This window comes from Kribbella sp. NPDC051137 (genome assembly GCF_040682535.1).
GTDB classification, from domain to species: domain Bacteria; phylum Actinomycetota; class Actinomycetes; order Propionibacteriales; family Kribbellaceae; genus Kribbella; species Kribbella karoonensis.
This window is the reverse complement of record NZ_JBFBBI010000002.1, coordinates 530,550-643,176: the sequence shown is the minus strand read 5'-3', so window position 1 is coordinate 643,176 and position 112,627 is coordinate 530,550. Positions and strand designations below refer to the sequence as shown.

Genomic DNA, 112,627 nt, shown 5'->3' with positions numbered 1-112,627 from the left:
CTCCGCACCACATCGGACGCGGCCTGGCAGGTGGCCGAACTGGAGAACACCGACGGCAGCAGCATGCCCGAGGAGGTCGACGCCCTCGCCTCCCGCGCCGACGACGGAAGCATCGCAGTACTGGTCTGGCGGCATATCGACGACCAGTACCAAACCAGCGATACCCCGACGCCGGTCAAACTCCTGCTGAGGAACATGCCTGCCGGCGACTACCGCCTGCGGCACCTGCGCATCGACGCCGACCACAGCAACTCGTTCAGCGTCTGGCAAGGGCTCGGCTCGCCGCAGGACCCGACAGCGGACGAGCTGGCCGCGATCCACGCCCGCCAAGGACTCGAGGAGATCGATGCCGAGAGCAACCTCACGGTCGACGGAACCCTCACTCTCGAGCTCACCCTTCCGTTGCCGTCGGCCTCGTTACTCGTCCTCGAACCGGGCAGCTGATCGCCATGATCACGCTGAACAACGGTGTACGGATCCCGCAGCGCGGCTTCGGCGTCTTCCAGGTACCGCCGGACGAGACACAGCGGGCAGTCGAACAGGCGATCGAGGTCGGCTACCGGCACATCGACACGGCGGCGGCATACAACAACGAAGCGGGCGTCGGCGCCGCGGTGCGGGCGAGCGGCGTACCCCGCGAGGAGCTGTTCGTCACGACCAAGCTGCGCAACGGCGAGCACGGGTACGAGTCGGCACTGCGAGCCTACGACGAATCGCTGCAACGCCTAGGTCTTGACTACGCCGATCTGTATCTCCTGCACTGGCCGAACCCGACGGCGGATCTCTATGTCGACAGCTGGCGTGCTCTGCAGCGGATCTACACCGATGAACGGACCCGGGCCATTGGTGTCTCCAACTTCCTGCCGGAGCACCTGGACCGGTTGGCGAAGGAGTTCGTCCCGCCGTCAACCAGATCGAGCTGCACCCCACCTACCAGCAGCGTGAACTGACCGACCTCTGCCGCGAGCGATCGATCGCCATCGAGGCCTACTCCCCGCTCGGCCAAGGTCACGACCTGCGGCATGTCACGAAGATCGCGGCCGCTCACCAGGTCACGCCCGCCCAGGTGGTACTGCGATGGCACCTGCAGCTCGGCCACCTCGTCATCCCGAAGTCGACCGATCCGCACCGGATCCGCACGAACTTCGATCTCGACGGATTCGTGCTGACCGACGCCGAGATGGCCGCGATCAGCGCGCTGGACAGCGGCAACCGGCTCGGCAACGATCCGCGCACGTTCGCGATCAGCCAGATCAGGTAGCCGGTCATGAGGAGCAGATCCCTGCAGCGGACCACCTGGATCTGGGTCTTCCTGCTGCCGACCGTGGTGCTGTACGGCCTCTACACGCTCTACCCGATCGTCGCGAGCTACTGGTACTCGCTGGTCGAATGGAACGGTTTCGACAGCGGCCAGAAGTTCGTCGGTCTGAGCAACTACCGGGCGGTGTTCACCGATCCACTGTTCTGGAACTCGTTCAAGGTCACACTGATCTTCATGCTACTGGTGGTGCCCGCGCGGGTGCTGCTGACGTTGCTGGTGGCAATCATCCTGAACTCCCCCAAGCTGCCGCTGATCGGCGTACTGCGCTCCGCGTTCTTCATCCCGGTGGTGACCACGACGGCGATCATCGGAGTGGTGATGCGCTTCGTGCTGGATCCGGGCACCGGGCCGGTCAACTCGATCCTGACCAAGTTCGGTGTCACCGGCGTCGACTTCCTCGGCGACCAGCACCTCGCGCTGCCGACCGCGGCCGTGCTGTACATCTGGAAGTTCTTCGGCGTCACGATGATCTACTGGCTCGCGGCGCTGCAGACCATCCCGCACGACCTGTACGAGGCGGCCCGGATCGACGGCGCCGGCACCTGGCAGCTGTTCCGGTACATCACGCTGCCGATGCTCAAGCCGTTCCTGGTCATCATCACCGTGCTGACGGTCGAGGAGACGTTCCACAACTTCGATCTGATGTACACGCTGACCGGCGGCGGGCCGTACTTCCACACCGAGATCATCGAGATCTACATCTACCGGTGGGCCTTCGGCGCGTCGATCCCGCAACTCGGGCAGGCGTCCGCGGCCGCGGTGATCTTCGGACTGCTGGTCGCGGTCGTCGGCGCCGTACAACTGTGGGCCGTCTACGCGAGCCGCCGGGCGAAAGGGACACGACGATGAGCATGCGACGGTTGCCCTGGTGGATCGCCGCGCTCTTCCTGGTGGGAATCGCGGTGCTCTGGATCTTCCCGTTCCTCTGGATGTTGTCGGCGTCGCTCAAGGACAACCTGGAGATGTTCACCGGCGGGCTCAAGCTGTGGCCGGACAAGTTCGTCTGGGCCAACTACGCGCGGGCGTGGAACGACGCGCACTTCGGCCGGTACCTGATCAACACCGTGGTGGTCACCGTGATCACGGTCGTGGTCGTGACGATCCGCTGCGCGACGGCCGGGTACGTGCTGGCCCGCTATCGGTTCCGCGGGTCCAAGCTGTTCCTCGGCGTACTGGTCGCGACGCTGTTCGTGCCGACCGGCTACACGATCATCCCGGTGGTCAAGCTCTCGATGCAGCTGCACCTGATCGATTCGCTCGGCGGCATGATCCTCGCCCTCAGCGGCGGCGCGTACGTGTCCGCGATCCTCATCTACTACGGGTACTTCCGGCAGATCCCGCGGGAGCTGGAGGAGGCCGCGATCGTCGACGGCGCCGGCTTCGTCCGGACGTTCTTCTCGGTGATGCTGCCGCTGGCGATGCCGGTCACCGCGAGCGTCGCCGTACTCACCTTCATCACCACCTGGAACGCGTTCTTCCTGCCGCTGGTCTTCACGTTCAGCAGGCCCGACCTGCGAACCGTCAGCGTCGGCATGCAGGCCTTCGTCGGCGAGACCGCCACCGACTGGTCCGGAATGGCCGCGGCCGGCGTGATCTCGATCGTCCCGGTGGTGGTGCTCTTCATCGTCCTGCAGCGCTACTTCGTCGAGGGAATCTCGGGAGCAGTCAAGTCCTAAGGAGTCGAACATGCCTGGAATGACACGTCGCAGTCTGCTCGGAACATCGGTTCTCGCGGCCGTCGGTGCCGCGGCCGGATGCAGCAGCTCGACCTCGCAGACCTCCAGCGGCGGCGGTACGGCGGGGACGCTCGACTGGTGGGACCACTTCAGCTCGTTCAAGCACCTCAACGACGACTGGGCGAAACAGCAGTCCGGTGTGTTGAAGGCGAACGTCGCCCACACGTACTACGACGCGTCGAAGGCGACCCAGGCGTTCCAGCTCGCGCATCAGGCCAACAAGATGCCGGACGTCTACTCGAACGTGATCGGTCTGCCGTTGCCGGCCCTGGTGAGCGGGAAATGGGTGCATGAGGTCACGATCCCGGCGGACGTCCAGGCGAAGCTGCCGAAGGACGCGTTCACCGAGGGCATCACGCGGCTGAACGGGAAGCTGTACGGGTTCCCGATGTTCAGCCTCCGGCAGAGCTCGACGCTGGTGTGGGCGAACAAGGACCTCTGGTCGAAGGCAGGGCTCGACCCGGGCAACCTGCCGACGGACTACGTGGCTTTCAAGGATGCGCTGGGCAAGCTGAAGTCGGCCGGGATCCAGCCGCTCACGCTGGCGATGGGCGCGGACGGCGGGCGGATCCGCGACCAGGTGGACGATCTGGCCCAGGCTGCCGGCTTCCCCGGGTACCAGGGTCTGCAGTTCACGACCGGTGCGTACGCCTACGACCACGACGCGTACGTCACGGTGATCGAGTATCTGAAGGACCTGAACGACAGCAAGCTGATCATGCCCGGATCGAACAACTTCGGGGTCGTGGACGCCCGGACCCGGTACGCGTCGGGCGCGGTCGGGACGTTCATCGACGGCATCTGGTGTGCCGGCGGGTCGAAGGCACTCGCGCCGCCGATCGTCGACAAGCTCGCGTCCGGGCAGATCCTGGTGCCGACGCCCGGGATGCATCCGTGGTGCTACCGCGGCCGGCCGGCAGCGACGTACTTCGTCTCCGCGGACAGCAAGAACCCGGACGCGGCCGGGAAGCTGATCGCGTCGTTCATGTCCGAGGACTACCAGAAGGGCATGATCGAGGCGATGGACCAGCCGCCGTTGAACCTCGACCTGGTCGCGTCGTCGAATGTGGTCGACGCTTACAAGAAGGGCGTCGAGTTCTGCAAGGCGAACGTGTTCCTGATGCCGCAGGCGATCGTGAAGAACCCTGCGCAGGCGCGCGTCGACGCGCTCCGCAAGCCCGTCACGCCGCATGTCGGCAACATCGTGCAGGGCTACCTCGGCGGATCGATCAAGGACCTCAAGGCCGAGCTGAAGAAGCTCAGCGACGCGACGACGGCCGATCGTGCGCAGGCTCTGCAGAAGGCGAAGGCGGCCGGCGCCAAGGTGTCGGAGGATGACTACGTATTCACCGACTGGAAGCCCGGGCAGGACTACGGAGCCGCCAAGTGACCGCCCGTACGGCGGTGGTCACCGGCGCCGCGTCGCCCCGCGGGATCGGCCGCGCCACCGCGATACTGCTCGCCGAGCAGGGCTGGAACGTCGGCATCCTCGACATCGACGCAACCGGCGGGGACGCGCTCGCGGCCGAGATCACGTCGACGTACGGCGTGCAGGCGCGCGCGGTCGCGGTCGACGTGTCGCAGGAAGCAGACGTCCGTACGGCGATCGACGAACTCGAGGCGGCGCTGCCACCGCTCGCGGGCCTGGCCAACATCGCCGGCGTCAGCTCCCCCGTCCCGTATCTCGAGCTCACGTCCGACGAGTGGCACCGGGTGATCGACATCAACCTGAACGGCGTCCACTACGTCACCCACCGGGTCGCCGAGTCCATGGTCCGGCACGGCTACGGCCGGATCGTCAGCGTCTCCTCCACCTCGGCCCAACGCGGCGGCGGCACCTACAGCAAAACGCCGTACTCCGTCGCGAAAGCCGGCGTCATCGGCCTCACCCGAGCCCTCGCCCGCGAACTCGGCCCGCACAACATCACCGTCAACGCGATCGCCCCCGGCCCCATCGACACCGACATCATGGGCGGCCCCCTCACCCCCGAACGCCGCGCCGCCCTGATCGCCGACCTCGTCGTCAACCGAGTAGGCCAACCTCAAGACATAGCCACCGCAACAGCCTTCCTCCTCTCCGAGCCCACCGCCTACATCACCGGCCAGACCCTCAACGTCGACGGCGGCCTCTACATGCACTGATCAGGAGCCGGAGTTCGTCGGCCAGGGGCGGTGGTGGGTGTCGAGGTGGGCGGCCAGGGCGAGGGCGGTCAGGTCTTGGTGGTGCGGAACGACCAGTTGGGCGCCGATGGGGAGGCCGGTGGTGGACCAGCCGGCGTTGACGGTCGTGGCGGGGTGGTGGGACATGTTGTACGGGACGGTGAAGGCGATGTGTTCGAAGGGCTTGGCGGGGTCGTCCGTCGGGTAGGCGAGTTCGGCGGGGAACGCGGTGATCGGGGCGACCGGGGACAGGATCACGTCGTACGTCGCGAAGACCCGGGTGACGGCGGACGCCATCGCGGCCATCTGGCTGTAGCCGTGGAAGACGTCGGCGGCGGTGAGGTCCGACGCGGTCGACACCCAGGCCCGGATCTGCGGCAGCACCTTGGCGCGGCGTTCCTCGGGGAGGGCGGCGATGTCGGTGGCGGAGCGGATCCGCCAGAAGTGGTCGAGGCCGTCGAGCATGTCGCGGGTGATGATCGGGGCGATCGGCTCGACGACCGCGCCGGACTTCTCGAGCGCGGACGCTGTCGACGACACGGCCGCGATGACCTCCGGATCCACCGGGAGACCGACGCCGGCGTCCAGCAACAACGCGACCCGCAAACCCTTCGGTCGTACGTCGAACACGTCGGACGGCAAGGGCAGCGACGTGTGGTCGCGCGGGTCGTACCCCTGCAGCACCGACAACGCCAGCGCCGCGTCGCCCGCGGTCCGGGTCAGCGGGCCGATCGCGCGCCCGGCGTACGGGTTGCCGACGGGGACCCGGCCGTGCGTCGGCTTCAGCCCGACCAGCCCGCACCACCCGGCCGGCAGCCGGATCGACCCGCCGATGTCGGTACCGACGTGGATCGGCCCGTACCCGGCAGCGCCCGCGGCCGCCGCGCCCGCGCTCGAACCGCCCGCGGTCTTCGTCAGGTCCCACGGATTCCGCGTCAGCCGGTGGAACGTCGACACCCCCGACGACAACATCCCGTACTCCGGCATCGTCGTCTTGCTGAAGATCACCGCCCCGGCCTCTCGCAGCCGCGCCGCCGCGGGCGCGTCCTCGGCCGCGGGCACCAGCGCGGTCGCCGCTGTCCCTTGCGGTACCGGCGTTCCGCGCGTCGCGATGTTCTCCTTCACGGTCACCGGTACGCCGTCCAGCGCCCCCGCCGTACCGTCCCGCCACCGGCGCTCCGACTCCTGCGCGGCGGCCCTGGCCCCCTCGGCGTCCAACGCGTACAGCGCGCACACCTGCGGCTCGAGCGCGGAGACCCGGTCGAGGACGTCCGAGATGACCTCGACCGGAGACAAGGAGCCGTCGCGGTACTTGGCGAGGAGTTCGACAGCGGTCAGATCGGCGAGACTCATACATCCCCCTCAGTTAGGTGGTTCGAAGCGGCCGTCGACCGCGGTCCAGCCGCCGTCGACGGCGAGGACGCTGCCGGTGACGAAGCTGGCCGCGTCCGAGGCGAGGTAGACGACGGCACCGGCGAGTTCCTCCGGCTGCGCCCAGCGACCGAGTGCGCCCTTCTGCGCGTAGGCGTCGTACCAGGCCTGGTTGGACTTGATCTGCGCGGTCAGCGGGGTTTCGACGACGCCGGGCGCGATCGCGTTCGCGCGGACGCCGGACGGTCCGAGCTCGGCGGCCGCGGTCCGCAGCAGTTGGACGAGGCCGGCTTTTGTTGCCGCATACACCGATTGGCCGGGCTCGACCGTCGTGCCGCGGATCGAGCTGAACCCGATGATGCTCCCCCGCCCGCGCTCCGCCATACCGCGCCCGAAGGCACGCACGAGCTGGAACGACGCCCGCAGGTTCAGCGACACCACCCGGTCGAACTCGTCGGCGGTGTAATCGAGGATCCGCTTCCGCACGTTCGTCGCGGCGGTGAACACCAACACGTCAACGGGATCCAGCTCCCCCGCAGCCCGCTCGACGGCCGCGTCGTCCAGCACATCCAACGCGTACGCCGTCATCCCGCCGCCGGCGGCGGCGCCGTGGGCGGCCGTTTCCTGAGCGGCAGCCAGGTCGCGGTCGGCGCAGGTTACTCGAGCGCCGTGGGCGGACAGAGCCAGTGCGCTCGCCCGCCCGATCCCGCTGCCGGCGCCGATCACCACCGCATGCCGGCCGTCCAACCGGAAGAGCTTCGAGTAGTCCATCGGTTCGCCTGTCATGGGCGCGGGCGGATGATGGCCATCCGGGTCGTGGTGAGTTCCTCGATGGCGAAGCGTGGGCCTTCGCGGCCGGTGCCGGAGTCCTTGACGCCGCCGTACGGCATCACGTCGGACCGGAACCCGGGCACGTCGTTGACCACCACTCCCCCGACATCCAACCGGTCGATCGCGGCGAACGCGGTGTCGAGCGACGACGTGAACACACTCGCGTGCAGTCCGTACCGCGTCTCGTTGACGGCCCGCAGCGCACTGTCCACATCAGGCACCGACCGTACGGCGATCACCGGCCCGAAGATCTCCTCGTCCCACGCCGGCAGGCCATCCGGTACGTCGGTCAGCACGATCGGACCGAGCACGTCCCCAGGGGCCTCGTACGCGATCGACGCTCCCGCGTGCACCGCATCGGCGACCCACTGCCGGACCCGTTCCGTCGACGCCGGGTTGATCAACGCGGACACCCGCGTCTCCGGATCCCGCGGATCGCCGACGACCACCTCTGGAAGCCGCGCACCCAGCTTCTCCAGCAGTTCGGAGCGCACCGAGGAGACCGCGATGACCCGCTGCACGGAGATGCAGGCCTGCCCGGAGGCGTAGTACCCGCCGCGCACGATCGCGTCCGCGGCCGCGTCCAGATCGGCGTCGCCGGCGACCACCAGCGCGGAGTTCGACCCGAGTTCGAGCAGCACCTTGGTCGGCGCCGCGTCCCGCGCGATCCGGTGCCCGACTGCTGCCGAACCGGTGAACGACACCGCACCGATCCGCGGGTCCGTGGTCAGCGTCGCACCGACCTCCGGCCCGCCCGTGACAACCTGCAACGCGCTCGAAGGCGCTCCGGCATCGGCCAAGGCCGAGCGCATCAAATGCGCGAGCCACAGCGTCGCGAGCGGCGTCTGCGGAGCGGGCTTCACGATGATCGGGCAGCCGGCCGCGAACGCCGGCGCGATCTTGTGCGCCGCCAGCAGCAACGGGTAGTTGAAACCGGTGATCCCGACCACCACACCGATCGGCTTCCGCACCCAGAAGCCTTGTAGCCCTTCCCCGCTCGGCAACAGATCGAGCGGCACGGTCTCGCCGTGCAGCCGCGCGACCTCCTCGGCCGACGTCTCCAGCGTGAGCAGCGTCCGATCGATCTCCACCCGGCAGTCGACCAGCGGCTTCCCGGTCTCGAGCACGAGCAGGTCCACGAACGCGTCCCGCTCGGCGAGGACCGCGGAATGCACGCTCTGCAAGACTTTTCGGCGCAGGTACGACGGCATCCGGCCGACCGTCTCGCGTACGGCGAGCGCGCTGTCGAGGGCAGCCCGTGCCAGAGCGACGTCCCCGACCGGGGCGTCCGCCACCGTCGAGCCGTCGTACGGGAAGATCACCGGTGCGGTGGCCGGTGCCTCGATCCACGACTCGCCGATCGGCAAGCCGGCGGGGAACTTCATGCGGACTCTCCCTTCGCGAGCAGGTCGGACGTGGTCGCGCCGGACAGCGCGCGCTGCAGCGTGGGAATCGCCGAGACCAGGCGCTGCGTGTACGGATGCTGCGGAGCGGCGTACACGTCCGCGGTGTACCCGGTCTCGACGATCTCGCCGGCGTTCATCACGGCGACGCGGTCGCAGACGTGTTTGACCACGGACAGGTCGTGCGAGACGAACACGAGCGTCAGGTCGAGCTCCTCGACCAGGTCCGAGATCAGGTTCAGGACCTGGGCGCGGACCGAGACGTCGAGCGCGCTGACCGGTTCGTCGGCGATCAGGATCCGCGGACGCGGGGCGAGCGCGCGGGCGATCGAGATGCGCTGGCGCTGCCCGCCGGAGAACTGGTGCGGGTAGCGGTCGCCGGCGTCGGCGGACAGACCGACCGCCTCGAGCAGCTCGCGCACCCTTGCGCCGGACGCCGGATGGCCTTGTACGACAAGGGGTTCGGCGATGATGTCGCGGACCCGCATGCGCGGATCGAGCGAGCTCATCGGGTCCTGGAAGACGAGCTGCAGGTTCTCGCGGAGCGGCCGCAGCCGGCGCTCCGGGAGATGCGTGATGTCAGTGCCTTCGACCAACACGTGGCCCGAGGTGGCGCGGTCGAGGGCCGCGATCAGCCGGAGCAGCGTGGACTTGCCGCAACCGGACTCGCCGACGATGCCGAACCGCTCGCCCTGCTTGACCTCGAAGCTGACGCCGCGCAGCGCGTGGACGACGGGAGCTGGTCTGACCAGTGACGTCCGCGGTCGCGGGTAGTCGCGCACGAGGTCCACGACCTGGATGGCAGTCTCAGGCATCAGTGACCTCCACCGGGTGATGACAGGCGAACCCGTGCGACTCAGCTCCGGTCCACGGAGGTGTCTCCTCGCACAGAGCGGTCGCGTGCGCGCACCTGGTGCGGAAGACACAGCCGGACGGGAACTTGCCGGCTGGTGGAACATTGCCGGGGATGGTCGTCAGCCGCGGCGCATTCGTCTCCACGTCTGACGCCGCCAGCAGACCTTCCGTGTACCGGTGCCGGGGCCGGGTGAACACCTCCGCGACGGGGCCTGCCTCCACCACGCGGCCGCCGTACATCACGAGAACCCGTTCGCAGACGGTGGCGACGACGGCGAGGTCGTGGGTGATGAAGAGCAGCGCGGAGGACCGATCGACCACGCCGCGCACGATCAGGTCGAGAACGAGCGCCTGCACCGTGACGTCGAGCGCGGTCGTCGGTTCGTCACAGATCAGCAGCGCCGGATCGTTGGCCAGGGCAAGCGCCAGGACAACTCGTTGCCGTTGGCCACCGGACAGCTGATGCGGGTACGCGCGGAGCGTGTCGGACGGCAACTGCACCCGCTCCAGCAACTCGGCGGCCGCCGTACGGGCCGCTGGTTTGGCCAACGTTCGGTGGATGAGCATCGCCTCGGTGAGCTGGTCGCCGATCCGCATCGTCGGGTTCAGCGCGGTCATCGGCTCCTGGAACACCATCGCGATGTCGCGGCCGCGGACCCGGGACATCCGCCGCTCGTCCGCACCGACGAGCTCGTGGTCGACCCCGTCGAGCCGCACCGATCCGCCGGCCCGGACGTCCTCCGGCAGCAATCCGAGAATGCTCAACGCCGTCAGCGATTTGCCCGACCCCGACTCCCCGATCAGCCCGACCCGCTCCCCCGCGCCGACCGTAAGATCCACGTCGGACACGAGCGTCGTGTCCCGCACGGACACCGACAGTCCACGCACGGTCAACACATCACTCATCGCCGGTCCTCCAGCTTCGGATCGAACCGGTCGCGCAGACCGTCGCCCAACAGGTTGAACCCGAGCACCGCGATCGCGATCGCCACCCCCGGGAAGATCGCCAGCCGCGGCGCGCTGAACAGGAACTCCTGGCTCTCCTGCAACATCCGTCCCCACGACGGCGTCGGCGGCGGCGTGCCGTACCCGAGGAACGACAACGCGGCCTCCGCCAGTACCGCGATCGCGAACGACACCGACGCCTGCACGGTGATCAGGCTCGTCACGTTCGGCAGCACATGCCGGACGGCGATCGGCCACGGCCGGCGGCCCGCCGCACGCGCCGCGAGGACGTACTCGGTCCGCATCACCTGCAGCGCGCCGCTCCGGATCACCCGCGCGAAGCTCGGCACCGAAGCGATGCCGATGGCAACCATCGCGGTCAGCGTGCTGGCCCCGAACACCGCGCCGAACATGATCGCCAGCAACAGCGCCGGGAACGCGAGCAACAGGTCGTTCGCGCGCATCACCAACTCCGAGGCCCATCGGCGCGTCATCGCCGCCAGGATCCCGAGCGGCACGCCGATCACCGCGGCCACACCGACCGCGACGACGCCGACGAACAACGTCGTACGGGAGCCGACCATGACCTGGCTGAGGACGTCGCGGCCGAACTTGTCGGTGCCGAACCAGTGCGACCAGGACGGTTTCAGGAGGCGGGACGCCGGGGTGACGAGCGTGGCGTCGTACGGCGTCCAGACGAACGAGACGAGCGCCGTCAGCACGATCACGCCGACGATGACGGCACCGGCCAGCAGGCTCGGGTTGCGGCGCCTCATGGTGTCCTCAGCCGGGGGTCGAGGGCGACGTACAGGACGTCCACCAGGAAGTTGACCAGCAGTACTGCGAGCACCAGGACCATGACCACGTCCTGCACCAGCAGCAGGTCGCGGTTGGAGACCCCGTCCAGCAGAAGACTGCCGAGGCCGGGGATGACGAAGACGCGTTCCACCACGACTGCTCCGATGAGGAGGGTCGCCAGTTGGAGGCCGAGAACTGTGACGACCGGGACCGCGGCGTTCCTCAGGCCGTGTTTCCACAGCGCCTGGAACGGGCGGAGGCCTTTCGCGCGGGCGGTGCGGAGGTAGTCCTCGCGGAGCACGTCCAGGACCGCGCTGCGGACGTAGCGGGTGAGGACGGCGCCTTGGACCAGGCCCAGCGACAGCGCGGGGAGGATCAGTTGTTTCAGGAACATCGCGGGGTCCTGCGCCGGCGGGGTCCAGCCGTTGGCGGGGAGCCAGCCGAGTTTCACCGCGAACACCACGATCAGCAGGATGCCGGCGAGGAACGCCGGGATCGCGACGCCGACCTGCGAGACCGCCGAGAGCGCCAGCCCGGAGAGCTGCCGGTGCCGGGCCGCCATCACGGTCCCGGCCGGTACGGCGACGAGCAGCGCGACGACCATCCCGGCGACGACCAGCCAGAGCGTGACCTGCAACCGGTCGAACACCTGCGGGCCGATCGCCGCCTTCGACACGTACGACGTACCGAGGTCACCGTGCAGCAGACCGCCGACCCAGTCGAGGTACTGCGTCGGCAGCGGGCGGTCGAGGCCGAACTGCCGCCGCAGCTCGGCCACCGCCGCGTCCGAGGCGTTCACGCCGAGCGCGACCCGGGCCGGGTCGCCGGGCAGTACCGCCATGAACGCGAAGACCAGCACCGTGCTCACCACGAGACTGACCAAGAACACGCCGGTGCGCTCGATCAGGCGGAGAATCATCGGCTGAGCTTGGACAGATCGAAGTTCTCGGTGATCGCGTTCGTCGGCAGTCCCTTGATGTCCTTGTCCGCGACCATCAGGTTCGGCAGCAGGAACAGCCAGTCGCCCGCGGCCTGCTCGGACAGCCGCCGGGCCGCCTTCTTCATGTCGGCGGTCTGCGTGGCCTCGTCACCCGCGTCGGCCGCGGCCAGGTCGGCCTGCAGCGTCGGGTCGTCGTACCGGGTGTAGTACTTCGGGTTTCCGAACACGGCACCGAGGTCGCGCGGCTCGACGTGCGCGATGATCGACATGTCGTAGTCGGCGTTCTTGAACACCGTGGTGAGCCACGCGGCCGGGAACTCGAGCTGGTCGATCTGCACCTTCAGGCCGGCCTGCTCCAGGTCGCTCTTGACAACCTGGCCGCAGGACGTTGCGTACGGCAACGTCGGGAGCCGGAGCCGGAGCGTCTGCCCGGCCGCGCCGGACGCCTGCAGCAACGACTTCGCCTTCGCCAGGTCGTACGGCGCGATCCCGGTCAGGTCCTCGTACCACGGGTCGGTCGGCGGGACCATGCTGCCGATCAGCTTGCCGCGGCCGGCCCAGCAGGTGTCCAGCAGCGCCTTGTGGTCGATCGCCATCCGGATCGCCTGCCGGGTCCGGATGTCCTTGAACACCGGCCGGGAGTTGTTGAACGACAGCAGCACCTCGCCGTTCGTGGTGCCCTCGATCACCTGGTACTTCGAGTTGCTGGTGAACTGGCTCAGGGCCTCGGGCGCCTGCACCGTGCCGATCACGTTGATCGTGCCGGTCAGCAGCGCGTTGTTCAGCGCGGTGGCGTCCTTGAAGTACTTCAGCGTGATCTGCGCGAAGTTCGGCTTCGTACCCCAGTAGTCGTCGTTGCGGGCCAGCACGATCGAGTCGCCGCGGTTCCACTTCGAGAACTTGAACGGCCCGGTGCCGACCGGGGCAGTGGCGAGCGCGCTGACGCCGGTCTCGGAGAACATCGCGCCGATCCGGGTGGTCATCCGGAACAGCCAGTCGTTGCTCGGCTTGGTCAGCGTGACCTGCAGTTGCGTCGGCGAGACGGCCTTCGCGGCGGAGACGACGTCCATGGCGCTCTTCAGCGAGATCGTCCACGCGGTCTTCACCCGGTTGATGCTGAACACCGCGTCGCTCGCGGTGAACTTCTTGCCTCCTGTGAACTTGGCGTTGTCGACCAGGTCGAACGTGTACGTCTTGCGGTCCGGGGACACCGTCCACGACTTCGCCAGCGACGGCACGATCTTGCCGGAGTCGTCCTGCTTGACCAGCGTCTCGTACACGTTCCCGAGCAGCACCTGCGGGATCGCGGCTCCGTCGGTGGTGGTGAAGTCCAGGCTGGCCGGCTCCGCGACCAGGCCGATCGACAGGTTCTGCCCGCCTCCCGGGGAGCTGCCGCCGGACGACGTACCGGACCCGGCCGAGCACGCGGTCACGGAGAGTAGAGCCGCGGAGGCGAGGAGCGCGACCACTCGCATAGGGAACGACTTCACGTCTACTCCTCCAGTGCACCCAACTGGTCCGACCAGTGGACTAGGTCTCAATGGGCCACTAGGTTTGTCCCCTGGTCAGGTGCCTGTCAAGCGACTGGGGGTGTGCCGAATGCCGAAGTCTCCGCAGTTCCAGCCGGTGCAGCCCGTGCGCGCCTACCAGCGGATCGTCGAGCAGGTCGAGGAGGCGCTCGCCCGCGGTGAGCTGACCCCTGGTCAGCGGCTGCCCAGCGAGCGTGAACTGGTCGCGCAGTTCGCGGTCAGCCGGTCGACGGTGCGCGAGGCACTGCGGGTGCTGGAGAGCAACGGTGTGGTCCGCTCCCGGCCGGGCGACCCGAACGGCCCGGAGATCCTCCCGTTCTCGCAGGCCGCGCTGAGCAAGCAGGTGGCCAGGCTGGCCCGGGTCGACGAAGTCACGCTGAGTGAGCTGATCGGCTTCCGGATGATCATGGACGGCGCCGCGATCCAGGTCGCCTCCCGGCTGCGCACCCCGGAGGAACTGGACGAGCTCGAGGCCACCCTGGTCGCGATGCGGGACGCGATCGACGTCGACTTCGACGCCTTCAGTCAGGCCGACCTGGCCTTCCACGAGCTGATCGCCCGGATCAGCCGGAACTCACTGATCCAGACCTGTAACGAGGTCGTCCGCGGCGTCGTCCTCGGGCTGATCTCGGACAAGATCGCGCACGCGCCGAACAGCCGCGCGCTGATGCTCGAGTCGCTGCACCACCACGCCGAGGTGGTCGACGCGATCCGGACCGGCGACGGCCACGCCGCCGCCCGGATCGCCCGGCAGAACATGTTCGACTACTACGCCGGCTACGTGCCGGACGCGGAGCAGCAGACCCTGCTGGCCCTCATCGAGGACTGAGGACCGGGGCCGAACGACAGGAGGCAGTGGCGCCGAGCGCCCGTACGCCGAGCCCGCCCGCTCGAGGCGTACCGCCTGCTTCCTGCCGTCCGGTACCGGTCCTCCTCAGCTGTCGTGCTCGAGGACCCGGATCCGCGGGACCTTCAGCACCTTGCGTGCCTTCGCGGTCCAGTCCGAGCACAGGAACCGCGCCGCCGTCTCCGGCCAGGCGACCACGACCACCTCCTGACTGCTCGTCGTCTTCACCAGCTGCATCAGCGCCAGCAGCACCTCGCCGTGGGTGATGGACACCTGCACCGGATACCCGCTCGCGGCCCGGAGTTGACGTGCGCTGTGCTCGATCACCGAGGCGAGATCGACCGCGGGGTCCGCGAGCGTCGCCGTCTGTGTTCGGGCCTGGGGCGGCGGACCGGTCCACGCCGACGGCGCGGTGGCCGAGCCGACCACGGACGCCGAGCCGGTCAGCCCGGCCACATCCGCGAACGTCGAACCCAGTAACGCCATCGGACCACTCGGGCCGTTCTCCGGATGACTGGAGATCAGCAGGTGGTAGTTGACGACTTCTTCACGCCTCGCGTGCAGGGCGGCAACGCGTCGCGCGTCGCCCTCGCTCATCTCCCGCTCGATGAGCACCACCACGTCGTACGCCATTCGTGGCTCCCTTCGCCAATTCCGTTGTACTCCTGGCCCGGAGCGCACCAAAGCACCGGACTCGCGTCCGTCACGGAATTGTCAAAATCCTCTCAGGCTCCTCCCAGACTCGCCCGAGCGAAGGTGCGCCCTGTTGTCGGGCGCCAGCAGCGCGAGCAGGTGCGGCGCATCGATCAGCGCGACACTCGCGTCGTCCAGCAGGCGCGGATGAAGGGCGTACACTTCCGCCCCCGGCCGGGCGGCCAGGTCTCCGGTGAGCACGGCAACGAAGTCCGCACCGGCCGCCGCGTCCTCGTCCCAGGCGCGATCGGGCTCCAGTCGCGCGGTCACCCGGCGCGCGAAGGCCGCCGGCTCCTCACCCGCGGTACGCCGGTACCCGACGACCGACCCGTCCGCGCACCGGACCGCGATCTCGTCGGTCCGGGCCGCCGCGTGCCAGCAGCAGATCTCCCACAGGCTGACCCGGTCGCCGGAGCCGTGGACCTCCTCCAGCGTGGCCGCCATCAGCCCGAGCTGACCGGCGTACCGCGCGATGTCGTGACCGTAGCCGGCCGCGCTCAGGTTCACGTCGTACCAGCGGAGCTCCTTCGTGTGCAGGTCGACGCCGAACGGGAGCAGGATCTTCGCCGGCCCGGCGAGGTCGAACCGCTCCTCGACGGCCGCCGGGTCGAACAGTCCTGACGGCTGCCGCATCATCCCGACGAACCCGCGCTCCAGCTCCTCGAACGGTACGTCGTTGTAGCTGAACACGACCGGCAGCAGGTACCGCCCGCCGACCCGGCGCACCGCCCGCAGATCGACGTCGACGAACTCCGTCGAGCCGCCCGGCCCCGGCGCGGACGTCAGATCGCCGGAGTGCACCAGCGCGTCCTCGTCGAACCGCAGCCGGGTGTAGTCGCAGAGCCCGACGAAACCCCACTCCTCGTCGAACACCGCGACCGAGAGATCGAGATCGACCCGCCGGTCGGCCGGCTCGACCCAGTGCAGGAACAACCGCAGCAGCTCGTCCTGCGGGATCGGCACCGCGCTCCCCCGCGGCATCCGCAGCAGGCTCGCCGACACGCTCCGCTCCGAGCCTGGCGCCGCCAGCCGGGCCAGCTCCTCGTCCAGGAACGCTCTTCGCCAACGCGGCAGACCTGTTGCCCTACGCAACATTTCGCCGGTGAGTACGGCGGACAGCCCGGCGGCAAGCGCGGCCGGCAACGGCTCGCGGTCGTCGACCGCGGTCCAGATCCGGGTGGTCCCGCCGCGCGGGAAGAACAGCCGCAGATCGCCCGGCGGCGTCCGGACCTGCCCGAGCGCGGCCGCGAGGACGGCCGGCGACACGTCCGAGACGGCAGTCGTCAACGCCTCGACGAGCGCGGCGTGCAGCTCCGGCGGCAGCGCCCGGGCCAACTGCACAAGACGCCGTACCAGCTCGCCGGGACGCTGCCGCAGCAGATCGAGCGCCTGGCCGGGCCGTTCGTCCGTGAACGCGCCCTCGACCCGCGAGCCGAACGTGGACAGCACGAGCCGACCGTCCTCGACCCGCACCAACGGATGCCGCGACGCCTCCCCCGCCACCGCCCGTCCGGCGGCCGTGCCCAGGTCCACGTCGGTACGCCGGAGAATCGCGAACGCCAGCGCAGCCACCGGGTAACGGGTCGCGAACTCGAACGGATGCAGGTTCTCCCCGATCCGCTTCCAGGCCCGCTCGTGCCGGAACAGGTCCTCGACCAGCGTCTCCACCGGCATCCGGTCCAGCCTCTCCAGCAACAGCCGCCGCGTTGCTCGAGGCAACGACTTCCGCCGGGCCGGTGGGGTACGCAGACCCGGGTCCGCGTCCATCAGCGCGTAGCACAGCCGCAGTACGTCGGTGGCGGTGCCGGCGCGGTCGACCATCGCGGGCTCGGCCGCCAGGAAGTGCGCGATCACGAGCGCCCGGGTCTCGCGCACCGGGATGTCCTCGGGCAGCCAGGCCGAACTGGCGCCGTCGAGCAGGATCCGCAGGTCCGCGCGATCCATTGCGGACAACGGCGTTCGACGGGACAACAGCGCCCCGATCGTCTGGCGGACCGAGTCGGCGGTGGCCAGCGAGAGCAGCCGCAGGCGGTCCGAGCGGACGTGAACCTCCGCCTCCTCCTCGACAGCGGACGGGCGGAGGAACGGGTCGCTCGCGGTGATGCGCTGCAGGCAGAGCGGACAGGCGCTGAAGTCGGAGCCGTCCCAGCAGGTCCGGCAGACCAGATGCGCACACGGCGCGACCGCGTGCACGGAGCTGGTGTCGCCGCACAGCACGCACGGCTGCTCAGGCTCCTGCAGGAGTCGCGCGAAGACACGGTTCACGTAGAACGTCTCGGTGTTGCCCGGCACACTCTCCGGGAACCCGCGGAACAACGGCGTGTGCTCGGTGTCGAACCCGGACTCGGCGTCGAGCAGGTCCAGCAGCGCGCCGCCGAAACCGGCCAGCGCGGGCGCCGACAGCGAGGCGCAATACCGGTACAAACCGACCGAGAGCAGCAGCCCGCGCTGGATCAACTCCGCCTGCAGCGCGGACAGCCCCGCCTGGATCGTCAACGGCCGCCGCAACCACTGCCACGCCGACCGCCGTACCGGCGGAGTCAACGCCGTCGCATCGACCAGCCGACGCCGGCGCAACAGAACTGCGGCCGCTGGCTGCTCGAGCATCGCGTCTCCCCGTGGGCGTCCGGACGAAGGCGCCAGGGGCGGAGAGCGGACGCGCTACTTTGCCTGGTGAAGGAGAAGGAAGCACGTCCAGGAGCCGCCCCTGGCACTGAGAACGCTACCGGGCGCCACCGACAGTTTCGGGATGGCCGGGCACCAGACAGGGGCCCACAAAGAAGAGCTCCGGTGGCAGGGTCGGGGCCGCCCCGCCCAGACCCCGCCACCGGAGAACACCAGAGTAGAACGTTCATCCAAATCTCGCGCCACCGGGTCCGCGATCTGACCGAAATTTGGCACTGATGCGCCGCGGCCGCGTCATCTTGCTCACAGTCGGGAGGTGTCAGACCACGGAATGTGGTTAACGTGCAAGGTATGACGGGTGGGGTGATCGAGCGGGCGCGTTGGCGCGACGTCTTCGGGCATGCGGAGTTCCGGGCGCTGTTCCTGGCCGGCGTGCTGTCGGTGGCAGGCGACCAGATCGCCCGGGTGGCGCTCTCGGTCCTCGTCTTCGACCGCACCTCCTCGGCCGGGCTGACGGCTCTCACCTACGCCCTCACCTACATCCCCGACCTCCTCTTCGGCCCCCTCCTCTCGGGCATCGCCGACCGCTACCCGCGCCGCACCGTGATGATCGTCACGGACACCGCCCGCGCGATTCTCGTTGCAGCGATGGCGATCCACGCCCTCCCCCTGATCGCGGTGATGCTGCTGCTGATCGCACTGCAGGCCTGCGGTTCGCCTTTCAACGCCGCCCGTGGTGCGTTGCTGCCATCGGTCCTGCCCGGCGATCACTACGTGCTCGGGAAAGCCGCGAACGACATGGTGGTGCAGTTCAGCCAGGTGCTGGGCTTCGGGGTCGGCGGCGCCGTCGTCGTCGCGGTCGGCACGTCCGGCGGGCTGCTGCTCGACGCCGCGACCTTCGTACTGTCGGCGATCCTGGTCCGGATCGGCGTCCACGCCCGCCCGGTCCCCACCGTTGACACAGATGCGCCACCCGCGTCTTACCTCCGCAACCTCGCGGACGGGGTCTCGCTGGTGATCCGGACGCCGAAACTCCGCGCGCTGGTGATCCTGGCGACCGTCGCCGGGTTCTACGTGACCGTCGAAGGTCTCGCCGTCCCGTATGCGCACGAGATCGGCCGCGGCACCACGACCGCCGGCCTGCTGCTGGCTGCCAGCCCGGCAGGCTGCGTCCTCGGGATGTGGCTGATCACTCTCGTGGCACCGGCACGACGGCTGGAACTGCTTGGTCCACTGGCTGTCGCGGCGTGCCTGCCGCTGGTGCTGTGCGCGCTCGCACCGGGACCGATTGCGACGTTCTGCCTGTGGATGGTCTCCGGAGCCGCCTCGGCGTACCACCTACCGGCCAGCGCGGCCTTCGTCCAGTCGGTGCCCGACCATCGGCGCGGTCAGGCGTTCGGTGTCGCCGGTACCGCGCTGAAAGGCAGTCAAGGCGCCGGAATTCTGCTCGCCGGCGGCCTCGCCGAATCGATCGGCGCGCCCTACGCGCTCGCCGTCCTGGGCGTCGGGGGAACGCTGGTGGCGGCCGCGGCGGGCGCCGCCTGGGCGCGCGCCCGCCGAATGGGTGGCGATTTCGCAGAATCACAGTAAGGTAAATATCTGCGACCGCCGGGTTTATCTCGTGCGCACCGGCACCGAATTGTAAGAGGCGGGTAAAGAATTCTCTTCCGTCACCAGTCGTTGCCGTCTTCGGCGGCGGTCGGGACGAACCAGTCGTTACCGCCGCGGAGCCAGTCGTTGCCACCGGTGAACCAGTCGTTCCCCCCGTGGAACCAGTCGTTGCCGCCGGTGAACCAGTCGTTGCCGGTGCCGTTGACGCGCGCAGTCTTCTGCATGATTTTCGACCCTTCTGGAGTGACCAACTGATGGAATACCCGCACCCGCGGGTGACCTGAAGTGAACAGGCCGTTACACTGGCGATAGAACCGCTCAGGTCGACTTGCGTGTGAGGCTCATGATGATTCTGATCGGTCGGAGCAGTTGGGTGCCACCCCGACAATGGAAGCTCTGGTCGTTGCCGAGACCGGCATTGGGTTATGTGATCGCAATCGATGTGATTGCCGTGACGATAACCACCCTGGCGGTCCGAAGCACGGTCAGCGGCCCGAATTCCGGTGTTCGGCATTCGGAGTGGGTGGCATTCGCGGTCCTGGCCGCGGCATCGGTCCTGCACCTGGAGGCCGCCCGCGGGATCGAACGGCGACGGGAGATGGCCGCCAACACGTCGCCGCACACGAATCTCAAGTGCTTGTGGATCTTCGCGGCCCTGTTGCTGCTCCCGCTCTCGCTCGTCATCCCGCTCGTCGTGCTGGCGTACGCGTATTCGTGGTTTCGCGTCTACGGGCGGACCGTCGCCCACCGCAAGGTCTTCTCCACCGCAACGTACGTCCTGGCCAGCGCTGCTGCGGCCGCCGTACTGCGCGGCGGTGGTCTGGTCGGCGCTCCGCGGCTGCCTACCGGGTTCTGGTCGCTCCTGGTCGTTCTCGCCGCGGCTGCCACTTGGTGGCTGGTGAACTACGCGCTGGTCATCGGAGCGATCCTCCTCTCCAACCCCGAAGCCACGGCACGTGAGGCGCTCGGTGAGCTGTCGGACCAGCTGGTCGTGTGTGCCGGTCTCGGTCTGGGGATCGCGATCGCCGCAGTGCAGACGTCGTACCCGTGGGTGGTTCCGGTGCTCATGGTCACCGTGCTGGCGCTGCACCGAGACCTGCTGCTGCCGCAGTACCAGCGCGCCGCGGGGACCGACGAGAAGACAGGCCTCGCGACGTCGTCGTACTGGGCGAGTGCCGTGCCGGTGGAGCTCGCCCGCGCCGACACCCTGCGCAGTACCGTCGGCCTGCTGATGCTGGACCTGGACAAGTTCAAGGAGATCAACGACACCTACGGTCATCCGGCCGGCGACGAGGCACTTCGCGCAGTCGGCGAGACGATCCGCGCGGAGGTGCGGCAGGGGGACCTCGTCGCACGGGTCGGCGGCGACGAACTGGCGGTGCTGCTGCCGGGTGCGCTCGAGACCGAGGTGCTCGAGATCGCGGAGCGGATCCGGGAGCGACTGGTGAGCCTCGTCGTCCCGGTCAGTACCACCAACGGCGGTACGGCGAAGCTCGACGGCATCCCGGCGTCGTTCGGGGCGGCGGTCTACCCCGACGTCGCGGACACGATGGACCAGCTCGTCCTGGCCGCGGACGACGCGCTGCTGACGGCCAAGCGGTCCGGGCGGAACCAGATCATCGTCGCCCGCCCGAACCCGCCGGCGATCACGGATCATCCCGCGGACAAACCCGTCAAGGACTGACGCGGATCAGGGCCTTGCCGCGGAGGGTGCGGTCTTCCAGGGCCTGGTGGGCTTCGGCGAGTCGGTCGAGCGGGTAGACGCGGTCGACGACCGGGCGCAGGTCGCCGGCGGCGGCGCGGGTGAGGACGTCCTGGGCGGTGACCTTGGTGGTGGTCGAGTCGGCGCGGAGATCCATGATGCCCTTGACGGTGATGCCGCGGCGTTCGGCGGTGGCCGGGTCGATGGGGGCGAAACCGCCGCTCGGGGCGCCGTGGGCGGAGAACCAGCCGCCGTCCTTGGTGACGGTGAACGCGGTGCCGCCGAGTTCGCCACCGGCGCCTTCGAAGACGATGTCGGCGCCCTGGTTGTTGGTTGCCTCTAGCACCAACTTCTCCCAGCCGGGCTTGCTGTAGTCGACCAGTACGTCGGCACCTTGGGCGCGACTCAGGGCGAGCTTCTGCTCGCCGCGGGCGGCCGCGATCACGTGCGCTCCGGCCTTGTGCGCGAGCTGGATCAGGAGCAGGCCCATGCCGCCGGCGGAAGCGGTGATCAGGACGTTCCGGCCGGTCATGGACGGGGCGAGCTCCTCGAGCATCAGCGCCGTGAAGCCGTCGCCGTACACCGCGACCGCGGTCTGCAGGTCGAGCTCCGGCGGCAGCTGGACCTCGGGAGTGAGCACGGCGAGTTCGGCATGGCCGCCGAAGTTCGGCGGGCGGCCGACCACGGTCTTTCCGATCCAGTCCGCCGGTACGCCGGCGCCGACCGCGCGGACCCGGCCGCCGAGGTTGCTGCCGGGGACGTACGGCGGCTCGACGTCGAAGAACTTGCCGTGGCCGCCGCGCCGGATCGCGGTCTCGACGAAGATGAGGTCCGCGAGCTCCACCTCGACGAGCACCTGGCCCGCGGCGGGCACCGGGTCCGGCACCTCGCGGGTCTCGATCACTTCCGGACCGCCGAACTTGGTCACCACTGCTGCACGCATCTCAGATCCTTCTTGTCGGGAATCTCGAGCCTGCAACCTCAACTTTGGTTCAGGTCAAGTTCTGCCAGCCCGGTGCCGAGGGGCGGGGAAGGAATAGTGTCCGTGGTGCCACGTACTCTGCGAGGCATGTTCGACGCCGTCTTCGTCCCCGCCGATCCGCCGCGCGCGGGCCGGCTGGCGCTGTACGGCGATCTGTCCGGGGAGACCGCCGACGGCAGCGTCGAACTGGTTCTCCCCCGCGGGACGGCGGTCCGCCGGACGACCGTTCCCGCACGACTGCTCTCGCTGGAGGAGGTCGTCGGCCGCCTGACCGAGCCCGAGGGCGACGCTTCGAGGAGCTGGGCCGCGTGGCGGGCGGCCGGACTCGCCGGGCTGGTCCTGATCGGCCGCGGCCGGCTCGTTCCGGACAGGAGCGCGGAGGGGTACGGCGCGTGGCGGGTGGCTCCGCTGGACCCGATCGACCACGCCTGGCTGCGGAACCTCGGCGCCGCGATGCCGGCGTACGCTCATGCGCTGCCGATCGCGGGCACCCGGCCGGTGCGGCTGGTCGATCCGGCGCAGCTGATCCGCTCGTTCTGGGACGCTCTCGCCGACGCTCTCGTCCGTACTCCGGCCGCAGCCGCGGCCGTCCGTCCGGGGGCGGCCCCGTTCGCGGCCGTCGAGCCCGTCGCAGTCCCCGGGGCGACGACCTGGCTGGACGAAACCGCGTTGGCCGAGCAGGCAGGCACTCGGCTGGTGCTGCGGATCGAGCCGCCAGAGACGACCGAGGATTTCCGGGCGGTGCTGCAGTTGCGGAGCGGGCTGGATCCGAGTCTGCTGGTGGACGTCGCGGACCTGTGGAACGCGCCCGCCGCCGTGCTGACCGCCCTCGGCGAGCGTGCCGAGACCGACCTGCTGCTGGCGCTCCGACGCGGCGCACGCGTCTGGCCCCCGCTCGGTACGGCGCTGCGGGACGCCGCGCCCGAGGACGTCCCGATCGACGACGCCGCGCTCGAAGAGCTCGCCGAAGGTAGTCCCGAGCTGGAGGGCGCCGGCATCGAGGTGCTCTGGCCGACCGAGCTCTTCGCCGGACAGCTCGCGCTCCGGGCAAGTGTCGCGACGCCGACGCCCGGCGCCGTCACCGGGCCCGATTTCAACCTGAACGAGCTGGTCACGTTCCGCTGGCGGCCGACACTCGACGACCAGGACCTGACCGAGGCGGAAGTCGCCGCCCTGGCCGAGGCGAAGCGCCCGATGATCCGGATGCGCGGCCGCTGGATCCGCGTGGACCACGACGTCGTACGACGGTTGCGCGACCGCTCCACGCGCACCTTGACCGGGGCCGAGGCGCTCGGGGCCGCGCTGACCGGGACGATCGACGTCGACGGTGAACTCGTACCGTTCGACGCCGACGGTTCGCTGGCGCAGCTGCTTGCGAAGCTCCGGTCCGCCGATGAGCCCGCGCCGTTCGCCGAGCCCGTCGGTCTGCGCGCCACCCTTCGCGACTACCAGCGCCGCGGCGTCGCCTGGATGGCTCAGCTCGCGCACCTCGGCCTCGGCGGCTGCCTCGCCGACGACATGGGCCTCGGCAAGACGATCCAGGTCATCGCCCTGCACCTGCAGCTGAAGGGCCGGGGCCCCACGGTCGTCGTCTGCCCGTCGACACTGCTCGGCAACTGGGAGCGCGAGTTCGAGCGGTTCGCCCCCGACGTGCCGATCCGGCGGTACCACGGCACCGGTCGTTCCCTGAGCGAGCTGGCGCCGGACGAGGTCGTGCTGACGACGTACGGCGTCGTACGTCAGGACCATCGTGTGCTCGGAGAGGTCTCGTGGGGCCTGGCCGTCGCGGACGAGGCGCAGCACGCCAAGAACCCGCTGTCCCGGACCGCCCGCGCGTTGAGGACGTTGCCGTCGGCAACCAGGATCGCGCTCACCGGTACGCCGGTGGAGAACCGGCTGTCCGAGCTGTGGTCGATCCTCGACTGGTCGGCGCCCGGGCTGCTCGGCACGCTGGACCGGTTCCGCCAGGACGTCGCCGTACCGGTCGAGCGGTTCCACGACGAGGAGGCGACCGCTCGGCTGGCCCGGGTGACGCGGCCGTTCCTGCTGCGCCGGCGGAAGAGCGATCCGGGGATCGCGCCGGAGCTGCCGCAGAAGACCGAGCACGACGTCGTCGTACCGCTGACCACCGAGCAGGCCACGCTCTACCAGGCCGTTGCGAAGGAGACGCTCGCGAAGATCGAGGAGGCGTCCGGGATCGCGCGGCGCGGGCTGGTGCTCAGCCTGCTCACGCAGTTGAAGCAGGTGTGCAACCACCCGGCGCAGTTCCTGCACGAGCCCGGCCCGCTGGAGCGCCGGTCCGGGAAGCTGGCCGCGCTGGACGAGCTGCTCGACGTGATCCTGGCCGAGGGCGAGTCGGTGCTGATCTTCAGCCAGTACGTCGAAATGTGCCGGCTGATCGAGGCGCATCTGGCGGCGCGGCAGGTGCGGACGTTGTTCCTGCACGGCGGGATCGGGGTGCGGAAACGCTCCGAGATGGTGGAGCAGTTCCAGGCAGGCGCGGCGCCGGTGTTCCTGCTGTCGCTGAAGGCCGGCGGTGTCGGGCTGACGTTGACCCGCGCTACGCATGTCGTGCACTACGACCGCTGGTGGAACCCTGCCGTCGAGGACCAGGCGACGGACCGCGCGTACCGGATCGGCCAGGACCGGCCGGTGCAGGTCCATCGGCTCGTCACCGAGAACACGCTCGAGGACCGGATCGCGACCGTGATCAACGCGAAGCGGGACCTCGCGGACGCCGTCGTCGGATCGGGCGAGGCGTGGCTGGGTGAGCTGTCGGACGCGGAGCTGACCGAGCTGGTGGAGCTGTCCAGCGGGCCGGTCAAGTCCGGCGCGGCAAGTGCGTACAACCCTTCTGCTGTTGGGAAATCCGATGGCTGACGAGGACCGGACACCCTGGCAGGGCTGGCGTCGCACGGGTGAGGACGCCGGGTTGCCGGCGGCGCGCGGGCCCGGCAGCCGGCGGTCGTTCGGGGCGACGTGGTGGGGGCGGGCGTGGCTGGAGGCGCTGGAGCAGCGGGCCCAGCTCGATCCGGGGCGGCTGTCACGCGGCCGGTCGTACGCACGCCGCGGCAGCGTGCTGGAGTTGACGGTCAGCCCGGGCGAGGTCGAGGCGGTCGTGCAGGGCAGCCGGGTCACGCCGTACCAGGTGACGGTGCGGATCCGGGCGTTCTCCGGGGCTGACTGGGATGCCGTCCTCGACGTGGTGTCGGCGCAGATCGGGCGGGTGGCGGCGCTGCTCGACGGCGAGCTTCCGCCCGAGGTCGTGGACGACGTCCGCGCGACCGGGCTGGACCTGCTGCCCGGCGCGGGCGAGGTGCTGACGAACTGCAGTTGCCCGGACTTCGCCGTACCGTGCAAGCATTCCGCGGCCGTCTGCTACCTGGTCGCCGACGCGTTGGACGACGACCCGTTCGCGCTGTTGCTGCTTCGGGGTCGCCGCAAAGACGAGCTGCTCACGGCGCTGCGAGCCCGCCGAGGCGGGACGGCCGCGCCATCCACACCACCACGCCCGCCCGCTCCCGCGGGTATCCCGGCGATCGCCGCCTTCGCCCGCCAGCTGTCTGCCGCCGACGGTCCTCACTCCGCAGACTCACCGACCACGCCGATTCCGGCGCCACCTCGGCCGTTGGCAGCTCCGGGAGTGCCGGCCGCGGTGAAGGTGCTGGATCCGCCGCGGTCGTCCGGGGTCGACGTCCGGGATCTCGTGGCGCTCGCCACCGACGCGGCGCGACGGGCCTGGGAGGCTGCGTCCGGCGATGCCGGCGTCTCCCTCACGTTCGAGCAGGACCTCGCACGGCGAGGCGCGGCAGCCCTCGGTACGCCGGAACTCGCCGACCTCGCGCACCGCGCCGGCATCCCCGCCCGCCGCCTCACCACCTGGGCCACCGCCTGGCGCCACGGCGGCCCCGGCGGCCTCGCGGTCACCGTCGACGCACCGCACGACGTCACCCCCGAAGCTCTCGCCGAAGCCCTGACCGCCCTCCCCCGCGCCATCACCGAAGCCAATCGCGTCACCGCCGGCAAACTCCAACTCCGGCTCGGCAAGGACAACCTCTGGTACCGCTTCGACAACCAGTTCAGCGACTGGACCCTGACCCGCCCGCCCGCGGCGGATCCCCGTACTCTCCTCTAAGCACTTTCCTGGGGAGGAACCACAATGCGCCGCCGAGCAACGATCACCGCTGTCCTACTGCTGGCACTCCTCGGCTGCGACCCGCACACCACCAAACAGGCCGTAACTCCACCCCCAACCGGCGACCTGTGCGAACGCGTACGCCCAACACTCCCCGGCAACTGGATCACCGAACGCGGCGAGTACCGTCCCGCCGCACCGCTGTCGGACGGCTGCACTCTGGTGGATCCGGCACAAGCCGCACACCGCATCCGCGTACTCGTCTCGATCCTGCCCGTGACACCTGCCCAAGCGGCGAGGTTCCGCAAGGACGACGAAGTCTCGACGGCCGCAGGCGGTTACGCCGCCAAAGTCGGCGACGGTGGGATGGGCGACGGTTCGTGGGAACTCAACCCAGCAGCGGCCGCTCCCTGGCTCGTCTTCCGCGCCGACGGCCGCCAGGTCCGACTCACCGTCGAGAACGCAGGCGCAGGCACGATGGACGAACTCCTGTCGATCGCCCGAACCATCATCAGCCTCGCCGGCGGCCTCCCCGCGGCGCGTCCCACGGTCGTCCGTTCGGAGTGCGCCGACGGCACCGCAGCCGCCGAACGGATCCTCGGTGCGAAAGCCGTTCTGCGACGGGATGCCCTGGTTGACAACCACCTCACCTGCGAGTGGGGCTCGGCGTCGCGCACCGTCGCAGCCTATGAGGACGCCGACAGCGCGACGGACTTCGGCTTGATCAAACAGGCCGCAACCGGTGGGCTGGCGCATCGTGTGACCGTCGGTACCGAAGGCTGGCAACAGGAGGACGGCTACCTGATCTTCAGAACCAGCAGCGACGCCTACGTGAAGGTCGTCTCGCTCCCGTGGGACGAGATGCGGCCGAAACCGATCGTCGAGTTCGCGCGGGCGATCGCCCCTGCCTACTCCTGACTGTTGCGCGCGGCAACGAAGGCCTTCGCGATGCGGGTGACGAGGTCGTACGGGATCGGCTTGTCCAGGGGGAACCTGAGGGTGCCCTTGCCGGAGATGTACGGCGTGAGGTCCTCGTCGATCGGGGGGATCGGGTAGAGGGCGATGTGGGACTTCCATCCGCTGAAGTGCAGGAGGGCGGTGCCGTCGAGGGTGATCGTCGGGATCTGGTAGCTGATCTTCTCCTCCGCGCCCGGCACCGCGGCGTGGATCGTCCGGCGAACCTCTTCCAGCACCTCCTGCACCTCCGGAGGGAACGACGCGATGTAATCGTCCACCGTGTCGGCCATCCGACTATCCTGCCGCGCTCAACGGCGCGAACGGCATCGGCTCCGGGACCGGCGTGCCGTCCCACGGTTCGTCGAGCGGCGTCGGGCGCCACTTCCACGACTCCGGCCCATCCGACGTGCGGCCGGTCAACCGCAGCAGCTCCGGCCACGGCTGGTCCACCACCCGCGGCTCGTGGGGGAACAGCCGCGTCAGCACCCGATGGCACAGGTCAGCGGGCGGCTCCAGCACGCAGTCCAACCCCTCGGCCAGATCCTGCCCGTGCACCAGCCACTCCACGCACGCCATCCCGGCGAACCCTTCCGGGTCGCCGATCCCCCACGGATGAAAGGCCCGCGTCGACGCCGGACTCGCCCGTACGACCAACGCCAGGATCCGCCCGGCCGCTTCGATGAAATCGAGTACGCCGGCCGGCGGCGCGAGCGACTGCGCCTGCGCGGACCAGCGGACGTACTGCGTGCGCGCACCGACCGCGAGCTGCGACGCCCAGTGCAGGTTGGCCTGCCCGATGTGCTCGGCCGTCTTCCGGCAACTCCACTCGATCGACCCGGCCGGTACACCCCAGTCGGCGTCCACCGCCGGCCGCAGCGCCTCGACCACACACTCGGTCGCCGTCTCGACATCGTCTGCCGTCACCACAGAAGAGCTCCTCTCGACACCCTTGAGTCTGCGGGGTCGAGAAATCGAAAACCAGTCTGTTGCGCGGCGCCCGTTTCTGTACTAAATAGAAGGAGAACGGCGTAGCGCCGTCTGCTGCTCCAGGGCCGCGACCAGGTGTTCGGCGATCGTGGCGTGGCCGGCGACCGTCGGGTGGACCTGGTCGGTGCAGTCGTCCTCGGTGATCCAGCCGGTGGAGTCGATGCAGACCAGGTTCGGGTCGTCGAGGGTTTTCACCGCGGTCTGGATCGTCTCCGCGTGCTTCCCGTTGAACGGGGTCAGCGACACGATCGTGGTCGTCGGGTACGCCGCCCGCACCCGGCGCACGTACCCGGCGTACTCCTCGACCTCCAGCGTCGGGTCGTTGACACCGAGGTTGATCACCACCACGTCGGACGGCTCGACGCGTTCGGCGGGCGAGCCGGCGAAGTTCCAGCCGAACGAGTCCACGCCGGCCGGCACCTCCCCGTTCCCCGGCTTGCTGATTCCCTGGCTGCCGAACCCGACCTGGTACGACGTGGCGCCGAACGCGCGGGCCGTCAGGTAGGCGTACGACGTCGTACCGTCCGCGCCCTCCGACTCCGGGTGCGTGCTCAGCGACCGCACGCCCTGCGTGATCGAGTCGCCGTAGAACTCCATCCGCGGACCGCCCGGACGCCCACTGAGCCGCAGTACCGACCGGCTGTCGAGGACGAGACCCGCGAAGACGACAGCGCATCCGAACGGCGGGTTCCACCGGTTCGCGTGCTCGTTGACGTCCTTGACCACGACCGACACCTGGTGCCGGCCGTCGGACGCTTCGAGCTCGATGACCGGCTGTTCGACCACGTGCAGCGCCGGCTCGTTGTCGTCGACGGTGATCCACAGGTGCGGCGCGACCGTCAGCCCGTCGGTGTCGAAGAGCAGCTGCAGCCGTTCACCGGCGTACGAGAAGGAGATCCGGGAGCCGGAGTTGACGGTGATCGCCACGCCGGGCTGGTGCCCCCACTGTCCCTCCAGGACGATGCGCGGATCGGACGGGGCGACGACCTCGCCAGGTTCGAACGGCACGGCTTGCTCCTTCTCGTCGACGGAGCTGTCATTCTGCCAACGAAGTCACCACCCTTCCTTCCGGGCCCGTGCCTCGAACAGCAGGATCCCGGCGGACAGTGCGACGTTCAGCGAGTCGGCCTGACCGAGCATCGGGATCGACACCGCGTCGAAACCCTGGTCGTGCCAGGCCCGGGACAGCCCCGAGCCTTCGGACCCGACCACGAACGCGGTCGGACCGTCGTACCGCGGAACCCGGTACGTCCCGGTCGCCGCCGGGTCGGCGAGGTGCACCCGGAAACGGTGGCTCCGCAGCCACGCGGCCGCTGACGGGATGTCGCCGAACTCCACGATCGGCGTCGAGAGCACGGTGCCGCGGCTCGCGGAGTACACGGCCGGATGCGTCGGGCGGGCGCGGCGGCTGGTCAGGACCAGACAGTCGGCGTCGGCGGCGTCCGCGGTCCGGATCAGCGTGCCGAGGTTGCCGGCGTACTCGACGCCGTCGGCGACCAGGACCAGCGAGCGGTCCGAGAAGCGGAACGCCTGCGGGCGCCACTCGGGAACCCGGGCGATCGAGATCAGGCCGTCGGAACGGCTCCTGCGGGACAGCCGGGCGAGCAGCTTCTCGGAGATGCGGTACACCTCCTCCGCGCGGGCGGCGTACCGGTCGACGTCGGGGATCCCGGCCTCCGGGCACCAGAAGAACGCCTCGATGGCGGCGGTCGTGGTCAGCAGGCGGTCGTGTTCCCACGTTCCTTCGACCATGATCCGGCCGGGCGAGCCGTCCTTGCGCAGGGCGAGCAGGTCACGGACACGGGGGTGCTGCGCGCTGATAGGGCGAGCAGAAGGATGCACAGTCATGTGCAGGCTCCGTACGGAGAGAATCAACAAGCGCGCCGGGGACACGACGGTCCACTCCGGCGGGGCGACATCCGTAGATGTCGTGGTACTGACGCGGCCTTCCCGACCGCGTCAGCCAAGGATTCTCATCACACTCCGGATCGTAAGCAGCCGTGCAGCCGCCGTCATCCGGTTTTCCACAGGCCGGCGGCGGGCGAGTTTTGGTCTGTCGGTGCGGGTGGTTAGAGTCCCTTTCCTGCGCTGTCACACGGGAGGAGTGCGGGATGGACGCGACGCTGCTCGACGCCGAGGCCGAAGCGGCCGTGCTGCGCGTCTACCGGCAGGTGTTCGCCGTGCTCGCCCGCGAAGCCGGCGCGATGATCGTCGATCCCGACCTGCTGGACGTCGACCAGGCGATCCTGGACGCGTTCGCCGAGGCCGGCAGTGACGGCCTGACCGTCGAGCAGGCCACCCTCGCCTGCCGGGCGTATCCGCACGACATGATCGTCCGCCGCTTCGACCTCCTCCGGCAGTACGGCGCGATCACCAAACTCGTCGACCGGCCGAACGAGTTGCGCCACCGCGCCGCGTTCGCGCCGTACGTGATGCTGATGTTCCTGCGCCGGATGTCCGTCCAGGGCGGTCAGGCCGAGCTGCACCAGCTGCTCACGCTCGAGGCGCACAGCGTCAGCGACCCGCAGGCGACGGCCGACGACGGCAAGGCCTCCATCGAGCGGCTCACCAAGGTGTTCCGGCTGCTCGGCAACGAGCTGGCGATCCTGGTCTCGACCAGTACGACGGCGCAGCTCCGGGAGAACGCCCAGCTCGCGTGGGGCAACGAGCGCCTGATCGAGCAGGCCGAGAAGGTGCACCGCCTGGTCCTGGGCCGCTGGCCGGAGCTGCATCGGGACTGTACGTCGCTCCGGATGGCGCTCGCCGCGTACGCCGACGCCGTGCAGCTCGCCGCCGGTCGTCTGGTCGAGCGTGCCGGTACGACGCGGGCCCTCGGGCTGCTGCCGATCGAGACCTGGCTGACGTTCACGCGGAGCAGCGAGCCCGAGACGCTGGCCGCCGTACTGGACGGACTGTTGTTCGATGCCGCCGCGCCGGATTTCTCCGCGCAGACGATGGTCGAGGCGGTGGAGACCGGGCGCCGGAGCGGGACGGCCCGGATGGCGCCGCCGCGGCCGACCGCGGACCAGGACGCCCCGGAGTCGGCCGCCGCGACGGACCGGGAGGACCTGCGCCGCGAGGCGGAGCGGGTGCTCGCGGGGCGCCTGTCGGTCGACATCGTCGAGGTCGTCGACGAGGCCGGCGACTGGATCACGGCCCGCCGGGTGCTCGCCGAACTGACGGCGGCGCACCTGCACGACGAGCTCGACTACGAGCTGGTGTGGTCCGACGGCATGCGCATCGACCCGGCGGCCGGGACGCCGTGGGCGACCGAGGGCGTGTTCCGCCGGGTGGTCTCATGAGCACCGAGGCTGTCGAGCGGCGGCTGTACAACGCGCTCTGGTGGGCGAAGGTGCAGTCCGCCGGACCGCTCGAGGTCGACCCGGAGACTCCCGCGGTCGCCGGCCTGACCCGGGCCTCGTCGTCGGACGGCGTCTGGCTGGTGCCGACACTTCCGACGGGCGCCGGGCACAGCGTGCTGGAGGAGCTCGGCGCTCCCCCGGTCCCGGTCGAGCTGCCGAACGAGACAGCCCGCCTGCTCGCGATCTGCGTCGCCTGTTGCTGGACCGACCGCAGCGCATCGCCCTGGCCCGGCGGGACCGGCACGCTCGCGCAGATCAGATCGGTGTACGCCGGGATGCGCGGCCGCGCCGAGCAACCGAGCGACATGACGCTGATCATCGGCAGCCTGCGCCGCCTGCACGCCACGCACTGGCTGCTCTGGGACGAGACGGCCGGCGAGGTCCGCCTCGGGCCGCGCGTCGTCACCTGGAGCCCTGCCGATCTCTCCACGCTCCGCGACCTGTGCCGCCATCTGCCGGATCCGCCTGCCCGGGAGGTGGCGGATGACTGACCATCACGCGTTGTTCGACCCGCTGCTGCAGGATCTCAGCGACCGGTCCCGCGACGAGGTGCTGGCCGCGTTCAGTGCGGTGCAGTACGCGGCGCACCCGGTCGCCGAAGTACAGCTGGCCGGCCTGCGCGACGTCACGCTCCGCCGCCAGGTGCAGCGGATGCTCAAGCTCATCGGCCGCACGCTCGTGCACGTCGACGGCACCCACTGGACAGCGGGGTACGACGACGACATCGCGGCCAGCCTCGCCGCGCAGGGCTGGCAGCCGCTGTCGGTGATCGACCGCGCGGTGCTCGTCCTCGTGCTGATCCACTCGGTCGCGATCCCGCGCAGCGAGGGCATCCTGACCGGCGACAGCTGGAAATCCGCCCGGCCGACCACGGTCGACGAACTGCGGACGACCCGGATCAGCGGCGAGGAGCGGCGGCTGGCGCTGCAACGGCTACGCGCCGCCGGACTGATCCAGCTGTCCGGCGACCACTCGGGCGGTCCGTCGTACGTCCCCGGTCCGCAGTTGCAGCGCCTGACACCGGCCGCGCGCCGTCGCCTGCAGGACCAGCTGATCCTCGCCGCCGCCCCGGCCAGCCCGATCGCCGAAGCCATCCGCGCCCGCCACGGGGTCCCTGTCGAAGTGGGAGAAGAAGTATGAGTGACGACGGGCCGTTCGACATCCTGGGCTCGAAAGTGCTGCTCGGGGTGCAGGTCGTCGACCTGTCCCGGCTGTCCACGCACCCGATACCGATGATCGGCCGCGGTCTGATCACGGTCGCCGGGCAAGGCCCCACCGACTCCAACGGCGCCGGCAAGTCGTCGTGGATCGCCGCGCTCAGCCTGCTGCACGCGGACGACCAGTGGCGCCTGACGAGCGGCGCGCCGGGCGCGGCGGAACTGCTGTTCACGGCCGAGGCGGCCGGCCAGGAGGGCAACTGGTCGAACGTCGATCGCGGCTACATCGTCGGCGTCTTCTCCGACCCGGATCTGACCGACCTCGACGAGATCGAGGCCGCCGCGGTCACGGTGTGGATCCGGATCAACCGCAAGGCGTCGTACATCGACCTGCGCTGGAAACACGGCCTGCACATCCCGTACGGCGCGACCGAGGCCGAGCGCGCCGCGGGCGCCGACGCACTGTGGGCCGCCCTCCCGCATTCGAACGGACGGACCGACTTCCACGCGAACAAGCTCTCCCAGGTGCTGTATGGCGGACAGGTCCGGTGCGTCTCGTTCCTGTCGACGTCCGTCCGGTCCAGCCCGACCGCGAACCTGCTCGCCGAGCCGCTCAACGAGCTCGGCCCGGCACGGATCTTCAACGCGATCGCGACGCTCACCGGCCTCGACCACGAGCTCGAGCAGGAGCAGGCGCACCGGTCCGCCGAGCACACCCAGCGCGAGGCGACCAAGCAGGCGACCACCGACCTGCAGCGCTGGGAGCAGGAGATGGCGACCGTCGAGGCCGGCATCCTGCAGCGTGCCGCGGCCCGCGAGGCCCTGGCCGCGGCGAAGGAGTCCTGGCAGGCCCGTTCCGCCCGGCACCTGATCGACGGCTCCGCCCGGAACACCGAGATCCTCCAGGAGATCGCGGCGCTGGACGAGCGGGCCGCCGAGCAGGAGGCGCGGAAGGAAGCGGTCGAGGCCGAGATCGACGCGTTCGGCAACGAGGAGAACCTGCTCCGCGACGTGCAGCTGACCCGTCAGGAGCGGGACAAGCTGGACGCCCGCGACCGGGAGCTCGACCTGGCGCAGCGCTCGGTGCGCGAGCAGCTGGAGCGGCTCGGCCAGGAGCACCGACGACTCCTGGACGCCGGCCGTTCCGCGGACGGCCGGGACCTGGCGGCGGCGGGCGAGGAGCAGGCCGAAGCCCGAGCTGTGCTCGAGGAGCACATCGGCCGCGACCACGCCGCACGCTCAGCGGTCGGCCAGGCGACGGCGGAGCTGCGTGAGGCGGAGAGCGGCCAGACCGTGTCGGCGCCGCAGCAGCAGGTCCTGGAGAACGCCGGGATCGAGTGCGGCGCGCTCACCGACATCACCGAGCTGCCCGCCTCCGACCGGGCGGAGTGGGAGCCGCGGCTGGCGCCGTACCGCGAGGCCGTCGTCATCGACTTCGGCGACGCGACCGTTGCCGCGAGCGCGCTCTCCGACGCCGGGTACGCCGGATTCCTGCTGGTGCTGGCGAACCGGCCGGATGCGGCGGCTTCCCGGAAACGCGGGCCGAAGTCGGCGGACAAGCGGTTCGTGCTGGACGCGTTCTTCGCGGCGATCGGCGAGCGGGCCACCAAGGACAACATCGACGACGTCGCCGGTGTGGTCGCGGTCGGGCAGTTCGACGAGCCGATCACCGGCCGGACCGCGCGGATCGAGGCCGCCCGTCGCCGCCTGGAGGCCGCGGTCGAGGCCCGTGCCGAGGCATCCGCCGCTCTGGAGCAGGCGCGGGCGCGCGTCGACCAGGCGGAACGCCGTACGGCGGCCGCCCGCGCGCTGGCCGACGCGGAGTCGGTGCAGGAGCAGATCCTCGCGCTGCGCGAGACCGTCGACCGGCACGAGACCGACCGGGACTCGCTCGCTCCCCAGTTGCAGGCGGCGAAGGAGTCCGCCGAGACCGCCGCCGGCCAGCAGCTCGTCCGCGACGAGCGGCTGAAGAACCTCGAGGCGACCCGGCGCGACCACGACCGGGTCCTCGACGAGCTGACCGGTCGCCGGCTCGCGTTGCGTGAGGAGCAGAGCGCGCTCGACCTCACCACCCGGACGACTGCCTGGGGCGGCACGCCCGAGGAAGCCGAGGAGTTCCTGCTCGCGTTGCCCGAGGACGCCCAGCGCCGGACGACCGCCGACTGGAACCACCAGGCCTGCACGCAACTGGACGACGTGATCCGGCGCTGCTTCCCGAGTGCGCGGTCCCGCGAGGAGATCCCGGCCGAGCTGTGGGAGATCCTGAACGGCCCGGACGGCTGGACGAACGGCACGCTCGGCGATCGCGTCGGCCTGGTCCCGGCGCTGCACCGGACGCTGAGTAGCCACCTCGCGCAGCACGAGACGTTCGACAGCTTGCAGCAACAGCAGATCGCCAGCCAGCGCGCCGAGCGGAACGCCGCGCTCGAACGTGCCCGCGAGGGCCTCGACGAGGCGGAGAGCACGGCCCGGGCGCACCGTGCCTCGCTGGCCGACGGCATCAAGGCGCGCCTCCGGCTGGTGTCGCAGGAGTTCGACCGCCTCGACCAGCAGTACGGCGGGTACGGCGCGAAGCTCGAGTTCCCGGAGCCGGATCCGCCGGCCGAGCCGGACAAGCCGTGGCGCTGGACGGTGACGCCGAAGTGGCGGCGTTCGGAGGGCGGCCCGTTCTCCGCGTTCAACGTGAAGGGCAACACCGCCCAGATGGACGAGAAGGCGGTGAAGCTGGTGTGCGCGGCCGCGCTGGCCGGCGGCTCGGACCGTCCGCTGCTGCTGATCCTCGACGAGCTCGGCCGGAACCTCGGCTCCCAGCACCGGCGGGAGGCGGTGGCGCTGTTCGAGCAGATCGGCCGCGACCGGAACATCACGGTGATCGGCGCGCTGCAGGACGACATGGAGCGGTACGCCCTCGCCTCGTCCCGGCTGTACGTGAAGCTTCGCCGCAGCTCGGACACCATGCCGTACAACCAGGCGCCGGTGGTGAAGGGCAACGAGGAGAACTCGGCCCGCGTCGAGCTGCTCCGCGAGTGGATGACGTCGTACCGCGGTGCGACCCCGACCCTGGAACTGGCGTCGCCGACCCTGACGTAGCTTGACACTTGTCCAGATTTCGACACGTGATTACCAAAAGCGGACCCCGGTGCAGACCTCGGACCTCGGGGTGCAGCAGTATGGTCCGGTGACTTTTCCGGAGAGCCGTCGTGCCCGCGCGCAGCGAGGGGCCGGAGCTCTGGTCAAGCGGTCGTATGACGGCGTACCGTCACCTCAGTCCCCGCCGAACCGGCCGCCTCATGATCGGAGGGCGTGAATGGCATCCTGGCTGCTCCGCGCCCAATGGTCGCACCGTGACGAGTCCGTCGAACACCGCGCACTCCGCGTCGGCCGCACGCTGACCGCGGTCGCCGTCGCGTTCCCCGACGTCCACAACTGGACGCAGGACGAGCGCTGGGGATACCACGTCCTCGAGGCGGACGGGTCGACCCCGCTGCAGGAGATGGTCGAGGCCACGACGAAGGTCCTGGCGAACGGTACGAGCACGACCCGGCTGCATCTGCAGAGCACGGGTGATCTGCCGTGGCTGTTCGACCTGTCGATGGGTGGCACGATGACCACCGTCTCGGATCAGCTCACCCTGCACTGGAGCGACGAAGACGCCCTGCTGCAGTCGGAACGGTTCGCCCAGATCCTCCGCGCGGTCGTCACGATCTGGGAGCCTCAGTGGGCCAGCATCGCCGACACGGAACTGGCCGCCGCGGCCGGCGTCTTCCGGCGCGGGATCCCGATGATGGGCTGGCTGACCTACGTGCGCGGTCTGGTGGCCGGCGCCCCCGGTATCGACATCTCGCTCACCCCCTACGAACGCGGCACTCTCCTCCAGGCGCCCGTCTCCCCCACGGATCTGACGCCGGTCCACATCTGCGCCGCCGCAGCCCTGGTCGGCATCGCGCCCGAGGCGTAGTCACTCCGGCCCGTCCGGCTGCAGGCGCGCCAGGGCGCGCGTCAGGTCGCCGAGCGCGGTGTTCAGCTGGGTCAGTACCGCGTTGTCGATCGGCACCTGGCGGTTCTCCAGCCCGAGGTTGGCGGCGAACCGGAGGTGCGCGTCCGGCGGCGCCTGCTGGAGGTAGGTGTCGAGGGCCTGTTGGAGGCAAGGACTGGGCACCGACTCGGGTCTCTCCCGCCACTTGGTCAGCGTGCGCGGCGAGATGCCCAGTCGCTCGGCGAAGGCTTCGTTCGTCAGCCGCAGCGCCGTACGCAGCGCGTGGGCGTGCCGGCCGGTCCACTCGTCGATGATCGTCATTCGTTCGGCTCCCGTCACAGGTCGATTACTCCGTGCAATGAGAATATGGCGATTCGGTGACCGTCGGTGGGCCGAATTTGTGCGCTGTGGATACCGGTTGAGTTCCTGGTGCGGGTAGCCGGCAACGCGTTGACTTGGGCCATGGACGAGACCAGCGGACGAACCGCGACGCTGCAGCGCACCGCCCAGCGGCGTCACCTACGCATCACGAACCGCTCCGGCCCACGCTGCTTCCAGCTGTTCCGGCACGAGGACGTGTCCGGAGTCAGCGGTACGGGCGTCGTCGCGGAGGGCGTGCTGTGGAGCGACGGGACCGTCGCGTTGCGCTGGGGCGGCTGCTACCCGACCACGACGGTCTGGCAGGACGGGATCGACGCTCTGCTCACCGTCCACGGACACAACGGCCGCACCACGATCCGCTGGCTGGACGAGTAGCCATGCGTATCGATCGCCGGCCCGGCGGGCCCACCCTGCTGACAGCCTGCCCGGCCGGCCTACTCGGTGAAGAACTGCTCCCGGTACTTCCTCGGGACCGGGCGCTGGTGCGACTCCGCCTCCGGGTTCGTCTGGCTCGCCGTGGCGCCATTCGCGTCCGCCGCGGTCTGCGCCGGCCCGGTGAGTTCTTCGACCGCCGTGCTGAAGGCGAGTTCGGCACGGGTCGGCCGTGGGCGTTCGATCTCCTCGGCGGTGGCATGCCGTCCGGGGAGGTCGTTCGCCGCGGCCGACAGTTCCGCCAACGTGTCCAGCAGTCCGAGGGCGGTCTCGACCTCGCCCGGGTGGTTCACCAGCCACCAGACCGCGGCCGATCCGGGCGTGGCGAAGACGTCGTCCTTCAGATAGGCGCGCTTGTCCTGCTCCATCCGCCGTTCGATCAGCGTGGTCTGCTCACGACGATGCAGGGCCGCAAGCTGCTGCAGATGCTTCTGATCCGCATCGGGCAGCCGCAGCCGCACCTCGGTCGCCCAGCTCCGCACCTGCCCCTTCTCGTCCAACGCAGGCTCACCGAGCAGCGCCGCCAGCCGATGCTGGTTGAGAGACTCCTCGGTCACCTGCTGCCGCGCGGTCAACGAGCGCGCCCGATCCAGCAACGCATCAACCGCGACCGCCCCGAGATCGGCGTGCCGCGACCCCGACAACACCGTCGACCACTGCACCACAGCCGAGAAACTGAACTGGAAGTCGGGCGACGCCGAGGGCAACCGCACATCCGCCACCGTCCGCGACGGCGGCCCCGAAAACACCGGCTCCGCATCAGGCAACACCACTGACGGCGCCGGCTTCGCGACAACCGGCTTCGGCTCGTCCGGCTGCTTCCACACCACCGCGAGCAGCACCAGCAACACGACGATCAGCACCACAGCAGCCCACGCAGGCAGCCCCGCCACGAGCGAAACGACGTACAACACCACCACAATCCCAGCCGCGGCCAGGAGCGAGTTCCGATGAAGCTTCATACGTGCCGTTCCTTCACCGCAGGCGAGTCCACCAAAAGTTTCACACGCCTAACGCCCCGTAGCCGCCGCACGCGTGTCGGCTGCCCCCGCCGTACCTGTGCCGCCTTGCTGCGGAACCCAACCAGGGCGTGCTCCGGCCGGGGCTCCGCAACCGGCGGACGGATCACCCGTCGGTGGTCGACGGGGTTACCCCTGGCGATGCTCCGGCCGAGTAGAACTGCTCGCGGTAGGTTGCTTGTGGGTCGGAGCTCTCGGAAAGCGGCTCGTCTTCGGACGCTTCGGCGGTCTCGGATGTTGTCCCGGCCGGGACGGTCTCCTCAGGAGCAACTGGTGGCGCGGAGACCGGCTCATCGAGTTCTTGTGCTATAGGCAACGCGTCGTAGTTGGTGCGGATCGCCTCAGCACCGTCCTGATTGTCGAACGCCGCTTCCAGATTCGCCAGCTCAAAAGCCTTGAGTTTTCGTTGTGCCGGTTCGAGGCCGTCCAGCAGTGCCTCGACAGCCTCCGCGAAACCTGGCCGTGCCGGCGGTTCAGTTTCCTCTGGACGCTCCGGTACGGCGAACAGCACCGTCCGTCCGGCATCCTCGTCGCGAGCCCGCCACGGCTCCTCAGGCCGCTCGAACGATCCGTCTGACGTCTCGTCGGACATGCGGCCGCTGAGTGCGAACCGATCCCCGAACAGGTCAGCCGGCAGCCGATCGTGCGCGGCGTCCGAGAGCCGCCGTAGTGTCTGGTACAGACCGACACACTGCTCGATCTGATCGGGATTCTTCGACAGCCACCAGACCGTCGCGGAACCAGGTGTCGCCAGCGCGTCTTCGGAGAGGTACTCCCGAAAGTCCTTCTCCAGTTGCCGTTCCAACTTGTTGACCTCCTGGCGGCGCCGGAGCTCGGCCCGGAGCTCAGCTTGCGGCGCGAAATGCTCCGGCAACCGAACCTGGACGTTGTCCGCCCATGCCCTCACCTGCTGACGATCGTCGGATTCGGCGCGGCCCAGTGCGATGGCGATCTCCTGTTTGGCAGCAACGCCCTCTGATGGCTCCATGAGTGCCAGTGCCTGCCGGGCACGGCGCATCACCGCGGCCACCGCCGTGGCCGCGAGATCCACGGTGCGTGAGGGTTGCTCGATCGGATTCCAGTACACCGTGCAGGAGAAGCTGAATTGATACTCGGACGCGGCACTCTGGATCCGCGCGTCATAGACCGCGCGTGATGAGGGCAACTGTGGCTCGCGCACGGGCTCGACCAGCGACTCGACTGGTTCCGGCTGCGCCGGCGTCATCGCGGCTTCGCGGAGCACAACAGCTGCTCCCACGAGAAGTACCGCGAGTAAGGCTACGAGCCATCCGGCCGACAACCCGAGAATCGCGGCGACCACTTCCACGCCCACGATGACCCCGGCTGTCGCGATCACGGACTTCCTAGTCAGTCTCATCGTTTGTTCCTTAAGCAGGTCGAGGGGTGTTTGCGAGGTCGGCAATCGAGCGCCTGACTGCTGCTTCAACAGCTGAGGCCGCCTGTCGAGTCGCAGCCGTCGGGGTGGCGATCTGTCGGTGCCACTGCTGGTTGGCCGTGTACACCTGAGCCAGCCTCGCGATCTTTCGGTCACAGATGTCGATCAGAGCCGCCCGAAGGGCGGAGGAAACGGACAGATCTCCGGCGGCAGTGACGAGCGCGTGCTGATTCAGCCAATCAAGGCACCACTCATCGGTCGGGCACGGCTCGACAGCACGGCGCCAGGCCGCAACGACCGAGCGTCGGAGCCGAGGGACGTACAGGGCCGGACGCTGGCCACGTCGCGCCGCAAGCCGCTCCGGCGCGAGTACACGTCGGCACAGTTCGGGATCGAAGCGATCGCGGTCGGTCAGGACGTGGGCGAAGAGTTCAAGCGCCCGATCCTCGCTGCACAGTCCGATGATCGCGACGCATGCGGCTTCGCGAATCGCATCGTGATCCGCGAGCCAGCGCAACCGAATCAGCGCCTGCTTCAGATGGCTCGCCGCCACGACATGCCGGCAGAGCTGGATGATGATCTGGCCGAGCGGAGCCGACAGTTTCGGACCGTACGCCCAGTTGTAAAGCTGTTGCCGCGCCAGCGGGCCGCTGCGATCGTCCAGCAGAATCTGGGTCATCATGCCAACGGCCAGTCGTCGCTGCTCGTCGCGGCCTGTACCTGCCCAATTCTCCACCAGCCCATACAGGTCTGCCATCTGCAGGGTACGCACCGTCTGCGCGGCGAACCTTTTGGCGACGGCAGCCCGATCCTGTCCGTCTGTACTCGTCCAGGTATGCGAGGTCGACACCCACTGGGCGAACTGCTTCCGAAGGTCGGGATAGCCGTCCCAGAAGTAGTCCAGGAGCGCTGTTCCGAGCGCGGGCCGATCGAAGCGGACTGTTCCCTCGAACACCTTCAGCTCGCCGCCCACGGCACGGACACGGTCAGCAATCCCGGGCTGAGCGAGTCGATGCTGTTCGCTCGGCGGCTCATATCCGAGCGCGGTTTGCAGTTGGCGCTCAGCGAAGTAGACCGACTCGAGACTGCTCGTCTCCAGCATGGCAGCGGTGAGCAGCAGCGTACGGTCCTCCACGGTCTGCAACCGACCCAGCAAGGTGGCAATCGTCTTCTCATGGTCTTGGAGTCCGGTGAGCGCACCGCTGACCCACTCTTCGGCATTCAAGCCCTGGCCGCGGGTTTCGTCGAGGTACTCCGCAACGCGAGCGACGTCCCGAAGCGCCAAGTGATTCAGGCGGGCCAGTACCTCCGAGGAAATCGACGAGCGCTTGAGTTCGAGCCGGTATTCGTTGCTCAGGTGTGAGTCGAGAACCTGCCAGCGGTCGGGATAGTCGATCCGCATACGGAGGCTTTGCAGGTCGTCGTGCAGCAGCCGGTACGACTGGTCCGGCAGCAGAATCACTAGGCTGGCGCGCTGCTGGTTGACGATAGCGGCACAGTTCACCAGCTCAACCTGACATTCTGCGAAGCTCTCGAAGTCGAGATCTGAGATGTCCAGCAGTAGCCGGTCGACCTCGGAGACGTCCTCCGCAGAGAGCCGCTCGTCTCCTACCAGGTCGGCGCTGCTCAGGAATCGCAGAGGCTGGACATCATCGACACTAGGGCACAGCAGCATCTGCGCAGTTGCCCTGCGTCCGCAGCCCGGAGGACCAATGAGAACGACCGTGTTGCCTGGCTGACGCAAGCGCTCCTGCAGCGTCTCAAATCCAGGTGGCCGGACGAACACACGATGCAGGAACTCGACACCTCCGAAGACTCCTTTGACACCGAGCGGCTGCCGAACACGCATCGACCCCGACCGTTCCAGCACGTGGAAGTTCACCTGCACGCCACTGCCCGCATTCACATTTCCCTGAGCATCCGTCAGCACGGTGCCCACGTCGCCACTCAGATCGCCGAGTCCGCCGTGCCGGACCAGCAGTTCCCTGCCCAGACCGGCGTACTGATCCTCTGAATCTATTGGGCTCTCCACGGCTATCGGTCCTCGCGAAAGTCCTGCGGACCGTTGTTGTAGATCTGTCCCGACCCCGTGTTGATCGGCCCGGTCGGATCGGTGATGATCGAATGCACGGTGCCGCTGATCGCCCCGATACCGCCTCTTCGGTTCCGACTCCGGTCGACGGCCTGCCCCGCAACGGGAGCGACAGGTGACGACGATTCGCCGGAGGCTTTCTTGCCGCCGCGGGTCGACTCGGGGCCTGTGCGGAACCCCCTGGTGAGCAAGTCACCCGACGGCACCGGCACCCGGAGATACGCCTCACCCTGGTATCGCTTCACCTTCACCGGCGCGGCGACGTACAGCTCGGGGCTCTCCTCGGTGTAGCCGGTGAGGACGGCGTCTTCGAATGCTCGCGCCGAGACGATCGCCGCAACGCGAGTCACGTCCCCTGACCTGGTGAGCAGATCGCGTACTGGGCCACTGTCGAGGAGCCGGTGCAACTCGACGCGAGCCGCTCCGGCGCCGTCCGACACCCCGTTCGCGCCGGAGTCGGTCACAGGTCCGACGCTGACGCTCACCCGCATGCGGATCGGCGACAACCCGGCGGCGACCAACGTTCGGCTGCGGTCGGTGAGTTCGTCTTGCAAGGAGCCGAGGAAGGGATTGAGGAGGAACGGGAGTCGTTCTGCAGGGAGGCCGATGGTATAGCCGTCGCCAGTCGAGTCGGCGAAGGAGATCTCCGTCCAGAGGGTTTCAAGCGCGCAGCGGGCAAAGGCACTCTGCAGGATCTCTGGGATGACGGCGTTCAGATGCGCATGCATGTTGCCGGCCCGGCGCGCCACTGTAGTCCTTCATGTCGACGACCAGCATCGAGCGGTACGGCGGCAGCGGGCTGACTCCTGGGCCCGGGTGCTGTGGAGTGGTCATGAGAGCAACCTCCAAGGTGGTCGGCGTCTTCGGTGACACCAGAGTTCCGGGATCGGATTGGCCTGTTTGTCCGGAATCGGACAGCGCGGGCGTGAGCTGAGCCACGCCGCATCAGAGACCGGCGAGCTCGCCGAGCCGCTCGAGGTTCGCGACGACGAGCTGCGGCCCAGGGGTGAGCGCCCCGGCCGCACGAAGCTTGCCGAGCTGCTCGGCGACAGTGCTGCGGGCCATACCCAACGAGCCCGACAGCTCCTCCTGGGTGAACGGGATACGTTCTGCGTCCGGCAGACCCGCAGGCGCCGCGCGGACGACGTCATACAAGAGCCGCGCGATGCGCCGTACCGCCGGTCGGTGGGCAAGGTCGACCTGGCGGTGTACCGCCTGGTCGAACTTGATCCGCTGGTACTGCTCCAGAGCGACGCGCAAGTGATGATCGTCGATGAAGCGATCGAAGATCGGACGCGAGAGATAATGCGCGGTACAGCGGTCGATAGTTACCACGCCTGCAGTACGACGACCGGACTCGTCGCCGGCCAGCTCACCGATCAGATGACCGCTGCCGCGGACTGTGAGCATCAGCCGGGCACCGTCCTCAGCACGGGCAAGGAGCTTGACGCGGCCGTGCTCGAGCGCGTAGACGAAGCCACCTGGCTCACCTTGACGGAGAATCGTGCGACCGGGGTGGAAACTGCGGAGCGATCCACGCGCGAGAAGTCCTCGCCAGAGGTCCGCCCCGATCAGGTCACTGAACGAGTAGTGCCATGCATCAGCCATCGTCGCCCCCGCCAGACCACCGAACCGTCAGTTTCGCCACGGAAAGCCTCACACAGATCACTCACAGTGGCGGGCCGATGCGTGTCGGGGGTCAGCCGGTGAGGGAGCGGAGGGCTTGGCGGGAGGGGGTGAGAAGGACGGGCTTGTAGGGGCAGGGTTTGTCGGTGAGGGTTTCGTAGGCGCGGATGGCTCGGTTGGCGGCGTCCCAGCCTTGCTCGGCGGGGGTGCGGCCGAGGCCGCGGTTGCGGACCAGGGCGCCGTAGAAGGCGGAGCAGAAGACGGTGGCTTCGTACCAGCCGATGACGGTGCTGGTGCCGATGTAGGTGATGTCGTCCTGGATGCAGTCGCGGATCGCACGTTGCCACTTGCCGATGCCGGTCTTGCAGCCGTCGGCGATCACGACGCCGCTGGCGATACCCCACTGGTGGTCGAGGAACCAGTCGGCCAGGGACTTCAGCGAGACCTGGGTCTCGCCGTCGGTGGAGAGGAAGGACGGCTCCTCGCTGTGGTCACCGTGTGCCATCACGTGCAGGACCGTCGAGGGGGTGGTGAGGGCTGAGAAGGCGGTCTCGTGGTCCCGGGTGCGGACGAAGTTCACGTCGAGGTACGGGCGGTCCCAGCCGGCGTTGATGTTGCCGGTGATGCCCTGCACGAAGGTCATCGACGCGTCGAACGAACTGTCCAGACCGAGGTCCACCAGAGTGATCAGCCGGTTCTTCATAAGCCCACCCCTCCAACGCTTTTCAGCAAATCCTCACGCCCCGCGGAACCCATCATGAACCACAGCCCCGACAGTTCGCGCGGGGGTATCGCCGGGGTGAGACGGCCGTACGTCGTACGGCCGGAAACCGCGGGTGCGGACCGTGATCGGCCCAGGGTGGCGGGGCAGCGTACGTCGAAGAAAGCCACGGATAAGCAAGGCACCGACAGTCACACTGAGTCACAAAACCCAGCACAGAACCGGTGGTGCAGCTCAGTCCGGTGTGGGCGGCACGGGGGAGCCGGCGGCGGACTCCGACCGGGCAGGCCACCAGACGCACCGCGGCCCCCGGGGGAAGTGGGAAGTCCCGGGGGCCGTAGTGCTTTCAGTTGCTGGTCAGCTGCAGCCGGAGGTGCTGCCGCAGCCTTCGCAGACGTAGCAGGAGCCGCTGGGGCGCATCTTCGTGCCGCAGGTGAAGCAGAGCGGGGCGTCGACCGACGTACCGGTGATCAGCTCCAGCATCTCCGCGGTCGTGTGGGCCTCGCCCCTGACCGGCTTGGCGGCGACCGCGTCGGCCGGCTTCTCGACCGCCTCGACGGCGTCCGCGACCGGCTCCACGGTCTTCAGGGACTCGGCCTCGGACACCTCGACCGGGGCCGGCTCGTACGAACCGGTGTCGAGCTGCCGGGACCGCTCCTCCGCCGAGTAGATGCCCAGCGCGGCCCGCTCGTCGAACGGCAGGTAGTCCAGGGCCAGGCGGCGGAAGATGTAGTCCATGATCGACTGCGCCATCCGGACGTCCGGGTCGTCGGTCAGACCGGCCGGCTCGAACTTCAGGTTGGTGAACTTCTGGACGTAGGTCTCCAGCGGTACGCCGTGCTGCAGGGCGATCGAGATCGCGATCGAGAACGCGTCCATCACACCGGCGAGCGTCGAACCCTGCTTGCCCATCTTCAGGAAGACCTCGCCGAGACCGTCGTCCGGGTAGGAGCCGGCGGTCATGTAGCCCTCGGCGCCGCCGACGGTGAACGACGTGGTCCGCGACGGCCGCGACTTCGGCAGGCGCTTGCGAGTCGGCCGGTACTCGATGATCTTCTCGACGACCTTCTCCGCGACGGCCTCGGTCTCCGCCGAAGCGGCTTCGGCGGCCTTCTTCGCCTTCGCGTCCGCCAGCGGCTGGCCGACCTTGCAGTTGTCGCGGTACACCGCGAGCGCCTTCAGGCCGAGCTTCCAGCCCTGGAAGTAGACGTCGGCGATCTCCTCGACCGTCGCGGTCTCCGGCAGGTTCACGGTCTTCGAGATCGCGCCGGACAGGAACGGCTGCGCGGCCGCCATCATCCGCACGTGGCCCATCGGCTTGATGGCCCGCTCACCCATCGCGGTGTCGAAGATCTCGTAGTGCTCAGGCTTCAGGCCGGGAGCGTCGACGACGTGGCCGTTCTCGGCGATGTACTCGACGATCGCCTCGATGGTCTCCTCGGTGTAGCCGTACTGCCGCAGCGCCCGCGGGACCGTGGTGTTCACGATCTGCATGGAGCCGCCGCCGACCAGCTTCTTGAACTTGACCAGCGAGAAGTCCGGCTCGATCCCGGTGGTGTCGCAGTCCATCATGAAGCCGATGGTGCCGGTCGGCGCGAGCACCGAGGCCTGCGCGTTCCGCCAGCCGTTCTTGGCGCCGATCTTCAGCACGCCCTCCCACGCCGCGGTGGCGTGCTGCTGGACGTCCTTGTCGATCTCGTGGATGGTGGGGATCGCGTCGTTCGCCGCGGCGTGCTTGCGCATCACCCGGGTGTGCGCGTCCTTGTTCCGCTCGAAGCCGTCGTACGCGCCGACGACGCCGGCCAGCTCGGCGGACCGCTTGTACGACGTACCGGTCATCAGCGAGGTGATAGCGCCCGCCAGTGCGCGACCACCGTCGGAGTCGTACGCGTGCCCGGTCGCCATCAGCAGCGCGCCGAGGTTCGCGTACCCGATGCCGAGCTGCCGGTACGCCCGGGTGGTGGCGCCGATCGCCTCGGTCGGGAAGTCCGCGAAGCAGATCGAGATGTCCATCGCGGTGATGATCAGCTCGACCGCCTTGACGAACTTCTCCGAGTCGAAGAGGTCGTCGTCGCGGAGGAACTTCATCAGGTTCAGCGAGGCCAGGTTGCAGGACGAGTTGTCCAGGTGCATGTACTCCGAGCACGGGTTGGACGCGGTGATCCGGCCCGTCTCCGGCGTCGTGTGCCAGTCGTTGATGGTGTCGTCGTACTGCAGGCCCGGGTCCGCGCAGGCCCACGCGGCCTGGGCGATCTTGTCGAACAGCTGCCGTGCGTCGACGGTCTCGATCACCGAGTTGTCGAGCCGCGCGCGCAGCCCGAACTCGCCCTTCTCCTCGACCGCACGCATGAACTCGTCGGAGACCCGGACCGAGTTGTTCGCGTTCTGGTACTGCACGGAGGCGATGTCGCGACCGCCGAGGTCCATGTCGAAGCCCGCGTCCCGCAGGACCCGGATCTTCTCCTCCTCGCGCATCTTGGTGTCGACGAACTCCTCGATGTCGGGGTGGTCGACGTCCAGCACGACCATCTTCGCGGCCCGCCGGGTGGCGCCGCCGGACTTGATGGTCCCGGCCGACGCGTCCGCGCCGCGCATGAAGCTGACCGGGCCCGACGCGGTACCGCCGGAGGACTGGAGCAGTTCCTTCGACGAGCGGATCCGGGACAGGTTCAGGCCGGCGCCGGAGCCGCCCTTGAAGATCAGGCCCTCTTCCTTGTACCAGTTCAGGATCGACTCCATCGAGTCGTCCACGGCGAGGATGAAGCAGGCCGACACCTGCTGCGGCGAGGACGTGCCGACGTTGAACCAGACCGGCGAGTTGAAGCTGAAGTACTGGTGCAGGAGCAGCCAGGTGAGCTCCTGCTCGAACACCTCCGCGTCCTGCGGCGTGGTGAAGTACCCGTGCTCCTCGCCGGCCTTGCGGTAGGTCTTCACGACCCGGTCGAGCAGCTGCTTGAGGCTCCACTCGCGGTTGTCGTGGCTGACCGCACCACGGAAGTACTTCGTGGTGACGATGGTCGAGGCGTTCACGCTCCAGAAGTCGGGGAACTCGACTCCGCGCTGCTCGAAGACCGTCTCACCGGTCTTCCAGTTCTGCTGCACGACGTCGCGACGCTCCCACGTCACCTCGTCGTACGGGTGGATGCCCTCGGTGCTGAAGACGCGCTCGATGGTGAGTCCCGCGGGGGCGTTCTTCCGCCCGCGGAACCCGGCCGCCGACCTCTTGGTCGACCCCGAGTGGCCGGTCACCGTCTCTGTCATGGTTGCTCCTCGCCCTGTGTCTGCTACCGCGGTCTGTCGGGACCGCCCCGTTGAGTGTTGCTGGGTGCTACCTGGAACTACTTCCGTTCCCCCGGTTTATGTCTGTTGGGCCGGCTGGGGCGGCTCAGTGCCCTGCGGCTCCTTCTCGGCCCGCAGCAGCGCGATCTCGGTCTCGAAGTCGTCGGCCGACTCGAACTGCCGGTAAACGCTCGCGAACCGCAGGTACGCGACCTCGTCCAGCTCTCGCAGCGGCCCGAGGATCGCGAGTCCGACCTCGTGCGCGGGAACCTCCGGCGAGCCGCCGCCCTTGAGCGCGTCCTCCACCTTCTGGCCGAGCCGCGCGAGTTGGTCGGCGTTCACCGGCCGGCCCTTGCACGCCTTGCCGACCCCGTTGATGACCTTCTCGCGGCTGAACGGCTCGGTCGCGCCGGAGCGCTTCACGACCGTGAGCTGCATCTGCTCGACGGTGGTGAAACGCTTCTCGCAGACCGGGCACTGCCGCCGGCGGCGGATCGCTCCGCCGTCCTCGGCCACCCTGCTGTCGACAACCCGGGAGTCGGCATGCCGGCAATACGGACAGTGCACGACGGATCACTTCCTCCCGTGGGCCATCCTGGGGATGGCATGTGGATCAGCCTGGGGACAACCTGTGTAGAACCTGTGTGCAACTAACCACTACCTGTGGAAAATTACACCCTTGTAACCACTACATCTAGGGATCCTAGATCCCTGCGCCGACAGTTTGCAAGCACGCTCCGATTGCCCGCGCGTGTCTCTGATTCCAACACTCACGCGACCTGGTGTAGTCCCGCGTGGCGCCACCACAAGGGCCGTTCCGAGGCGCAAACTACGGCCTCCGCAGCGCCTCCTCCCGGACCTTCACCCCCGGCGTCCGCAGCGTCACGGCGGCCACTACGGCGCCTGCCGCCGCGACCACCGCCGCACCCACGACGGCCGCCGAGTACCCGTCGGTCAGCGCGGCAACGTCGGTGAGCAGGTCGGCCCCGTTCGCGGCCGCCACCGCGGTCATCGCGGCCAGCCCCAGCGCGGAGCCGATCTGGTAACTGGTGTTCACGAGGCCCGACGCCAGCCCGCCCTCTTCCGGCCGCGCCGAGGACAGCGCGATCCCGAGGCTCGGGATGAACGCCAGCGACATCCCGGCCGCGGCGAGCAGCGATCCCGGCAGTACGTCGCCCCAGAACGAGCCGGCCGGACGGATCAAGGACAGCGCGGCGAGGCCCGCCGTGAGGACCGCCATTCCGCCGACCAGCGTCTTCTTCGGTCCGGCCTTGGCGATCACCCGTGGTGCGACGACGATCATCCCGAGCATCGTCAGCGTGGTCATCGGCAGCAGCGCCGAGCCGCTCGGGAACGCCCCGAGACCGAGGACCTGCTGCAGGTACAGGTTCAGGAAGAACCACATCGGGATCCACGCGGCGCCGAGCAGGAACTGGGCCAGGTTCGCAGCCGCCAGGTTCGGCGTCCGGAAGATCCCCAGCCGCATCAACGGCTGCCGCCGCTTCGCCTGCACCGCCACGAACGCCGCCAGCAGTACGACGGCCAGCGCGCCGACCAGCACCGTCGACGCCCGGCCTGCCTGCGGGGCACGCACGATCGCGTACACCCCCGCGGCCAATCCGATCGTCACGGTCAGCGCGCCGAAGACATCGACCGATCCGGACCGCGCCTCGGCCCGCGGCATCAGGGCCGGCGTGGCGAGCAGCGCGACGAGCGCGATCGGGATGTTCAGGTAGAACACCCACGGCCACGACAGGTACTGCGTGATCACCCCGCCGAGGAACACCCCCGCGGTACCTCCGGCCGGCGCGGCTGCGCCGTACAGGGCGATGGCCTTGGTCAGCTCCCCCGGGTTCGCCCCGAAGAGCATCATCAGCAGGGTCAGCGCGGACGGCGCGATCAACGCGGCGCCGACGCCCTGGACCGCGCGGCCCGCGAGCTCCGACCCGACGCCGGAGGCGAGGCCAGCGACCAGCGAGCCGACCAGCAGTACGCCCCACCCGGCGGCGAAGACACGCCGCGCCCCGAGCAGGTCGGACAGCCGACCGCCGAGCAGCAGCAGTCCGCCGAACGCCACGACGTACGCGTTGAACACCCACGACAGGTTGCCGGGACCGAACCCGAGCTCGCCCTGCATCTTCGGCAGCGCGACACCGACGATCGAGGTGTCCATGATCACCATGAACTGCGCCGCGGCGATGACGGCCAGTGCCCACCACCGCCGCGACGACTTCGTCTCGCTCATTTTGAACTCCTTACCGGTATGGGGTATCGACGGATACCGTAGGGGGGTATCAGGAGAAACGCAAGAGTGGTCCCGCGGACGGTAGGGTTCAGCGGGAACCTGGGAGGATGTGGTGAGCGTGGCGGAACCGGTCGCTGAGCATGCGCAGCACGGTTACATCGGCGACAAGGACGCGTACCTGCGGCGGCTGAAGCGGATCGAGGGCCAGGCCCGCGGGCTGCAGCGGATGGTCGAGGACGAGAAGTACTGCATCGACATCCTCACGCAGGTCTCGGCGATGACGAAGGCCCTCGAATCGGTCGCGCTCGGCCTGCTCGAGGACCACCTCACGCACTGCGTCGTCGACGCCGCCGCGGCGGGCGGACCCGAGGCCGACGAGAAGATCAAGGAGGCGTCCGCAGCGATCGCCCGTCTGGTGCGCTCGTGACCACCAGGACGCCGGTGGTGCTCGACGTCGACACCGGCCTGGACGACGCGTGCGCACTGCTGCTCGCGGCCCGGCACCCGGGCCTCGACCTGAAGGCGGTGACCTGCGCCGGCGGGAACGTCGGGATCGACGACGTGGTCCGCAACACGCTCACGGTGCTCGACGCCGCGGGCCGTCCCGACGTGCCGGTCGCCCGCGGTGCCGCCGTACCGCTGATCCAGCCGGTGCGTCCGGCGCGACACGTCCACGGCGAGGACGGGCTCGGGGATCTCGACTGGCCGCGGTCGACGCGGCCGACCGATCCGCGGCACGCGGTCGAGCTGCTGCGCGACGTACTGCGGGACGCGGCGGCGACGGGCGAGCTCGTCACACTGGTCCCGCTGGCGCCGATGACGAACGTCGCGCTGCTGCTGCGCACGTATCCGGAGGCCGCGGCCGGGCTGCGGGAGATCGTCTTCATGGGCGGCTCGGCGGGCATCGGGAACGCGACGGCGTCCGCGGAGTTCAACATCTGGAGCGATCCGGAGGCGGCCGCGATCGTGCTGGCCGCGGCGAACCAGCTCGGGGTCGCGGTCACCATGTACGGGCTGGACGTGTTCTACGACGTCGTCGTCACACTCGAGCAGGCACGCAAACTCGGCGGCTCGCCGTCGGCGGAGCTGGCCCGCAAGCTGATCGAGAAGCGCAGCGAGCGGTACCAGTCGGACGGCGGGAGCATCGGCGACGGCGGCGCGGTGTGCGCGGTGATCGACCCGTCCGGGCTGACCACCGAGCCGCACCCGGTGCGCGTCGAGCTGTCCGGCGGCTGGTCGCGCGGGCGAACGATCGTCGACACCCGGACCGCGTCCGACCAGGCGAACGACGTCCAGGGCCCGGCGCCGGTGATTCAGGTCGCGACAGCGGTCGACGCCGAGCGGTACGCCGAACTCTGGCTGACGACTGTCAGCTGATCAGCGCGTTCAGGCGGGCGCGGACGCCGTACAGGAACAGGTCGAGGCCGTCGGCGAAGACGTCGTCCGCGGCGACGACCGCGGCCAGGCTCCAGCGGGCCGTGATCTCGAAGATGTGCCGAGCATCTGGTTCCGGTACGCCGATCCGCACCAAGGCCTCGATCTGGGCCCGGACCAGTTCGGCGCGCGAGCCCTCGCCGCGATCCCGGTCCGGCGTGATCTTCGACTGGATCAGGCCCGCCAGCCCGGGATGTTCGGCGTAGAACGCGCGCAGTTCCAGCGAGCCGGAGCGGGTCAGCTCGATCCACTCGTCGACGGTCCGGAGTTGGCCGTACGCCGTGGTGTCCGCGGCGAACTGGTCGAACGCGTTCCGGGCCACCAGGTCGAGGAGCTCGGACTTGTTGCGGACGTGGTGATAGAGCGACGGCGCGCGCACCTGCAGGCGGTCGGCGACCACGCGCATCGTCAGGCCGTCGACGCCGGCCGCCCGGATCACGGTCAGCGCCGCGTCGGCGATCGCTGGGACCGTGATGCCGGCCGCCGCATGGGACGAGGGGTCGCGATTACTCATGGAATCTCGCTGTCCGTCGGGGTACTGTCTAACGACATTAGACAATAGCTCCGAGGATGGCACCGTGACCGGATTCCGACCCGCGTATCCCCTGCTGACCGAGCGGCTGGAGCTGCGGCCGCATCGGATGGGCGACCTGGACGACCTGTTCGCCTTCCATTCGCGGCCGGAGGTGGTGCGGTACACGCCGTGGCCGGTGCGGGATCGCGAGGAGACCCGGGTCGCGCTGGAGCGGAAGCTGCCGCAGGGAGAGCTGACCGAGGCCGGTCAGTGGCTCGTACTGGCGATCGAGTTGCGCGAGACCGGCACCGTGATCGGCGAGGTACTGCTGAAGTGGGCCAGCGAGGCGGATCGCCAGGGTGAGATCGGGTTCGCGCTGCACTCGGACTACCAGGGCAAGGGATTCGCGGCGGAGGCCGCGCGGGAGATGCTGCGGGTCGGCTTCGAGGAGCTCGGACTGCACCGGATCGTGGCGGTGCTCGACGACCGGAACACCGCGTCGGCCAGGCTGCTCGAACGACTCGGGATGCGGCGCGAGGCGCATCACCTGCAGGCGTTGCGGTTCAAGGGCGAGTGGGCGAACGAGTACGTCTACGCGCTGCTCGCCGACGAGTGGCGCGCCGGGCTCAACCCGCGACCGGGATCTGCAGGGTCTGACCGGGGGTGATGTCGGCGGGGGTCGCGAGCTTGTTCAGATTCGCGATCTTCTCGACGACGATCGTCGGGTCCTGGCCGGGGTTGGTGGACTCTGCGATCGACCAGAGGGTCTGACCGGGCGCGACCTGGACCGGGACGGTGTGGGTGAAGTGCGGGCCGGGCTCGAGGACGCCGGCGATCCGCAGGCCGAGGACGAGCACCGCGGCCCCGAAGACCAGCACCGAAACGGCCGTCAGCAGCATCCGCCCGCGGCGCGTGAGCCGCAGGGTGGCAGGCTCGACGTGCGCTCGCCGCGCCACCGATTCACCGGCACAGCCACGCACCGGCATCCGGTCGGTGGTCGCACCCTCGATCCGACGACGGGGCGCCATCTGACGCTCTGTCGGGACGAGCTTGAGGTGTGGCTCGGTCTTCGTCGAGCGGCGCGGGGCCAGGGCGTCGGCCGCAACGGCTGCTGTGCTCATCAGTCCTCCAGACCTCGGTTGGTGCACGTTCTACGGTGTGGTTCCTGTCTATCGGCCGCCTCCGACAATTTCCGGAGGAAGCGACCTGCCGACCGACCCGAACACCTGTTCGATCGAACGTCTGTACGAATGATTAACCGACAGCCGCCCGTCGCGCAACCACTTCCAACCGCGACACGCCCAGAAAATTCCTGACACCGAAGCTGCCCGCGTACGCCCTATAACCCGACACCCGAACAAACTTGCGAACCGACACGCCTTCGAACAGATGTTTGAAGAATCTCAAGATTCGGTCTACGGTCATCTCAGTCGAGCAAGCTTTCGGCCGGTGCGGGTTCGCCGGCCCGACCCGAGGAGCAATGAGCGTGGACAAGGCAGCGGGCAAGTCGTCCGGCAAGCCGGCCAAGGACGCCGACCGGACCGTCGCCGAGCTTCCCGACGGGCCGGCCGACGCGACCGGCCTGACGCCGCGGCAGCGCCGCGTGCTGGACGTGATCCGGGACTCGGTCGACAGCCGCGGCTACCCGCCGTCGATGCGGGAGATCGGCGAGCGGGTCGGGCTGACCAGCTCCTCCTCGGTGTCGCACCAGCTCCGGGTGCTGGAGCAGAAGGGCCTGCTCCGCCGCGACCCGAACCGCCCGCGCGCGATCGAGGTCCGCTACCCGGGCGAGGTGGACGCGGCCGCCCGCCGGTCGGCGCTCGGCCCGGTGCGGCAGACGGCGTACGACGAGACCGGCGCCGGCGACGCGCACCCGGACGCGGCGTACGTGCCGGTGGTCGGCCGGATCGCCGCCGGTGGCCCGATCCTCGCCGAGCAGGAGATCGAGGAGGTCTTCCCGTTGCCCAAGGCAATGGTCGGCGAGGGCACGCTGTTCATGCTGAAGGTCAAGGGTGAGTCGATGATCGAGGCGGCGATCTGCGACGGCGACTGGGTCGTCGTCCGGCAGCAGCCGACCGCGGAGAACGGCGACATCGTGGCCGCGATGATCGACGGCGAGGCCACCGTGAAGACGTTCAAGAAGACCAAGAACGAGATCCTGCTGCTGCCGCACAACCCGGCCTTCGAGCCGATCGACGGCAAGGACGCGACCATTCTCGGAAAGGTCGTAACAGTTCTGCGCCGAGTCTGACATATCGGACGGCGAGCGAAGTCCGGCGTGACGTGTCAGCATTGAGACATGACGACTGTCTATGACTTCAGCGCGCGGCGGATCGAAGGCAATGAACAGTCTCTTGCCGATTTCCGCGACCAGGTGCTGCTGGTGGTGAACGTGGCATCGCAGTGCGCCCAGACCCCGCAGTACACCGGCCTGCAGAAGCTCTACCGGTCCTACCGCCGGCAGGGCTTCGCAGTGCTCGGTTTCCCCTGCGACCAGTTCGGCCACCAGGAGCCCGGCGACGAGAACGAGATCGCCAACTTCTGCTCGACGATCTACCACGTCACGTTCCCGATGTTCGCCAAGATCGACGTGAACGGGTCGAGGACGATCCCGTTGTACAACTGGCTGAAGCGGGAGCAGGGCGGCCTGCTCGGCGGCCGGATCAAGTGGAACTTCACCAAGTTCCTGGTCGGCCGCGACGGCGGTGTGATCGCCCGCTACGCGCCGACCCACGCACCCGAGAAGCTGGCCGACAAGATCGAGGCCGCACTGGCCGTTCCGGCGCCGTCGCCGAAAACGAACGACTGACAATCGGTGAATTCCTGCGACAGTTGAACGGAAATTGTCGCAGCGACGCGCGCTATTCGCCGCATTCCGAACAATTCGGGGTCGGCTGCATGTCGTGAAATGTATTCAGGTGCGGTCCAGAAGCACCGATTCCGGGTCGATGTCGAGCCGCAGACCGCGCCAGACCGGATGCCGCAGCCGGCCGTCGCCGCCCCACCCGGAGAACGTCACCTCGGCGACCAGGACCGGGTCCAGCCAATGCGCCCGGCGCCGGTCGGTCGACGGAATCGTGGCCGGGTCGAACGCCGGCCGGTCGATCTCGAGGCCGGTCAGCTCGGCGCTCAGCATCTCCAGGGTCGCGAAGTCCAGCCCGGACCCGACCTTGCCGATCAGCACCAGCTCGTCGCCGTCGTACGCGCCGCAGTAGAACGAGCCGATCCTGCCTTCCCGGTTGCCCTCGCCCGGATGCCAGCCGCAGAGGATGACGTCGCGGGTCTGCACCGGTTTGATCTTGATCCAGTCGGAGCTCCGCCGACCAGGCAGGTACCGCGATTTGCGGCGCTTGGCGACCACGCCCTCGAGCCCTTGCGCGGCGGACAGTTCGAGCGCCTCGGCGCCGTCGGCCAACGCCGGCGGGACCTCCCAGAACGGGTCGCCGACGTCCAGCGACTCGAGCAGCCCGCGCCGGTCGTCGTACGTTGCCTCCAGCAACCACTTGCCGTCGAAGCGGAGCACGTCGAACAGCCGGACCGACACCGGCACCTCGGTGATCAGATGCCGGAGCTGGCGCGGGTCGCGGACGTGCATCCGCCGCTGCAAAAGGCCGAACGACGGCGCACCGTGCTCGTCGAGAGTGACGATCTCCCCGTCCAGTACGGCGGGCAGCCGCAGGCCCGGGGCCTCCGCCAGACCGATCAGCTCCGGGTATCCGCCGGACACGTCGTGGCTGTTCCGCGACCACAACCGGCAGACACCGTCGTCGACGTCGGCGATCACCCGGATGCCGTCCCACTTCAGCTCGTACGACCAGCCCGGGCCGGACGGCATCTCCCCCAGGGACGCCATCATCGGCAGCACCGGCGGACCGGTCACCGGGCTCATGAGGACTGCAGTCGTTTCAGCGCGCCGAGCACCTTCTCCCGGTCCGCGGTCGGCCACATCGGCGGCAGCGAGGCGCGCAGGAACCCGCCGTACCGCTGCGTGACGATCCGCGGGTCGAGGATCGCGACCACGCCGCGGTCGGTGCTGCGGCGGATCAACCGGCCGGTCCCCTGCGCGAGCAGCAGGCCGGCGTGGGTGGCGGCGACCGACATGAACCCGTTGCCGCCGGCCTCGTCGACCGCGCGTTGCCGGGCCGCCATCAGCGGCTCGTCCGGGCGCGGGAACGGGATCCGGTCGATGATCACCAGGTTGCAGGTCGAGCCGGGGACGTCGATCCCCTGCCACAGCGACAGGGTGCCGAACAGCGAGGTCTCCGGGTCCTCGACGAACTCACGGGCCAGCTCGCCGAGCTGCGCGTCGCCCTGGCAGAGCACCTTGAGATCCGTTGCCTCGCGCACCGCCGCGGTCGCGGCCTCGGCGGCGCGGCGGGAGGAGAACAGCCCGAGCGTCCGGCCGCCGGCCGCGGTGATCAGGTCGACGATCTCCTCGAACTGCTTCTTCCCGAGACCGTCGCGGTGCGGCGCCGGCAGGTGCTTGGCGACGTAGAGGATCGCCTGCTTCTCGTACTCGAACGGGGAGCCGACGTCGAGGCCGCGCCAGGGCAGCGGACCGCGCTCGTCCGCCTCGTCGAGCTCCGGCATCTCGGCGTCGTCATCGAGCTTGTCGCTGGGCTTCAGCCCGACCTGCCGGGCGATCGCGTCGAAGTCGCCACCGAGCGTCAACGTCGCGGAGGTGAGCACCGCCGTGCGGTCCCGGAGGACCAGCTCGCGGAGCAGGCCGGCGACGGTCAGCGGGGCGATCCGGAGCTCGCGGCCGAACCGGTCCCGGTCGATCATCCAGACCACGTCGGCGTCGCTCAACGCGGCGACCCGCTCGGCGACGTCGAAGATCTCCTTGACCGCACCCTTGGACTGCCGCTTGGCGCCGTCCGGGTCGTCCTTGTCGTCGGACTTCTTGTTCAGGTCCGAGTACAGCCCGCGGGCCGCGTCGCGGACCAGGCCGGCGGCCTCCAGGACGAGCGTGTTGCTCGGCTCGATCCGGCCCTCCCGGGTGCCGTCGAGGGCGGCCCGGAGCGCGTCCGAGGCGTCGATCAGGTCGTCGGCCTTGTCGTCGTCGACGAACCGGCGGGCCCGCTTGGCGGCCCGCTCCACCAGCTGTGGGGAGAGCTCGTCGCCGGCCGCGCCGGTGACCCGGGCAGGCAGCTCGTGCGCCTCGTCGACGATCACCACGTCGTGCTCGGGCAGGACCGTCCGGTTCTCGAAGGCGTCGATCGAGAGCAGCGCGTGGTTGGTGATGACGATGTCGGCCTTGCGGGCCTCTTCCTTGGCCTTCTCGGCGAAGCACTCCTCGCCGTACGGGCATTTCTGGGCGCCGAGGCACTCGCGCGCGGCGATCGCGACCTGCTGCCAGGCCTGGTACTGGTGGGAGGGCGCGTGGTCCCGGTCGCCGGCCGCGCCGTCCGCGAGCTGCTGCTCGGCCCAGTCGCGCAGCTCGACCACCTGGCGGCCGATCTCCCCGGCCGGCGGCACGTCGACCAGCATGCCGTCCTCGTCCGGCGCGCCCTCGCGGATCCGGTGCAGGCAGGCGTAGTTGTTCCGGCCCTTCTGGATCGCGTACTTCGGCCGCCGCGGCAGGAGCTTCTCGGTCGCGTCGAGCAGCGCCGGTACGTCGCGGTCGACGAGCTGGGACTGCAGCGCGAGGGTCGCCGTCGAGACCACCACCCGGCGGTCCTCGATCGCGTGCACGAGCGCGGGCACGAGGTACCCGAGGGACTTGCCGGTGCCGGTGCCCGCCTGGACGAGCAGGTGCGACCCCTCGTGCATCGCGGTGTCGACGGCCTGCGCCATCTCCACCTGCCCGGGCCGGGTCTGCCCGGCGATCCCGGACACGGCGGCTTCCAGCAGTTCCTTGACATCAACACCCACCGCCACACCCTAGCCCGCGACGCCGACAGATTTCCGGTCGACGCCGCGGGGTGTGGATAACCTAGACGACCGCCCCGCGGTCCGGCTGGGCGTCGCGGTCGACCTGCGCGCGCTTCGGGCGCGGCGGCGGGGCCGGGAAGCGGCGCTCCAGTTCGAGCAGCAGCGGTGCGGCGGTCAGGTTCGAGGAGTACGTCCCGACGACGATGCCGAGCAGCAGCGCGAGCGCGAAGTCGGCCAGCGAGTCGCCGCCGAGGAACAGCAGCGCGGCCAGGATGAACAACGTCGAGATGCCGGTGTTGATGGTCCGCGGCAGCACGTTCACGATCGCGGTGTCGATCGTCGTGCCGAGGTTGCCGGTGGCTCGGGCACTGCGGGTCTCACGGATCCGGTCGAACACCACGACCGAGTCGTTCACCGTGTACCCGATGATCGTCAGGATCGCGGCCAGGAAGACGCCGTCGATCGGTTTCCCGGTCCACGCGAAGATCCCGACCACGACCGCGACGTTCTGCAGCAGCGCGAGGACGGCGCCGGCACCGAAGGTCCAGCGGAACCGTACGGCGAGGTACGCGAGTTGGGCGAACAACGCGATGCCGAGCGCGATCAGGCCCTTGTTCCGCAACTCCTTGCCGAGCGACGGGCCGATGCTCTCGTTCCGGAGCACCTCGGTGTCGCCGGCGGTCCGGGAGATCGACTCACGGATCTTCTCCGCCTCGTCGTCGCTGATCGTCCCGGTCCGGATCGTGAAGTCGTCGGCCCCCGAGGCCTGGACGACGGCGGTCGGATACCCGGCCTCCGCGACCGCTGCGCGGGCCTGGTCCGGCGTGATGCGTTGCGCCGTACTGACCTCGAGCAGCCGGCCGCCGGTGAACTCGATCCCCAGGTTCAGACCACGGACGGCGACACCTGCGACGCTGACCACGATCGCGACGGCGGTGATGACGAGCCAGCGCCTGCTGTGCTTCATCAGGGACGGCCGACGGGCCTCGAGCCAGGTCCGGACGCGTCCGTGGCCCGCGATCCCGCTCAGCGCCGGGCGACGCAGTACGAAGCCTCGTGAGACCACGAACTCGGCGAAGACGCGGGTGACGACCAGCGCGGACAGCATCGACGCGATGACGCCGATCGACAGCGTGACACCGAAGCCGCGGACCGGGCCGGCGGCCAGGAAGAACAGCAGACCGGCGGCGAGCAGGGTCGTGATGTTGGAATCGGCGATTGCGGACAGCGCGTTCTGGAATCCGCTGCGGAGCGACCGGCGCAGACCGTCGGTGCGGCCGGCGATGTAGTCCTCGCGGGCGCGCTCGAAGACCAGGACGTTCGCGTCGACGGCCATTCCGATCGCCAGGACGAAACCGGCCAGGCCGGGCAGCGTGAGGGTGGCGCCGATCGCGGTCAGGGCGGCGTACGAGATCGCGGAGTACCCGATCAGGCCGAGGACCGCCATCAGGCCGACCAGGCGGTAGACCACGATGATGAACAGGGCCGTCAGCGCGAGGCCGATGATCGCCGCGAGCGCGCTGGCCTGGATCGCGTCCTGCCCGAGGGACGGGCCGACCGTGCGCTGGTCGATCACCTCGACCGGCACGGGAAGCGCGCCGCCGGAGATCAGCGCGGCCAGGTCCTTGGCGTCCTCCTCGGTGAACGCGCCGGAGATCGTCGTCGTACCGCCGGAGATACCCAGGTTGCAGAGCTGGTTGCCACCGTTCGGGTCGACCTGTGGGGCGCTGATCACCTCGTTGTCGAGCACGATCGCGATCAGGCGTTGCGGCGTACCGACCGGTTGGCAGGCTGCCTTGCCGGTGATGTTCGCCCACGTCTTGCCGCCGTTGCCCTTGAACTTCATCTCGACGAACCAGCCCTGCCCGACCTGCTGCGGGTCGAGCATGCCCTCCGCGCCGCTGACCAGCTCACCGGTCATCGCCGGCTTGGCCAGCCGGAGGAAGCCCTGACCTTGCTCGGTCGGCAGGTAGGTCTCCCCCGCCGCGGGTTTGGCCGGCTTGGTGGCCACCTGGTCGAGGACCTCGTGGAAGGTCAGCTGCGCGGTCTTGCCGATCACCTTCGCGGCTTCCCGCGGATCCTGAACGCCGGGGAGCTCGACGATGATCCGGTTCTCGCCCTGCCGGGTGACGTTCGGCTCGCTGACCCCGAGTGCGTCGATCCGCCGGTGCAGGACCTGGGTCGCCTTGTCCGTCGTCTCCTTGGTCGCCTTCACCGTCGGCGAGTCCTTCGCCTCCAGCACGATCTGCGTCCCGCCGCGCAGGTCCAGACCCAGTTGTGGTTTCGCGGTCAGCGTGACGTACGTCGACGCCGCCAGCACCAGGAACGCGAGCAGAGCACGGACAAGGGACGACCGGTTCACCGAAGCCTCCGGAGGTGGGCACCCACAGCGCAGGTGTCATGACACAGAGCATCCACGCAGCCGTGGAACGCCCAGTGTACGAACGCCCCACAATCACACAAGCGACCGTGTCGCAACCGTAACGTCAGTCGACCTCCCACGTGGCCTGGCAGGCCTGGGGAGGATTCTTGTTCCGATCCGGGCGGGAAGTCCTCCCCAAGCCGGTCACGTGCCCGGATCGGGCACGCGGGGGGTGCTACTCGGTGAGGCCGTTTTCCAGGGCGTAGCGGACGAGTTCGGCGCGGTTGTGGAGTTGGAGTTTGCGGAGGGTGTTCTGGACGTGGTTCTCGACGGTGCGGTGGGAGAGGACGAGACGGGTGGCGATCTGCTTGGCGGTGAGGCCGCGGGCGACCAGGCGGAGGACCTCTGTTTCGCGCTCGGTGAGGTGGGGGACTTCCGGGCCGGTCGCGCCCAGGCGGCGGTACTCCCCCAGCAGCAGTCCGGCCAGCCCCGCGCTGAAGACGGCGTCGCCCTCGGCGGTACGGCGTACCGCGTCGTCGAACTCGTCCAGTGACGCGGATTTCACCAAGTACCCGGAGGCCCCGTTCTTCACCGCGGCGAGTATGTCGTCCTGCTCGGCGCTGGCGGACAGGACGAGCACACGGGTATCGGGCAGCGCCGTGGTGATCTCACGGGTGGCGTCGACGCCGGAGCCGGTGCCCAGCTGCAGATCCATCACCACGACGTCCGGCCGGGTGGCCAGGGCGATCTTGACGGCGGACACCACATCCGCGGCGGTCGCGCAGACGTCGTACCCGCGGCTTCCGAGGTCGCGGGCGACGCCCTCGCGCCACATCGGGTGGTCGTCGACGATCATCACGCGGGTCATCGCCGGGCACCTCCCGATCGAAGGACAACGGTCATATCTTCAGCTCCCATTCGGTTCCTTCGCCGGGGGCGGTGCGGACGGTGACGGTGCCGCCGAGGTCGGTGATGCGGCCGCGGATCGACTGGCTGACGCCGAGATGGCCGTCGGCGCGGGCCTGTTCGAGACGGGCGGGCGTCGTACCGCGTCCGTCGTCGCGGATCGACACCACGACCTCGTCACCCAGCTCCTCCACGACGACCCACGCCCGAGCCTCCGGGCCGGCGTGTTTGGTCACGTTGCTCAGCGCTTCCTTGACCGCGGCAACCAACTCGGTGGCAGTAGCCGTTGGCAGCAGCACCTGAAGCGCCGGTACGACGACGTCCACGCGCGTGGTGGCCAACGGCAACAACAGCCCGCACAGGTCCACCCGGTCACCGTCCGAGGCGACGGCAGGCCGTGACGACATCAACGTGCGCAGGGCAACCTCCTGCTCCGCCGCCAGCCCGGCCAGTTCGAGCGCCTCGCCGCCGATCGCCGTACCGCGGCGCTGGACCTGTGCCAGCACCTGCAGTACGCCGTCGTGGATCGACCGGCTGAGGCGCAGCCGTTCCGCGGTCGCGCTCTCCGCGGCGATCGCCGACCGCAGCCGCTCCCCCGCCTGCCGCATCGTGGTGGCGGCGTATCCGACCACCAGCCCCGCCACCAGCAGCAACTGCACGTTGCTGAGGATCTTCGACACGTGGTCCACCCCGCGCAGCGACAGCAACGCGAGGCTGATCGTGACCGCGCCGAGCAGGCCGCCGTCCCGCCCGCGGGCGATCGCGAGCGCGAGCACCGGCCCCGCCGCCCACACCGACGTCAGCACGGACGCGCCCGCGCGGATGTCCAGCAACGGCTGCGCCCAGAGCGTGGCGTACATGCAGCCGACCGTGACGATCAGGTCCACGAACGCGAGCCGCGTGTTCCGGCGCCCCCAGCGGATGCTGTAGCCGTACGACGAGACCAACGTCCAGACGCCCATCACCGTGAGTTGCAGGACCGCGCCGTACGGCCGGACGATGCCGTCCCACCGGGACCACACGCCGAGGCACGCGAACACCCAGGTGAGCACCCGGAACGCGACCAGCGCACGCCACAGCGGCTGCAGCAGGTCGACGGTCGGGCGCTCCACCCGGGACAGTCTGCCAAGCCCGGCACGGGGCACGCGTGAGCCCTTCTACTCAGGACGCAGGTTTCCCCGCTCGTTCACAGGTTTTTCTCAGTTCTACTTCAGCTTGCCGGATTTTCCCCGTAATCTCGGGCCCAATTCACGCTCGGGGGAGCATCGACAACGCAGCGTAATCACACACGGAGGGGAATCGTGCGCAAGCTACCCGCCGGGCTGTTCAGCCTGGCCTTGGCGGCGACGACCGGGCTCGGCATCGCCGCAGCCTCGGCCGGGAACGCCGCCACATCGCCCACGTCAGGGTCGGCGCCGGTCGCCGGCGAGGCAGCGCCCGCACCGGACGAGCTGTCCAGCCCGCTCGAGGACAAGCGGCGTGAACTGCGGCAGGAAGCCCTGACCAAGGTCATCAACGGGCAGGCCACCCCGGAGCAGCGCAACGGCAGCACGGTCGTCAACCTGGGCGCGAAAGCCACGAACAACACCAAGACCGCCAAGCGCAAGGCCGACCAGTACGTCGAGCTCTCCCGGGAGAAGACCGACCGGATCTTCGTCGTGCTCGCGGAGTTCGGCAACGAGCGGCACCCGAACTACCCGGACAAGGACACCTCGCCGAACTTCCCGGGCCCGGCGCGCTTCGACGGCCCGCTGCACAACGAGATCCCGGCCCCGGACCGTTCGGTCGACAACTCGACGGTCTGGCAGGCGGACTACAGCCGGCAGCACTACCAGGACATGTACTTCGGCAGCGGCAACTCGCTGAAGAGCTACTACGAGAAGCAGTCGTCGGGCCGGTACTCGGTGTCCGGCGAGGTCACCGACTGGGTCAAGGTCAAGTACAACGAGGCCCGTTACGGCCGCTCGAACGGCTACCCGTGCTCCGGCAACGTCTGCAACAACACCTGGAACCTGATCCAGGATGCCGTGAACCAGTGGGTCGCCGACCAGGAGGCCAAGGGCCGGACGAAGGCCGAGATCACCGCGGACCTGAAGTCGTTCGACCAGTGGGACCGCTACGACTACGACGGTGACGGCAACTTCAACGAACCGGACGGCTACATCGACCACTTCCAGATCGTGCACTCCGGCGGCGACCAGGCCGACGGCGATCCGTGGCAGGGCGAGGACGCGATCTGGTCGCACCGCTGGTACGCCGGTTTCCCGGGCGGCCCGGCGACCAACCCGAACGGCGGCGCGCAGATCGGCGACACCGGCATGTACGTCGGTGACTACACGATCCAGCCGGAGAACGGCGGGATCAGCGTGTTCGCGCACGAGTACGGCCACGACCTCGGGCTGCCCGACGAGTACGACACCTCGGGTGCGGCGGTCGAGAACGGCGTGAACTGGTGGACGATCATGTCCCAGAGCCGCGTCGGCAAGCCGTCCGACGGCGGGATCGGCGAGCAGGCGGCCGACTTCAACGCGTGGGACAAGCTGCAGCTCGGCTGGCTCGACTACGAGATCGTGAACGCCGGCCAGAACCGGACCGTCGACCTCGGCCCGCACGAGTACAACTCGAAGAAGCCCCAGGGCCTGGTGGTGACGCTGCCGAAGAAGCAGGTGGAGCACCAACTGGTCCAGCCGCCGTCCGGGACGAAGGACTGGTGGAGCGGTCAGGGCAACAACTTCACGCACACGATGAGCCGCCAGGTCACACTCCCGGCCGGGCAGCCTGCGAGCCTCACCTTCCAGGCGAACTGGGACATCGAGGATTGCGGTACGACGGCCTGCGACTACGCGTACGTCGACGTGAACGACGGCAGCGGGTTCAAGACCGTCAAGGGCAACATCACCAACGATGCCGAGGGCAACGGGATCGACGGCACCAGCAACGGCTGGAAGCCGGCCACGTTCGATCTCTCGGCGTACGCCGGGAAGACGATCACCCTGCAGTTCCGGTACGCCACCGACCCGGCAGCCGGCGGGATCGGGTTCTTCGCCGACGACATCAAGGTGACCTCCGGGTCCACCACAGTGGTCGACTCCGGCGCGGAGACGTCGCCGGACGGCTGGACGCTGAACGGATTCAGCTCGGTCGGGTCGTCGTACACGAGCCAGCACGACAACTACTACCTGGCGTCGAACATCAACTACGTCGCCTACGACAAGCACTTGCAGACCGGCCCGTACAACTTCGGCTGGGCGAGCACGCTCTCGGACAAGGTCGAGCACTTCCCGTACCAGGACGGTCTGCTGATCTGGTACTGGGACACCTCGCAGTCCGACAACAACACCAACACGCACCCGGGCGCGGGCCTGATCCTGCCGGTCGACGCGCACCCGACGCCGATCAACCGGATGGACGGCCTGCTGTGGCGTCCGCGGGTGTCGGCGTACGACGCACCGTTCGGGCTGGAGAAGGCGGACTCGTTCACCCTGCACGTCAACGGGCAGGCAAGCTACGTCCGCGGCCAGAACGCCGTACCGACCTTCAACGACAGTAAGTCGTACTGGTCCGCCGACCAGCCGACGAGCAGCGTCAAGGTCCCGAACAACGGCGTCAACATCAAGGTCCTCTCGAAGACCGGCACCTCGATGAAGGTCCAGGTCAGCAAGCGCAAGTAGCCGGACAGCGAGCAGCCCCCGGAGTGATCTCCGGGGGCTGCTCTGCGTCGTTCAGACGGTCGCGTACGGCGTCAGGTCGCCCGCGAGTGCGGGGTGGACGCGGCCGCTGATGCGGGTGCCTTCGGCGGTGTGTTCGAGCTGCTCGACCGAGCCCTCGGAGTGGATCCGGGAGACCAGGTCGCCGCGCTCGTACGGGAGCAGGACCTCGACCATGACGTGCGGCTGCGGGAGCGCGCCCTCGATCAGCTCGCGGAGCTTGTCGATGCCCTCACCGGTCCGGGCCGACACCACGACCGCGTTCGGCTCGCGGTGCAGGATCGGCGCCAGCGCGAGCGGGTCGGCGGCGTCCGCCTTGTTGATCACCACGATCTCCGGTACGTCGGTCGCGTCGATCTCGGCCAGCACCTCGCGAACGGCCTGGATCTGCGCGATCGGGTCCGGGTGCGAACCGTCCACCACGTGCAGCAGCAGGTCCGCGTCGGTGACCTCCTCCAGCGTCGAGCGGAACGCCTCGACGATGTCGTGCGGCAGGTGCCGGACGAACCCGACCGTGTCGGTCAGCGTGAACACGCGGCCGTCGGAGGTCGTCGTACGCCGGGTCGTCGGGTCCAGGGTCGCGAACAGCGCGTCCTCGACCAGCACGCCCGCACCGGTGATCTGGTTCAGCAGCGAGGACTTGCCGGCGTTGGTGTACCCCGCGATCGCGACCGAGGGCACCAGGTTCCGGCGGCGCTCCTGGCGCATCGTCGAGCGGGTGCCCTTCATGTCCTTGAGCGACCGGCGGAGCTTGGCGATCTTGGTGTTGATCCGGCGCCGGTCGGTCTCGATCTTGGTCTCACCGGGACCACGGCCGCCGATGCCACCGCCGGCCGCACCGACGCGTCCACCGGCCTGCCGGGACAGGTTTCCGCCCCAACCGCGCAGGCGCTGCTTCATGTACTGCAGCTGCGCCAGCTCGACCTGGGCCTTGCCTTCCTTGCTCTTCGCGTGCTGCGCGAAGATGTCCAGGATCAGCGCGGTCCGGTCGACCACCTTGACCTTGAGCCTGTCCTCCAGGTTGCGCAGCTGCGCGGGCGCCAGCTCGCCGTCCGCGATCACCGTGTCCGCGCCCAGCGCCGCGACCAGGTTGCGCAGGTCGGACACCTTGCCGGAGCCGATGAAGGTCGCCGGGTCCGGCTTCTTCCGGCGCTGGATCACGCCGTCCAGCACCTCGGAGCCGGCCGTCTCGGCGAGCAGCTTCAACTCGGCCAGCGAGTTGTCCGCGTCCTCGGCGCTGCCCTCGGTCCAGACGCCGACCAGCAGCACCCGCTCGAGCAGCAGCTTGCGGTACTCGACCTCGCTGATGTCGGTCAGCTCGGTCGACATCCCGACCACCCGGCGGAGCGCCTGGCGTTCCTCGAGGTCGAGGCCCTCGGTGCTCAGCTCGTGGTCATCGTGACCCGTCAACGAATCGCCGGAGTCCTCGCCCTCAAGGAGGTCAAGTTCGACGTCGGTGGTCTCGTCAAAAGCATGTGAATGGGTCGTCATATACCTTCCATGGTGGCACGGGTCTCCAAGTACAAGCGACCCGTTTACCAGGAGTCAACGCCCCACGCAGAACTCAGATTCCCGCCAGCCAGGCGCGATCGAACTCCCCGCGCGCGTGCAGGACGGCCGGCCCGGTCAGCTCGAGGTGGTTGTCCGCACGCCACGTGACGCTGACTTCACCGCCCGGTACGCCGACCCGGTAGGTCACCGGCAGCTCGTCCCGCGCCTGCCGCGCCGCGGCCACCGTCACGGCGCAGGTCCCCGTGCCGCAGGAGCGGGTCTCCCCCGCGCCGCGCTCGTGCACCCGCATCTGGACGTCGTGCGCTCCCCGCCGTACGACGAACTCGACGTTCACGCCCTGCGGGAACGCCGCCGCGGGCGTCCACGTGGGCTGGTCGCACAGGTTGCCCGGCTCGTCCAGGCTGTCGACGAACGCGACCGCGTGCGGGTTGCCCATGTCGACGTGCAACGCCGACCATTGGTGACCGTTGGCCTCCACCACGATTCCGGCCGCGTCCGGGAGCTTCGGGGCGCCCATGTCGACGGTGAGCGTGCCGTCGTCGTTCTGCGCGACCTCCTTGACGCCGGCGCGGGTACCGATCCGGACCGGTTTGCCGTCGATCAGGCCTGCCTCGGCGAGGTACTTCACGAACACCCGGACGCCGTTCCCGCACATCTCCGCGATCGAGCCGTCCGCGTTCCGGTAGTCCATGAACCAGTCGCCGCCGTCCTCGACGTACGACTGCTTGTCCCCCTGGATCACCCGCAGTACGCCGTCCGCGCCGAGGCCGGCGTGCCGGTCGCAGAGGAACCGGACCACGGCCGCGTCGAGGTCACCGTGCACGGAACCGTCCGGGTCGGGCAGGATCACGAAGTCGTTCTCCGTGCCATGCCCCTTCAACCAGGGAAACGTACTCATGGGCACAGCGTACGGTGTGCGGTTGTGGAGTTGATCGCGTACTTCTGGGAGCGGGAGGATGCCGCTGCGGTCGCTGAGCGGCTGGGTGGGGTCGTGCGGCGCGGGCGCTTCCACGGGGAGGACGACGACGAGGACCACCCGTGGATCGTCGTGCTGGCCGACCCGGACCGGCCGACGCTCGACGAACTGCTCGCCGAGTACGACGGCTGGCTGGAGGACGACGAGCCCGGGGAACATGGCGGCGGCGTGCCGACGGCCCCGTTGCCAACGGAGCCCAAGCGCTTCAAGCGATAACGCGGCCGAGTCGGCGGCCGGTGGGTGCGCCCTTCGCCAGGACCGGTTCGCCGGCGACGAGGACGTGTTCGACGCCGACCGACAGTTGCCACGGGTCGTCGTACGTCGACTTGTCGGCGATCCTGGCCGGGTCGAGTACGACGAGGTCGGCGACCGCGCCGGCCTTGATCACGCCGCGGTCGGACCAGCCGAGGCGGGACGCCGGGAGCGAGGTCATCCGGCGGATCGCCTTTGCCAGGGTGAACAGTCCGCGGTCGCGGGCGTAGTGGCCGAGGACCCGCGGGAAGGTGCCGAAGTTGCGCGGGTGCGGGTGCCCCGGGCCGCTCGCGTCCATGATCCAGCCGTCGCTGGCGATCGCCGTGCGAGGGTGCTGGAGCACGGTCGTCACGTCCTCTTCGCGCATCGCGTGGTTGACGACGCTCACGGCGGCATCGTGCGACTCGAGGATGCGCAGGACGATCTCGGCGGCGTCGACCCCGTCTTGACGAGCGATCTCGGACAGACTCATCCCGCGACAGTCCGCGTACCGCCCAGGCGGCAGCGAGGCAATCACCACCGTGTCGGGCGAGAGCAGTACGTCGGCCCGCAGGGCTTCCGCAATCCGGGCACGCTCCGCCGGAACAGCAAGCCGCTCCAGAAGCGGGGACCGAGCGTTCTTTCGCGCGCCTTCGGCGCGGGTGGTGAGGTTGCCGGGCGAGCGGTCGAACGGCGGGGCAGCACCCTGGGCGGGGTGAGGGTCGGAGAGGGCCCAGCTTGGGAGGCGGGTGGTGAGGGTGGTGCTGGTGGCGGTGTACGGGTAGGCGTCCCAGCCGAGGTCGACGTCGGTTGTCCGGTCGAGGTGCTCTAGTGCCGTGGTAACCAGCCCGTGGTTGGCGTGGCCAACAGCTTTGAGGTGGGAGACTTCCAGGCGGGCTCCGCCGGCGCGTGCCGCGGCGATCGCCTCGTCCAGCGCTGCCAACAGGCCCGCGCCTTCGTTGCGGATGTGGGTGGAGTACAGCAGACCACACTCGGCGGCCGTGGCAACCAGCGCGGCGACTTCAGCAGCCGATGCGTACGTGCCGGGCGCGTAGATCAGGCCCGTGGAGAACCCGACCGCGCCCTGGTCCGCGGCCGAGCGCAGCAAATCCTGCATCAGCCGCAGCTCGTCCGGTGACGGCGCCCGCTGAGCAGTACCCATGGCGGCGATCCGGAGCGTGCAGTGCCCGACCTGCAACGCCAGGTTCACCGCCGGTTCCAACGTTGCAGCGAAACCACCCAGGTCGGTCCACGACCACCCGTGCCGCGCACCGAGGAACGCCGTACCGGCCTTCAACGTGTCCACGTCGGTGACCGGGAACGGCGACCACCCGCAGTTTCCGGCGACCAGCGTCGTGACGCCCTGCGCGAGCTGCGACTCGGCGCCCGGACTTGTACCGAGACTGAAATCCGCGTGTGAGTGCAGATCGACGAACCCCGGTGCCACAATGTTGCCCGTGGCATCGATCACCTCGGCTTCGGAGACCGGATCGGCCGGTGGCAGCACCGCGCTGATGCGGCCGCCCTCGACCAGGACCGTCCCGGGCCGGGGCTCGCTGCCGGTCCCGTCGGCGATCAGGCCGCCGGTCAGTGCGATGCGCATCGAGTCACTCCTGTTCTGGGCGGAGAGTCAGTTCACCGACTGTGTTCGCAGCGACGAACTCCCGGTCGACCTGATGCCCGAGCCCGGGCTGATCCGGTACCTGGACGACCCCGCCGACGGCGGTCACGGCGGGCTCGACGATGTCCCGGGCGTAGTACTTCTCCGAGGCGGACACGTCCGATGGGAGGGTGAAGCCGGGGAGGCTGGATAGCGCGACGTTCGCGAGCCGGCCGACGCCGAACTCGTGCATGCCGCCGCACCAGACCGGGATCCCGGCCGCCTGCGCCCGATCGTGCGCCGCCTGCGCCGCGGTCAGACCACCCATCCGCGACACCTTGATGTTGAGGATCCGCAGGGCTTCCAGTCGCAGCGCGGCCTCCAGGTCGGCAACGGTCTCGACACTCTCGTCGAGGCAGACCGGCGTACTGATCCGCCGCTGCAGCTCGGCGTGCGTGAGCAGGTCGCGAGGCGCGAACGGCTGCTCGATCATCGTCAACCCGTACGCATCCAAGGTCTGCAGCCGCGGCAGGTCGTCGGCACTGTAGATCCCGTTCGCATCTACGTGCAGATCGAGCCCGGGGTACGCCGTACGCACCGCCCGCACCGGTTCTACGTCCCAGCCCGGGGCGATCTTCAACTTCACCCGCGGGTACCCGGCGTCGACCTGGTGCTGCACCTGCACGAGCAGTTCGTCGATCGTCGGCTCGATCCCCAGCGAGACGCCCGCGACGACCTCAGTGCGCTTCCCTCCCAGGACCGTTGCCAGCGGCAACTGTTGGACCTCGGCCCACAGGACCCAGGCGGCCACGTCCACGCCGGCCTTGGCGAACTGGTTGCCGCGGATCTTGTGCGCCTGGAGTTGAGAAGGATGAGTCCAGCGGCGGCCGATGACGGAGGGCAGCACGTAGCGGGAGGTGATGTGCCAGCAGGTCTCCACCGTTTCGGCGGCGTAGTACGGGTCGGAAGGGGACGCGATCTCGCCCCAGCCGACCGCACCCGACTCGTCCTCCAGTTCCACGAGGATGTGGTCGAGGTACGCCTTGCGGTGGGAACTGGTCTGGAAGGCATGGACGAGCGGCATCCGCACCCGGTGCAGCCGCGCCGCGACCACGTTCAGCTCAGTTGACATACAGCCCCAGCTCCGTGTTCAGCCGGTCACGCTCGACCAGCCGGCGGCGGGCGCCCTTCGCGCTGGCGGTGGTCAGCGTCGCGAGGACGTGCAGTACGGAGGCGACGACGGTCGGCGAGTCGACGTACGACGCGCTTCCGGTGGCGACATAGATGCTCTGGTCGGCGACCTTCGCGAGCGGCGCGTCCTCGAAGTCCGTGATCGCGACCAGCTCCCCTCCGGCCTCGACGAACCGGTGCGCGATCTCGACCGTGTCACGCCGGTACCGCCGGAACGAGAACGCCACCATCAGGTCGTTCGACCGGACGTCGGCGAGTACGTCGACGCCGCGGACGACGGTGCCGTCGACCAGGGTCACCTGCGAGAGGCCCGCGCCCAGGTCGAAGGCGAGCAGCGACGCGTACGAGAACGACTTCGCGGACCCGACGATGAACCGCCGCCGGGCCGCGACGATCCGGGCGGCGGCCTGGGCGATCGACGTGTCGGTGAGGATCTGGTCCAGCGCCTCGTCGATCGAGGCACGTTCCTGCTCCACCACGCGACGCTGCAGCAGCGTCGACGAGCGGCGTTGCAGGCGGGCGTCGTACCGCTCTTGAGGGCTGCTGAGCTCGCGGTTGTCACGCATCGTCGGCCGGCCCGAAGTAGTAGACGCCGGTCCCGTCCGGCAGCCGCCGGCACGACACGGCGACGAGCCCCTTGCCCAGCAACTCCTCGAACGCGCCACGCAGATCGGCCGTCGGTACCGCCAACTCGGCCACCGGGGCCGGCGTGGACGGTCGCTCGCGGGTCAGGTCCCACTCGACCACGACGCGGTCGGTGCCCGGACCGTACATGTCCGGGGCGAACCAGCGCCCGCGGGCGCCCAGCACGTCGAGGTTGAAGTGTGCGTTGCGGATCTGCGCCGGATCGTACGTCCAGCGCATCCGCGACATCCCGTGGCTGAGGGCAACTTCTTTCTGGGCGTGCTTGAGCATCCGCCCGAGTCCGTGTCCCTGCTGCGCGGCGGCGACCACCGCGGACTGCGAGTAGTGGTAGAACCCGCGCCGGTCGGTGGCGCAGAAGCCGTACGCGAACGCGACCAGCTGATCGCTCTCGTCCAGGATCCCGACCACCGAGCCGCCGTTGCTCGCGAGCGCCCCGAGCAGCCGCGGATTCAGCCCGTACGCCGGGTCGAGATACCCGAACACCTCCCGGTAGAGCGCCGACGCCTCGGCGAACCGGGACGCCGTGGTGAGCGAGACCGCGCGAAAGCTCACCTCAGGGATACGATTCATATCTTGACCATAGCCGCACTCGGAGAACTCTGGCCAACCGTGGGTCAGATGATGATACGTTGACTATCCATGATGATCGAGCGACTCCGGGAGTACGTCGGCACCGAGACGCCGACCGGTGACGCGGCCGCACTGAACGCGTTCGCCGACCGGCTGGCGACGCGGTACGCCGATCTCGGCGCGACCGTCCGGCGCGAGCCGCAGCCGACCGGCGACCACCTGATCGCGGACTTCCCCGGCCGAGCAGCGCAGCCGCTGCTCTTCCTCACGCACCACGACACGGTCTGGCCGATCGGGCAGCTCGCCGGCGCGATGCCGTGGCGCGAGGCGGACGGGATCATCCACGGCCCGGGCGTCTTCGACATGAAGGGCGGCCTCGTCGTTCTGGAGACCGCCCTCGAACAGGTCGCCGGCCGCGACCACCGGCCGCTGCGGATCGTGGTGGTCGCGGACGAGGAGATCGGCTCGCCGACGGCACGTGCCCTGGTGACCGCCGAGGCCGAGGGTGCGTACGCCGCGTTCGGGTTCGAGCCGCCGCATCCGAACGGCGACCTGAAGACGTCGCGCTGGGGAAGTACCAGGGTCCGCCTCGAGGTCACCGGGCGAGAGGCGCATGCCGCGCTGGATCCGGACCGCGGCGTGTCCGCGATCGACGAACTCGTCGACCAGCTGATCGCCGTACGACAGGTGGTTGCCGGGCACGAGAAGGTGCTGTGCAACGTCGGCACGATCAGCGGCGGAGGGCGGACGAATGTCGTGCCAGGAACAGCGTCGGCCGACATCGGGTTCCGCTTCGTGGACCCGCAGACCGAAGAAGCGGTCCTCGCAGCGGTCACCGAACTGAAACCCGTGCGGGACGCGCAGTTGAGCGTGCAGGTGCTGTCCAACCGGCCGGCCTGGGAGCCATCCGGCGCAACGGACGAGCTGCTGGCGAAGGTGGCCGCCGCCGGGCGGTCGATCGGTCAGGAGATCGGCGGCGCACCCGCGTCCGGCGCCGCCGACACCAACCTCACCGGATGGTTGGGCATCCCAACGCTGGACGGCCTGGGCCCCGTCGGCAAGGGGGCCCACGCCGTCCACGAACAGGTCGTCGCGGCGACCCTGGCCGAACGAGCGGCCCTGGTCGCCGCGATCATCACCGCTCTCTGACCACTCCGGCCGCTCCCCCGCCCCGCCGGGTGGGTTCGGCGGCCGCGAGGATCGCGCCGCCGGGCAGGAACTCGAGCGCCGCGACCGCGCCGATCTCGGCGGCCGAGCTCCCGGGCGCACCGGCCGGCGTGAACGTGTGCCCGTACGGCGCCAGCGCGGCACCGTACTTGTCGATGAACGACTGCTCCGCCGTCACCGACGCGGTGTTGCGCTGTGACGCACGCGGTGCCGCGATCGCCTGCGGCAGCGTCATCCCGCGGTCGAGCCGGTTCGTCAGGGTCTGCAGGACGGTCGTGATGATCGTCGAACCGCCCGGCGAGCCGATCGCGATGTACGGCCGGTTGCCGCGCAGCACGATCGTCGGCGACATCGACGACCGCGGCCGCTTGCCGCCCGCGACGATGTTCGGGTCCTTCGGGTCGGGCACGAAGGAGAAGTCGGTCAGTTCGTTGTTGAGCAGGAACCCACGACCTGGCACCGTGATCCCGCTGCCGCCGGTCTGCTCGATGGTCAGCGTGTAGGAGACCACGTTGCCCCACTTGTCGGCGGTCACCAGGTGCGTCGTCGAACGTCCTTCGGTGTCCGGGCGCTGCTCGACGGTGGTGCCCTTGGCACACCGCGAGTACCTGCCGTCGGGCGATCCCGCGGGCACCGGCTTCGTCGCGGCCTTCTGCGGGTCGATCAGGCAGGACCGCTCGGCCCCGAACCCCTTCGACAACAGTTCCTTCTGCGGGACGTCGACGTACGCCGGGTCGCCGATGTACGCGCCGCGGTCCGCGAAAGCGAGCGCGGACGCCTCGAGGTAGGTATGCAGCGCCTGCGTGGTGGACATCTGTGCGATGTGCTGCGGCTGCAGGATGTTGAGCGCCTCGCCGACGGTGATCCCGCCGGAGGACGACGGCGGCATGCCGTAGACGCTGAGGCCGTCGTACCGGACCTTGGTCGGCGTGCGGTCGATCGCCCGGTACGACGCCAGGTCGCTGGTCCGGAGGTAGCCGGGATAGAACGGCAGCGTCGCGTCCGGGGTCTTCGGCGGGTTCTTCGCGACAGCAGCCATCTCACCGGACAGCTGGCCGTTGTAGAACACCGACGGGCCCTGCTGTCCGATCAGCTTGTAGGTGGCGGCGAGCTCCGGATTCTTGAACAGCGAACCCACCTGCGGCGCGTCGCCGTTCGGCAGGAACAGCTTGGCGGTCGGCACCACCTGCGAGAAGCGGGACTTGTTCTCCAGCGTCTGCAGGTGGAAGGTCGGATCGACGACGAAACCGCGCTCGGCCAGGCCTTCGGCGGGCTGCAACGCGTTGCCGAGCGACAACGAACCCCACTGCTTCAGAGCGCTGTTCCAGGTGGCGAGCGTGCCCGGTACGCCGATCGAGACGCCGGACGTCACCGCGTTCGCGAACGTGTACGGCTGGCCGGTCTGCTTGTCGACGAAGGCGTCCGACGGCATCGTCGCGGGTGCGGTCTCGCGGCCGTCGATCGTGTACACGCGGTGGCGCTTGGCGTTGTAGTACACGAAGTACCCGCCACCGCCGATACCGGCCGAGTACGGCTCGGTGACGCCGAGCGCGGCCGCGGTCGCCACGGCCGCGTCGACGGCATTGCCGCCACGGCGCAGTACGTCGAGACCGATGTTCGTCGCGTCCGGGTCGACCGACGACACCGCGCCGCCGTACCCGATCGCGACCGGCTGCCGCGGCGTGGCTTGCACCTGATCCGGTGCACGGACCGGCGTCTGCGCGCTGGCCGTTGCCGTGAAGGCAGTCAGAACGAGTGTTCCTGCGGACAGCGAGGCGATCAGCTTTTTCACGAGCTCCCCCACACGGGCTTCAGGGACAGGGACAAGCCCTGCCTACCGCACCCAACGCCCGCACGCCAGTCGTCACACCCCGGGTTCGCGGCGGAAGGTGTCGCTGTTGGCCAGCACCGCGTGTGCCCAGGGCAGGCTCATCTCGACCGGCTCGGCGTCCGGCTGAGGACGTTTGACAGCACGGTCGGAGACGACATGCCAAGCCATGTGCAGGTTCCCATCGCGCAGGAGCCCGGTGAACGAGGCGATCGCCGTAGGCTCGCCGGCGGTGAAGAACGCGAAGTGGAGAGCGTTTCCCTTGGCCAAGCCACTGACCGGGACAGTCGCCCCGGCGAACGGACTGTCGCCCAGCGCCGTCGTGAACGTCCCGCTGACGCGCCCGTCGTCGACGTCCGTGATCCGCAAGGTGCTGCCGTACTCGTTGATCCAGGTTCCCGACCACATGTTCATGGCCCTAGTACAGCTAGTGGAGGGTGCAGGAGGCGAGGAAGCGGCGTACTTCGCCGTCGGGCCATTCGACGGTGCCGGACGGGAACGACACCAGCAGCCAATGGCTCGACAGCTTCACCTGCCCGGTCAGCCTGCCGTCGAGGGTGCCGATGTGGACGGTCTTGCCGCCGGCGGCGGCGACCCGGGGCCTCGACAGGTTGCGTGCCTGCGGAGCCGCCTGCAGGATCACCTTCGCCGCGGTGTCCGCGGTCCGCATCTCCGGCTGCGAGAGCACGACATGGTTGGCCGCGATCGGCGACTCGGCCGTCCAGCCCTTCGGCGCGAGGCCGCAGTCGATCGTGCTCCAGGCCTGCCGGTTGGCGACCAGTTCGACGACGGGCGCGCCGAACTCCGAGATCGTCTGTTTCGCCTGCGGCGTCGCCGGCGGGAGTGTCGAAGGACCTGCGGCCGACGCAGCGGTCTCCGGCCCGACCGGTCCGCCGGCGACCTCGCCGCCGCTCCGCCACCAGTTCACCTGGTTGCCGATCGCGAGCACCAGAGCCGAGGCGGCGGCGACGCAGAGCACCCCGGTGGCCCGGCGGCGGCGCTTGATCCGGCGCAACGCGAGCCGGCCGCGGGTGACGTCCGCGTCGATGTCCGCGTCCGGCAGCCCGTCGGCCGCGCGGTCCGCGAATCCCTCCAGCAGTTTCTTGACCTCGTCCATCGGCGGTCTCAGCTACTCCCCGTCTCTTCCGTCATCAGTTCCTTGAGGCGTTTCAGCGCCTTCGCTGTCTGGCTCTTCACGGTGCCTTCGGTGCACTCCAGGATCCGCGCGCAGCTCGCGACGTCGAGGTCCTGGAAGTACCGCAGTACCAGGACCGCCCGCTGCCGCGGCGCGAGGTCCAGCAGCGCGTCCCGGACCGCCAGCGTGTCCGCCTGGTCCGGTACGTCGCTCAGTCGGGGCTCGAGCGTCTCCGCGGTCACCACCTCCGGGTGGCGGCCGGCCCGGCGGCGTTCGTCGAGGAAGGCGTTGACCAGGATCCGGTGGGCGTACGGACCGGCGCCTTCGTGCTTGATCCGGTGCCAGTGCACGTAGACCCGCGTGCAGGCGGTCTGGACCAGATCCTCGGCGGTGTGCACATCCCCCGCGGTGAGCAGCAACGCCGTACGCATCAGCCGGGTGCGGTCCGCGATCAGGTACTCGCGGAACTCGGCCTCACGGTCACCCCCTCGCATCGACGATCCCGGTGTTCACCTCGACTACGCCGGCGGCGGACCCACGGTTGCCTCGGGCTATCACTTCGAGTGCCCGCGCGGCCAGATCGGGCGCATCGTACGGCAGCCACGTGATGCGTTGGTCCTTACGGAACCACGAGTCCTGCCGGCGCGCGAACCGGCGGGTGGCCTGCGCGGTCCGCTCTCTTGCCTGGGCTTCGTCGATCTCACCGTTCAGCAACGCGATCACCTGCGAGTATCCGAGTGCGCGGTTGGCGGTCTTCCCCTCAATCAAACCCTTGTCCAGCAGACCTCGCACCTCGGCCACGAATCCGGCGTCGAACATCCGGTCCACCCGGCGGTCGATCCGCTCGTCGAGCACCGGCCGCGGTACGTCGAGGCCGAGCTGGATCGCGCCCTCGTACACGTAGCGGTGCTCGGGCAGCGTGGCGACGTACGGGCCGCCGGTGATCTCGATGACCTCGAGCGCGCGGACGATCCGGCGGCCGTTGCTGGGCAGGATCTGTTCGGCCGCCTGCGGATCCTTCGCCCGGAGCTGTGCGTGCAGGGCGCCGGATCCGTGCTCCGCGAGCTCAGTCTCCAGCCGCGCGCGGACGTCCGGGTCGGTGCCGGGAAACACGAAGTCGTCGAGGATCGCCCGTACGTACAAGGCAGAGCCGCCGGCCAGCACCGGGACCAGTTGCCTGTTCAGGCAGTCGTCGATCGCGGCCCGGGCAAGCTCCTGGAACTCCGCGACGGTCGCCGTCTCGGTGACGTCCAGGATGTCCAGCAGATGATGCGGTACGCCGCGGCGCTCGGCGTCGGTGATCCTCGCCGTACCGATGTCCATCCCGCGGTAGACCTGCATGGCGTCGGCGTTCACCACCTCACCGCCGAGGCGCTCGGACAGGGCAACGGCGAGGTCGGACTTGCCGGCCGCGGTGGGACCGACGACCGCGACGACGAGTGGTGCAGGCATCGCTCCAGTCTGGCAGTGCCGGATTCAGAGTTCGCCAAGAGGTGCAGACCGGTCTTGTGGATGACCCGGATTGTTCGGTAGTAACCATGTCAGTGTGGTGAGTTCGTGACATTTCTACGGGAGGACATCAAGTGACGAATCCGTTCGACGAAGAGTCGGCGAAGGACCAGCCCGAGGAGGCCGAGGACCTGACCGCCGCCAAGAAGAGCGGCGGCGACATCGAGTTCGCGGCCGACACCGAACCGGGCGACGGCACCGACTCCGGGGGCGATATCGAATCCGGTGGGGACATCGAGTCCGGCGGTGAGACCACCGACAGCGGCGGCGACATAGAGTAGTCACTCAACTACTCACAATGGGAGCCGCACGATGGGGATCTTCGACAAGTTCAAGGACACCGCCGAGAACCTGAAGGAAAAGGCCACCGACCTGGTCGACGGCCACGGCGACAAGGTCGGCGAAGGCCTGGACAAGGCCGGTGACTTCGTCGACGACAAGACCGGCGGCAAGTACGGCGACCAGATCGACTCGGGCGTCGGCAAGGCCAAGGAAGGCCTCGACAACCTCGACGGCCAGAACGACGACATCCCGGACAACCCGTCCGCCTGACGCCGTACTCCCCACAGGGCCGCAAGCACACCGCTTGCGGCCCTGTCGCTCGCACTGACCTACGATCGCGGCCATGAGCGACCTCCGGCTGACCGTCCTCGGGTCCGCGACGCCGTACCCGTCCGCCGACAACCCGTGCTCCGGCTACCTGGTGACCTCCGGCGACACGCGCATCTGGATGGACGCCGGCACCGGCACGCTCGGCCCACTGCAACGCCATACTCGGCTGGACGAGCTCGACGCGATCTGGATCTCCCACCTGCACGCGGACCACAGCGCGGACCTGCTGACGGCGTACTACGGTCTGCTGTACGCCGACCTGAAGCTGCGCGCGCCGATCCCGTTGTTCGGCCCGCCGGGGATCGCGGATCGGCTCGCGGGATTCCTGACGAACGGGCCGACGCGGAGCCCGATCGAGGCGGCGTTCGCCGTCACGGAACTCTCTGACGGGCATTCGACTGTGGTCGGCTCGGTCCGGTTGACCGCGCGGGCTGTGGAGCATGGTTTGCCTGCGTTCGCGGTGCGGGTGGAGAGCGGCAGCTCGCTCGTGTACTCCGGCGACACCGCACCGTGCGCGGCGCTGACCGAACTGGCGGACGGGTGCGACGTACTGCTCTGCGAGGCCGACGGGGCGGACCCCGCCCATCACACGCCGGAACAGGCCGGCGTCAGCGCAGCCGGCGCGGGACGGTTGATCGTGACGCACGTCGGTCCGGGGATCACGCCCGCAGAGGCTGTCGCGCGGGCCGGGACGCGGTACGAGGGGCCTGTCGAGTACGCCGAGGCTGGGGCGACGTACACGATGTGAGGTTTTCCGGACTTCCGGACGCGGATCGTCCGGATGCCGTCGTACGCTCGGCTCATGGTCGAAGGGCTGACCGTCCGGGCGCTGACGCCCGAGACGTGGGACGCGTTCGCGGCACTCGCGGAGCGGCACAACGGAGTGTGGGGCGGGTGCTGGTGCACGTGGTTCCACACACCGCACAACGAGAAGACGTTCGACGCGTCCAGCAACCGCGAGGTGAAGCAGCGGTTGGTCGAAGCGGGCCGGGCGCATGCGGCGCTGGTGTTCGACGGGTCGCGCGCGGTCGGATGGCTCGAGTACGGCACGCCTTCGGAGCTGCCGAACATCTACCACCGCAAGGAGTACGAGGCCGGTCTGGAGCGGCTGCCGGACTACCGCCTCACCTGCTTCTTCACCGACCGCAACTACCGCCGTCAAGGCGTCTCCGCCGTCGCTCTTTCCGGTGCCCTCTCCCTGATCACCGCCGCCGGCGGCGGCCTGATCGAGGCCTACCCCCAGGACACCGGAGGCAAGAAGATCACCGCCTCCTTCCTCTACAACGGCACCCGCACCCTGTTCGAACAAGCCGGCTTCACCTACCAACGCCCCAAAGGCAAGAACCACTGCGTCATGACCAAGACCCTCTGACGCCCCTCTCGGCACAGCGACCACGCACGGGAGATCTGCGGCCACGGTGATTAGGGTCTGGGGTATGGATCGGTTTCGGGTGGTGCCTGCGGCTTATGTGGTGGTGCGGCGAGGGGACGAGGTGTTGTTGTTGCTACGGGCCAACACCGGCTACATGGACGGGTACTGGGCGGTTCCCGCGGGGCATGTCGAGCGGGGCGAGTCGGCGGTGGCGGCGGCGCTGCGGGAGTTGAAGGAGGAGGTCGGGCTGGAGGTCGACCCGGCGGATCTGGTGCCGGTGACCGCGATGCACCGGACCGGTGGGAACGGGGATCCGATCGACGAGCGGGTGGACTTCTTCTTCACCACCGAGAGGTGGACCGGCGAGCCGACCGTTATGGAGCCGGACAAGGCGGCCGGGCTCGGGTGGTACTCGCTGGACGACCTTCCCGACCCGCTGGTGCCGCACGAGGCGCGGGTGCTCGGGTCGTTGCGAGCCGAAGCCCTTCCCGCGGTGATCGTCCAGGGTTTCGCCTGAGTTCACCGGCGGGCCGGTTGCCGCGCTCTACTGTGCCGACGTTGTCAACGGACTTGGAGCGTGGGGCGATGGACGAGCAGTACGGCGGGACGAGCCGGCGCGGGTTGCTGGGTGCGATCGGGGCGGGTGCGGTGCTCGTGTCGGGCACGCTGAGCGCGGGCAGCGCAGAAGCGGCCGGACAGGCGCCGCGGGCAGGACGGATCGACACCGAGCATCCGCAGTTCACGCTCGCGGTGGTGCCGGACACGCAGTACCAGTTCGACCAGGACCGCGGTGACGCCGCGCCGCTGACCGCGACGTTCAAGTACCTGATCGAGCAGCGCAGCGAGCAGAACATCGTGTTCATGGCGCACCTCGGCGACGTCGTGGAGAACGCGCAGGCGAGCGAGTTCGCGAAGGCGGACCCGGTCTTCAAGATCCTCGACCGGGCCCGCTTCCCGTACTCCGTGCTGGCCGGCAACCACGACATCGACGGGTCGAAGGACGACACCCGCGGCCCGTCGCCGTACCTGGACACGTTCAGCCCGCGGCGGTTCCGCTGGATGCCGACGTACGGCGGATCGACCGCGAACGGGTACAACTCGTACCACGTGTTCCGCGCGGCCGGTCGGCAGTGGTTGCTGCTGGCAATGGACTGGCGGCCGTCGGACGCGAGCTTCGCCTGGGCCCGCGCCGTGATCGCCCAGCATCCGAGGCTGCCGGTGATCCTGACCATCCACGAACTGGTGAACGCCGACCACGGCAACCCGGTGGCGTACTTCAGCGACCACGGCAACCGCGTCTGGGAACAGCTCGTCGACGACAGCGACCAGATCTTCCTCACGCTGAACGGGCACTACTGGCCGCCCGGCCGGGTCACCCGGAAGAATGCCGCGGGCAACGACGTGCACCTGCACATCACCAATTACCAGGACCGGTACTACGGCGGGTCCGGCATGGTCCGGCTGTACCACTTCGACCTGGCCAGGAACACCATCGACGTCGAGACGGTCTCGCCGTGGATCATGGCTCAGGCTCCGGCCCGGCGCAACGAGCTGGCCGAGGCGGAGATCGAGCTCAGCGACGACACCAACCGCTTCGGCATCCCGATCGACTTCGCCCGGCGGTTCGCCGGGTTCGCCCCGGAGCCGGTCCGCCCGGCGCGTCCGGCGAAGCAGCTCGTGATCCCGGGTACGGCGGCGTACTGGCGGTTCGACGGGCCGGTCGCGGACAAGGTGGTCGACCAGTCCGGGCAGGGCAACGACCTGACCCGGGTGCAGCTCAGCAACGACCTGCCGACGGCGTCGGCGGAGTACCACCCGGACCAGCCGGGGCACGCGAGCTGGGCTTTCCCGGGTGGGAAGAACCCGGCGCGCGGCGGCTACCTCAAGACCGCGGACGGGGCCCCGCTCAACGCGATGACGTTCCCGAAGGGCTACACGATCGAGGCGTTCGTGAAGCTCGCCGACGACGGGCAGGACCACTCGTGGGAGGGGCTGTTCACACGGCTCGGTACCGGGGGCGATGCGGGCAAGACCGGCAGCGACCCGGACGAACCGGCCGCGAAGCTCGGGTTCTCCGGCGGGCTGCAGGTGCAGTGGGCGGTGTACCCGGCGGACAAGAACGACACGTTCACCAACTGGGGTCACGAGCAGCGAGCCGGTGAGTGGTTCCACCTTGCGATCGTGAACGACGGCCGGCACAGCGTCGTGTACGTCGATTCCTCGGAGCTGCTGCGCAACCCGGCGACCCCGTCGAACGGACTCGCGACCGCCGGGAAGCCGTGGCTGGTCGCCGCGGGACACTACGCGAACAACATCGACCAGGGCTTCGCCGGCAACATCGGCGAACTGCGGGTCGTCACGCGTCCGCTCAAGCCGTCGGAGTTCCTGAACGCGTGAGGTGGGAGCGGATGAGCTTCTCCTGTGCGGGGAGAAGCTCCCGCTCCGCCTGCGTCAACGTACGGTTCGCGGCCCGGCGGGCCAGGGCATCGTCGAGGCCCGGGGTCGGATCGATCGAGTTCGCCAGGTACGTCGCCAGCGCCTCCCGGAGCAGCGTGCTGAGATCCGCGTACTCCGGATCGAGCGCGACCTGCGCGAAGATGATCGCGGTCATCGCGACGTCGAACTCCGCGAGGCCCTCCTCCGCGTTCCGCCAGTCGATCACGACCGGGCCGTCCGGGGTCGAGATCACGTTCAGCGGATGCAGGTCGCCGTGCACCACGACCAGCCCGGGTGTACCGCTCGGCGCCGGGATCGACTGCAGCCGCCGGTGCAGATCCGCGTGCAGCAGGCCGATGTCGGTCGCGTTCAGCTCGCCGGCCATCGCGGCCTCGCCGAGCGTCGGGCCCTCGAGCCGCTGCATCACGATGTCGGCGCCGTCCACCTCACGGACCGCCGGCACCGGGTACCCGAACTGCCCGACGTGCCGCATGAAGTCGGCCTCGTCGCGGACCGGCATCCCGTCCCGGTACCGCCGCAGGACCCAGTCCTCGTCGATCGCGTAGACGTCCGCGTCCCGCCCGAAAGCGAACGGCTCGGCGTCCGGAGCGAGCAGGCTCATCCGGGCTGGCAGCCGCCGGCTGCGGGCTCGAGCGGCTTGGCCCCGATCGTCGGCATGCCCAACATCACCCCGGGCGCCTCGGCCGGCGCATCCTGAGTCCGCTGCCACGCGTCACCGGCGCGCGTCCGGCGTACCGTCCCGAACACGTCGGCGACCAGGTGGTGGGGTGCGGCGTACGTGATCTCGACCGTTGCCATGTCACCCGGTCGCGGCGCCTCGACACCTTCCGGTACGGCGAAGTGCACGAGCCGGTTGTCCGCGCCGCGGCCGCTGAGCCGGTGGGTGGACGCGTCCTTCCGCCCCTCCCCCTCGGCCACGAGCACCTCGACCGAACGCCCGACGAGCGCCTTGTTCTCGGCCCAGGCCAGGTCGTCCTGCAGCGCGACGAGCCGCTCGTACCGCTCCTGGACGACCTCGCGCGGGACCTGGTTGTCCATCGACTCGGCCGGCGTCCCGGGACGCTTCGAGTACTGGAAGGTGAACGCGCCCGCGAACCGCGCCTGCCGGACCACGTCGAGGGTGCCCTGGAAATCCTCCTCGGTCTCCCCCGGGAACCCGACGATGATGTCGGTCGTGATCGCCGCGTCCGGCATCGCCGCCCGGACGTCCTCGATGATCTTGAGGTACCGGTCACGGCGGTACGAGCGCCGCATCGCCTTCAGTACGGCGTCCGACCCGGACTGCAGCGGCATGTGCAGCGAGTGCATCACGTTCGGCGTCTCGGCCATCGCCTCGATCACGTCCGCGGTGAAGTCCCGCGGGTGCGGCGACGTGAAGCGGACGCGCTCCAGGCCGTCGATCGTGCCGCAAGCGCGGAGCAGCTTCGAGAACGCGTACCGGTCGCCGAACTCGACGCCGTACGAGTTGACGTTCTGTCCGAGCAGCGTCACCTCGAGCACACCCTCGGCGACCAGCGCCTCGACCTCGGCGAGGATCTCGCCCGGCCGGCGGTCCTTCTCGCGGCCGCGCAGCGACGGCACGATGCAGAACGTGCAGGTGTTGTTGCAGCCGACACTCACCGACACCCACGCGCTGTACGGCGACTCGCGGCGGGTCGGCAGCGTCGACGGGAACACCTCGAGCGCCTCGAGGATCTCGACCTGCGACTCCTGCTCGACCCGGGACCGCTCCAGCAGCGCGGGCAGCGACCCGATGTTGTGCGTCCCGAACACCACGTCGACCCACGGCGCCTTGCGCGTGATGGTCGCCTTGTCCTTCTGCGCCAGGCACCCGCCGACAGCGATCTGCATGCCCGGCTTCTTGGCCTTCACCGGCGCCAGGTGCCCGAGGTTGCCGTACAGCTTGTTGTCGGCGTTCTCACGGACCGCACAGGTGTTGAAGACGACCACGTCGGCGTCGTCCCCTTCGGGCGCGCGGACATAGCCCGCATCCTCCAGCAGCCCGCGCAGCCGCTCGGAGTCGTGGACATTCATCTGGCACCCGTAGGTGCGGACCTCATAAGTACGCATGACAGCCACCAAGAGTACGTCCTCGCGGGCGCGGGTCAGAAAGCGCCGACCAGCGACACCGTCCGCCCGTCGTCCGACTCGGCCAGGGCGAGACCCGGGCCGATCGCCGAACCGCCGTACACCCGGCCGGCGCCGCGCAGGATGCTGCTCGTCCCACGGCCCGTGTGCGCGTCCAGCGCGGTCAACTGGCTGTAGTTGTCCCGCTGGTCGCTCCGCGACCACATCGGGTTGTGCTCGGCCGGCTCGCTTTCGACGTACACACCGCCGTTGTCGACCAGGACGCCCCGTACGTTCCCGGGCAGCTTCTTGGTCCACAGCACGGCACCGTTGCCTGCGTCGGTCGCGGTCAGGGTCCGGTCCGTGCGACGCACGAGTACGTCGGGGCCGAAGGCTGTGCTGCTTGTCGGGTCCGTGTAGCCGGACACGCCGGTGAGTGCGCGCCAACTGCCGTCTTTCAGGCTCACTGTGACCTGTGCGGAGTCTGTGAAGAGGTAGGCGCGGTCTCCGATGACCCGCATCGGCCCCGGCCCGTCCTGCAGGCACGGCAGGCCCTTGGTGGCGAACGCCTGGCCCGTCACCCGGTAGCCGACAAGTCGGCATTCCTTGCCGTCCTGCTCGGCGAACAGCGCGAGGTCTGCCTGCACAGCCGTCCTCGTGTAGACCAGCCAGGGCCGCTGCTGCGCAACCCGGCCGTCTGCTGCATCCAGTACGACGTACTGGGCGCCTGCCCGGAGCAGTACTACTGATGGCAGCACCGGAAGCGTGCGGGAGGACACCAGGGTCGCACTCTTGCTCTCAGCCGGGCGCCAGTTCGTGCTATGGCTCCACCTGGTCTTGCCTGCCGCGTCCACGCCTGACCACGTACAAAGCCCGACGGGCAGCTTCGCGACGTCGCAGTCCGCCAGTACGACGACCCCGCCAGCCGCCGCGACCACAGGCGTCCAAGCCGGGTATCTGTCGATCTGTGTCCACCCCTGGTGCGCCCGCGTCCACCTGACCTTTCCGTCAGGCGAGTAATAGGTCACCTGTTGCTTGTCGTTCTCGGACGTCCAGCCGACTACCGAGCCGTCAGCGGCGACTGCAGCATGGTCAACCGTGGCGGCTGGGTAGGTGCCAAGCAGGTGGCCGTTGGACCGGTCGTACGAGTGCATCGGCTCGTTTTCACCAGCCACGTACAGGTGGTCCCCGACGACCCATGTCTGCAACTTCAGGCTCTCCGGCTGCTTGTCGGCGATCTGCGCGGACCACAGCACGTCCGATGGCACCTGCGCCGACAGAACCGCTCTCGGTATGGCGATGGCAGCGACCGGCACAAGTACTGCGACAGCTCCCGCCAGCAGCTTGCGACGTACCAGCAGTGCGCCTATCACCGGAGCGCAGGCGATCAGCCGACGACGTACAGCGCAGGACGCGGTACGACGACGGCCCACGCCACTGCGGCCAGTCCAGCAACGGCCAGGACAATCAGCCCGACCAGGGTTCCCCGTGTGATCTTCACGGAGCAGACAGTAGAGGACAGGGGGCCTTTCCCTACCCCTGAGCGTGGTCCTGCACCCAGTGCCCACGCCTGCCGGCGACAGAACACTGGAACCCATGAACAGTTCTCGCCGTCAGTTCCTCGCCCGTACCGCCGCCGGGGCCGTGCTCCTCGCCGGCGGCAACCTCACCGCCGCGAACGCGGTCCGTACGCCGGCCGGGAGAAGCAACGCGCTCACCGCGCTCACCGATGTCACCGTCATCGACGCCGTCTCCGGCCGTAAGCGTCCGCACCAGACCGTGCTGCTCAGCGGCGACCGGATCATCGGCGTCGGCCGGATCCCGGTACCACGGGGTGCCGTGGAGATCAGCCTGAGCGGCAAGTACGTGATCCCCGGGCTCGCCGACATGCACGTCCACAGTCTCGGCGACGAGCGCGTGTCGCCGGCGCTCTACCTCGCGAACGGCCTGACCACGGTCCGCGAGATGGCCGGCACGAACCCGATGCTGTACGAGTGGCGTGACCGGATCGCCGCCGGCACGCTGCTCGGCCCGCGGATGGTCGTCGGCAGTCAGATCGTCGACGGCGACCCGACCCTGTGGGACCCGAACCTGACGAAGGTCATCGTGGTCGCCGACCCCGACCAGGCGCGGGCCGCCGTACGCCAGGTGAAGGCCGAGGGCGCCGACTTCGTCAAGGCGTACTCGCGCCTCACCCGGGAGTCCTGGCTCGCGCTCATCGACGAGGCCCGCAGGGTGCGGCTGACCGTGCACGGCCACGGTCCCGACCAGGTCACCTCGAAGGAGGTCAGCGAGCGCGGCCAGCGCAGCATCGAACACATCCACTCGCTCGGCCTGGCGGTCTCCACCCGGGAGGCGGAGGTACGGCAGATGGTCCTGGCGATCAAGGTCGCGAAGGGCGACTACAACTCCTGGTTCCGGCAGATGCACCCGATCGAGTGGATCGCCGCGAACACGTACAGCCCGGCCCGCGCCGCCGACGTCTTCGGCACGCTGCGCCGCAACAACACCCGGGTGACCCCGACGCTGACCATGCACAACGTGCTCGACCAGGTCGACTACACGAGCATGGACCCGAAGCTCGTCAAGTACATGGGCGCCGAGGAGCTCGACGTCTACGACTACGCCGTCCAGACCCTGTACGCCCCGAACCGCACCGCCGAGGAGATCTCCCACCAGCACGAGATGTGGGCGTGGCGGCAGCGGTTCGTCGGCGAGTTGTTCGCGCACGACGTACCGGTCATGGCCGGCACCGACACGGGTACGCCGTACTCCGTGCCCGGGTTCGCGCTGCACGACGAGCTGGAGCACCTGGTCGGGGCGGGCGCGACGCCGCGGCAGGCGCTGTACGCCGCGACGGTCGAGCCGGCCAAGTTCCTCGGCTCGGACACCGGCGCCGTGCAGCCCGGGAAGATCGCAGACCTCGTCGTACTCGACGCCGACCCCCTGACCGACATCAGCAACACCAGGCGGATCCACACCGTCGTCACCCGCGGCCGGGTCATCTCCCCCGCCCAGCGCCAACGGATGCTCGCCGACGTGGAAGCTGCCGTCAAGGAACCACCCACCGCCGCCACCCTCAAGCCCGGCGGCTGCTGCGGCGCCCACCGCCCGGCCTGAATGCGTCGACTTTGTGCACCAGATCCGTACGCCCAGGAGCGCGAAGTACGGATCCCGTGCACAAAGACGGCTGGTACGCCGACGGCCCACCCCCGAGCTCAGGGGTGGGCCGTCGGTTTCCTCGGGTCAGGCCGGTGGGGTGATGCTCCAGATGCCGCGGCCGTGGGTGGCGGCGTAGATGTTGCCGTCCGGGCCGGACTCGAGGTCCATCACCGTCGTCGTCGGCAGGCCGGTCCCGAGCACCTGCCAGTTCGTCGCGCCGGGTGCCCGATAGAAGGTGGCCAGGTCGGATCCGACCACGAGCGCGCCGTTGGCCAGCTGCTTGACCGCACTGGTCGGGATGTCCGGCAGGTTCGCCGAGATGTCCGACCAGGTCGCCCCGCCGTCCTTGGTCTCGTACACGTGCCCGACGCCCGCGCCCGGTCCCTCGGTGAAACGCCGCGAGAAGCCGTTGACGGCGACGTACGCGTGCTGCCCGTTCGCCGGATCGATGCCCACGCCTGCCAGATAGCGGTTCGGGAAGTCCGACGGCAGGGTCACCTGGTGCCAGGTCCCACCGGCGTTGGTCGCCAGGCCGCGAGCGAAACCGGCGTTGTTGCACGGACCGCACCAGCTGACGTAGCCGGTCCCGCCGCGCATCGCGACAGCCGTGGCCGAGTGCCCGGCGCCGAGGTCGAACGCCTTGTTCCACTCGGACGCGCTGCGCATGCCCCAGCCCTTGGTGGACGTGTAGACGTACTGACCACCCGCGATGAACCCGTTCGAGTTGGCCGAGTCGACCGCGATCGGGGCGATGAACCGCGGGTTCGGGTCGCCGGGGTCGAGGCTCCAGGAACTGGCGTCGGCCTCACTCAGCGCGCCCTTGTTCAGTGCGCAGTTGTTGGTGATCTTCACCGCCAGAGCGGTGTACTCCTGCAGCTGGTTGCACCCGTTCGCCGGGTCCGCGGCGCCGTCGCCGCCGTCACCGCCGAAGTTCGAGCCCATCTTGGTGTCGCCGTTGGTGCCGTCCGGCTTGACACCGAAGAGGTTCGAGACACCGTTGTCCTGCAGGCCGCCGGACACCACCACGCCGCCGTTCTTGGTGTCCTTGCCGACCGACACGGAGTAGTACTGCAGCGCGTCCATCGTCCCGTCGGCGGTCAGGGACTTCCAGTCGGTGCCGTTCTTGTTCGCGTTGACCTGGCCGTTGACCGGACGGGTGTAGATGCCGCCGTCGTTGCCGATGAACACCATCGGCTTGCCGCCCGACGTACCCACGGCGACCGAGTGCTGGTCGGAGTGCGGCGCGGTCGGGCAGGTGTTCTTGGCGTCGTCGATGTTCCAGCAGGGGAAGCCGAAGTTCCAGTACGGCGCCACGGCGGCCCAGTGCGAACCGGCGTCCGTCGTCTCGAACACCTCTTCCAGCCCGGCCCAGACGTGGTCGGCGTTCGCCGGGTCGACGGTCAGGAACTGGTTGTACCAGGCCTGCACGCCGACGGCGTACCCCTTACGGTCGAGGGCCGAGCCGCTGTTGTGCAGGATCTGCGGGTCGGCGATCTTGTTCCACGGGCCCGACGGGCTACCGGTCTTGGAGACGAAGATGCCGGCCAGGCTGGTGCTGCCGTTGATCTTGCTGGGCTGCTGCACCATCGCGTAGAGCCGGTCGCCCGACTTGCTGAAGGCGAACGTGGTGTACCCGACGTCGGTGCTGTTGCTGATGCCGCCGAGCACCACGTTCAGCCGTTTCCAGCTGGACGGGCCGGCGGTGTAGTCGTTGGTCTCGTAGAACCCGTTGTAGGTGTCACCGGAGCGCCAGCCGATGGCGGCGATCACGTGCTTGGGGTTCTTCGGGTCGATCGCGATGTCGTTGACGATGTTCTTGTACGCCGCGTTCGTCGCGCCGCCGGTCTGGCTGCCCGCCGGGACGAGCACGTTGCCGGCGTCGTCCTTGATCTGCGGCATGTAGTCCGGGTTCGGGTAGAACGCGACCTTCCAGGGGCCGGCGTTCGTCGACGCGTCGTGGTACCAGACACCGCGGTTGGTGGCGGCGAACACCTGTCCCCCGCCCCAGCGCAGCCGCCCGATCGTGGTCGACTCCAGCTCCTTGCCGCCGACCCGGTCGGAGGGGGCGAACTTCCCGGTCGTCGGGTTCGCGAGCCGGTAGACGCCCGATCCGACGTACGACGTACCGCCGGTGTTCGCCTCACCCGTCGCGTACCAGAGCGAGCCGTCGCCGGCGAGCTGCAGGTCGCCGCCGCTCAGGGACGGCAACGAGTCGCTCAGCGGGGTCCAGCTGCCGCCGCCGGTGCTGGAACGCCAGACGCCGCCGTTCGCGCCGGCGGCGTACACGTGGTTCGCGTTGTCGGCGGCCAGACCGGTGATCCGGCCCGTGACGTAGCCGGCTCCACCGCTGGAGTTCGAGTACCAGTCCCGGTACCGGGCGTCGTCGGCGTCGTACGGCACCTTGGTGACCTCGTGCCAGGTACCGGCGGTGTGCGGCAGTGCGCCGAGCTGCCCGAAGGCGCTCGAGTAGGCGCCCGGAGCGACGATGCCCGGCGCCGTCCGCGCCTGCTCGAACTCGTCGGCGATCGTGAAGGCTTCCTTCGACTCGTTCTGCATCTCGGACGGGTTCCCGCCCGCGATCATCAGCGCCTTCTCCATCACGGCGGCGTTGTAGTGCCGGCCGGCCCACTGATGCTTGAGCCACTCCTCCTTCAGCTCGTACCGGCCCGCATAGGCACCGATGCCGGCTGCGATGAGGGCGGCCCCCAGCCCGCCGGCGAGGACTTGACGACTGCGTTTGGCCAGCGAGATCCGCATGACACGCTCCGGGTGGTTCGACGGGTCACCGTCACACGGCGGCGCTCCCGTAGCCCTGTCGCGCGAGGGCCGAGGTGAACATACGTCCGCCCCCGGAAGGCCGGAAGTGATCGTGGACCTACCCGGAGTGACAAGGGAAAACCTGCGATTTCGTCCCTGTGTAGGCTCTCAGCTACCAAGCGTCGCTTTATTGCAGATCGTTACCTCTGTGGTACCACCCACCGCTGCGACCGCACCCTCGGCTCCGCTAGGTTCTGGCCATGAGCGATTCCGGTACCGTGACGAAAACTGGTCTGGTTGCGCTGACCGGCGTCAACAAGCATTACGGCGAGCTGCACGTCCTGAAGGACATCAACCTGTCCATCGACGAGGGCGAGGTAGTCGTCGTGATCGGCCCGTCCGGGTCCGGCAAGTCGACGCTGTGCCGCACGATCAACCGGCTGGAGCCGATCGACTCCGGCAGCATCACGCTGGACGGTCAGGCGCTGCCCAGCGAGGGCAAGGCGCTGGCCAGGCTGCGCGCCGACGTCGGCATGGTGTTCCAGTCGTTCAACCTGTTCGCCCACAAGACGATCCTGCAGAACGTCACCCTCGGCCCGACGAAGGTCCGCAAGACGGATCAGAAGCAGGCCGAGAAGCGGGCTCTGGAGCTGCTGGAGCGGGTCGGCGTGGCCAGCCAGGCCGAGAAGTACCCGGCCCAGCTGTCCGGCGGCCAGCAGCAGCGCGTGGCGATCGCACGCGCCCTGGCCATGGACCCGAAGGTCATCCTCTTCGACGAGCCCACGTCGGCGCTCGACCCGGAGATGATCCAGGAGGTACTCGAGGTGATGGTCGACCTCGCCAAGCAGGGCATGACGATGGTCGTGGTGACGCACGAGATGGGCTTCGCCCGGACCGCCGCGAACCGGGTGGTGTTCATGGCCGACGGCGAGATCGTCGAGGAATCCGACCCGGAGACCTTCTTCACCAGCCCCACCTCGAAGCGCGCCCAGGACTTCCTGGGCAAGATCCTCAAGCACTGACCCGGCAGCCACCGCCCGCAGCTGTGCCCAGTAACGAAGCGAAGGGGAAATCCAGATCATGAGAATGCGCACCCTCGTCGCCACGGTCGGCGTCGCAGCGCTCGCGCTGACCGCGGCCGCTTGTGGCAAGGACGAGCCGAGCGCCTCCGGCGGCGGCGGCAACGCGTCCGACTCGTGCGGCGACCTGCACAAGTTCACCACCGCGAGCGGCGTCGACGTGGCCGGCAGCCCGACCTTCACCAAGGCGAAGTCCCGCGGCAACGTCGTCGTCGGCGTCAAGGCCGACCAGCCGAACCTCGGGTACAAGGACGCCAGCGGCAAGCGCTGCGGCTTCGACATCGAGGTCGCCCGGATGGTCTCGGCCGGTCTCGGCCTCGACCCCGACAAGATCGAGTACAAGGAGATCCCGTCCGCGAACCGCGAGACCGCGATCGCCGGCGGTGAGATCGACTACTACGTCGGCACCTACTCGATCACCGACAAGCGCAAGAAGCAGGTCTCGTTCGCCGGCCCGTACTTCATCGCCGGCCAGGACCTGCTGGTCCGCAAGGACGACACCTCGATGGACGCCGGCAAGACCGCCCTGAAGGGCAAGAAGGTCTGCTCGGCGACCGGTTCGACGCCGATCCAGCGGGTCAAGGACGAGAAGCTGACCGAGGCGAGCAACATCTCCGAGTTCAAGACCTACTCGGAGTGCGTCTCGCAGCTGCTCGACAAGAAGACCGACGCGGTCACCACCGACGACGCGATCCTCAAGGGCTACGCGGCGAACGCGCCCGACGAGCTGCGGGTGGTCGGCAAGCCGTTCAGCGTGGAGAAGTACGGCATCGGCCTGCCGCTGACGGACAAGGCGCTCCGGGACAAGGTGAACTCGATCCTCGCCGCCTCGGCCACGGACGGCACCTGGAAGGCGATCTACGACGAGACGCTCGGCAAGTCGGGTTCGGACTCGACCCCGCCGCCGCTCGAGAAGTACTGATCCGTCCCCGGCCGCGGCGCCCGCGTGGTGCCGCGGCCGGTCTGTGCAGCAGAAGGTAAGAGGAAGGTCGCGATGTTCTCGGTCCTCACCGACAACTGGGATCTGTTCGGACACGGGTTCTGGACCACGATCAAGTTGTTCCTGATCTCCGGCGTGCTGAGCCTGGTGCTCGGCACCCTGCTGGGCACGTTCCGGGTCTCCCCCGTGCCGGCCCTGCGGGGCACCGGCACCGGGTACGTGAACGTACTCCGGAACACCCCGCTGACCCTGGTGTTCGCGTTCCTGGTCTTCGGCGCGCCGAAGATGAGCATCGAACTGCCGTCGTTCTTCTGGTCCGCGGTGGTCGCGCTGACGATCTACACGTCGGCGTTCATCTGCGAGGTCGTCCGCTCCGGCATCAACACGATCCCGCCCGGCCAGACCGAGGCGGGCCGCGCGATCGGCATGTCCTTCGTCCAGGTGCTCACGGTGATCGTGCTGCCGCAGGCGTTCCGGGCGATCGTCCCGCCGCTGATGAGCGTACTGATCGCGCTGCTGAAGAACACCACGATCGCGGCCGGCTTCTCGGTCGCGGAGGCGGGCGCGATCCCGGCGGCGATGTCCGAGCGCGGTGAGAACCAGCTGCTCACGCTGACCTGGATCACGGTCGGCTTCCTGATCCTGATCGTGCCGCTGATGTTCCTGCAGCGGTGGGCCGAGCGACGGACGGCGGTGGCCTGATGAGCACGTTGTACGACGTCCCCGGACCGCGGGCGAAGATCCGCAACCGGACCCTGAACGTGGTCGTGCTGCTGCTGGTGCTCGGCGCCGTCGCCTGGGTGATCTACCGGCTGAACGCCACCGGCCAGTTCGAGAGCCGCCGGTGGATCCAGTTCCAGTACACCTCGATCCAGAACCAGCTGCTCGACGGTCTGCTCGCCACCCTGAAGGCGGCCGGGCTGGCCGCGGTGCTCGCACTGCTGTTCGGCTCGGTGTTCGCCGCGGCGCGGATCAGCGACCACAAATGGGTGCGCGTACCGGCGACGCTCATCGTCGAACTGTTCCGTGCGGTGCCGCTGCTGATCCTGATGTTCTTCTTCTACTACGGCAGCCTGCAGTTCAAGCTCGGCCTGACGCCGTTCTGGGCGGTCGTGCTCGGTCTGATGCTGTACAACGGCTCGGTGCTCGCGGAGATCTTCCGCGCCGGCATCGCCGCCGTACCGAAGGGTCAGCGCGAGGCGTCGTACGCACTGGGCCTGCGGAAGAACCAGGTGGTCCGGTTGGTGCTGTTGCCGCAGGCGATCAGCGCGATGCTGCCGGCGATCGTCAGCCAGCTCGTGGTGCTGCTGAAGGACACCGCGCTCGGCTTCATCATCACCTACCCCGAACTGCTGTACGTCGGCAAGCAGATGGGCGGCCGGCTCAACTACGGCTTCCCGTACATCCCGACCTACATCGTGATCGCGATCATCTACATCGGGCTGTGCTCGCTGCTGTCCTTGCTGGCCCGCTATCTCGAGGGCCGTTCGCGCCGGCGGCGCAAGGTCACCGGTGCGCCGCCGCCCTTGCCTACCACGGAGACCGGCGAGACCACGATCTGAGTCAGAAGTCCACTGGGTCGCGGATCAGGGGGCAGGTCATACAGTGACCTCCACCCCGGCCGCGGCCCAGTTCCGCGCCGACGATCGAGATGACCTCCACGCCGGCCTTGCGGAGCAGGGTGTTGGTGGTGGTGTTGCGGTCGTAGGTGAACACCACGCCCGGCTCGACCGCGACGGCGTTGTTGCCGCTGTCCCACTGCTGGCGTTCGGAGGCGTACACGTCGCCGCCGGTCTCGATCACCCGTAGCTCCTTCAGGCCGAGCGACTCGGCCACCACCTCGACGAAGGGTTTGCTGCCCTCGTCGGTCACCTCCAGGCCGGGCTTCTTGTCGCTCGGCCGCAGGCTGAAGCTGTGGATCGCGTCGACGATCGTCGGGTACAGCGTGACGACGTCCCGGTCGGCGAACGTGAAGACCGTGTCGAGGTGCATCGCCGCCCGCAGCTTCGGCATCCCGGCCACCACCACGCGCTCGGCGGCGTTCTGCGCGAACAACGCGGCCGCGACCTGCGTGATCGCCTGCCGCGAGGTGCGTTCGCTCATCCCCATCAGTACGGCGCCGTTCCCGGCCGGCATGATGTCGCCGCCCTCGAAGGTGGCCTGCGCCCAGTCCTGCTCCGGGTCGCCCCACCAGACCGTCGATCCGACGTACCCGGGGTGGAACGAGTAGATCGCCTTGTAGATCAGGGTTTCGTCGTGCCGGGCCGGCCAGTACAGCGGGTTCATCGTCAGGCCGCCGTACAGCCAGCAGGTCGTGTCGCGGGTGTAGAGGGTGTTCGGCAGCGGCGGCATCAGGTACTCGCGGGCGCCGATCTGCTCACGGGCGAGGGCGACGTACCCGGTCCCGAACTCGCCGGACAGGTCGGACACCGCGAGGCCGCCGATCAGGTACTCGGCGAGCTCCCGCTCCGAGATCGACTCCAGGTACGCGCGGGTGTCGTCCACCAGGCCGAGACCGACGATGTTCGGCACGATCTTGCGGTCCAGCAGCCACGTCTTCGCCTCCGGGATCTCCAGCGTCTCGGTGAGCAGGTCGTGCAGCTCGACCACCTCGACACCGCGGCCGCGGAGCTTGTTGACGAAGTCGGCGTGGTCGCGTTGCGCGTTCTCCACCCACATCACGTCGTCGAACAGCAGGTCGTCGGCGTTCGTCGGGGTCAGCCTGCGGTGCGCCAGGCCTGGTGCGCAGACCAGTACCTTGCGCAGCCTGCCGACCTCCGAGTGAACGCCATGTGCCTCGGTCATGCGGTGGGTCCTCTCTCTCCCTCTAGATGGCGATCCAGCCGACCGCGAGCGCGACGATGCCGACCACGGCGCCCGCGACCGAGACCGCCAGGATGACCAGTTCGACCGGGCTGAACAGTCGTCTGCCCTGCTCACGCCGCGTCATCACGAACAGCACCGTCGCCGGCGCGTAGATGACCAGCGCGAGCAGGATGAACCGGATCCCGGCGGCGACCAGCAGGAACGCGGTGTAGATCGTCGCCAGCAACCCGATCACCAGGTCCCGGGTCCGCCCGGTGTCCTCCTCGTAGCCGTCGCGCAGCAGGGCGATCTTCAGCCCGTACCCCGCTGCCAGCAGGAACGGGATCAGCGTCAGCGCGCTGGTCAGGTCGAGCGCGAACCCGAACGCGTCCTCGGAGAACAGCACCACGATCAGCATCACCTGGACGAGCAGCGTCGACATCAGCAGCGCCGCACCCGGTACGTCGGTCTCCGGGTTGTGCGACTTCAGGAAACGCGGCATGTCGTTGTCCTTGGCGGCCACGAACAGCACCTCGGCCGCCATCAGCGTCCAGGCCAGGTACGCGCCCAGCACCGAGATGATCAGCCCGAGACTGACGAAGACCTGGCCCCACTGCCCGTACGCGTGCTCCAGGACGGCCGCCATCGAGGGCTGCCGCAGGTCACCGAGTTCGGAGTACGGCATGATCCCGTAGGAGACGATCGTCACCGACGCGAATACCGCGAACACGCACAGGAAGCCGAGCACGGTGGCCCGGCCGACGTCCTCACGCCGCTTCGCGTGCCGCGAGTACACGCTCGCGCCCTCCACACCGAGGAACACGAAGACGGTTACCAGCATCGTGCCGCGGACCTGGGTGAACAGGCCGCCGACGTCGGAGCCGCCACTCCAGTTGTCCACGAAAACCCGCGGATGCAGCGCGAACAGGCACAGCACGACGAACACCAGAATCGGGATCACCTTGGCGATCGTCACGATCCGGTTGATGACCGCGGCCTCCCGGACGCCTTTCCTGACGAAGAAGTAAAAAACCCAGGTACCGATTGTCGACAAACCGGCCGACAGCCAGGTGTCACCGTCCCCGAGGGCCGGAATGACGGCGCCCGCGGTGGACATGATCAGGACCCAGTACGTCACCGTACCGACGCACGCGCTCGCCCAATAGCCGAATGCGGAGAAGAAACCGGGATACTCGCCGAATCCCGCTTTCGCATAGGCGTAGACGCCGGCGTCGAGGTCGGGTTTCCGGACTGCCAGCGTCTGGAACACGAAGGCCAGCATCAACATGCCGACGCCCGCGATCGTCCAGGCGATCAGTGCCCCGGCCACGCCGGTCTGCTGCGCGAACCGGGCCGGCAGCGAGAACACGCCGGCGCCGACCATACTGCCGACGACCATCGTCGTCATTGTTGCGAAAGTGAGTTTCTGTGCGGTCGGAACGCTTTCCGCTGCCTTGGTCATCCGCGCCCCTCGGTGAGCGATCGGGCTCGATCCGGAATTTGCGCAAAACTCCCTACGACCGGCGGCGCTCGCCACATTCCGGCCTGTACCTTCAATTTCCCGCGCTCTGACAATGCTGTCAATGGCATACTGATTACATGTCCGGTCGCGGCATACTCGGCGTCGTCGTGGCGATGGTCGTGCTGTCCGCCTGCGGTTCCGCCGCGGGACGCAGCGCGACCTACGCGCTCGGCCACACGCCGGAACTGTCCGACCTCACCGACGCCACCTGGGTGGCGCACAGCATCGCCAACCGCGGCATCGTCGCGGGATCGGTCATCCAGCTCACGTTCACCGCCGACTCGGTGACGGCCGAGGCCGGCTGCAACACGCTGCACGGCGAGGCGTCGATCGACAAGCACGAAATGGTCGTCGGCGCGCTCGCGGCCACCAGGAAGGCGTGCGACTCGTCACTGCAGGCGCAGGACCGCTGGCTGGCCGCGTTCCTTGCCGCCCGGCCCACGATCGAGCGGCAAGGCAACGAACTCTGGCTGAGCCGTCGTGCGGAGGTCCTGCACCTCACCTCATGATCAGTGCAGGGTGCCGAACGAGTCGCGAATGATCTCGAGGGCTTCGGCGGCCTCTTGTTCGGTCAGCGTCATCGGCGGGGCCATCCGGAGGACGTTGCCGTACAGGCCGCCCTTGCCGATCAGTAGACCGCGGTCCTTGGTCTCCTGCTGCAGTTTGGTGGTGGCAGCCGGGTCCGGGGTGTTGTCGTCCGGCTTGACGATCTCGGCGGCGAGCATCAGCCCCTTGCCGCGGACGTCGCCGAGCTCCGGGAACTCGTCGGAGATCCCGCGCAGGCCGTCGACCAGCTGTGCGCCGCGCTTGGCCGCGTTCGCCTGCAGGTCCTTGTCGAGCAGGTAGTCGATGGTCGCCTTGGCCGCCGTCGTCGAGATCGGGTTACCGCCGAACGTGGACAGCGAGTTCGCCTTGATGCTGTCCATCAGTTCGCCCCTGGCGACCACGCCGCCGATCGCGAACCCGTTGCCGAGCCCCTTCGCGAACGTCATCGCGTCCGGTACGACGTCGTGCGCCTGGATCCCCCAGAAGTGCTCGCCTGTCCGGCCCCACCCGGTCTGCACCTCGTCCGAGATGAACAGGATCCCGTACTCGTCCAGGACCTCCTTGAACGCGGCGTACAGGCCGTCGGGCGGCGAGGAGAACCCGCCGACGCCCTGGATCGGCTCCGCGATCAGGCAGGCGACGTCGCCCGCGGTGGTGGTCTCGATGACGTCGCGCAGGTCCTCGACGCAGACCTTGATGTACTCCGCGTCCGGCAGCTCCCGGAACGGGCTGCGGTACCGGTACGCGCCCTGCACGTACTGCACGTTCACGGGCGACAGGCTGCTCGCGGACCAGCCGCGGTTGCCGGTGATCGCCACGGTGCCGAACGCGCGGCCATGGTACGAGTTGCGCATCGCGAGGACCTGGTTGGACCGGCGCGCCTGGGTGGCCAGCAGCAGGGCGGTCTCGTTCGCCTCGGTGCCGGAGTTCGCGAAGAACACCTTCGCGTCCGGGATCCCGGACAGCTCGGCGATCTGCTCGGCCAGCTCGATCTGCTTACGGATCAGGTACACCGTCGAGGTGTGCGCGATCCCGGACCCGAGCTGCTCGCGGACCGCGTCGGAGATCTCCGCGATGTCGTAGCCGATCGCGTTGGTGAGGATGCCGGCGAAGAAGTCGAGATAGGTGTTCCCCTCACCGTCGGTGACCCGGCGGCCGGACCCTTGCACGATCTCGATCGGCTCTTCGTAGTACAACGCGAGCCAAGCCGGCATGACGGCCTTGTGACGCTCCCAGAGCTCCGCATGTGTCATGTCCAACCTTTAGCACGTCTATCGCGGCTATGGTGCTCTCCGTGACGTTGCCCAGCATCCCTCATGTGGACATCGAGTCCCTGGAGCACTTCGACCGGCTGCTCGCCTCCGGCGCCACCACGATGGCCGGTTGGCGGATCCAGTCCGTCGACCTCACCGGGCGTACGGCAGAACTCCTCGGGCTGAAGCCGACCGGGTCGGTGTTCCTCGGCTGCGGGCTGGCCGACGAGGCGGACGCATGGGTGCGGGACGGCGGCGGGCTGGTGTTCCCGGCGATCCCGGAGCTGCCGTTCGACGCGTACCGCGGGCGGCTGTACGACGCCGACGAGCTGTACGCGGGGCTCGAGCACGGGTACGACGCCACACCGGATGCCCAGATCTACGCGTGGTCCCGGCAGCACGACGAGAAGGGCGACACGGGCCGTACGCTCGCCTCCGCGCTGCACGACCACGCGATCGCCGACGCGCTGACGGAGCTCCCCTCCTCGCGGCCCTGGGTCGGCGTGATGGGCGGTCACGGCGTACTGCGTGGCGCCGCCGACTACCGGTCCGCCGTACTGCTCGGTCGTACCCTGGCCCGCCGCGGGCACGTGGTGGTCACCGGCGGCGGTCCGGGCGCGATGGAGGCAGCCAACCTCGGGGCATCGCTGGCGGCGTACGACGACTCCGTGGTCGAGGAGGTGCTCACGCGGCTGACCGCCGTACCGTCGTTCCGGCCGTCGATCGCGGCCTGGGCGACGGCCGGTCTCGACGTACGGCGGGAGTTCCCGGGCGATGGTGGCGTGTCGGTCCCGACGTGGTTCTACGGGCACGAGCCGCCGAACGTGTTCGCGTCCGCGATCGCGAAGTACTTCTCCAACGCGCAGCGTGAGGACGTCCTGCTCAGCCGTGCCCGTGGCGGCATCATCTACCTGCCAGGAGCCGCCGGCACGGTCCAGGAGGTCTTCCAGGCCGCCACACCGAACTACTACGGCGACGCGGCCACGCAGATCCCCCTGGTGCTGGTAGACGTCGACCACTGGACCACCAAGCTCCCCGTCTGGCCCCTACTCGAGTCCCTGGCCGCCGACCGCCCGATGTCGATCCACCTCGTCCCCACCATCGACAAGGCCGCCGAACTGGTCACCTGAGCCTCTTCGTCAGCTTCACGTCCTCCTCTGCGCCGCGACCCAGCCGGTCACGGCGGCGAGGGCTCTGTCGGGTGATCGCCACGGAGCGACCCCTTCGGCGAGGCGAGGAGACAGCGCCAGAACGGCTGCGTGGTCTGCGTCTTCGTAGCGGCGTACCTGCATGTACTCAGTCTGTCGGTGGGGTGGTTTACGGTGCTCGGCATGGTGAGCTTTGTGCTGGTGCCCGGGGCGTGGTTGGGAGCTTGGGCGTGGGATGAAGTGGCTCAGGTGCTGCGGGATGCCGGGCACGCGGTTCATCCGGTGACGTTGAGCGGGGTGGCCGAGCGGCGCGGGGTCGACGCGGGGCAGCAGGAGCACGTTCGGGACATCGTGCGGGTCGTCGAGGAAAACGATCTGCGGGACGTCGTGCTGGTCGGGCACAGCTACGCGGGCGTGCCGACCGGGCAGGCGGCCGGGCGGATCGGGGACCGGCTCCGGCGGGTGGTGTACGTCGACTCGAACATTCCGACCGACGGGAAGTCGTTCGCGGACGGCTGGTCCGCGGAGGGGCAGGCGTGGCTGCGGGACCAGCTCGAGCAGACCGGCGGGTACTGGCCGCCGCTGACCGCCGAGGACTACGTGGGCCAGGACCTGACCGACGCCGCGATCGCGCTGATCCTGGAGCGCGGTACGCCGCACCCCGGGCGCGCGGTCACGGAGCCGGCCGAGCTGGTCCGGCCGATCGGCGAGCTGCCCACGACGTACCTCAAATGCCTGATGGACGGCGCGACACCGTCCACCGTCGTCCTCGAGCAGCTCGAGTCACCGCTGTGGGAGCTCGTGGAGCTCGACACCGGCCACTGGCCGATGCTCTCCCAGCCGGAGGCGCTGGCGAAGCTCCTGATGGCCGTCTAGTCAGGCGACCTGGCGCGGCTTGAACTGGAGCTGCGGGTTGGCGTACGCGTCCTGCGACTCGACCAGCTGCAGCTCCCGCTCCCCCGACTCGTGGGTACGCGTGAGCAGGTCGAACACGCTCGACGTCGTCCGCGCGAGCGCGTCCGCGAGATCGCCCGTACGGCGGTAGTGCGCCGTGAACAGCGCGGCCGTCACGTCACCCGACCCGTTCGCCTTCATCGGGATGTACGGCGTCTGCACGAGCCACGCACCGCTGTCGTCGACGGCGAGCATCTCGATCGTGCCGTCCTCGCGGTCGGGACGCTCGACGCTCGTGACGAGCACCGTCCGCGGCCCGGTCGCGCGGGCCAGCTCCACGGAGGCCAGCGTCGACTCGAGCGTGTCGGGCTCGGTGTTGGTCAGGAAGCCCAGCTCGAACTGGTTCGGCGTGATGATGTCGGCCGCCGGAACGACCCGGTCGCGCAGCAGGACCGGGATCGCGGGCGCGACGAAGCACCCGGACTTCGCGTTGCCCATCACCGGGTCGCACGAGTACACGGCCGCCGGATTGGCCGCCTTCACGCGCTCGACCGCCTCGAGGATCACATCGGCGATCCCTTCGCCGCCCTGGTACCCGGAGAGCACGACGTCGATCTGCGGAAGCACGCCCCGGTCCTCGATTCCCCGCAGCACCTCGCGCACGTCGTCCGGGCTGATCATCGGGCCCCGCCACGCGCCGTATCCGGTGTGGTTCGAGAAGTTCACCGTGTAGACCGGCAGAACCTCCACACCGATGCGCTGGAGCGGGAACACCGCCGCCGAGTTACCCACGTGCCCGAAGGCCACCGCTGACTGAATCGAGAGGATCTTCACCACGCGATCATCCCAGACCGCCTCCTGGACCGGCCGAACGTGTTCGAGGGTTAGCGGAGCCAGCTCTCGGCTTCGTCGAGGAAAGCGTCGACCTGGACGATGTCGTAGCCCTCCGTGAGCCGGACCGGGCGGAACTGTGCGCCGCGGACCTCGTCGGCGGTGACCGGGCGGCTCACCGGCAGGCCGTTCACGGTCGCCATCACTCGGTCGACGAAGTCGTCCACCTCGTCCACGGCGTACCCCTCACGCAGCCGGACGAGGCCGAACCGCGGCGTCGGGCGCCCGCCGGGGACCGCCGGTGTGCTCGTCCGGGGTGTATCCGGGACACCTGGTAACCAGCGTTCGGCCTCGGTCAGGAAGTTGTCGACCTCCTCGACCGCGTACCCCGGCCCGAGGAACGGCGTACCGAAGGCGGCCTGGCGGAGGTCGGCCACCGTCACCTCCGGCCCGACGGACCGGCGTTCGGCGGTGGCGATGATCCGGTCGACCAAGGCGTCCACCTGGGCACGGTCGTACCGCTGGCCCATCCGGCGGACCTGGAACTGCGGTCGGAGCATCAGGACTTGCTCGCCGCGGCGAGCTGCCCGCAGGCGCCGTCGATCTCCTGGCCGCGGGTGTCCCGGACCGTGACCGGGATGCCGCCGGCCTCGAGCCGCCGGACGAACTCGCGCTCGTCGGCCGGGTCGGACGCGGTCCACTTGGAGCCGGGCGTCGGGTTCAGCGGGATCAGGTTGACGTGCACCCAGCCCCAGTCGCCGCGGGCGCGCAGCTTCTCGGCCAGCAGGTCGGCGCGCCAGGCGTGGTCGTTGATGTCGCGGATCATCGCGTACTCGATCGAGACCCGGCGCTTGGTCTGCTCGGCGTACGCCCAGGCCGCGTCCAGGACCTCGTCGACCTTCCAGCGGTTGTTGATCGGCACCAGCTCGTCGCGCAGCTCGTCGTCCGGCGCGTGCAGCGACAGCGCCAGCGTCACCGGGATCCCCTCGGTGGCGAGCTGGTTGATCCGCGGCACCAGCCCGACGGTCGACACGGTCACGCCGCGCGCCGAGATCCCGAGGCCTTCGGGCGACGGGTCGGTGAAGCGCCGGACCGCGCCGATCACGGCCTTGTAGTTGGCCATCGGCTCGCCCATGCCCATGAACACGATGTTCGAGACCCGCCCCGGGCCGCCGGCGATCTCGCCGCGCGCCAGCGCCCGCGCGCCGTCCACGACCTGCTCGACGATCTCCGCGGTCGTCATGTTCCGCGTCAGGCCGCCCTGTCCGGTCGCACAGAACGGGCACGCCATCCCGCAGCCGGCCTGCGACGACACGCACATCGTCACGCGCCCCGGGTACCGCATCAGGACCGACTCGACGAGCGAACCGTCGAGCAGTTTCCACAGCGTCTTCCGGGTCTCGCCGTTGTCGCACTCCAGGTCGCGGACCTTGGTCAGCAGCGGCGGCATCAGCTCGCCGACCAGCTTGTCGCGGGTCGCGGCCGGCAGATCGGTCATCTCGGCCGGATCGGACACCAGCCGGGAGAAGTAGTGGTTGGACAGCTGCTTGGCCCGGAACGCGGGCTCGCCCAGCGCCTCGACCGCCGTACGCCGTTCCTCCCCGGACAGATCGGCCAGATGCCGCGGCGGCTTCTTGGCACGGCGCGGCTCATCGAAGACAAGAGGCAGGGAGCTAGACATAACCGCCCCATTGTCGCCCGCCGCCCCGGCCCTTCACAAATTCACATCCCCCACGTGCCGAGCATCACAGAACCCTCTTTGTGCACCAGGTCCGTGCGGCGGGGCGGGAACCGTGCGGATCTGGTGCACAAAGTGGTCCTAGGCCGCGTAGCCCTTGGGCGGGATGAGGGTGGCCAGCTGGTTGAAGGTCAGCCAGTACGTCGCGGTCGGGGCGAAGCCGGCGGGGTCGGCGATGAGCACGGTCTGGTCGCTGTCGTCGTACCCGATCACCGTGAAGTAGTGGTAGATCGTGTAGTTCGGGTAGCCCGGCGGGTGGTTGTTGGCCGGGGCAACGATGTTGGCGACGATCGGGTAGTTGTTGTCGATGTCGAGCACGATGTCCCGCCAGAGCAGGTCGCGCTGCGCCTGGGTGGGCGGGTCGTCAGGCATCTCCTTGGTCTCGTACCAGCCGGTGCCGACGTGGTTGTTCAGCACGCGGGTGACCTGGCCGATCCAGTCCGTGCCGTTGGTCGTGGTCGGCAGCTCGTCGGCGAGCTGCTGCTGGCTGGGCGGTGCGATGCGGGCGGAGAGTGCGATCCGGGTGGCGGCCGGCCCGCACCAGTAGCTGGTCTGCTGGTACTGGAAGTCGACGGTCAGCGTCTTGACGGTCTGCGTCGAGTAGCCGAGCTTCGGCACCGGCTTGGTCGCCGCGATCGACATGCTGTCCGGTACGGCGCCGGCGGCGTTCGCTGCGGTCATCGGGAGCACCGCGGCCGCGATCAGCGCGAGACCGCTGACAGCGGCCTTGAACTTCGTCGTGGGAATCATGTCAGCTCCTCACTGGACGACCGGGGCGGATCATCCTGCGTATGATGCTGACACATCCCGCTATGTCATGGTGAAAAAATCACCGACCCTTTCCAGCTCAGTCGAAAGGGTCGATGATTTCCCGCACCAGCCACGGCACGACCCGCTCCGGGTACGGCGACGGCAGCGACAGCACGATGTGATCGAACCCGAGACCGACGGCCTCCCGGACGATCGCCCGCGTCGCGGCCGGGTCGTCGTACGACACGATCTGCTGGAGTGAGCGGCTGATCGTCGCCGGGTCGCGCCCGATCCGCTCGCACTCCGCGTCCAGCCGGCGGATCCGGTCGGCGAGCGTGCCGAGGTCGGTGTGCGGCGGGCCGCTGATGTTCCACTGGTCGGCGTACTGCGCGACCAGTCGAAGCATCCGGTCGCCCCAGCCGCCGATCAGCAGCGGCGGACCGCCCGCCTGGACGGGCTTGGGCGAGTTCCGGTTGCGCTCGAGGGTGTAGTACCGGCCATGGAAGTCGAACTCGTCCTCGGTCCACATCCGGCGCAGGATCTCGATCGTTTCGCGAAGGCGGTCGAGGCCCTCTCGCGGCGGCACGAGCTCCAGCCCGTAGGCGAGGTACTCCTCGATCCCGGGATTCGGCCCCTGGATGCCGTGCTGTCCGGCGGCCTGCACGGTGCCGCCGGCGCCGAGACCCATGATCAGGCGACCCTCGGAGATCACGTCGAGCGTGCTGGCGATCTTGCCGAGGACAGCCGGATGGCGTGCGCGGTTGTTGGTGACCAGCAGGCCCAGCCGCAGCCGGGAGGTCTGCGCGGCGAGCGCCGTGAGCAGCGTCCAACCTTCGAGTACGTCGCCGTCCTTCGGGCCGCGGAGCGGGAGGAAATGGTCCCACAGCCAGGCATCGCGGAGCTGCGGAACCTCGTCCGCTTCGAGCCAGACGCGCCGGATGTCGGCGTACGGAACATGCATCGGGGTGGTCTTCAGACCGAAGGTCGGTGACATAATCGTCAGGATAGCTGATGATCAGCAATGCTGACGATCAGTTTCCCGGTAGATTTGCGGTATGTCTGAACGGCTCGGGTATCTGCTCAAACACGTCCTCGCGCAGCTCACCGAGGCGCAGGCGGCAGCACTCGCGCCGCACGGCGTGAACGGCCGCGACCTGGCGGTGCTGTCCGCGGTCGCGTCCGGCGAGCCGCTGTCCCAGCTCGAGGTCGCGGCGCGGCTGCGGGTGGACCGGACGTCGATCGGCGATCTGCTGGACGGGCTCGAGGAGCGCGGCTTCGTCGAACGCCGGCGTAGTGCCGAGGACCGGCGGCGGAACGTCGTCGTACTCACGCCGCTCGGCGAGTCCACCTTCGCGGCGGCGGAGCAGGTCCGGCTGGAGGTCGAGCGGTCGTTCCTGGCTCCCCTCGCGTCACCAGAGCGTTTCCGCGACGACCTACGGCTGCTGCTCGGGGAATGAGGTCTCCAGTGGGCCGGTTGGACTCGACATGGTCTCCGTACCGCTATCAGTCCTGGACCGCTCTCGGACACGTGTAGGCGAGTCGGAGGCGGAGACACTGCGTGCGACTGTAGCCCTGGCGCAGCAGGTGGAAGAGCTTGGCTACAAGCGTTTCTGGGTCTCGGAGCACCACAGCGTGCCGGGAGTGGTCGGCTCGGCGCCTACGGTGCTGGCCGCAGCCGTTGCCGCACGCACCGATCAGATCCGGGTCGGCACCGGCGGCGTGATGCTGCCGAACCACAAGCCACTCGTCGTGGCGGAGCAGTTCGGCGTACTGGAGTCGCTGTATCCGGGCCGGATCGACATGGGCCTCGGTCGATCGGTCGGCTTCACGAACGGCGTACGGCGGGCGCTCGGGGTGGAGAAGGACGCGGCGGACGACTTCGGCACGCAGGTCCGGGAGCTGCTCGGCTATCTCGCCGGTACGTCGTCGGTCCATGCTCGACCTGGCGAGGGGCTGTGGATCCCGCCGTTCATCCTGGCCGTCGGGGAAGGCGCCTCGATCGCAGCGGCGCTAGGGCTACCGGTGGTGCTCGCAGCCCGGCCTGACTCCCCGAGCCGGCTCGCCGACTATCGGCGTGACTTCAGACCGTCCGCCTGGGCGCCCGAGCCCTACGTGATCCTCGCGGTCACCGCCGCGGTCGCCGACTCAACCGAGGCCGCGCGACAGCTGCTGCTTCCCGAGGCCTGGGCCACTGCGTACTCGCGGACCCGCGGCGTGTTCCCGCCACTGCAGGCCGACGTACCGGCGGAACTGACGGCGCGCGAGCAGGAGTACTTCGACAACGCGCTCCGCGGCCAGATCTACGGCACGCCCGCCGAGGTCGACGAGACGCTCACCGATCTGGTACGCCGTACGGCTGCCGACGAACTGCTGGTCACGACCAACACGTTCGACCGGGCCGCGCTGCTCGCGAACTACGCGGCGCTGGCGAAACTCAGCGACTGATCCGGTCCTCGAGCCGCTTCCGGACGTCCGGCCACTCGTCGGCCAGGATCGAGAACACCACCGTATCGCGGAACGAACCGTCCGCCATCCGCATGTGCCGTCGCAGTACGCCTTCACGCGTCGCTCCCAGCTTCGCGATCGCAGCCTGCGAACGGGTGTTCTTCGTACCGGTCTGGATCTTCACGCGGCCGAATCCGCACGTCTCGAACGCGTGCTCCAGCAGCAGAAGCTTCGTCGCCGGGTTGACCGCGGTCCCCCACACCGCCGGCGCGTAGCCGGTGAAGCCGATGTGGGTCCGTTCGTTCACCAGGTCCACGTCGGCGAGGCTCGACGTACCTACAACTGTGCCGTCGGCAACCAGCCGGACCACGTAGGCGAACCGCTTCGCCGCCGCCGGGATCCACTTCGCCCGCATGTCCTCGGCGGAGGCAGGCATCGCCGCGGGGCCGCCGCCGAAGCCGCTGGCGTACACCTGCTCGTTGCCGATCGCGGCGTACAACTCGTCGATGTCGGAGGATTGCATCCGGTCGAGGCGGACGACCTCGTTGCCGAGTGAACGTCCGTCAGGTGCGATTGTCATGCTTTCACCAGGAGATGCAGTAGGAGCCAGACGATCGGGGCGGTGGCGAGCAGCGAGTCCAGGCGGTCCATCACGCCGCCGTGACCGGGCAGCAGGTTCGACATGTCCTTGATGCCGAGGTCGCGCTTGATCATCGACTCGCCCAGGTCACCGACTGTCGCGGTCAGCACCGCGACCGCACCGACGATCGCGCCGACCCACCAGTCGCCGTGCAGCAGGAAGACCACCGCCGCGATACCCGCGCCGATGCAGGCGAGGGCCGAGCCGGTGAAGCCCTCCCAGGACTTCTTCGGGCTGATCGTCGGCGCCATCGGGTGCTTGCCGAACAGCACACCGGCCGCGTACCCGCCGACATCGCTGGCCACGGTGACGACGAAGAACGTCACCACCCGGCCAGGCCCGTCCGCATCCGGCTGCACCAGCAGGATCGCGAACCCGGCCAGCAACGGCACGTACCCGATCAGGAACACCCCGGCGCTGGCGTCCCGGACGAACCCGACCGATCCGCCCGGCATCCGCCAGAAGATCGTCCCGAGCACGGTGATCCCGAGCGCCACCAGCAGGGCCATCGGACCGCCGAAGTACGCCGCGAGCAGCATCGCCGCGGTCCCGACGAACAGCGGGATCTTCGGGATCTCCGCGCCGCCGGTGCGCAGGGCCTTGATCATCTCGTCGACCGCGACCAGCACGACCACCAGCACGAGTACGACGAACAGGACCTTCTGCCAGTACAGCGATCCGAGGATCAGCGCACCGAGCCCGACACCGACCGCGATCGCGGCCGGCAGGTTCCGCCCGGCGCGGCTCGGGCTGGGACTCGGCGCGGGCGTGCTCTCGACGCCCATCACACCTCGAGCAGTTCGGCTTCCTTGTGCTTGAGCAGGTCGTCGATGGAGTCGACGTACTTCTTCGTCAACCCGTCGAGCCGCTTCTCAGCACTCTTGCCCTCGTCCTCGCCCGCGTCGCCGTCCTTGACCGTCTTGTGGACCTGGTCCATGGCGTGCCGGCGGATGTTGCGGACGGAGACCTTGGCGTCCTCGGCCTTGGTCTTGGCGACCTTGATGTACTCCTTGCGCCGCTCCTCGGTGAGGGCCGGCATCACGACCCGGATCACCGCGCCGTCGTTCCCCGGGTTCACCCCGAGGTCCGAGTCCCGGATCGCCTTCTCGATCGCGGCCATCGCACCCTTGTCGTACGGCGAGATGAGCACGGTCCGGGGCTCCGGGACCTGGAAGCCGGCCAGCTGCTGCAGCGGCGTCGGGCTGCCGTAGTAGTCCGCCAGGATGCCCGCGAACATCTGCGGGTGCGCGCGGCCGGTGCGGATCGCGGCGAAGTCGTCCTTCGCAACCTCGACGGCCTTCGCCATCTTCTGGTCGGCATCGCGGAGAGCTTCGTCGATCACGACATTCCTCGCTTCCTCTGGGCCGCCTCGGCGCGGCCACGTGTGTCCCGATCCTAGTCGTACGGGGCTTACTACCGGTTACTGACCCCGCGAGACGACGGTGCCGATCTTCTCGCCGTGGATGACGCGCTCGATGTTGCCCTCTTCGAGACCGAAGATCACGATCGGCAGCGCGTTGTCGCGGGCCAGGCTGATCGCCGTGGCGTCGGCGACCCGGAGACCCCGGGCCAGGAAGTCGTCGTACGAGAGCTGGTCGAACTTGACCGCGTCCGGGTTCTTCTTCGGGTCCGAGTCGTACACGCCGTCCACGCCCTGCTTGCCCATCAGCAGCGCCTCGGCGCCGACCTCCAGCGCACGCTGGGCGGCGACCGTGTCGGTGGAGAAGTACGGCATCCCGGAACCGGCGCCGAAGATCACCACACGGCCCTTCTCCAGGTGGCGCTCGGCCTTGCGCGGGATGTACGGCTCGGCGACCTGACCCATCGTGATCGCGGTCTGCACCCGCGTCTCGATGCCGAGCTTCTCCAGGAAGTCCTGCAGGGCGAGGCAGTTCATCACGGTGCCGAGCATGCCCATGTAGTCGGCCCGGTTCCGCTCCATCCCGCGCTGCTGGAGCTCGGCACCGCGGAAGAAGTTGCCGCCGCCGACCACAACGGCGACCTGGACGCCGGCCCGCGCCACGTCCGCGATCTGCTTGGCGATCGAGTTCACGACATCCGGGTCGACGCCGAGCTTGCCGCCGCCGAACACCTCACCCGAGAGCTTCAGCAGCACCCGGTGATAGGCGGGCGAGAACGGCGAAGAGGCCGGACTCGTCTCGGTACCCAGGGTTTCCGTCACGATTCCGGCCTCCTCGTTGCCTGTGCTCTTGCCCGTGCGCTCAGATCCTTCTCGGGATCAGGCGCCGACCTCGAAGCGGGCGAACCGCTTCACGGTCACACCGGCCTCGTCGAGCACGGCCTTCACGGTCTTCTTGTTCTCCGTGACCGACGGCTGCTCGAGCAGCACGACGTCCTTGAAGAAGCCGTTCACCCGGCCCTCGACGATCTTCGGCAGGGCGCCCTCCGGCTTACCCTCCTCGCGAGCGGTCGCCTCGGCGATCCGCTTCTCGTTCTCGACCGTCTCGGCCGGAACCTCGTCGCGGGTGGTGTAGAGCGGGCGCATCGCGGCGGCCTGCATGGCGGCGCCGCGGGCGGCCTCGACGTTGTCGCCCTCGAACTCGACCAGGACGCCGACCTGGGCCGGCAGGTCGGCGGCGCGCTTGTGCATGTACGCCGTCACCTGGCCGTCGAACACGGCCACCTTGCCGAGCTCGAGCTTCTCGCCGATGACCGCGGCCAGCGCCTCGATGTTCTCGGCGACGGACTTGCCGTCGGTGAGCTTCTCGTTCAGCAGGCCCTCGACGTCGCCGACCTTGCTGGCCGAGGCGTGCGCGACGATGTCGGCGGCGAGCTGCTGGAACTGCTCGTTCTTCGCGACGAAGTCGGTCTCGCAGTTGAGCTGGACCAGCGCGTTCTCCGCCGCGGCTACCAGGCCGTTGGTCGCGGAACGCTCGGCGCCACGCTTCTGGGCCTTGGCCGCGCCCTTGATGCGCAGCTCCTCGATGGCCTTCTCGAAGTCACCGTCGGTGGCCTCGAGGGCCTTCTTCGCGTCCATCATGCCCGCGCCGGTGGTGTCGCGGAGCTTCTTCACGTCAGCGGCGGTGTAGTTCGCCATTCCTCGTTCTCTCGTCTTCTCGATGCGGCTGGATGGGCGGGCGGTGGTGCCGTCCGGCGGTGAACCGGACGGCACCCGTGGCTGTCAGGCCTCGTCGGCCTTCGGGGCCTCATCGGCCTTCGGGGCCTCGGCGGCCGGGGTCTCCTCAGCGGCCGGGGTGGCCTCGGCGGCGGGAGTCTCCTCAGCAGCCGGAGCGGCCTCGGTGGCCTCGGCGGCCGGAGCGGCCTCGGCAGCCGGAGCCTCGGCGGTCTTGGCCTCGGCGGTCTTGGCCTCGGCCGCCTTGTCCTCGCCGGCCTTGCCGTTCTGGCTCTCCAGCAGCTCGCGCTCCCAGGCAGCCAACGGCTCTTCCGCACCCAGCTCCTCGCCGGCGGCGGCGGAGCCCTGGCCGGAGCGGCCCATCAGGCCGTCGGCGACCGCGTCGGCGACGACCCGGGTGAGCAGGCCGACCGAGCGGATCGCGTCGTCGTTCCCCGGGATCGGGTAGTCGACCTCGTCCGGGTCGCAGTTGGTGTCCAGGATGCCGATGATCGGCAGCTTCAGCTTGCGCGCCTCGTCGACCGCGAGGTGCTCCTTCTTGGTGTCCACGATCCACACGGCGGCCGGAACCCGGGCCATGTCGCGGATACCGCCGAGGGTCTTGAGCAGCTTGTCGTGCTCGCGACGCTTCTGCAGCAGCTCCTTCTTGGTGACACCGGAGGCGGCGACGTCGTCGAAGTCGATGAGCTCGAGCTCCTTCAGACGCTGGAGCCGCTTGTTCACGGTCTGGAAGTTGGTCAGCATGCCGCCCAGCCAGCGCTGGTTCACGTACGGCATCCCCACCCGCGTCGCCTGCTCGGCGATCGCTTCCTGCGCCTGCTTCTTGGTACCGACGAACAGGATCGCCCCGCCCGACGCGACCGTGCTACGGACGAACTCGTACGCGCGGTCGATGTAGGACAGCGACTGCTGCAGGTCGATGATGTAGATGCCGTTGCGCTCGGTGAGGATGTAGCGCTTCATCTTCGGGTTCCAGCGCCGGGTCTGGTGCCCGAAGTGCACGCCGCTTTCCAGCAGCTGCTTCATGGTCACGACGGCCATGAGATGGTCTCCTTATGGCGACCCGGGTGCTCTTCCGGGTCTACTCGGTTGTCACGTCACGGACCGGTTGACCCGTGACTCCTGATGCCCGTCGCGCGAATCCACCCGGACTGCTCCGGGACCGTCGGATTGACGCACTTGTGCGGGCATGCGTAGTCGCCCCGCTCACACGGGGCGCCACCGGAAGTGTACGTGACCGCCCGCCCGCAACGCGAACCGGCCCCAGTTGTCCACAATCCCCCGATCCGCGCCGATTCGCAGGCCCGGAACCGGCACCTTCTCCGGCATGACCATCGCCTTCCTCACCCCCGCCCCGTCCCCCACCGGACCCGTCGCCGGCTGGCCCCTGGATCCCCGCCCCGAGATCGTCCGCGGCTTCGAGCTCCCCGCGAAACCGTGGCTCCCCGGCCACCGCGGCGTAGACCTCGCCGGCCACCCCGGCCAACCGGTCCTCGCCGCCACCCCCGGCACCATCACGTACGCCGGTCCCGTCGCCGGCCGCGGCGTCGTCACGATCACGCACGACGGGCGCCGTACGACGTACGAGCCCGTCGTCGCGGAGGTACCGGTGGGCACGTCCGTCCGGACCGGCACCATCATCGGGCGACTGTCCGCCGTGGGCTCGCACTGCCTGCCGAGAGCGTGCCTGCACTGGGGACTACTCCAGGCCAAGCAGTACCTCGATCCCCTGACCCTGCTCGCCAACCGCCCGGTCCGCCTACTCCCGCTCGCAGCCACACCCCCGAGAGGCGCGGTCCCGAGAGGCGCGGTCCCGAGAGGCGCGGTCCCGACGGGTGTGGCCGCGGGTGCGGGCGCCGTCTCGGGTGCGGGCGCCGTCTCGGGCGCGGGCGCCGTCTCGATGGAGGCCCCGATCGGCGACGCCGGCTACCGGAATCGGCGCGCGGCGAAACTCGTCATCGCCGCGACTGCCGCGCTCACGCTGGCCGCCGGCCTGCTGATCAGACGCCCGTGAGGCCTACGCGTGCGGCAGGTTGAGCTGCCAAGAAACCCCGAACCGGTCGTTCACCCAGCCGAACTTCTTGCTGAACCCGTAGTCCCCCAGCGGCATCAGCGCGCCGCCGCCCTCGACGAGCGCGTTGTAGAGCCGCTCGAGCTCGGCCTCGTCCGCACAGTCCACGAAGAACGACATCGAAGGCGTGAAGGTGAATCCATGATGCTGGTAGCTGTCACTGCACATGAACTGCTGCCCGGCCAGCCGGAACACGGCGACCATCACTGATCCCTCGGGACCTGGCCCCTCGGCGCCGTACTTGTGCATCGACACGATCTCGGCGTCCTCGAACAGCGACAGGTAGAAGGTCATCGCCTTCTCCGCGCCACCCTCGAACATCAGGAACGTCTTGATCTGCTGCTCGGCCATCGCCCATCTCCTAAAGTCGCGGCTTATATAAGTCACGACTGTAGCACCGGATCAGCTCCCGGGAACCCGTGCCTGCCAGGCGTCCTCGTCCCGCGAACGGCGCTCGACGCCGGCCGGGAGCTTGTTCCTGGCGAGATCGGTCAGCGTGGTGTTCTCGAGCACGTCCCGGAGGCTGGCCCGCGCCGCGATCCAGACCCGCTGCAGGACCACCGCATGCTCGTTGTACGTGACGCTCTCCGGCCGGACGCCCGAGATGCTCACGATCGGGCCGTCGACCGCCCGCATCACGTCGGCGACGGAAATCTCGTTCGGGTCGACCGCCAGCCGCCACCCACCGGACTGCCCGCGCTGGCTGGACAGCACTCCGGCCCGGCGCAGGTCGGCGAGGATCCCCTGCAGGAAGCCGTGCGGAATGCCCTGCGCCCGGCTCAACTCCTCAGCCGACACCACCGAATGGTCGTTGGCCACCCACCGCTGGGTGATCTCGATCAGCGCTCGCAACGCATAGTCAGACTTCGCCGAAACCCGCATGTCCCGCAGTCTGCCGCATCCCGGCACCCACCCGCCGCATTCCATCCCTTGTCATGCCTCCGGTCAGCCGATGGGTCAGGCGCTGGATCAGGCGCCGGGTCAGGCGCCGGGTCGGACGCTGGGTCGGACGCTGGGTCGGACGCCGGGTCGGACGCCGGGTCGGACGCCGGGTCGGACGCTGGGTCGGACGCCGGGTCGGACGCCGGGTCGGACGCCGGGTCGGACGCCGGGTCGGACGCCGGGTCGGACGCCGGGTCGGACGCCGGGTCGGACGCCGGGTCGGACGC

107 protein-coding genes and 1 pseudogene (1 of these 108 running past the window's edge) are annotated in these 112,627 nt (G+C 69.1%); 44 read left to right on the top strand and 64 right to left on the bottom strand.

Features of this window, described 5'->3' with window-relative positions:
* The 6 genes and pseudogenes from AB0M51_RS10535 to AB0M51_RS10510 form a co-directional block, all read left to right on the top strand.
* Positions 1-444 carry the 3' end of a glycoside hydrolase gene (locus AB0M51_RS10535; protein ID WP_363748858.1) on the top strand. It extends 1,284 nt beyond the left edge of the window, so the window shows 444 of its 1,728 coding nt (coding positions 1,285-1,728); its start codon lies off the left edge, out of view; the stop codon is at positions 442-444.
* Positions 445-449: 5 nt separating this feature from the next.
* Positions 450-1,261 (top strand): annotated as a pseudogene (locus AB0M51_RS10530) (aldo/keto reductase).
* A 6-nt stretch (positions 1,262-1,267) separates the two neighbouring features.
* Entirely contained in the window at positions 1,268-2,170 is a 903-nt protein-coding gene (locus AB0M51_RS10525) for a sugar ABC transporter permease (RefSeq protein WP_344188027.1), read from the top strand.
* Positions 2,167-2,997, top strand: a complete 831-nt coding sequence (locus AB0M51_RS10520; protein WP_344188028.1) for a carbohydrate ABC transporter permease — start codon at positions 2,167-2,169, stop codon at positions 2,995-2,997. The genes AB0M51_RS10525 and AB0M51_RS10520 overlap by 4 nt, the downstream gene beginning before the upstream one ends.
* A 10-nt stretch (positions 2,998-3,007) precedes the next feature.
* Entirely contained in the window at positions 3,008-4,447 is a 1,440-nt protein-coding gene (locus AB0M51_RS10515) for an extracellular solute-binding protein (RefSeq protein ID WP_344188029.1), read from the top strand.
* Entirely contained in the window at positions 4,444-5,199 is a 756-nt protein-coding gene (locus tag AB0M51_RS10510) for an SDR family NAD(P)-dependent oxidoreductase (protein WP_344188030.1), read from the top strand. The genes AB0M51_RS10515 and AB0M51_RS10510 overlap by 4 nt, the downstream gene beginning before the upstream one ends.
* Here AB0M51_RS10510 and AB0M51_RS10505 read toward each other — a convergent pair whose 3' ends face one another.
* The 8 genes from AB0M51_RS10505 to AB0M51_RS10470 are packed head-to-tail and all read right to left on the bottom strand — an operon-like array spanning position 5,200 to position 13,850.
* A complete protein-coding gene (locus tag AB0M51_RS10505; protein ID WP_344188031.1) occupies positions 5,200-6,570 on the bottom strand; it encodes an amidase in 1,371 nt (456 codons plus the stop codon). It abuts the gene before it with no gap.
* A gap of 9 nt (positions 6,571-6,579) precedes the next feature.
* The gene (locus AB0M51_RS10500) at positions 6,580-7,374 is read right to left on the bottom strand and encodes an SDR family oxidoreductase (protein WP_363748854.1); all 795 of its coding nucleotides are present in this window, start codon (positions 7,372-7,374) and stop codon (positions 6,580-6,582) included.
* A complete protein-coding gene (locus tag AB0M51_RS10495) occupies positions 7,371-8,804 on the bottom strand; it encodes an aldehyde dehydrogenase family protein (RefSeq protein WP_344188033.1) in 1,434 nt (477 codons plus the stop codon). The genes AB0M51_RS10500 and AB0M51_RS10495 overlap by 4 nt, the downstream gene beginning before the upstream one ends.
* Positions 8,801-9,637, bottom strand: a complete 837-nt coding sequence (locus tag AB0M51_RS10490; protein ID WP_344188034.1) for an ATP-binding cassette domain-containing protein — start codon at positions 9,635-9,637, stop codon at positions 8,801-8,803. The genes AB0M51_RS10495 and AB0M51_RS10490 overlap by 4 nt, the downstream gene beginning before the upstream one ends.
* Complete coding sequence (locus tag AB0M51_RS10485; protein ID WP_344188035.1) at positions 9,630-10,583, bottom strand: ABC transporter ATP-binding protein; 954 nt, start codon at positions 10,581-10,583, stop codon at positions 9,630-9,632. Before AB0M51_RS10485 ends, AB0M51_RS10490 begins: the two co-directional genes overlap by 8 nt.
* Positions 10,580-11,398, bottom strand: a complete 819-nt coding sequence (locus AB0M51_RS10480; protein ID WP_344188036.1) for an ABC transporter permease — start codon at positions 11,396-11,398, stop codon at positions 10,580-10,582. The genes AB0M51_RS10485 and AB0M51_RS10480 overlap by 4 nt, the downstream gene beginning before the upstream one ends.
* Entirely contained in the window at positions 11,395-12,339 is a 945-nt protein-coding gene (locus AB0M51_RS10475) for an ABC transporter permease (protein WP_344188037.1), read from the bottom strand. Before AB0M51_RS10475 ends, AB0M51_RS10480 begins: the two co-directional genes overlap by 4 nt.
* Positions 12,336-13,850, bottom strand: coding sequence for an ABC transporter substrate-binding protein (locus AB0M51_RS10470; protein WP_344188038.1), 1,515 nt, complete (start codon positions 13,848-13,850; stop codon positions 12,336-12,338). Before AB0M51_RS10470 ends, AB0M51_RS10475 begins: the two co-directional genes overlap by 4 nt.
* A gap of 109 nt (positions 13,851-13,959) precedes the next feature.
* On the opposite strand from AB0M51_RS10470, the gene AB0M51_RS10465 reads away from it, so the two are divergent.
* Complete coding sequence (locus tag AB0M51_RS10465) at positions 13,960-14,718, top strand: FadR/GntR family transcriptional regulator (RefSeq protein WP_344188039.1); 759 nt, start codon at positions 13,960-13,962, stop codon at positions 14,716-14,718.
* A gap of 105 nt (positions 14,719-14,823) precedes the next feature.
* On the opposite strand, the gene AB0M51_RS10460 is transcribed toward AB0M51_RS10465, so the two are convergent.
* Positions 14,824-15,369: a hypothetical protein gene (locus AB0M51_RS10460; protein WP_344188040.1), complete on the bottom strand. Its 546-nt coding sequence runs from the start codon at positions 15,367-15,369 to the stop codon at positions 14,824-14,826.
* 81 nt (positions 15,370-15,450) lie between these two features.
* Complete coding sequence (locus AB0M51_RS10455; protein WP_344188041.1) at positions 15,451-18,036, bottom strand: MXAN_6230/SCO0854 family RING domain-containing protein; 2,586 nt, start codon at positions 18,034-18,036, stop codon at positions 15,451-15,453.
* A gap of 369 nt (positions 18,037-18,405) precedes the next feature.
* Between AB0M51_RS10455 and AB0M51_RS10450 the strand changes: the two genes are divergently transcribed.
* The gene (locus tag AB0M51_RS10450; protein WP_344188042.1) at positions 18,406-19,644 is read left to right on the top strand and encodes an MFS transporter; all 1,239 of its coding nucleotides are present in this window, start codon (positions 18,406-18,408) and stop codon (positions 19,642-19,644) included.
* A gap of 80 nt (positions 19,645-19,724) precedes the next feature.
* Here AB0M51_RS10450 and AB0M51_RS10445 read toward each other — a convergent pair whose 3' ends face one another.
* A complete protein-coding gene (locus AB0M51_RS10445; protein WP_344188043.1) occupies positions 19,725-19,889 on the bottom strand; it encodes a DEAD/DEAH box helicase in 165 nt (54 codons plus the stop codon).
* 299 nt (positions 19,890-20,188) lie between these two features.
* On the opposite strand from AB0M51_RS10445, the gene AB0M51_RS10440 reads away from it, so the two are divergent.
* Positions 20,189-21,349 carry a GGDEF domain-containing protein gene (locus tag AB0M51_RS10440; protein WP_344188044.1) on the top strand — a complete coding sequence of 387 codons (1,161 nt, stop codon included), beginning with the start codon at positions 20,189-20,191 and terminating at the stop codon, positions 21,347-21,349.
* On the opposite strand, the gene AB0M51_RS10435 is transcribed toward AB0M51_RS10440, so the two are convergent.
* Positions 21,339-22,310 carry a zinc-binding dehydrogenase gene (locus tag AB0M51_RS10435; RefSeq protein ID WP_344188045.1) on the bottom strand — a complete coding sequence of 324 codons (972 nt, stop codon included), beginning with the start codon at positions 22,308-22,310 and terminating at the stop codon, positions 21,339-21,341. The two genes, AB0M51_RS10440 and AB0M51_RS10435, sit on opposite strands and share 11 nt — an antisense overlap.
* Positions 22,311-22,436: 126 nt before the next feature.
* Here AB0M51_RS10435 and AB0M51_RS10430 point away from each other — a divergent pair, with 126 nt between their 5' ends.
* The 3 genes from AB0M51_RS10430 to AB0M51_RS10420 are packed head-to-tail and all read left to right on the top strand — an operon-like array spanning position 22,437 to position 27,402.
* Positions 22,437-25,229 carry a DEAD/DEAH box helicase gene (locus AB0M51_RS10430; RefSeq protein ID WP_344188046.1) on the top strand — a complete coding sequence of 931 codons (2,793 nt, stop codon included), beginning with the start codon at positions 22,437-22,439 and terminating at the stop codon, positions 25,227-25,229.
* Entirely contained in the window at positions 25,222-26,484 is a 1,263-nt protein-coding gene (locus AB0M51_RS10425; protein WP_344188047.1) for an SWIM zinc finger family protein, read from the top strand. The genes AB0M51_RS10430 and AB0M51_RS10425 overlap by 8 nt, the downstream gene beginning before the upstream one ends.
* Before the next feature lie 24 nt (positions 26,485-26,508).
* On the top strand, positions 26,509-27,402 hold the full coding sequence (locus AB0M51_RS10420; RefSeq protein WP_363748846.1) for a hypothetical protein: 894 nt from the start codon (positions 26,509-26,511) through the stop codon (positions 27,400-27,402).
* Here the strand turns inward: AB0M51_RS10420 and AB0M51_RS10415 are convergent.
* From AB0M51_RS10415 to AB0M51_RS10400, 4 genes are all read right to left on the bottom strand, one after another.
* The gene (locus tag AB0M51_RS10415) at positions 27,393-27,731 is read right to left on the bottom strand and encodes a DUF1801 domain-containing protein (RefSeq protein WP_363748844.1); all 339 of its coding nucleotides are present in this window, start codon (positions 27,729-27,731) and stop codon (positions 27,393-27,395) included. The genes AB0M51_RS10420 and AB0M51_RS10415 overlap by 10 nt on opposite strands.
* Positions 27,732-27,735: 4 nt before the next feature.
* Positions 27,736-28,365 carry a maleylpyruvate isomerase N-terminal domain-containing protein gene (locus AB0M51_RS10410; RefSeq protein WP_344188050.1) on the bottom strand — a complete coding sequence of 210 codons (630 nt, stop codon included), beginning with the start codon at positions 28,363-28,365 and terminating at the stop codon, positions 27,736-27,738.
* Positions 28,366-28,449: 84 nt separating this feature from the next.
* Positions 28,450-29,436, bottom strand: a complete 987-nt coding sequence (locus tag AB0M51_RS10405) for a GDSL-type esterase/lipase family protein (RefSeq protein WP_344188051.1) — start codon at positions 29,434-29,436, stop codon at positions 28,450-28,452.
* Positions 29,437-29,481: 45 nt separating this feature from the next.
* A complete protein-coding gene (locus tag AB0M51_RS10400; protein WP_344188052.1) occupies positions 29,482-30,276 on the bottom strand; it encodes a TrmH family RNA methyltransferase in 795 nt (264 codons plus the stop codon).
* Between the two features lie 263 nt (positions 30,277-30,539).
* Between AB0M51_RS10400 and AB0M51_RS10395 the strand changes: the two genes are divergently transcribed.
* The 5 genes from AB0M51_RS10395 (at position 30,540) to AB0M51_RS10375 (ending at position 36,905) form a co-directional block, all read left to right on the top strand.
* Positions 30,540-31,730, top strand: a complete 1,191-nt coding sequence (locus AB0M51_RS10395) for a hypothetical protein (RefSeq protein WP_344188053.1) — start codon at positions 30,540-30,542, stop codon at positions 31,728-31,730.
* The gene (locus tag AB0M51_RS10390) at positions 31,727-32,281 is read left to right on the top strand and encodes a hypothetical protein (RefSeq protein ID WP_344188054.1); all 555 of its coding nucleotides are present in this window, start codon (positions 31,727-31,729) and stop codon (positions 32,279-32,281) included. The genes AB0M51_RS10395 and AB0M51_RS10390 overlap by 4 nt, the downstream gene beginning before the upstream one ends.
* The gene (locus tag AB0M51_RS10385) at positions 32,274-32,930 is read left to right on the top strand and encodes a hypothetical protein (protein WP_344188055.1); all 657 of its coding nucleotides are present in this window, start codon (positions 32,274-32,276) and stop codon (positions 32,928-32,930) included. Before AB0M51_RS10390 ends, AB0M51_RS10385 begins: the two co-directional genes overlap by 8 nt.
* On the top strand, positions 32,927-36,037 hold the full coding sequence (locus tag AB0M51_RS10380; RefSeq protein WP_344188056.1) for a chromosome segregation ATPase: 3,111 nt from the start codon (positions 32,927-32,929) through the stop codon (positions 36,035-36,037). Before AB0M51_RS10385 ends, AB0M51_RS10380 begins: the two co-directional genes overlap by 4 nt.
* A 217-nt stretch (positions 36,038-36,254) precedes the next feature.
* Complete coding sequence (locus tag AB0M51_RS10375; protein WP_344188057.1) at positions 36,255-36,905, top strand: hypothetical protein; 651 nt, start codon at positions 36,255-36,257, stop codon at positions 36,903-36,905.
* On the opposite strand, the gene AB0M51_RS10370 is transcribed toward AB0M51_RS10375, so the two are convergent.
* Positions 36,906-37,244: a helix-turn-helix domain-containing protein gene (locus AB0M51_RS10370; protein ID WP_344188058.1), complete on the bottom strand. Its 339-nt coding sequence runs from the start codon at positions 37,242-37,244 to the stop codon at positions 36,906-36,908.
* A gap of 141 nt (positions 37,245-37,385) precedes the next feature.
* Between AB0M51_RS10370 and AB0M51_RS10365 the strand changes: the two genes are divergently transcribed.
* Positions 37,386-37,679: a hypothetical protein gene (locus AB0M51_RS10365; RefSeq protein ID WP_344188059.1), complete on the top strand. Its 294-nt coding sequence runs from the start codon at positions 37,386-37,388 to the stop codon at positions 37,677-37,679.
* A 59-nt stretch (positions 37,680-37,738) separates the two neighbouring features.
* Here the strand turns inward: AB0M51_RS10365 and AB0M51_RS10360 are convergent, their stop codons facing one another.
* From AB0M51_RS10360 to AB0M51_RS10320, 9 genes are all read right to left on the bottom strand, one after another.
* On the bottom strand, positions 37,739-38,698 hold the full coding sequence (locus tag AB0M51_RS10360; protein WP_344188060.1) for a hypothetical protein: 960 nt from the start codon (positions 38,696-38,698) through the stop codon (positions 37,739-37,741).
* 163 nt (positions 38,699-38,861) lie between these two features.
* Positions 38,862-40,112, bottom strand: coding sequence for a hypothetical protein (locus tag AB0M51_RS10355; RefSeq protein WP_363748840.1), 1,251 nt, complete (start codon positions 40,110-40,112; stop codon positions 38,862-38,864).
* A gap of 31 nt (positions 40,113-40,143) precedes the next feature.
* Positions 40,144-42,090, bottom strand: coding sequence for a hypothetical protein (locus tag AB0M51_RS10350; RefSeq protein ID WP_363748838.1), 1,947 nt, complete (start codon positions 42,088-42,090; stop codon positions 40,144-40,146).
* A gap of 95 nt (positions 42,091-42,185) precedes the next feature.
* Positions 42,186-42,992: a hypothetical protein gene (locus AB0M51_RS10345; RefSeq protein WP_363748836.1), complete on the bottom strand. Its 807-nt coding sequence runs from the start codon at positions 42,990-42,992 to the stop codon at positions 42,186-42,188.
* Positions 42,993-43,188: 196 nt separating this feature from the next.
* On the bottom strand, positions 43,189-43,851 hold the full coding sequence (locus AB0M51_RS10340) for a Crp/Fnr family transcriptional regulator (protein WP_363748834.1): 663 nt from the start codon (positions 43,849-43,851) through the stop codon (positions 43,189-43,191).
* 91 nt (positions 43,852-43,942) lie between these two features.
* Positions 43,943-44,572 carry a hypothetical protein gene (locus AB0M51_RS10335; protein ID WP_344188061.1) on the bottom strand — a complete coding sequence of 210 codons (630 nt, stop codon included), beginning with the start codon at positions 44,570-44,572 and terminating at the stop codon, positions 43,943-43,945.
* A 375-nt stretch (positions 44,573-44,947) separates the two neighbouring features.
* Complete coding sequence (locus tag AB0M51_RS10330; protein ID WP_344188062.1) at positions 44,948-47,851, bottom strand: vitamin B12-dependent ribonucleotide reductase; 2,904 nt, start codon at positions 47,849-47,851, stop codon at positions 44,948-44,950.
* Positions 47,852-47,947: 96 nt separating this feature from the next.
* A complete protein-coding gene (nrdR, locus tag AB0M51_RS10325) occupies positions 47,948-48,436 on the bottom strand; it encodes a transcriptional regulator NrdR (RefSeq protein ID WP_209694268.1) in 489 nt (162 codons plus the stop codon).
* 262 nt (positions 48,437-48,698) lie between these two features.
* A complete protein-coding gene (locus AB0M51_RS10320; RefSeq protein ID WP_344188063.1) occupies positions 48,699-50,114 on the bottom strand; it encodes an MFS transporter in 1,416 nt (471 codons plus the stop codon).
* A 112-nt stretch (positions 50,115-50,226) separates the two neighbouring features.
* Between AB0M51_RS10320 and AB0M51_RS10315 the strand changes: the two genes are divergently transcribed.
* Together AB0M51_RS10315 and AB0M51_RS10310 are read left to right on the top strand one after the other, a co-directional pair.
* Positions 50,227-50,541, top strand: a complete 315-nt coding sequence (locus AB0M51_RS10315) for a metal-sensitive transcriptional regulator (RefSeq protein WP_344188064.1) — start codon at positions 50,227-50,229, stop codon at positions 50,539-50,541.
* Complete coding sequence (locus tag AB0M51_RS10310) at positions 50,538-51,491, top strand: nucleoside hydrolase (RefSeq protein ID WP_344188065.1); 954 nt, start codon at positions 50,538-50,540, stop codon at positions 51,489-51,491. Before AB0M51_RS10315 ends, AB0M51_RS10310 begins: the two co-directional genes overlap by 4 nt.
* On the opposite strand, the gene AB0M51_RS10305 is transcribed toward AB0M51_RS10310, so the two are convergent.
* On the bottom strand, positions 51,484-52,062 hold the full coding sequence (locus AB0M51_RS10305) for a TetR family transcriptional regulator (protein ID WP_344188066.1): 579 nt from the start codon (positions 52,060-52,062) through the stop codon (positions 51,484-51,486). The genes AB0M51_RS10310 and AB0M51_RS10305 overlap by 8 nt on opposite strands.
* A 64-nt stretch (positions 52,063-52,126) precedes the next feature.
* On the opposite strand from AB0M51_RS10305, the gene AB0M51_RS10300 reads away from it, so the two are divergent.
* On the top strand, positions 52,127-52,729 hold the full coding sequence (locus AB0M51_RS10300) for a GNAT family N-acetyltransferase (RefSeq protein ID WP_344188067.1): 603 nt from the start codon (positions 52,127-52,129) through the stop codon (positions 52,727-52,729).
* On the opposite strand, the gene AB0M51_RS10295 is transcribed toward AB0M51_RS10300, so the two are convergent.
* Entirely contained in the window at positions 52,689-53,183 is a 495-nt protein-coding gene (locus AB0M51_RS10295) for a LysM peptidoglycan-binding domain-containing protein (protein WP_344188068.1), read from the bottom strand. The genes AB0M51_RS10300 and AB0M51_RS10295 overlap by 41 nt on opposite strands.
* Before the next feature lie 365 nt (positions 53,184-53,548).
* Here AB0M51_RS10295 and lexA point away from each other — a divergent pair, with 365 nt between their 5' ends.
* Both lexA and AB0M51_RS10285 read left to right on the top strand, forming a co-directional pair.
* Positions 53,549-54,313: a transcriptional repressor LexA gene (gene lexA, locus AB0M51_RS10290; protein ID WP_344188069.1), complete on the top strand. Its 765-nt coding sequence runs from the start codon at positions 53,549-53,551 to the stop codon at positions 54,311-54,313.
* A 48-nt stretch (positions 54,314-54,361) separates the two neighbouring features.
* The gene (locus AB0M51_RS10285; RefSeq protein ID WP_344188070.1) at positions 54,362-54,871 is read left to right on the top strand and encodes a glutathione peroxidase; all 510 of its coding nucleotides are present in this window, start codon (positions 54,362-54,364) and stop codon (positions 54,869-54,871) included.
* Between the two features lie 105 nt (positions 54,872-54,976).
* On the opposite strand, the gene ligD is transcribed toward AB0M51_RS10285, so the two are convergent.
* The 5 genes from ligD to AB0M51_RS10260 form a co-directional block, all read right to left on the bottom strand.
* Positions 54,977-55,951 carry a non-homologous end-joining DNA ligase gene (gene ligD, locus AB0M51_RS10280; RefSeq protein ID WP_344188071.1) on the bottom strand — a complete coding sequence of 325 codons (975 nt, stop codon included), beginning with the start codon at positions 55,949-55,951 and terminating at the stop codon, positions 54,977-54,979.
* Complete coding sequence (locus tag AB0M51_RS10275) at positions 55,948-57,942, bottom strand: ATP-dependent DNA helicase (RefSeq protein WP_344188072.1); 1,995 nt, start codon at positions 57,940-57,942, stop codon at positions 55,948-55,950. Before AB0M51_RS10275 ends, ligD begins: the two co-directional genes overlap by 4 nt.
* A gap of 55 nt (positions 57,943-57,997) precedes the next feature.
* Positions 57,998-60,298 (bottom strand): protein translocase subunit SecD, encoded by a 2,301-nt coding sequence (gene secD, locus AB0M51_RS10270; RefSeq protein ID WP_344188073.1) that lies wholly within the window; start codon positions 60,296-60,298, stop codon positions 57,998-58,000.
* 235 nt (positions 60,299-60,533) lie between these two features.
* Positions 60,534-61,166: a response regulator transcription factor gene (locus AB0M51_RS10265; protein WP_344188074.1), complete on the bottom strand. Its 633-nt coding sequence runs from the start codon at positions 61,164-61,166 to the stop codon at positions 60,534-60,536.
* A gap of 31 nt (positions 61,167-61,197) precedes the next feature.
* Positions 61,198-62,316 (bottom strand): DUF5931 domain-containing protein, encoded by a 1,119-nt coding sequence (locus AB0M51_RS10260; RefSeq protein ID WP_344188075.1) that lies wholly within the window; start codon positions 62,314-62,316, stop codon positions 61,198-61,200.
* 189 nt (positions 62,317-62,505) lie between these two features.
* On the opposite strand from AB0M51_RS10260, the gene AB0M51_RS10255 reads away from it, so the two are divergent.
* The gene (locus tag AB0M51_RS10255; protein ID WP_344188076.1) at positions 62,506-64,875 is read left to right on the top strand and encodes an immune inhibitor A domain-containing protein; all 2,370 of its coding nucleotides are present in this window, start codon (positions 62,506-62,508) and stop codon (positions 64,873-64,875) included.
* Between the two features lie 51 nt (positions 64,876-64,926).
* Here AB0M51_RS10255 and hflX read toward each other — a convergent pair whose 3' ends face one another.
* The gene (gene hflX / locus AB0M51_RS10250; RefSeq protein ID WP_344188077.1) at positions 64,927-66,402 is read right to left on the bottom strand and encodes a GTPase HflX; all 1,476 of its coding nucleotides are present in this window, start codon (positions 66,400-66,402) and stop codon (positions 64,927-64,929) included.
* Positions 66,403-66,475: 73 nt separating this feature from the next.
* Positions 66,476-67,321 carry a diaminopimelate epimerase gene (dapF, locus tag AB0M51_RS10245; protein WP_344188078.1) on the bottom strand — a complete coding sequence of 282 codons (846 nt, stop codon included), beginning with the start codon at positions 67,319-67,321 and terminating at the stop codon, positions 66,476-66,478.
* 24 nt (positions 67,322-67,345) lie between these two features.
* On the opposite strand from dapF, the gene AB0M51_RS10240 reads away from it, so the two are divergent.
* Positions 67,346-67,615, top strand: a complete 270-nt coding sequence (locus tag AB0M51_RS10240; RefSeq protein ID WP_344188079.1) for a hypothetical protein — start codon at positions 67,346-67,348, stop codon at positions 67,613-67,615.
* On the opposite strand, the gene AB0M51_RS10235 is transcribed toward AB0M51_RS10240, so the two are convergent.
* The 4 genes from AB0M51_RS10235 to AB0M51_RS10220 are packed head-to-tail and all read right to left on the bottom strand — an operon-like array spanning position 67,605 to position 71,636.
* On the bottom strand, positions 67,605-69,233 hold the full coding sequence (locus tag AB0M51_RS10235; protein ID WP_344188080.1) for an amidohydrolase family protein: 1,629 nt from the start codon (positions 69,231-69,233) through the stop codon (positions 67,605-67,607). The two genes, AB0M51_RS10240 and AB0M51_RS10235, sit on opposite strands and share 11 nt — an antisense overlap.
* Before the next feature lie 4 nt (positions 69,234-69,237).
* Positions 69,238-70,362 (bottom strand): o-succinylbenzoate synthase, encoded by a 1,125-nt coding sequence (gene menC / locus AB0M51_RS10230; protein ID WP_344188081.1) that lies wholly within the window; start codon positions 70,360-70,362, stop codon positions 69,238-69,240.
* Positions 70,352-70,987, bottom strand: coding sequence for an SIS domain-containing protein (locus AB0M51_RS10225; protein ID WP_344188082.1), 636 nt, complete (start codon positions 70,985-70,987; stop codon positions 70,352-70,354). Before AB0M51_RS10225 ends, menC begins: the two co-directional genes overlap by 11 nt.
* The gene (locus tag AB0M51_RS10220) at positions 70,980-71,636 is read right to left on the bottom strand and encodes a GNAT family N-acetyltransferase (protein ID WP_344188083.1); all 657 of its coding nucleotides are present in this window, start codon (positions 71,634-71,636) and stop codon (positions 70,980-70,982) included. The genes AB0M51_RS10225 and AB0M51_RS10220 overlap by 8 nt, the downstream gene beginning before the upstream one ends.
* Positions 71,637-71,705: 69 nt before the next feature.
* Between AB0M51_RS10220 and AB0M51_RS10215 the strand changes: the two genes are divergently transcribed.
* Entirely contained in the window at positions 71,706-72,785 is a 1,080-nt protein-coding gene (locus AB0M51_RS10215; RefSeq protein WP_344188084.1) for a M20 family metallopeptidase, read from the top strand.
* On the opposite strand, the gene ggt is transcribed toward AB0M51_RS10215, so the two are convergent.
* From ggt to miaA, 5 genes are all read right to left on the bottom strand, one after another.
* On the bottom strand, positions 72,772-74,595 hold the full coding sequence (gene ggt, locus AB0M51_RS10210) for a gamma-glutamyltransferase (protein ID WP_344188085.1): 1,824 nt from the start codon (positions 74,593-74,595) through the stop codon (positions 72,772-72,774). The genes AB0M51_RS10215 and ggt overlap by 14 nt on opposite strands.
* A gap of 72 nt (positions 74,596-74,667) precedes the next feature.
* Positions 74,668-75,045 (bottom strand): avidin/streptavidin family protein, encoded by a 378-nt coding sequence (locus tag AB0M51_RS10205; protein WP_344188086.1) that lies wholly within the window; start codon positions 75,043-75,045, stop codon positions 74,668-74,670.
* Positions 75,046-75,058: 13 nt separating this feature from the next.
* Positions 75,059-75,748 (bottom strand): hypothetical protein, encoded by a 690-nt coding sequence (locus tag AB0M51_RS10200; protein WP_344188087.1) that lies wholly within the window; start codon positions 75,746-75,748, stop codon positions 75,059-75,061.
* 8 nt (positions 75,749-75,756) lie between these two features.
* Positions 75,757-76,260, bottom strand: coding sequence for a SigE family RNA polymerase sigma factor (locus AB0M51_RS10195; RefSeq protein ID WP_344188088.1), 504 nt, complete (start codon positions 76,258-76,260; stop codon positions 75,757-75,759).
* The gene (gene miaA / locus AB0M51_RS10190) at positions 76,247-77,218 is read right to left on the bottom strand and encodes a tRNA (adenosine(37)-N6)-dimethylallyltransferase MiaA (RefSeq protein WP_363748821.1); all 972 of its coding nucleotides are present in this window, start codon (positions 77,216-77,218) and stop codon (positions 76,247-76,249) included. Before miaA ends, AB0M51_RS10195 begins: the two co-directional genes overlap by 14 nt.
* A gap of 131 nt (positions 77,219-77,349) precedes the next feature.
* Here miaA and AB0M51_RS10185 point away from each other — a divergent pair, with 131 nt between their 5' ends.
* The 6 genes from AB0M51_RS10185 to AB0M51_RS10160 all read left to right on the top strand — a co-directional run bounded on the left by AB0M51_RS10185 (position 77,350) and on the right by AB0M51_RS10160 (position 81,656).
* The gene (locus AB0M51_RS10185; protein WP_344188090.1) at positions 77,350-77,556 is read left to right on the top strand and encodes a hypothetical protein; all 207 of its coding nucleotides are present in this window, start codon (positions 77,350-77,352) and stop codon (positions 77,554-77,556) included.
* Positions 77,557-77,587: 31 nt separating this feature from the next.
* On the top strand, positions 77,588-77,827 hold the full coding sequence (locus AB0M51_RS10180) for an antitoxin (protein ID WP_344188091.1): 240 nt from the start codon (positions 77,588-77,590) through the stop codon (positions 77,825-77,827).
* A 73-nt stretch (positions 77,828-77,900) separates the two neighbouring features.
* The gene (locus AB0M51_RS10175) at positions 77,901-78,635 is read left to right on the top strand and encodes an MBL fold metallo-hydrolase (protein WP_344188092.1); all 735 of its coding nucleotides are present in this window, start codon (positions 77,901-77,903) and stop codon (positions 78,633-78,635) included.
* A gap of 54 nt (positions 78,636-78,689) precedes the next feature.
* Positions 78,690-79,259, top strand: coding sequence for a GNAT family N-acetyltransferase (locus AB0M51_RS10170; protein WP_344188093.1), 570 nt, complete (start codon positions 78,690-78,692; stop codon positions 79,257-79,259).
* 64 nt (positions 79,260-79,323) lie between these two features.
* Positions 79,324-79,776 (top strand): NUDIX domain-containing protein, encoded by a 453-nt coding sequence (locus tag AB0M51_RS10165; protein ID WP_344188094.1) that lies wholly within the window; start codon positions 79,324-79,326, stop codon positions 79,774-79,776.
* A 41-nt stretch (positions 79,777-79,817) separates the two neighbouring features.
* Positions 79,818-81,656 carry a LamG-like jellyroll fold domain-containing protein gene (locus AB0M51_RS10160; protein ID WP_344188095.1) on the top strand — a complete coding sequence of 613 codons (1,839 nt, stop codon included), beginning with the start codon at positions 79,818-79,820 and terminating at the stop codon, positions 81,654-81,656.
* Here the strand turns inward: AB0M51_RS10160 and AB0M51_RS10155 are convergent.
* Genes AB0M51_RS10155 through AB0M51_RS10145 form a run of 3 tightly spaced genes read right to left on the bottom strand, consistent with a single transcriptional unit; the run spans position 81,628 to position 85,051 of the window.
* Positions 81,628-82,317 carry a phosphotransferase gene (locus AB0M51_RS10155; protein WP_344188096.1) on the bottom strand — a complete coding sequence of 230 codons (690 nt, stop codon included), beginning with the start codon at positions 82,315-82,317 and terminating at the stop codon, positions 81,628-81,630. The two genes, AB0M51_RS10160 and AB0M51_RS10155, sit on opposite strands and share 29 nt — an antisense overlap.
* Entirely contained in the window at positions 82,314-83,786 is a 1,473-nt protein-coding gene (gene miaB / locus AB0M51_RS10150; protein WP_344188097.1) for a tRNA (N6-isopentenyl adenosine(37)-C2)-methylthiotransferase MiaB, read from the bottom strand. The genes AB0M51_RS10155 and miaB overlap by 4 nt, the downstream gene beginning before the upstream one ends.
* A 35-nt stretch (positions 83,787-83,821) precedes the next feature.
* Positions 83,822-85,051: a PQQ-binding-like beta-propeller repeat protein gene (locus AB0M51_RS10145; protein ID WP_363748816.1), complete on the bottom strand. Its 1,230-nt coding sequence runs from the start codon at positions 85,049-85,051 to the stop codon at positions 83,822-83,824.
* Between the two features lie 328 nt (positions 85,052-85,379).
* On the opposite strand from AB0M51_RS10145, the gene AB0M51_RS10140 reads away from it, so the two are divergent.
* Positions 85,380-86,903, top strand: coding sequence for an amidohydrolase family protein (locus AB0M51_RS10140; protein WP_344188099.1), 1,524 nt, complete (start codon positions 85,380-85,382; stop codon positions 86,901-86,903).
* Positions 86,904-87,029: 126 nt separating this feature from the next.
* On the opposite strand, the gene AB0M51_RS10135 is transcribed toward AB0M51_RS10140, so the two are convergent.
* Positions 87,030-89,702, bottom strand: a complete 2,673-nt coding sequence (locus AB0M51_RS10135; RefSeq protein ID WP_363748813.1) for a hypothetical protein — start codon at positions 89,700-89,702, stop codon at positions 87,030-87,032.
* Positions 89,703-89,962: 260 nt separating this feature from the next.
* On the opposite strand from AB0M51_RS10135, the gene AB0M51_RS10130 reads away from it, so the two are divergent.
* The 4 genes from AB0M51_RS10130 to AB0M51_RS10115 all read left to right on the top strand — a co-directional run bounded on the left by AB0M51_RS10130 (position 89,963) and on the right by AB0M51_RS10115 (position 93,283).
* Positions 89,963-90,724, top strand: coding sequence for an amino acid ABC transporter ATP-binding protein (locus AB0M51_RS10130; protein WP_344188101.1), 762 nt, complete (start codon positions 89,963-89,965; stop codon positions 90,722-90,724).
* 58 nt (positions 90,725-90,782) lie between these two features.
* Positions 90,783-91,703, top strand: coding sequence for a glutamate ABC transporter substrate-binding protein (locus AB0M51_RS10125; protein WP_344188103.1), 921 nt, complete (start codon positions 90,783-90,785; stop codon positions 91,701-91,703).
* A 72-nt stretch (positions 91,704-91,775) separates the two neighbouring features.
* The gene (locus AB0M51_RS10120; RefSeq protein ID WP_344188104.1) at positions 91,776-92,423 is read left to right on the top strand and encodes an amino acid ABC transporter permease; all 648 of its coding nucleotides are present in this window, start codon (positions 91,776-91,778) and stop codon (positions 92,421-92,423) included.
* Positions 92,423-93,283 (top strand): amino acid ABC transporter permease, encoded by an 861-nt coding sequence (locus AB0M51_RS10115; protein WP_363748810.1) that lies wholly within the window; start codon positions 92,423-92,425, stop codon positions 93,281-93,283. Before AB0M51_RS10120 ends, AB0M51_RS10115 begins: the two co-directional genes overlap by 1 nt.
* Before the next feature lies 1 nt (position 93,284).
* Here AB0M51_RS10115 and AB0M51_RS10110 read toward each other — a convergent pair whose 3' ends face one another.
* Positions 93,285-94,526 (bottom strand): arginine deiminase, encoded by a 1,242-nt coding sequence (locus tag AB0M51_RS10110; protein WP_344188107.1) that lies wholly within the window; start codon positions 94,524-94,526, stop codon positions 93,285-93,287.
* Between the two features lie 22 nt (positions 94,527-94,548).
* Complete coding sequence (locus tag AB0M51_RS10105) at positions 94,549-95,988, bottom strand: basic amino acid/polyamine antiporter (protein WP_344188108.1); 1,440 nt, start codon at positions 95,986-95,988, stop codon at positions 94,549-94,551.
* A gap of 137 nt (positions 95,989-96,125) precedes the next feature.
* Here AB0M51_RS10105 and AB0M51_RS10100 point away from each other — a divergent pair, with 137 nt between their 5' ends.
* Positions 96,126-96,557, top strand: a complete 432-nt coding sequence (locus AB0M51_RS10100) for an META domain-containing protein (protein ID WP_344188109.1) — start codon at positions 96,126-96,128, stop codon at positions 96,555-96,557.
* On the opposite strand, the gene AB0M51_RS10095 is transcribed toward AB0M51_RS10100, so the two are convergent.
* Complete coding sequence (locus AB0M51_RS10095) at positions 96,558-97,847, bottom strand: aspartate aminotransferase family protein (protein ID WP_344188110.1); 1,290 nt, start codon at positions 97,845-97,847, stop codon at positions 96,558-96,560.
* 122 nt (positions 97,848-97,969) lie between these two features.
* Between AB0M51_RS10095 and AB0M51_RS10090 the strand changes: the two genes are divergently transcribed.
* Positions 97,970-98,977 carry an LOG family protein gene (locus AB0M51_RS10090; protein ID WP_363749472.1) on the top strand — a complete coding sequence of 336 codons (1,008 nt, stop codon included), beginning with the start codon at positions 97,970-97,972 and terminating at the stop codon, positions 98,975-98,977.
* 201 nt (positions 98,978-99,178) lie between these two features.
* Positions 99,179-99,871, top strand: coding sequence for an alpha/beta hydrolase (locus AB0M51_RS10085; RefSeq protein ID WP_344188112.1), 693 nt, complete (start codon positions 99,179-99,181; stop codon positions 99,869-99,871).
* On the opposite strand, the gene pdxY is transcribed toward AB0M51_RS10085, so the two are convergent.
* The 5 genes from pdxY to AB0M51_RS10060 all read right to left on the bottom strand — a co-directional run bounded on the left by pdxY (position 99,872) and on the right by AB0M51_RS10060 (position 104,202).
* Positions 99,872-100,723, bottom strand: a complete 852-nt coding sequence (pdxY, locus tag AB0M51_RS10080; RefSeq protein WP_344188113.1) for a pyridoxal kinase PdxY — start codon at positions 100,721-100,723, stop codon at positions 99,872-99,874. It lies immediately after the preceding gene.
* 50 nt (positions 100,724-100,773) lie between these two features.
* Complete coding sequence (locus AB0M51_RS10075; RefSeq protein WP_344188114.1) at positions 100,774-101,280, bottom strand: DivIVA domain-containing protein; 507 nt, start codon at positions 101,278-101,280, stop codon at positions 100,774-100,776.
* The gene (gene rlmN / locus AB0M51_RS10070; protein WP_344188115.1) at positions 101,280-102,401 is read right to left on the bottom strand and encodes a 23S rRNA (adenine(2503)-C(2))-methyltransferase RlmN; all 1,122 of its coding nucleotides are present in this window, start codon (positions 102,399-102,401) and stop codon (positions 101,280-101,282) included. The genes AB0M51_RS10075 and rlmN overlap by 1 nt, the downstream gene beginning before the upstream one ends.
* A gap of 138 nt (positions 102,402-102,539) precedes the next feature.
* Positions 102,540-103,208 (bottom strand): C39 family peptidase, encoded by a 669-nt coding sequence (locus AB0M51_RS10065; RefSeq protein ID WP_344188117.1) that lies wholly within the window; start codon positions 103,206-103,208, stop codon positions 102,540-102,542.
* 97 nt (positions 103,209-103,305) lie between these two features.
* Positions 103,306-104,202 (bottom strand): LLM class flavin-dependent oxidoreductase, encoded by an 897-nt coding sequence (locus AB0M51_RS10060; protein WP_344188118.1) that lies wholly within the window; start codon positions 104,200-104,202, stop codon positions 103,306-103,308.
* Positions 104,203-104,263: 61 nt separating this feature from the next.
* On the opposite strand from AB0M51_RS10060, the gene AB0M51_RS10055 reads away from it, so the two are divergent.
* Together AB0M51_RS10055 and AB0M51_RS10050 are read left to right on the top strand one after the other, a co-directional pair.
* Positions 104,264-104,665, top strand: coding sequence for a MarR family transcriptional regulator (locus tag AB0M51_RS10055; RefSeq protein WP_344188119.1), 402 nt, complete (start codon positions 104,264-104,266; stop codon positions 104,663-104,665).
* Positions 104,666-104,693: 28 nt separating this feature from the next.
* A complete protein-coding gene (locus AB0M51_RS10050) occupies positions 104,694-105,653 on the top strand; it encodes an LLM class flavin-dependent oxidoreductase (RefSeq protein WP_344188120.1) in 960 nt (319 codons plus the stop codon).
* Here the strand turns inward: AB0M51_RS10050 and AB0M51_RS10045 are convergent.
* The 6 genes from AB0M51_RS10045 to rpsB all read right to left on the bottom strand — a co-directional run bounded on the left by AB0M51_RS10045 (position 105,643) and on the right by rpsB (position 110,428).
* Positions 105,643-106,233, bottom strand: coding sequence for a GNAT family protein (locus AB0M51_RS10045; protein WP_344188121.1), 591 nt, complete (start codon positions 106,231-106,233; stop codon positions 105,643-105,645). The genes AB0M51_RS10050 and AB0M51_RS10045 overlap by 11 nt on opposite strands.
* Positions 106,230-107,078, bottom strand: coding sequence for a phosphatidate cytidylyltransferase (locus AB0M51_RS10040; protein ID WP_344188122.1), 849 nt, complete (start codon positions 107,076-107,078; stop codon positions 106,230-106,232). The genes AB0M51_RS10045 and AB0M51_RS10040 overlap by 4 nt, the downstream gene beginning before the upstream one ends.
* On the bottom strand, positions 107,078-107,632 hold the full coding sequence (frr, locus tag AB0M51_RS10035; protein ID WP_344188472.1) for a ribosome recycling factor: 555 nt from the start codon (positions 107,630-107,632) through the stop codon (positions 107,078-107,080). The genes AB0M51_RS10040 and frr overlap by 1 nt, the downstream gene beginning before the upstream one ends.
* 81 nt (positions 107,633-107,713) lie before the next feature.
* The gene (pyrH, locus tag AB0M51_RS10030; RefSeq protein WP_344188123.1) at positions 107,714-108,475 is read right to left on the bottom strand and encodes a UMP kinase; all 762 of its coding nucleotides are present in this window, start codon (positions 108,473-108,475) and stop codon (positions 107,714-107,716) included.
* Between the two features lie 57 nt (positions 108,476-108,532).
* Positions 108,533-109,351, bottom strand: a complete 819-nt coding sequence (gene tsf, locus AB0M51_RS10025) for a translation elongation factor Ts (protein ID WP_344188124.1) — start codon at positions 109,349-109,351, stop codon at positions 108,533-108,535.
* 84 nt (positions 109,352-109,435) lie between these two features.
* Positions 109,436-110,428: a 30S ribosomal protein S2 gene (rpsB, locus tag AB0M51_RS10020; protein WP_344188125.1), complete on the bottom strand. Its 993-nt coding sequence runs from the start codon at positions 110,426-110,428 to the stop codon at positions 109,436-109,438.
* A 286-nt stretch (positions 110,429-110,714) separates the two neighbouring features.
* Here rpsB and AB0M51_RS10015 point away from each other — a divergent pair, with 286 nt between their 5' ends.
* Positions 110,715-111,401: a peptidoglycan DD-metalloendopeptidase family protein gene (locus AB0M51_RS10015; protein WP_344188126.1), complete on the top strand. Its 687-nt coding sequence runs from the start codon at positions 110,715-110,717 to the stop codon at positions 111,399-111,401.
* A gap of 3 nt (positions 111,402-111,404) precedes the next feature.
* On the opposite strand, the gene AB0M51_RS10010 is transcribed toward AB0M51_RS10015, so the two are convergent.
* Positions 111,405-111,809 (bottom strand): VOC family protein, encoded by a 405-nt coding sequence (locus tag AB0M51_RS10010; RefSeq protein ID WP_344188127.1) that lies wholly within the window; start codon positions 111,807-111,809, stop codon positions 111,405-111,407.
* A gap of 51 nt (positions 111,810-111,860) precedes the next feature.
* Positions 111,861-112,340, bottom strand: coding sequence for an Rrf2 family transcriptional regulator (locus tag AB0M51_RS10005; protein ID WP_209694222.1), 480 nt, complete (start codon positions 112,338-112,340; stop codon positions 111,861-111,863).
* Between the two features lie 53 nt (positions 112,341-112,393).
* On the opposite strand from AB0M51_RS10005, the gene AB0M51_RS10000 reads away from it, so the two are divergent.
* The coding region (locus AB0M51_RS10000; protein WP_363748800.1) for a hypothetical protein at positions 112,394-112,627 on the top strand (234 nt) is incomplete at its 3' end.

What these genes read in the sequence shown, in the direction of transcription:
- AB0M51_RS10140 (WP_344188099.1), top strand. Translation starts at nt 85,380, where the DNA reads ATGAACAGTTCTCGCCGTCAGTTCCTCGCCCGTACCGCCGCCGGGGCC.
- AB0M51_RS10065 (WP_344188117.1), bottom strand. Translation starts at nt 103,208, where the DNA reads ATGATTCCCACGACGAAGTTCAAGGCCGCTGTCAGCGGTCTCGCGCTG.
- AB0M51_RS10340 (WP_363748834.1), bottom strand. Translation starts at nt 43,851, where the DNA reads ATGGCTGATGCATGGCACTACTCGTTCAGTGACCTGATCGGGGCGGAC.
- AB0M51_RS10055 (WP_344188119.1), top strand. Translation starts at nt 104,264, where the DNA reads ATGTCTGAACGGCTCGGGTATCTGCTCAAACACGTCCTCGCGCAGCTC.
- AB0M51_RS10085 (WP_344188112.1), top strand. Translation starts at nt 99,179, where the DNA reads ATGGTGAGCTTTGTGCTGGTGCCCGGGGCGTGGTTGGGAGCTTGGGCG.
- tsf (WP_344188124.1), bottom strand. Translation starts at nt 109,351, where the DNA reads ATGGCGAACTACACCGCCGCTGACGTGAAGAAGCTCCGCGACACCACC.
- AB0M51_RS10305 (WP_344188066.1), bottom strand. Translation starts at nt 52,062, where the DNA reads ATGAGTAATCGCGACCCCTCGTCCCATGCGGCGGCCGGCATCACGGTC.
- ligD (WP_344188071.1), bottom strand. Translation starts at nt 55,951, where the DNA reads ATGAGCCCGGTGACCGGTCCGCCGGTGCTGCCGATGATGGCGTCCCTG.
- AB0M51_RS10125 (WP_344188103.1), top strand. Translation starts at nt 90,783, where the DNA reads ATGAGAATGCGCACCCTCGTCGCCACGGTCGGCGTCGCAGCGCTCGCG.
- AB0M51_RS10400 (WP_344188052.1), bottom strand. Translation starts at nt 30,276, where the DNA reads ATGACTGTGCATCCTTCTGCTCGCCCTATCAGCGCGCAGCACCCCCGT.
- AB0M51_RS10010 (WP_344188127.1), bottom strand. Translation starts at nt 111,809, where the DNA reads ATGGCCGAGCAGCAGATCAAGACGTTCCTGATGTTCGAGGGTGGCGCG.
- AB0M51_RS10425 (WP_344188047.1), top strand. Translation starts at nt 25,222, where the DNA reads ATGGCTGACGAGGACCGGACACCCTGGCAGGGCTGGCGTCGCACGGGT.
- AB0M51_RS10390 (WP_344188054.1), top strand. Translation starts at nt 31,727, where the DNA reads ATGAGCACCGAGGCTGTCGAGCGGCGGCTGTACAACGCGCTCTGGTGG.
- AB0M51_RS10235 (WP_344188080.1), bottom strand. Translation starts at nt 69,233, where the DNA reads ATGCGCATCGCACTGACCGGCGGCCTGATCGCCGACGGGACCGGCAGC.
- AB0M51_RS10385 (WP_344188055.1), top strand. Translation starts at nt 32,274, where the DNA reads ATGACTGACCATCACGCGTTGTTCGACCCGCTGCTGCAGGATCTCAGC.
- AB0M51_RS10165 (WP_344188094.1), top strand. Translation starts at nt 79,324, where the DNA reads ATGGATCGGTTTCGGGTGGTGCCTGCGGCTTATGTGGTGGTGCGGCGA.
- AB0M51_RS10485 (WP_344188035.1), bottom strand. Translation starts at nt 10,583, where the DNA reads ATGAGTGATGTGTTGACCGTGCGTGGACTGTCGGTGTCCGTGCGGGAC.
- AB0M51_RS10420 (WP_363748846.1), top strand. Translation starts at nt 26,509, where the DNA reads ATGCGCCGCCGAGCAACGATCACCGCTGTCCTACTGCTGGCACTCCTC.
- AB0M51_RS10220 (WP_344188083.1), bottom strand. Translation starts at nt 71,636, where the DNA reads ATGAATCGTATCCCTGAGGTGAGCTTTCGCGCGGTCTCGCTCACCACG.
- AB0M51_RS10490 (WP_344188034.1), bottom strand. Translation starts at nt 9,637, where the DNA reads ATGCCTGAGACTGCCATCCAGGTCGTGGACCTCGTGCGCGACTACCCG.
- AB0M51_RS10215 (WP_344188084.1), top strand. Translation starts at nt 71,706, where the DNA reads ATGATGATCGAGCGACTCCGGGAGTACGTCGGCACCGAGACGCCGACC.
- AB0M51_RS10320 (WP_344188063.1), bottom strand. Translation starts at nt 50,114, where the DNA reads ATGAGCGAGACGAAGTCGTCGCGGCGGTGGTGGGCACTGGCCGTCATC.
- AB0M51_RS10265 (WP_344188074.1), bottom strand. Translation starts at nt 61,166, where the DNA reads ATGACCCGCGTGATGATCGTCGACGACCACCCGATGTGGCGCGAGGGC.
- AB0M51_RS10515 (WP_344188029.1), top strand. Translation starts at nt 3,008, where the DNA reads ATGCCTGGAATGACACGTCGCAGTCTGCTCGGAACATCGGTTCTCGCG.
- AB0M51_RS10090 (WP_363749472.1), top strand. Translation starts at nt 97,970, where the DNA reads ATGGCCGGTTGGCGGATCCAGTCCGTCGACCTCACCGGGCGTACGGCA.
- AB0M51_RS10435 (WP_344188045.1), bottom strand. Translation starts at nt 22,310, where the DNA reads ATGCGTGCAGCAGTGGTGACCAAGTTCGGCGGTCCGGAAGTGATCGAG.
- rpsB (WP_344188125.1), bottom strand. Translation starts at nt 110,428, where the DNA reads ATGGCCGTCGTGACCATGAAGCAGCTGCTGGAAAGCGGCGTGCACTTC.
- AB0M51_RS10105 (WP_344188108.1), bottom strand. Translation starts at nt 95,988, where the DNA reads ATGACCAAGGCAGCGGAAAGCGTTCCGACCGCACAGAAACTCACTTTC.
- AB0M51_RS10460 (WP_344188040.1), bottom strand. Translation starts at nt 15,369, where the DNA reads ATGGCGTACGACGTGGTGGTGCTCATCGAGCGGGAGATGAGCGAGGGC.
- AB0M51_RS10015 (WP_344188126.1), top strand. Translation starts at nt 110,715, where the DNA reads ATGACCATCGCCTTCCTCACCCCCGCCCCGTCCCCCACCGGACCCGTC.
- AB0M51_RS10360 (WP_344188060.1), bottom strand. Translation starts at nt 38,698, where the DNA reads ATGAAGCTTCATCGGAACTCGCTCCTGGCCGCGGCTGGGATTGTGGTG.
- AB0M51_RS10205 (WP_344188086.1), bottom strand. Translation starts at nt 75,045, where the DNA reads ATGAACATGTGGTCGGGAACCTGGATCAACGAGTACGGCAGCACCTTG.
- AB0M51_RS10130 (WP_344188101.1), top strand. Translation starts at nt 89,963, where the DNA reads ATGAGCGATTCCGGTACCGTGACGAAAACTGGTCTGGTTGCGCTGACC.
- AB0M51_RS10175 (WP_344188092.1), top strand. Translation starts at nt 77,901, where the DNA reads ATGAGCGACCTCCGGCTGACCGTCCTCGGGTCCGCGACGCCGTACCCG.
- AB0M51_RS10525 (WP_344188027.1), top strand. Translation starts at nt 1,268, where the DNA reads ATGAGGAGCAGATCCCTGCAGCGGACCACCTGGATCTGGGTCTTCCTG.
- AB0M51_RS10200 (WP_344188087.1), bottom strand. Translation starts at nt 75,748, where the DNA reads ATGGACGAGGTCAAGAAACTGCTGGAGGGATTCGCGGACCGCGCGGCC.
- AB0M51_RS10505 (WP_344188031.1), bottom strand. Translation starts at nt 6,570, where the DNA reads ATGAGTCTCGCCGATCTGACCGCTGTCGAACTCCTCGCCAAGTACCGC.
- AB0M51_RS10195 (WP_344188088.1), bottom strand. Translation starts at nt 76,260, where the DNA reads ATGCGAGGGGGTGACCGTGAGGCCGAGTTCCGCGAGTACCTGATCGCG.
- AB0M51_RS10430 (WP_344188046.1), top strand. Translation starts at nt 22,437, where the DNA reads ATGTTCGACGCCGTCTTCGTCCCCGCCGATCCGCCGCGCGCGGGCCGG.
- AB0M51_RS10095 (WP_344188110.1), bottom strand. Translation starts at nt 97,847, where the DNA reads ATGACACATGCGGAGCTCTGGGAGCGTCACAAGGCCGTCATGCCGGCT.
- AB0M51_RS10110 (WP_344188107.1), bottom strand. Translation starts at nt 94,526, where the DNA reads ATGACCGAGGCACATGGCGTTCACTCGGAGGTCGGCAGGCTGCGCAAG.
- AB0M51_RS10295 (WP_344188068.1), bottom strand. Translation starts at nt 53,183, where the DNA reads ATGAGCACAGCAGCCGTTGCGGCCGACGCCCTGGCCCCGCGCCGCTCG.
- AB0M51_RS10370 (WP_344188058.1), bottom strand. Translation starts at nt 37,244, where the DNA reads ATGACGATCATCGACGAGTGGACCGGCCGGCACGCCCACGCGCTGCGT.
- AB0M51_RS10005 (WP_209694222.1), bottom strand. Translation starts at nt 112,340, where the DNA reads ATGCGGGTTTCGGCGAAGTCTGACTATGCGTTGCGAGCGCTGATCGAG.
- AB0M51_RS10225 (WP_344188082.1), bottom strand. Translation starts at nt 70,987, where the DNA reads ATGCGTGACAACCGCGAGCTCAGCAGCCCTCAAGAGCGGTACGACGCC.
- AB0M51_RS10335 (WP_344188061.1), bottom strand. Translation starts at nt 44,572, where the DNA reads ATGAAGAACCGGCTGATCACTCTGGTGGACCTCGGTCTGGACAGTTCG.
- menC (WP_344188081.1), bottom strand. Translation starts at nt 70,362, where the DNA reads ATGTCAACTGAGCTGAACGTGGTCGCGGCGCGGCTGCACCGGGTGCGG.
- AB0M51_RS10475 (WP_344188037.1), bottom strand. Translation starts at nt 12,339, where the DNA reads ATGATTCTCCGCCTGATCGAGCGCACCGGCGTGTTCTTGGTCAGTCTC.
- AB0M51_RS10500 (WP_363748854.1), bottom strand. Translation starts at nt 7,374, where the DNA reads ATGACAGGCGAACCGATGGACTACTCGAAGCTCTTCCGGTTGGACGGC.
- AB0M51_RS10330 (WP_344188062.1), bottom strand. Translation starts at nt 47,851, where the DNA reads ATGACAGAGACGGTGACCGGCCACTCGGGGTCGACCAAGAGGTCGGCG.
- miaA (WP_363748821.1), bottom strand. Translation starts at nt 77,218, where the DNA reads ATGCCTGCACCACTCGTCGTCGCGGTCGTCGGTCCCACCGCGGCCGGC.
- AB0M51_RS10075 (WP_344188114.1), bottom strand. Translation starts at nt 101,280, where the DNA reads ATGCTCCGACCGCAGTTCCAGGTCCGCCGGATGGGCCAGCGGTACGAC.
- AB0M51_RS10380 (WP_344188056.1), top strand. Translation starts at nt 32,927, where the DNA reads ATGAGTGACGACGGGCCGTTCGACATCCTGGGCTCGAAAGTGCTGCTC.
- AB0M51_RS10455 (WP_344188041.1), bottom strand. Translation starts at nt 18,036, where the DNA reads ATGCTCGAGCAGCCAGCGGCCGCAGTTCTGTTGCGCCGGCGTCGGCTG.
- AB0M51_RS10445 (WP_344188043.1), bottom strand. Translation starts at nt 19,889, where the DNA reads ATGCAGAAGACTGCGCGCGTCAACGGCACCGGCAACGACTGGTTCACC.
- AB0M51_RS10375 (WP_344188057.1), top strand. Translation starts at nt 36,255, where the DNA reads ATGGCATCCTGGCTGCTCCGCGCCCAATGGTCGCACCGTGACGAGTCC.
- AB0M51_RS10415 (WP_363748844.1), bottom strand. Translation starts at nt 27,731, where the DNA reads ATGGCCGACACGGTGGACGATTACATCGCGTCGTTCCCTCCGGAGGTG.
- AB0M51_RS10045 (WP_344188121.1), bottom strand. Translation starts at nt 106,233, where the DNA reads ATGACAATCGCACCTGACGGACGTTCACTCGGCAACGAGGTCGTCCGC.
- AB0M51_RS10480 (WP_344188036.1), bottom strand. Translation starts at nt 11,398, where the DNA reads ATGAGGCGCCGCAACCCGAGCCTGCTGGCCGGTGCCGTCATCGTCGGC.
- AB0M51_RS10040 (WP_344188122.1), bottom strand. Translation starts at nt 107,078, where the DNA reads ATGGGCGTCGAGAGCACGCCCGCGCCGAGTCCCAGCCCGAGCCGCGCC.
- rlmN (WP_344188115.1), bottom strand. Translation starts at nt 102,401, where the DNA reads ATGTCTAGCTCCCTGCCTCTTGTCTTCGATGAGCCGCGCCGTGCCAAG.
- hflX (WP_344188077.1), bottom strand. Translation starts at nt 66,402, where the DNA reads ATGACGACCCATTCACATGCTTTTGACGAGACCACCGACGTCGAACTT.
- AB0M51_RS10050 (WP_344188120.1), top strand. Translation starts at nt 104,694, where the DNA reads ATGGTCTCCGTACCGCTATCAGTCCTGGACCGCTCTCGGACACGTGTA.
- AB0M51_RS10060 (WP_344188118.1), bottom strand. Translation starts at nt 104,202, where the DNA reads ATGTCACCGACCTTCGGTCTGAAGACCACCCCGATGCATGTTCCGTAC.
- AB0M51_RS10170 (WP_344188093.1), top strand. Translation starts at nt 78,690, where the DNA reads ATGGTCGAAGGGCTGACCGTCCGGGCGCTGACGCCCGAGACGTGGGAC.
- dapF (WP_344188078.1), bottom strand. Translation starts at nt 67,321, where the DNA reads ATGAGTACGTTTCCCTGGTTGAAGGGGCATGGCACGGAGAACGACTTC.
- AB0M51_RS10115 (WP_363748810.1), top strand. Translation starts at nt 92,423, where the DNA reads ATGAGCACGTTGTACGACGTCCCCGGACCGCGGGCGAAGATCCGCAAC.
- AB0M51_RS10465 (WP_344188039.1), top strand. Translation starts at nt 13,960, where the DNA reads ATGCCGAAGTCTCCGCAGTTCCAGCCGGTGCAGCCCGTGCGCGCCTAC.
- AB0M51_RS10495 (WP_344188033.1), bottom strand. Translation starts at nt 8,804, where the DNA reads ATGAAGTTCCCCGCCGGCTTGCCGATCGGCGAGTCGTGGATCGAGGCA.
- AB0M51_RS10180 (WP_344188091.1), top strand. Translation starts at nt 77,588, where the DNA reads ATGGGGATCTTCGACAAGTTCAAGGACACCGCCGAGAACCTGAAGGAA.
- AB0M51_RS10520 (WP_344188028.1), top strand. Translation starts at nt 2,167, where the DNA reads ATGAGCATGCGACGGTTGCCCTGGTGGATCGCCGCGCTCTTCCTGGTG.
- AB0M51_RS10100 (WP_344188109.1), top strand. Translation starts at nt 96,126, where the DNA reads ATGTCCGGTCGCGGCATACTCGGCGTCGTCGTGGCGATGGTCGTGCTG.
- AB0M51_RS10155 (WP_344188096.1), bottom strand. Translation starts at nt 82,317, where the DNA reads ATGAGCCTGCTCGCTCCGGACGCCGAGCCGTTCGCTTTCGGGCGGGAC.
- AB0M51_RS10365 (WP_344188059.1), top strand. Translation starts at nt 37,386, where the DNA reads ATGGACGAGACCAGCGGACGAACCGCGACGCTGCAGCGCACCGCCCAG.
- miaB (WP_344188097.1), bottom strand. Translation starts at nt 83,786, where the DNA reads ATGCGTACTTATGAGGTCCGCACCTACGGGTGCCAGATGAATGTCCAC.
- AB0M51_RS10135 (WP_363748813.1), bottom strand. Translation starts at nt 89,702, where the DNA reads ATGCGGATCTCGCTGGCCAAACGCAGTCGTCAAGTCCTCGCCGGCGGG.
- AB0M51_RS10395 (WP_344188053.1), top strand. Translation starts at nt 30,540, where the DNA reads ATGGACGCGACGCTGCTCGACGCCGAGGCCGAAGCGGCCGTGCTGCGC.
- AB0M51_RS10120 (WP_344188104.1), top strand. Translation starts at nt 91,776, where the DNA reads ATGTTCTCGGTCCTCACCGACAACTGGGATCTGTTCGGACACGGGTTC.
- AB0M51_RS10285 (WP_344188070.1), top strand. Translation starts at nt 54,362, where the DNA reads ATGACGACTGTCTATGACTTCAGCGCGCGGCGGATCGAAGGCAATGAA.
- AB0M51_RS10450 (WP_344188042.1), top strand. Translation starts at nt 18,406, where the DNA reads ATGACGGGTGGGGTGATCGAGCGGGCGCGTTGGCGCGACGTCTTCGGG.